Origin of the sequence: Pseudomonas sp. MF4836 (assembly GCF_002018875.1) — a bacterium.
Classification (GTDB): Bacteria; Pseudomonadota; Gammaproteobacteria; order Pseudomonadales; family Pseudomonadaceae; genus Aquipseudomonas.
In genome coordinates, this window is the sequence record NZ_MVOL01000005.1 from 115344 (window position 1) to 229347 (window position 114004).

Below are 114004 nucleotides of genomic sequence, written 5' to 3' on the forward strand. Positions count from 1 at the left end.
GGAGATTGATGAATTGTCCAGCTACCCCAGCATCGACACCGAAGTCCTGCGTACCTTCGTCGCCATTGCCGATCAGGGCGGCTTTACCCGGGCCGGTGAGCTGGTCAATCGCACCCAATCTGCCGTCAGCATGCAAATGAAGCGCCTGGAGGAAGACGTGCTGCAGCGCCAGCTATTCCAGCGCGACGGGCGCCAGGTCAAGCTCACCGCCGAAGGGCAGGTGCTGCTGGGCTACGCGCGACGGATCCTGAAACTGCACAGTGAAGTGTTCAATACCCTGCGCGAACCCCACATGGTCGGCACCGTGCGCATCGGCACGCCGGATGACTATGTCATGCGGTTTCTGCCGGGAATTCTGTCGCGCTTCGCCCAGGCTTACCCGCTGATCCAGATCGAAGTCCACTGCGAATCGTCCAAGCAACTGTTGCAACGCCAGGATCTGGACCTGTCCATCGTCACCCGCGAGCCGGGCAGCGAGATCGGTCAGCTGTTGCGCAAGGAGCGCTTCGTCTGGGCCGAGGCGCAGTGCTTCAACCCTCATGAACAAACGCCCATGCCCCTGGCCATGTTCAACAGTGACTGTTTCTGCCGGCTGTGGGCCTGCAATGCGCTGGACGCCGCAGGGCGTGATTATCGGATTGCCTACAACAGCTCCAGCCTGTCGGCGATCATGGCGGTGGTCAGCGCCGGCCTGGCGGTCACCGCTCAGCTCGAAAGCCTGATCACCTCGGACATGCGCATTCTCGGCGCCGCGCAAAACCTGCCGCAGTTGCCCGAGGCCAGCATCATGCTGCTGCGCAACCTGAACACGCCCTCACCCATCACCGAGTGCCTGGCCGAGCATATCGTCGACGGTTTTAAACTTTGAAGCCGAGCATCACCGCACACAGCACCAGAAACCCGCAGAACAATCCGCGCAACAGGCGCTCCGGCATCGAGTGCGCAATCTTCACGCCCCAACTGATGCTCATCAAGCCACCCAGGGCCAGGGGCAGGCCGATCATCCAATCCACTTCATGGTGCACGCCATAGGTCACCAGGGTGACCCCGGTACTGGGCAGCGCCAGCGCCAGCGACAAACCCTGGGCAACCACCTGGCTGGTGCCGAACACGCTGGTCAGTATCGGCGTGGCAACCACCGCGCCGCCGACCCCGAACAGCCCGCCCATGGTGCCCGAGGCCGCGCCCAGCACGCCCAGCCAGGGCCAGGAATAACGCATCTGCGCCGATGCCGGGGTATTGCCGACAAACATCCGCAGCAGGTTGTAGCAAGAGAGCGCCACCAGGAATGCGACAAACCCGATGCGCATGATCTGCGCATCAATGCCAACCGCCCAGATCGAGCCGATCCAGGCAAAACAGAAGCCCATGCTCGCCAGTGGCAAGGCGTGCCGCAGCTCAATGCGATTGCGCTGGTGATAACGCCACACAGCCAGCATCACATTGGGCACCACCATCACCAGGGCAGTGCCTTGGGCGATTTGCTGATCCAGGCCGAACCACACGCCCAACACCGGAATCGCGATCAAGCCACCACCGATGCCAAACAGCCCACCCATGGTGCCCAAGGCCACACCTAGCAGCAGATACATCACTAGATCAATCACGGTGCATTTCCCCTCACGTCAGAGGCTGCATGCTACGCAGTCGGCGCTGGTACGGAAACGCACAGCAACGCACAATGGCTGTGCCAACTCCGCACAAGCACATCGAAAATGAACCCCAAAGCCCTGACCGAGCAGCTCGGACTGTTCATTGACGTCCTGGAAACCGGCAGTTTTTCCGCCGCGGCCCGGCGCCATCCCCTGACGCCCTCGGCGGTGGCCCGGCGCATCGATAGCCTGGAAAGTGCCATCGGCAGCAAGCTTTTCATGCGCACCACCCACGCCGTGGTCGCGACTGCGGCGGGCCTGGCCTTTGCTGAACGCGCACGACGGATAGTCGCCGAACTGCAATTGGCCCGAGCCGAAGCGGTGTCCCTGAGCCACGCCCCCGAAGGGCTGATCCGGGTCGACGCTCCGGCCGCCTTCGGCCGACGCCACTTGGCGCCGGCAATCGCCGACTTCCTCGGCGTCTACCCAGGGCTGGATGTGCAGTTGCACCTGATCGACAGCTTCGTCGATATGCAGGGCTCGAACCTGGGTAAGGTCGACCTGGTGCTGCGCGCCGGGCATATGGTCGATACCCGGCTGGTGGCCACGCCGCTGGCCAGCATTGTGCGCATTGCCTGCGCCAGCCCGGCCTACCTGAAAAACCGCGGGACGCCGGCCCATCCCAACGAACTCGGTGAACACGACGGACTCGACTGGGAGGGGCTGGCTCCACTCTTCGCCTGGCGTTTCGAGCAGGATGGGCAGATGCACAGTCATCGCCCGCAGCGCATCCGCATGAGCGCCAACAACGCCGAAGCATTGCTCTCGGGGGCGCTGGCCGGCCTGGGCATCGCCCACCTGCCCACCTGGCTGGCCAGTGAATACCTGCTGCGCGGCGAGCTGCTACCGCTGTTTTGCCAGCATGGCCTGCCCCCGGCGGAAACCTCCGGCATCTATGCCCTGCGCCTGGAGCAGCACAGCAACGCCCGTAGCCGCCTGCTGCTGGAATACTTGAAGGCGCGCTTCAGCCCGGTTCCACCCTGGGACCTGGCCCTGCAAAGCAAGATGGGCTGAAGCCTTGGACCCAGCGCCCTTGCACAATTATCTGGCGCATTAAAGATTCGCCCGCTAGATTCAAAACCTGTACTGATCAAGGCCTCACCATGACCACCAAAGGCTCCCTCCCCGACTCTTGCGACGAACTGCGGCTGGATAATCAGCTGTGCTTCGCCTTGCACTCCACCTCGCTGCTGATGACCAAGGTCTACAAGCCCCTGCTGCAAGCACTGGGGCTGACCTACCCCCAATACCTGGCGATGATGGTGCTGTGGGAGCATGACGGCCTGACCGTTGGCGAGATCAGCACTCACTTGCTGACCGACCCGGGCTCCCTGACCCCGCTGCTCAAGCGCCTCGAAGCCGAAGGCCTGCTCAGCCGTACCCGCAGCCGAGAGGATGAACGGGTGGTGATCGTTGAACTGACCGCGCAAGGCCGCGCCCTGCGCGACAAGGCTCGCGAAATACCGCACTGCATCCTGGCGGCCAGCGGCCAGACGGTGGAGCAACTGCAAAAATTGCAGGCCGACCTGCTGGCGTTGCGCGGCCATCTGCAACACAGCCTCTAGCCCTTCCTGCCTGCACGCCGCGTCGACATAGCCGCCCCCACATGACCTGCTGGCGGGCGGAAAGTCTCGCCAACCACCTCCGAATATTAAAATTCTCTAAAATCAACTAGATAAGACATCTCGCGGGGACAGCGCGATATTTTCTCAAAAATATATATTGCGCACTAAATATTAGCGCGATACATTTATTTGGCATTTATTTAGCGCGCTAATATTTAGCGAAAACCAAACCTCGGAGACCTACCCTATGCAAACGCTCTATACCGCAGTCGCAACCGCTACCGGTGGCCGTGATGGCCGCGCTGTCTCCAGCGACAACATCCTCGACGTCAAGCTTGCCACCCCTAAAGAGCTGGGCGGTGCCGGTGGCCAGGCGACAAACCCGGAACAGCTGTTCGCCGCCGGCTACTCTGCGTGCTTTATTGGCGCCCTGAAATTCGTCGCCAGCCAGAGCAAACGCCAAATCCCGGATGCAGCCTCGATCACCGCCCACGTCGGCATCGGCCAGATCCCCGGTGGTTTTGGCCTGGATATCGACCTGCATGTGAGCCTGCCCGGCCTCGAGCAAACCGAAGCCCAGAGCCTGGTGGACGCAGCGCATCAGGTCTGCCCGTACTCCAATGCAACTCGCGGCAACGTCGATGTGCGCTTGCACGTCAGCGTCTGAGTCCTGGCAGCAGATCCCAGGCACAAAAAAGCCCGACTCAATGGTCGGGCTTTTTCGTACAGGTTTAAGCCAGGCTTAGACCTTGGCGCGGCCCTTGTAGGAGCCACCGTCGCGGGTATCGATCTCGATCCAGTCGCCGATTTCAACGAAATCTGCAACGCTCAGCTCGGTACCGTTTTTCAGTTTGGCAGGCTTCATCACCTTGCCCGAAGTGTCGCCGCGAGCGGAACCTTCGGTGTAGTCAACCTGACGCACAATAGTGGTCGGCAGTTCTACGGAAACCAGACGCTCTTCGAAGAAGATCGCTTCGCAAACATCGGTCATGCCTTCTTCAACGAAAGGCAGAACAGCTTCGATGTCTTCAGCGTTCAGTTCGTACATGGTGTAGTCGGTGGTGTCCATGAACGTGTAGGAGTCGCCGCTGATGAAGGACAGGGTCGCTTCTTTGCGGTCGAGGATCACGTCGTCCAGTTTGTCGTCAGCGCTGTAAACGATCTCGGTCTTGTAACCGGTCAGCAGGTTTTTCAGCTTGGTCTTCATGATCGCGCTGTTACGACCGGATTTGGTGAATTCAGCTTTCTGAACCAGCCAAGGATCGTTTTCGAGACGGATCACCATCCCAGGTTTCAGTTCTTTACCAGTTTTCATTACGAATATCCGAATTTGGATGGGATTTACAAAAATCTAGGCCGCGTATCATATCCAATTTAGGTAAAACTGCACCAGCGCTGCGGCAAGATCGGCTTGCAAGGCCTGTTCCAGACACCATTGCTCAGCATGCAAAGACACCTCCGGCCACACATTGAGCAGGGTTTTCCAGCATTGGCCCATGTCGCCACCGGCATTCCACGCCTGCCACAAGCCATTGATTGCGTCACGAGCCTGCGGCGACAGGCCCTGGGTATACAGGTCGAGGAAGGCCTCGAGCTTGTCCAGATGGATATCTTCGTCCTGACGATAGATGTGCCAGAGCATCGGACGTCCGGCCCATTGCGCCCGTACAAACGAGTCTTCGCCACGCACGGCATTGAAATCGCAGCACCACAACAACTGATCGTATTGTTCCTGCCGGACGAACGGCAGAACCTGCACCGTCACTGCACCACGCACCTGTTGCGTGCCGACATGCAGCTCGTCGCAGGCCAGCCAGCGCTTCACATCGCCGAGAATTCGACCTTCGGGCACCAGCAGATGAGTCGGCCGGGTATCGGCCGCCAACGCGTCGAGCCAGTTGCCCAGGCCTGCATTTTCGTAGGCAAACAACGAGATCAGCCGTGCATCGCTCGCGGCAGATACGCCAAGCCCTTGCAGGAAATTGCGCTGCGCGAGGGTGTCTTTTTGAAACGCCCTACGCCTTTCCAATAGCCCTACCTCACGCAACAGGCCACCTGTGCCCGGGCGAAACCCGGGAAAGAAAAAGTACTTCTGCGCGCCCTTGAACTTCACCGACGGCAAGCCGTGGCACCCGACCACCCAATCCTCGGCGCTCAGGTAGTCGAGATTCAACCAGAGCGGCGGGCGCTCGCGCTCGGCCATGGCTTCCATGTAAGCCGCAGGCAGTTGGCAGGCGAAGGCGGCAATCACCACATCGGCAGCCGGCTGCGCAGCCCATTCCGTCGGCCAGTGCCGGACCTCGACGCCTGCCTGCCATTGGCGGAAAGCGCTGATATCGACTTCCGGGCAAAGGCGCTCAAAGGCACGCAGATCGTCGACCCACAGCCGCACCTCGCATTGATGCTCGGCCACCAACTGCCGAGCGAGGCGCCAGGTGACCCCGATATCGCCGAAGTTGTCCACGACACTGCAGAAAATATCCCAGGAGGCTTTCATTCCGGGCTCCGATTGGCAAAGGCGCCGATTGTCCGCATAAATCGTCCCGCGCAGAAGAGCCGACGCCGATTAATCTTCGTGCGACAATCGGCCCCCGCACTCGTCCGCCCGCCAGGAGGCCGCCATGTCCTATCGCCCCACCGCCCGCAAACCGCTGCGCATCAACTTCAATGGCCTGAAACTCAGCGTCAGCATTGCCTTGGGTCTGTGGCTGGGTTTTGTGGCCATTGCCCTGACCTGCTGGCTGGCCTCGCGCTTTGTGTTCAGCCAACAACTGGCGCCGGTGGCCCAAGCCGTTCAGCAATTGGCCAAACCGCCCGTGGTCGAACCGGCACCCGCCAACCCGATGTTCGAGCAATATCAGGAAAACCTGCGCAAGAACGAACAACAGCAAAGCCTGGAGAATGCTCGCAACAACCTGCGCAATCAGTCCAATCCCAAATGCCAGTTCTGGCTGCAACAGGACCAGACGGCGCCGACCGACAAGAGCCGGGCCAACGTCCTGCAGTTCTGCGATTGATCATGAACAAACACGCCATCCATCAACTGATCCTGCAAAAACTCCGGGACGACCTCGACGTGGCACAGCGCGCGGCGCAAACGGCCTACGAGACGGCGACCCACGAAGAGAACATCGCCGAAAACAAATACGACACCCTGGGCCTTGAGGCTTCGTACCTGGCTGCAGGTCAGGCCAAACGCGTCGAGGAGATCAGGCAAGCCCTGGCGTTGTGCCAGAACCTGACACTGCGCGCCTATGACGAACAGACAGGGATTCAGGTGGGGGCCTTACTGGGGCTTGAAGATGAAAACGGCCACGAGCAATGGCTGTTTCTGGGGCCGGATGGGGCTGGGCTGAAGGTGTACGTGGTAGGCCAGTTGATTACCGTCATCACCCCTCGCTCACCGCTGGGCCAGAGCCTGATGGGTAAATTCGAGGGAGATGAGGTGCAGATCGTTGTCGCGGGCACTCGGCAACAGTTCACTGTTACCGAGGTGAAGTGAGCACGCCGCAGCCTTAGTGCACTGGCAGCTCAACGCCGTCGAACAGCTCTTCCAGTTCCTGTTTGTTGTGGCACTGGATGGCCTTGGCCATGACTTCACGCGTCAGGTGCGGGGCGAACTTCTCGATGAAGTCGCACATGAAACCGCGCAGGAAGGTGCCACGGCGGAAGCCAATCTTGGTGATGCTCGACTCGAACAATTCGCTGGCATCCAGTACCACCAGGTCACTGTCGAGCTTGGTATCGACCGCCATCTTGGCCACGATGCCAACACCCAGGCCCAGGCGCACGTAGGTCTTGATCACATCGGCGTCGGCGGCGGTGAACACCACCTTGGGGGTCAGGCCACGGTGGCTGAAGGCTTCGTCGAGCTTGGAACGACCGGTGAACCCGAATACGTAGGTGACGATCGGGTATTCCGCGAGGGTTTCCAGGGTCAGCTTCGGCAACTTGGTCAGCGGGTGGCCCTGGGGCACGACCACGCAACGGTTCCAGCGATAGCACGGCATCATTACCAAGTCACCGAACAGCTCCAGGGCTTCGGTGGCGATGGCGAAGTCGACAGTGCCGTCGGCCGCCATTTCAGCGATCTGCATGGGCGAGCCCTGATGCATGTGCAGGGCAACGTCAGGGTATTGCTTGATAAAGCTGCTGATCACCGGCGGCAACGCATAACGCGCCTGGGTGTGAGTCGTGGCGATCGATAGGGTGCCCTTTTTCTCGTTGGAGAACTCCTGGGCAATCTGCTTGATGCTTTCGACCTTGCGCAGAATCTCGCCGGCGGTGGTGATGATGCGCTCACCGGCCGGAGTAACACGAGTCAAATGCTTGCCGCTGCGGGCAAAGACTTCGACCCCCAGCTCATCTTCGAGCAGGCGGATCTGCTTGCTGATACCCGGTTGCGAGGTGTAAAGGCTTTGGGCTGTAGCGGAAACGTTGAGGTCGTGGTGCGCCACTTCCCAGATGTAGCGCAATTGTTGGAGCTTCATATCAATCCCTCAAAGCAGTTGGACGCCACGGGTATCAGCGACGGTATATAACTATATTAATGGTTTGAAGAATAAATCTAGAACTTTTTATTAGAAACTCTTCGACGCCCCTTTCAGATATCCCCCAGTCGACGACGCTGCACCAACGGCACGAGGTACACCGGCACCTTCGCCAACTGCAACACACGGGCTGCCGTCCTGCCCAGTGGGGTTTCCACGCCCGCTTCGTGGCTATGACTTCCTACGATCAGCAAATCCACGGAGAGTTTCGCCGCCTGCTCGAGAATGACCTGCGCAGGGTCCCCCTGAAACACCCTGACCGACTGAATCAACGCCAGGTCCTGCATGCCTTCCCCCAGTTCTTCACGGAAGCTGTCGAGCACCCGCTGCTCGATACTGGCCATCACCGTGCTCAAACCCTGGTTGTGAAAATCATTCAACGCCTGCTCATCGAGGTAGCTCTGCAGCACCGACTCGGCAAACAGCCCCATAGGCTCCACGGCGTGGATGACATGCAGGTCGGCATTGAACGTTCGAGCCAGTTCCACCGCATGCTGCATCACATAAGGTGCGTACAGACCAAGGTCAGTGGCATATAGCATCGAACGAATCATATGACCTCCATGACTGCCAGGACGGCGGAGATTGATTCAGCTTAGCAGTGCCCGGCCAACTGCGACGCCAGCCGCCGGGCCCGGGATCAAAGGCTCAGGTTTTGCTCTCATTGCTGATGCCATGGGGCACATGGCCAGTGGCGACCACTTCGCGCGCCAGTTCGCAATGACCGGCCTGGTCATCGAAAAATACGTCTGCGGCAAAAGCCTCGAGAAACGCCGCTTTCTCCAGGCCGCCCAGGAACAGCGATTCATCCAGGCGGATATCCCACTCGCGCAAAGTGCGGATCACCCGTTCATGAGCCGGCGCCGAGCGCGCAGTGACCAGGGCGGTGCGGATCGGACAGGCGTCTTCGGGAAACTCGCGCTGCAACAGATTGAGCGCAGCGAGAAAGCCTTTGAACGGCCCGCCTCGCAAAGGCTCGCGAGCAGATTCGCGCTCCTTGGCCTGGAACGCTTCAAGGCCGCCCAACTGATAAACCCGTTCCGACTCATCGGAAAACAACACCGCATCACCGTCAAAGGCAATGCGCAACTCGGCACTGGCGGCACGGCGCGCGCCGCCCGACAAAATGGTCGCCGCAGCGAACCCGGCATCCAGCGCGCTGCGCACGTCTTCGGCGTGAGTCGAGAGGAACAGGTCACAGCCAAATGCCGCGAGATAAGGGTAAGGGCTGCGCCCGCCGACGAAAGCGGCCCGGGAGATATCCAGGCCGTAGTGCTGGATCGAGTTGAACACACGCAAGCCGGTGTCGGCGCTGTTGCGCGATACCAGGACGACTTCGACCCGGGCTCGCCCAAGGCTGGCGTTGAGACTGAGAAGCTTCTTCACCAGAGGAAAAGCCTCACCCGGCTCGAGGTTTTCCTCTTCATGCTCGATCTGATACTGCCGATAAGCCTCGACGCCCTCCGCCAGGTAGACCTTGTGGCTGTCGCTCAAGTCAAACAGTGCCCGCGACGAAATCGCCACCACCAACTTTCCACCCAGGCCCTTAGCCATGTACTGCTCCCCCGCCTGACGGTTTCAATCGTTATACCGATCAATAAAACTCAACGCCTGATACAGCGCTTCGATTCTCGGCAGCTCGCATCCCGCGGCCTTGGCCGCGGCCAGAGGCGCAGCATAGATGGCCGCAAGCTCCAAGGGACGCTTGTGCAGATAATCGTGGTACATGCTCGGCCAGTAATCCGGCATTTTTTCAGTAACCTTGAACAGATGCTCGGCATAACCGGTCGGCACGCTATGCCCACAGGCCTCTGCCCCGCGCACCACCTCGGCCATCAAGGCCTGGATCAACTGACGGCTTGCGTCATCGGCCATCAAGGGCGCGGTACTGGCCTTGAGCAGCACCGAGAGACCGTTGTACGGCACATTCCACACTAGCTTCTGCCAGCGCGCCTGCCCCAGGTCAGGCATGGCCTGGGAATTGAGACCGGCCTCGCGAAACAACGCCGAGCCTTCTTCGACAATGACCTGACGTGCCGCCGCATCCGCCGCCGGACCACTGTGATACCCCAGATTCACCGCACCCAGGGCCTGGTGCTCAATCACCCCGGGCGCCGAGCGGTATGCACAGATATAGCAAAGCCCACCCAGCACATGGATTGACTCAGGCAGCAATGGACGCAGTGCTTCTTCGACGCCCAAGCCGTTCTGCAGCAACAACACCTTGGCCCCCGGGGCCGCTGCGCTGATCAAGATGGGTGCGAGATCAGGATTGCTGGTGGCCTTGGCTCCCACCAGCAACCAGTCGCAAGGCGGCAGATCCTCGCCGTTGGCGTAAGCCTGCACTGGGTTCAGTGTCAGTTGACCTTGAACCGCATGGTTCAGCTGCAAGCCACGCAGTGCCACCGCCGAGAACTCACCGCGCAGCAAAAAGTGCACGTCGAAACCGGCCCGCGCCAACATCACGCCATAAAAACCACCGATCGCGCCGGTACCAATAATGCCGACTCGCGGCTTGTGCACAGCACTCATCATGGCAACTCCTCTGCAATTCGCTCCAATGCCTGGTACACGGCGTCGGCGAGATCAGTCGCGCGCAGACGCGATTGCACAGCGCCGTAAAACTCACCGTCGCGCACCACGAACAGGGCCGGTAAATGAAACACCTGATAACGCTGGACGACGCCACCGTTGTTGCCCGCATCAATCCAGCACAGCCGATCGACAGGCAAATCAAAGGTGGGCAATTGCTGGCGTGCCCAACGACAGCTGGAGCAACCGATGCTGGTGAAAATCACCAGGGAAATGCCACTCATCGCCAACAACCGCTGATCGGTGTCGAAATCGGTCAGCTCCAATTGGGCCACTATACTGGGGGAAACACTGTCGACTAGCCGACGCTCGGGGTCCGCGCTCATGGGACGTTTTCTACCTCATCCAGACGATGTTCCGGTTGAACTGACCTTGCGCAAACACTCGTGCATTTCGCGGCAGCGGCTGCACACTATCAGCCTCGGCGGCGTGGCTTGCAATTACCACCGTGCCTGGCGATGCGGCACGGCGCTGCTGGTGCGCATGCCGACCCTGGGTGAAAACGCCTGCTATCAGGGCTATGTCGCCTGGTGCCTGCGCCGCAAGCACGGCTACCTGGTGGGTATCGCCTTTGTCGACGAACAGACCCTGTTCGGTGCGCGCATGGGCGCGCAGGTTTGCCAGATCGAACGCTACTGCCGCCTGCACGAACCCCAGGCCGAACGACAGCGTACCGAGGCGCTCGCCTTGCAATGGATCACCCAGCACGCCGAGGACTTTTCCCAGGAGCAGGTCCATCGCGCATTTATCCAGCCATAGCGGGATAAAACCCCCGCCAGCCCATTGTCGAATCACTGGCTAACGCGCTAAGGTTCCGCTCCCCGACGCGCTCAAATCCGCTGTGCTCCGCCGCGCGGGGATCGCTGGCGGCCGGCACCCGTGACCTGACGAGTAACACGATGGCTGATTTACCGATCAACGACCTTAACGTCGCCTCCAACGAGACGCTGATCACTCCTGATCAGCTCAAGCGTGACATCCCCCTGAGCGATGCTGCCCTGCGCACCGTGACCAAGGGCCGCGAGGTGATCCGCAATATTCTGGATGGCACCGACCATCGCCTGTTTGTCGTTATCGGCCCTTGCTCGATCCACGACATCAAAGCAGCTCACGAGTACGCCGAGCGCCTGAAGGTACTGGCCGCCGAAGTGTCCGACACTCTGTACCTGGTAATGCGCGTCTACTTCGAGAAGCCGCGGACCACGGTCGGCTGGAAAGGCCTGATCAACGACCCTTACCTGGACGACTCATTCAAGATTCAGGACGGCCTGCACATTGGCCGCCAGTTGCTGCTGGACCTGGCCGAGATGGGCCTGCCAACCGCCACCGAAGCGCTGGACCCGATCTCCCCGCAGTACCTGCAGGATTTGATCAGCTGGTCGGCCATCGGCGCGCGCACCACAGAATCCCAGACCCACCGCGAAATGGCGTCTGGCCTGTCTTCCGCTGTCGGCTTCAAGAACGGCACCGATGGCGGCCTGACCGTTGCGATCAATGCACTGCAATCGGTTTCCAGCCCTCATCGCTTCCTGGGTATCAACCAGGAAGGCGGCGTGTCGATCGTCACCACCAAAGGCAACGCTTATGGTCACGTGGTATTGCGCGGTGGCAACGGCAAGCCGAACTACGATTCGGTGAGCGTCGCGCTGTGTGAACAGGCGCTGAACAAAGCGAAGATCAAACCCAACATCATGGTCGACTGCAGCCACGCCAACTCCAACAAGGACCCGGCGCTGCAACCTTTGGTCATGGAGAACGTGGCTAACCAGATTCTCGAAGGCAATCAGTCGATCATCGGCCTGATGGTCGAGAGCCATCTGAACTGGGGCTGCCAGGCGATTCCGAAAGACTTGGCCGAATTGCAATACGGCGTGTCGATCACGGACGCCTGCATCGACTGGGAAAGCACCGAAAAAACCTTGCGCGGCATGCATGCCAAGCTCAAGGACGTATTGCCTAAACGCGATCGCGGCTGATTTCACAAAAGACGCAAACAAAAACGCCGGGCTCAGCCCGGCGTTTTTGTGTGTGCCCACTCAGAGTTTCGCGGCGTGACGCTGGTGGCGCTCCATGTAGCGCTCCACGTATGAGCACGAAGGAATCACCGTGTACCCCATGCGATCAGCATACTCCAGGGCCTGCTCGGTCAACGCGGCAGCAATGCCACGGCCACGCAATGCGTTGGGCACGAATGTCCGATAGATATCCAGGGTCTGCTTACCCAGGTCCATGTAAGTCAGGTAGGCACGATGACCGTCCACATTGGTCTCGAACTGATGACCAGCCTGGTCATGGTGGATGGACAACGCCTCGCTCATCACTACTCCTCGCGGGTCTTGGATTCTGACCCCTACCTTACCGATGTTTTTCCGGCGAAGGAACATCTACGCCACCCCGTGCCTGACTGGACACCGAGAAAAGCCTGCCGCTCAGGTTCAACCTGCACGTTACAAATAGTAGGCATCATTGGCATAAATGCTCAAGACGCACTCATCTTGTGTTGCGCAGCATGAGGCGCGTCACACGCCGACCTAACAGTGCAAACCAAAATGCTTACGTACACAACGTTTCACCAATGACACACTGAACATCGCCGGATGTTGAGACTTAAGACGAGCGCCCCTTCTTAAAGTCACCTCAACATCAACAAAGATACGTGAGCGTTTACACAGAATCTGAAGAAAAGTGTAGACGCCTCAATATAGATCGACTTTAGCCTACACTCAGAAACTGCTGTGGGGAGTGGCTAACGGGTAACACCGGCTATCCAGCAAGGCACCCAGGCCGGGCCTCGCAGCTGCGCGGTTTTTATACAACTGGCTAAAAAGTTGCTCGAAAAAGATTCAGCACCTAGAATTTTTTTTGCTTCTTGCGCTACGTCAGTTTACTTACTACAAGTAATGGGTAGTATGTACGCCGGCTATTTCCTCACTGTGAAGAGATAGCTACTAATAGAAAGTCCTTGAAGGGGAACACGATGAACAACGTTCTGAAATTCTCTGCTCTGGCTCTGGCCGCAGTTCTGGCTACCGGTTGCAGCAGCGTATCCAAAGAAACCGAAGCTCGTCTGACTGCTACTGAAGACGCAGCAGCTCGCTCCCAGGCTCGTGCAGACGAAGCCTACCGTAAAGCTGATGAAGCTCTGGCTGCTGCTCAAAAAGCACAACAGACTGCTGACGAAGCTAACGAGCGCGCTCTGCGCATGCTTGAAAAAGCTAGCCGCAAGTAATAGTCCCTCGGGATTGTTATCAAGCCGATCCATTTTTGGGTCGGCTTTTTTATTGCCCGGATTTTTCTGCAGGCAATAAAAAACCCGTCGAAACCAGAGGCTCCGACGGGCTTTTCCAGCAGTGATTACTGCTCTGGATCGACGGGAACGGAAGACACCGTCGGTGCGGAAACAGGCACCGCGATCTCCACCGGCAGACCATCCTCGGCCGCGACGACATCACGCACCACATCCCAATTCATGCGCAGGCTGTTCGCCAGGTCTTCGCGCTTGAGCAAGGCATTGATCACTGCGGTGTGCTTGTCGACTACCGACGGGTTGCCATTGTCGTCCAGTGGCGTGTGAGCCTCCAGATAGACCTTGCCACCGCTGACGCCAAACTTGTAAGGGTCGTTGAGAATTCGTACCGAGGTACCAACCGGCACCATGCCGGCCATTTCCAGCACGTTGTTATTGAACATGCGGAAGCAGCCGTGACTGGTGCGCATGCCAATCCCGAATTTCTTGTTCGAGCCGTGAATCAGGTAACCCGGAGTTCCCAGGGTGAACTTGAACGGGCCCAGCGGGTTGTCCGGACCGGCCGGCACCACGTTTGGCAGCGGGTCACCGTCGGCCGCATGCTCCGCCTTGATCGAAGCAGGAGGCGTCCAGGTCGGGTTCGGAGTTTTGGCAACGATGCTGGTGTGCGCAATCGGTGAGCCCCAGCCTTCGCGGCCAATGCCCAGGGGGAAGGTGTAAACGACATTACGTCCCTTGGGGAAGTAATACAGCCGATATTCGGCCAGGTTGATCACGATGCCCTCACGCGGGCCCGGCGGCAGAATGAATCGGGTCGGCAGAACCACTTCCGTACCCGCTCCAGGCAACCATGGATCGACGCCCGGGTTGGCCGCCACCATTTCCAGATAACCCAGGTCGTAAGTCGTTCCCAGATCGGCAAAGGTGTCTTCGTACTTGGCCTTGATCACCTGCACCTGGCCCACGATGTCTTCACCGGGGGGGGGCAGAGGCAACTCCAGTGCGGCCACCGGGCCTGCCACACAAAGTGCGGCAAGCGTCAGGCAGCGGGTGACGGCAGGAAAACGCGGCAACATCCGGAAAATCCTTCGCATGATCAACGGGTGAGAAAAAAAGCGATTGTACACCGCAGCCTCCCGCTTCGGCAGTTGGCTGGGGTAAGCGTAGCTACAGGCCATCCGATGGCGAATGTTTAAAGTTCGAAGCGCAGCTCAGGCCAGATCGGTGGAGTACCACGCTTCTGCGACTCGAGAATCGCGCGGCAGAGCGGACACAGGCGCTGTTCCTGAAAAATGGTCCGATCTACGCTCGACCAGCGCGGCTGGGCGGGAAGCAAAGAGCCACATAACGTCCGGTCGGCAGCACCACCGAGTTCCAACTGACGCGTGACCAAGTGCACCCGAACTTCCTGGCAGGCAAACAGATCCAGCTGTTCGTCAGGCTCGATCAGTTGATAGGCAAACAGGGACCAGGCAGGACGCGGCATTGGGGGCTCCAAATCGGGGGCGCCACATTAGCCGAAACACTGCCACTAGAAAAGCGTCAAAGCAGCGGTTTTAGCGTCGGCCAGACATTTTCCAGCAACTTGCCCTGGGCCGCAGCCGCTGGGTGCAGACCATCGGCCTGCATCAACTCGGGAATGCCGCCGATCCCTTGCAGAAAAAACGGCACCAGGGCGATTTTCTTCTCGTTGGCCAGGTTGCTGTAGACCTCGGCAAATGCCTGGGTATAACGCACGCCATAGTTGGGAGGTAGCTGCATACCCAGTAGTAGCACCTTGGCACCGCTGGCTTTTGAGTTATCAATCATCGACGCAAGATTTTGTTGCAATTGCGTTGGCAGTTGACCGCGCAGCCCATCGTTGCCCCCCAGCTCCAGGATCACCACATCCGGCCTATGCTCTGTGAGCAGCGCAGGTAGCCGCGCCAGGCCTCCTGCGCTGGTGTCGCCGCTGATCGATGCATTGATTACCTTGTCGTTGAAACCTTCGTCCTTGAGCCGCTGCTCCAGCAGGGTTACCCACCCTTGTCGGGTATCCAGGCCGAAAGCCGCACTGATACTATCGCCAACGATCAGGACTGTACCCGCCGCTGCGTTCTGGGCCATGCACATCAAGGCCAGGCCAGCACTCAAAAACCACACACGCATCGGACTCTCCATGGGCGCAAGCATTCTCACTGCGCGGAACCTTAGCAAAGTGGTTCCCAGCGCGGAAGGTGAACTGACCATCCTGCACCAACTCAGCCTGGAACTGAACAAGGGCGATAGCCTGGCCATCGTCGGTGCCTCAGGTTCCGGCAAATCCACGCTCCTGGGCCTGCTGGCCGGGCTCGACTTGCCCAGCAGCGGTGAAGTCACGCTTGCAGGCCAGGCCCTGAGTACCCTGGATGAGGATCAGCGAGCACGCATCCGTGCCGAACACGTGGGTTTTGTCTTCCAGTCATTTCAATTGCTCGACAGCCTTAATGCCTTGGAAAACGTCATGCTGCCGTTGGAGCTGGACGGTCGCAAGGATGCTCGCGAGCGCGCGACCCAATTGCTGCAACGGGTGGGCCTGGGCAAGCGCCTGACCCATTCACCGCGCCAACTCTCCGGCGGCGAACAGCAGCGGGTAGCGATCGCCAGGGCATTTGCGGCGGAGCCCGACGTTTTGTTCGCTGATGAACCGACCGGCAACCTCGACAGCCACACCGGCGAGCGCATCTGCGATCTGTTGTTCGAGCTCAATAAAGAACGCGGCACCACATTGGTACTGGTCACTCACGACGAACGCCTGGCACATCGCTGCCGGCGCCTGATCCGCCTTGAAGCCGGCCTGCTGGTCGCCCCTCTGGAGCCTTGATGGCACGCCTGCCGCTGTTGCGCCTGTTCAGCCTCGCCCTGCGTCAACTGCTGCGCGATGCCCGCGCCGGTGAATTAAGGGTGTTGTTCTTCGCCTTGCTGGTGGCTGTTGCGGCCAGCACCGCCATCGGCTATTTCGGCGCCCGCCTGAACGGCGCCATGCTGCTGCGCGCCACCGAATTCCTCGGCGCCGACCTGCTGCTCGAGGGCAGCTCGCCGGCACGCCCGGAGCAGATCCAGAGCGGCCGGGAACTGGGGCTGGAGCATGCGCAGATCGTGGAGTTCTCCAGCGTCGTAGCCACCGACAAAGGTATCCAGCTGTCCAGCATCAAGGCAGCGGATGAGGTCTATCCATTACGTGGCGAGCTGAAAAGCGCACCGGCGCCCTACGCTGCCGAAGAGTCAGGAGGCGGACCGAAGCCAGGTGAGGCCTGGGTCGAGTCGCGCCTATTGGCCGCGCTGGATTTGAAGATCGGCGACAGCATCGACGTTGGGATGAAGACTCTGCGCCTGGCCCGAGTGCTGACCTATGAGCCGGACCGTGCCGGCAACTTCTACAGCCTGACGCCGCGGGTGCTGATCAATTTGTCCGATCTGGCGGCCACGGGCGTGGTGCAGCCCGGTAGCCGGGTCAGCTACAAGGAGCTGTGGCGCGGCACCGCTCCTGCGCTGGAAACCTATCGACAATTGATCAAACCAGGGTTGGCTGCCAATCAGCGCTTGCAGGATGCACGCGATGGCAACCAACAGATCGGCGGCGCCTTGGGCAAGGCCGAGCGTTACCTGAACATGGCCAGCCTGGTAGCCGTACTGCTATCGGGCGTCGCGGTGGCGCTGTCGGCCACGCGCTTCGCCACCCGGCGCTTCGATGCCAGCGCCCTGCTGCGCTGCCTTGGCTTGTCCAGGCGTGAAACCATGCTGTTGTTCAGTGTGCAGTTGGCTGTACTCGGCCTGCTGGCCAGCCTCAGCGGCGCACTGATAGGGTGGCTGGCTCAACTCGGGTTGTTCGCCCTGCTGCATGAGCTCTTGCCCAGTGATGTACCGCCGGGTGGATGGCTGCCGGCGGTCGCCGGGATCGGCACCGGGCTGGTGGCACTCGCCGGCTTCGCCCTGCCGCCGCTTTCCGCCCTGGGTCGTGTTCCGCCATTACGAGTGTTACGTCGCGACCTGCTGCCCATCCCTTCGAGCACCTGGATGGTCTATGGCGCGGCCCTGCTCGCCCTGGGCCTGATCATGTGGCGCCTGAGCCTGGACCTGGTGCTGACCTTCGCCCTGCTCGGCGGTGGCGTGGTGGCTGCGGTGGTTCTGGGTGGGCTTCTGCTGCTCGCCCTGCAAAGCCTGCGGCGCCTGTTGGCTCGCGCCTCGCTGCCATGGCGCCTGGGCCTGGGGCAGTTGCTGCGCCATCCACTGGCGGCTGCGGGCCAATCCCTGGCATTCGGCCTGATTCTATTGTCGATGGCGTTAATCGCCCTGTTGCGCGGCGAGCTGCTGGATACCTGGCAGAATCAGCTACCGAAAAATGCCCCCAACTACTTCGCGCTGAATATCCTTCCCGCCGATAAACAGGCCTTCACCGATCGGCTGGTGGAACTCTCGGCACCTTCGGCGCCGCTGTATCCGGTAGTACCGGGGCGACTGATCAGCATCAACGGCGAGCCGGTCAGGGATATCGTCAGCAAAGACTCCAGCGGCGATCGCGCTGTCCAGCGCGACCTGAGCCTGACCTGGGCCGCCGACTTGCCACAAGGCAATAGCATCACCGCCGGGAGCTGGTGGTCGAGCCAGCCGCAAGGCGATCTGCCCGGCGTCTCGGTGGAAAACAAGGTCGCAGAAAGCCTGAAACTCAAAATCGGCGATCGGCTGACCTTCACCGTCGGCGGGATCAATCGAGAAGCCCAGGTCACCAGCCTGCGCAAAATCAACTGGGATAACTTCCAGCCCAACTTCTTCATGATCTTCCAGCCGGGCACCTTGAAAGATCTCCCCGCGACCTACCTGACCAGCTTTTACCTGGCGGCCGGGCATGACCAACAGATCGTCGAGCTGTCCCGTGCCTTTCCCGCAGTGACCATTCTTCAGGTGGAGGCCTTGCTGGAGCAACTGCGCAGCATCCTTGCCCAGGTGACCCTGGCAGTGGAATACGTCTTGTTGTTTGTCCTGGCAGCTGGGATGACCGTCCTCTTCTCCGGCCTGCAGGCCACCCTTGACGAGCGCATCCGCCAAGGTGCGCTGTTACGGGCCTTGGGGGCGGAGCGGCGGTTGCTGGTCAAAGCGCGGCGTATCGAGTTCGGCCTGCTCGGCGCTGTCAGTGGTCTGCTGGCTGCTCTGGGTTCTGAATTGGTGAGCCTGGTGCTCTACCGCTATGCCTTCGACCTGCCTTGGCACCCACATCCGTGGTTGCTGGTGTTGCCGCTGATCGGTGCCGCACTGGTCGGCGGCGCGGGGGTTTTCGGCACACGGCGGGCCTTGAATGCCAGCCCGCTGACGGTACTGCGGGAAGGCTGAAGACCGAGGCCCGTCTCAGGCAGACGGGCCTACTTTTGATACTCGATTCGATTGATCCACCAGCAGGTTTCACCTCCAGGCGTAGGAACAATCGCTTCATCCCCCTCTTCCTTCTTCAACAGCGCTCGAGCCATTGGCGAGTCGATGGAGATGTAATCCTTCTGCCCGTATATCTCGTCATAACCAACAATACGAAAGCGCTTGGTCTCACCCTCTTCATTCTCCACCTCGACCCAGGCGCCGAAGAACACTCGCCCCTCCTGCTCGGGCGCGTATGAAACCACGCGCATGTCTTCCAGGCGCTTGCGTATGTAGCGCACCCGGCGATCAATTTCTCGCAGTAGCTTCTTGTTGTACTGGTAATCGGCGTTTTCACTCCTGTCACCCAGTGACGCAGCCCAGGTGACTTTGCGGGTAGTGTCGGGACGCTTTTCCCGCCATAGATAGTCGAGCTCTTTCTTGAGGGCCTCATGACCTTCCTGGGTAATCAGTTTTGTACTCAATTGCTTAATCACCACCCGCAATGAACCGACCATGAATCTCGCGATTTGGCCTGAGGCCGAACAACCTGCCTGACCGGACCTAAGTCGCGGGCCCAGCCGGCTTGAGAAAAACCGATGATAAATCACTGCGGGAAAGTAGCTAGCCCTAATCCTTGCGGTGGACGAGGCAGCCACATCAACCGATCTCTGCCTGGGAGCACGGCCAACACTCAACCTAAGCCCCCCAGGAGATCGGCAACTAGAGCAATCCCTGATCGATCCATTGCTCATAGAAAACGTAATGACGCAGAAAAAATCTGCGAGAGCACGTCTATTGGAATGGCTTGAAAACGGGGAAGTGAGGCCCTGTTCTTTCAACAAGATCAGGGCTCGATAGCGGTACCTGGAATCAGGCAGAGACAGGCTTCAAATAACGTGATTCGCCGCTTACAGCGGGCTCAGACCACTCCATCCGGAGAACATTCGCCCTCGCCGAGGGGGATGCTGGAAATGGCATGGAGGCTATTGTTGAAAGTCACCGTTTCGTTGAAGTTCTTCACAATGCTGCTGAGCTTTTTCTTGGCATTGGTTAGTTGCTTCAAGCGCTCTACCAATTCAGCACTCTTTTTCTGTATATCCAGCTCACGCGCTTCCAATTTGAGATCCCGGGCGCGCTGCTGCTTGGAAAGCTCCTCAAGACGCTGCTGCCCCAGTTGCAGAAGCTCGGATCGCCGAATTGCATTTCGCTCCCTGGCTTCAAGGCTTTCAGCCAATTGCTGCAAAGCGGAACTACGCTCGGCGATGATCCGGGCGTTGTTGTCGGCAGCTCTGTCTGCGGCCACCCGTTCCTGCTGCAACTGGCTCTGGAGCAGCATCAAGCCCTCCTCTTTCTCCACCAGTTGCCGCTCTCTCTCTTGCAGTTGGGACTTCAAACCCTCCAGGGTTTCTTGCTGCTTCATTGCGCCCAGCTTTTGCTGGACCAACTCTTGCGCCATGCCCGCAACATTGGCCAAGGTACTCTCGACATCAAGCAATAGATGCTCGGTATCAGCCCCTGGAAGAGATGCATTTTCAAACGGCTGAATGCTCTCCAGTTCTTTTAAGTTCTTCGCTGAGTGTTCTGGATCCAACATCTCTTCAGCCCGTGGTTGTACAAGGGGACTAATTGAAGCCCCTTCAGATGCACCGCCAACCTCAGTCATGGCTGAAACCGCAAGATTCGACCGAATGAAATCAGCTGATCCCACCTCATGCTCATCGACTTGGGCAAAAGGTCGCAATGAGTCCATACCGGCATCTTCTGCACCAAGGTCTGAGCCGTTTTCTTCCAGAGTCATATCGTTAAGGGGCTCCGAACCGAGATCGCCTACCAGCCCTTCAAGCTCCGCCAACGTGCTTTGCATATCCTGGCGAAACTGCTCGCTTTGACTGTCATCAACTCGTAGGCGCTCAACCATCGATGACGAAACAGGGAGTTTCATGTCCGTTTCCTCTTGAGCAGCAGTAGTCGCGAGCGCTGTAACTTCCAGGACATCAGGCTCACCTTCGTTGTCGAGTGCCAAGCCTGGAGCCCCATCGGCCGAATAGAGATCCGATGCCTCGGCATTTGAACTGATCTGCGAGCCATCTATAAATGAAGCAGTCAGCATTGGAGCAGCCAGCAGCTCTTCACTGGTAAATGAAGCCAGCGCAGAACTGAAATCACCCGAGTGTTGCACCACACCTCCTGCTTTCTGCTCGTCAGCAGCCTCCGCATACATGGATGACCCGTTATCGAGCCCCTTAGCGTCTTGAGAAGTTAACTGAATAATGTCATCGCCCGGCGTTTCCGCTGTATCAAGGAGCGTCAGCAACTGAGAGTCATCATGTTCATAAGATCCATCTGGTTCCGTGAACAAAGCACTAACACCCGAGACAATCGGCGCCGTACGTTCGATCGCTGGCAACCGTTCTTGATCGCGCATGGAGATCAGCTTGGTGATCAGCGCCTTTTTGATGCTGAGAGGCCGATGATCTTCGACTTCGGAGACAGGCAAGTCACAATCTGTCAGATCAATAAGATGATAGGGAATATCGACATGGCTCTGAAGATCACCGTGGGCAGCTCTTCTGACGAGTTGCTTGAATACTTGAGCTGCGACCGTCCACTCATGGCCTGAATCAACCTGACTCAAAACATACTTATCACTCGTCTTATGCAACATTGCGATATACACGCGAGTTTTGTCGCCTTCCACTTCCTCATTCAGGCTATACACAAGAAAATTACTGCCAATTTGAGGAACTGCAACACCACAGAGCAACGCACCACTAATGATTTCTTGATCAGCGTTTTTTATGGTAATGGTTCGTAGAAACATAGCAGATTTGAAACCCCATCATGCATATTAAAAAACAAGCTCAGGGAAGATATTACAAGCGGACAAAAACCACATTAGGACCAGTCCTATTAATCAGCCACAGGCTTGCAGTTACTGACATTAACCGTATTATTTGGCCTTAGAGCAGACGCGCGCACTTGCACTATGCAACTCCTCAGCTTCGCTCGAACCACCGTGATCAATGATGCCACTGGCTACCTTAAAGGGACGGATCCAGCCCTGTAGAGAGAGTCGCCTTCAGGATTATCAGGCACAAGAATATGATCTATGTAGAAAAACTAACCAAGCGCTTTGGCGAGCACACTATCATCAAGAATGTTTCGTTCGGCGCCCAAGCAGGCGAAGTACTAGGACTACTCGGGCCCACCGGCGCAGGAAAGTCCACACTCATGAAGATAATGACCGGCTTACTCCCCCCTACTTCAGGAAAAGTGGAGCTATCCGGCTTCGATGTAGACAAGCAGAAACTTCAGGCGCTGCGCCAACTCGGCTATATGCCTGAAAGAGCCACCCGATACGCCAACATGGACGTTCATTGGTTTCTCGACTTCGTTGCCGAACTACGGGGAATTCGGGGCGCAAAAAAAAGCAAGAACTTGAGCAATGCCGTTGAGCGACTAAAGCTTCAAAATATTCTGAAACAACCGATTGGCAGCCTGTCATGGGAGCTCAAGCAGAGAGTCGGGCTAGCCCAGGCCATAGTTCATGAGCCTAAATTACTTGTTCTCGACGAGCCAACGAATGGGCTCAATCCCGATCAAAGGCAAACACTCCACAACATCATAAAGTCACTGTCAACAGACACGACCATCATCTTCTCCACAACCTGCGCGGATGAAATAACTGCTATTTGTAGTCGGGCGCTGATCATGTACGACGGTCGCCTCTTGGCGGACAATACAATTCCTGAACTGCGTAAACAATCCCGTTATCACAACGCAGTGACTATCGTCAGTGAGAAACCCCTGGATTACCTTGCACTGGCTGTACTGCCAGGAGTTGCGGGAATTGAAGAGCAAACCGACATACCCGGCGCCATCACCATACTTGCTACGCCAGGCGCAACTATTTCGCCAAAGATCAACGCACTGATTGCTGCACGGCAATGGGTGATCAAACACCTGACCGTCAACCCGGGAAGTGTGGATGAGGTGATCGAAAGCATGTTTGGAAAATCAAATTGAGACAGTCTCTGATTATTTTAAAACGTGAACTTAAGAGTTACTCACTCACGTCTGCGACCTATATTTATATAGCAGTCTTTTTGGCAACCTCGGGGATATCCTGCTTTTACTTCGGGAGCTTATTCGAACGAAATATTGCCAACCTCAACCCGCTGTTTGACATCATCCCCTGGCTCTACCTCTTGCTGATCCCAGCAATTGCCACATCAACCTGGGCAGAAGAACGCAAGAGCGGGTCTATCGAATTCTTGTTAACCCTGCCAATCAACAGCTTTCAAGTGGTAATGGGAAAGTTTCTGGCTGCCTGGACGATTTTGGGACTATCCCTATTACTCACCTTCCCGCTTGCAACCACCATCAACTACCTCGGCGAGCCCGACAATACTGCACTCTACATCGGTTATTTGGGCAGCTGGTTACTGGCCGGCGCTTATTTATCAATAGGCTGCTGCTTGTCCGCCTTAGCGCGCGACCATCTGACCGCGTTTATTTCGACATTTATTATTGGGCTTGTCTTCATGATCCCAAACCTATTGCCAGCGCTGGACGTTCCCGTTGCAAGCCTCCCCAGATGGCTAAGCGCATCCTTTGACTCTATAGGCTTGATCTCCCATTTCGATAGGTTCAGCAAGGGTGTGATCGACCTACGAGATTTGCTGTACTTCTTCGCCATGATCAGTGCGTGGCTCATAGCAACCACTGCTGTCATCGAACTCAAGAAAGCTGAATAAGGGTAAACACATGAAGAATATACTTCGACCCAGCCGCGTTCTGCTGCTGATCGGGTCTCTACTCTTAGTCTTCACTCTGATCTTGAATTCCAAATTGCCTGCCATTCAATTTGATCTGACTGAGCAAAAGACCTATAGCATTTCACAGAACACAAAGAACATTCTGAACTCCCTCAACAAACCACTTGAATTGTTTTTTTTCTACTCCAGCAATCATGTAAAAACGCCAGGCACCACAGATGAATATGCCAAACGTGTAAAAGCCCTGCTCAAAACCTATGAACACGAAGCCAATGGCAAATTAACTCTGCATATCATCGACCCTATGCCTTTTTCAGATGAAGAGGATAAGGCTGATCTTTTGGGGCTCCAGTCCATGCCACTGCCGGATCAAGGCACTCACTTCTACTTTGGCTTAGCAGCCAGCGACGCCAATCGCGAGACCCATGCAATTTCATTTTTTACCCCTGAGCGCGAAGTGTTCCTCGAATATGAAATCAATCGGTTGATCCAGGGTGCGGCACAAGTAAAACGTCCAATGACGGGGTTGATATCCAGCTTGCCCATGAACCGCCGATTCGATGAACGTACCCAGCAGACACTCCCTGCGTGGATGTGGTTGCAAGAAGTCCGCGAGCAGTTTGACCTGACTACGTTGAGCCCAGATGTAGATCAGATACCTGAAGAGCTCGGCAGCCTGATACTGGTCCACCCCAAACAACTGCCGGAGCAGACGTTAAAAGCAATCGATGGATTTGTGCAGAACGGGGGGAAACTCCTGGTTTTTCTAGACCCCATCAGCGAGCTGGAGTTAAAACAGGAAGCCGTAAACCCAACGGGTCGAGAGACATCTTCCGCACTCCCGAAACTGCTAAAGGCCTGGGGAGTACAGATGTTGCCCGAACGCGTTCTCGGAGATGGCCTATATGCAATGTCAGCCGTGCTGAAACCAGGACAACAATCCATCAGCCACCCGTTTTTTATCAAATTGCCCAAAGACTCCATGAATCAGGCAGATGCCAGCACGTTAAACGTGGAAAGCATTAATCTTTCAACCGCGGGCATCCTCGAACCCATTCAGGGTGCGAGTACAACTTTCACCCCTCTTCTTCAGAGCTCCACCAAGGCTATGCCATTCGACCTCGCTCGCCTGAATGAGAAAAGGAGGCTGAGCGAGCTTATGAGCGAAATCACAACGTCTGACAAACGCTATGTATTAGCCGCGCGGATTGAAGGCCTTGCAGACTCTGCGTTTGCTCAACAGGAGGCAGGCAGCGAGACAGAGCCAAAAGAGCGGGCTCGGATACAGGTTGTGGTAGTGGCTGATACAGACATCCTGGACAACCGCATGTGGGTCAAGGAAGGGAATGAATCGGATTCTCAGGCACCGCAGGTCTGGTCAGATAACGCAGCGTTCGTAGTGAACATTCTGAGTGACTTCCATGCACAAAGTGCTCTGCTGAATCCGCGATCGCAACCGCGTATCCAACCGACTTTTACTCGTATTGAGAAATTGATCGAAGAGAACGAAGAGCGCTTTCGCGAGAAGACCGAAAAGCTCGAAACACTTCTGGCTCAGACGGATGCCGAGTTAACCGCGCTATACGCTCTGAGTCCTCCAACCGAGACAGAGGAATGGACTCCCAACGGCACAACGACACAAGCGGACCATCAAGAAAGCCAACAAATACGCAAATCATTAAGAGACCTGCAACTGCAGCTCAATAATGAAATTGCCTCACTGGGAAGAACAATCAAGCTGATCAATATCTTTACGATACCGCTGCTCCTTCTCCTGATCGCCATTTACGTAAAACGCCGACATCCTCGATGAAATACTCGCAGCCATCGAGGGATGGTGGCTGCGTGCTGGGTTAGAAATCTGCCTTTCCCTGCATCGCGCGCACCGAAACTATCAGATTAGTCCGATTCATTTTTCAGACCAGTCAGATCATCGTAAGGCTCAAGCAGCCATTTTTCGAACGATCATCCGCCCATTACGAATCGGCAATGAGCGCACAACAAAAAAAAACGAAACCGCGCACGTTGCAGTGCGCGGATGACACTTCCCACTACCTTAGACTCGAGGGGAACCTGTTCATGGGAAACATCATTATCGTCGACGATCATCCGCTGATCAGATTGGCCATAAGGTCGATACTTGAACCCCATCAACACACGATCATCGCCGAAGCCAGCAACGGAGCCGATGCCGTACAACTGGTGCGCAAACACGTTCCGGACCTGTTGATTCTGGACTTGGGCATTCCCAATCTGGATGGTTTTTCGGTCATCGCCCATATCAAGTCGGCACATCTGCAAGTCAAGACGCTGGTACTGACCTCCAGTGATTCGAAGAACTTCGCGTTGCGTTGTTTGCAAGCAGGTGCCGCAGGCTTTCTATGCAAAACCGAAAACCTCAATGAGCTGGCCAATGCGGTCAAGGCGATTTTGTCGGGCTACAGCTACTTCCCCGAAGACACGATCAATATCCTGCAGCAGAACAACACGGCGGCTTGCCAGGAAAGCGTGTTGATTTCACGACTCACAGATCGTGAAATTACCGTCTTGAGGTTGCTGGCGACAGGGCTGAATAACCAGCAGATCGCCGACGCACTGCTGATCAGCCATAAGACTGTAAGTACTTACAAAGTGCGCTTATTGAAACGTTTCAATATTTCCAATCTGGTCGCGCTGGTTGATCTGGCGAAACGTAACGCGATTGTTTAAACAGCGCGAACCCACCAAACCAAACTCGCCATCAGCCGTGCCGAGATTGCTTATAACCGGTCTTGAGGGCGAGTAATCAATCCTTGGCGCGCAACGCGGGTCAGTTGCTTGATGACTTCAGCAGCGTTTTCGGCACTAGGGGCTTGGATGACCGCGAGGTCGAAACTGTCGCTGGAAAAACGAGCCAGGGACTCACCCTCTTCGACAAACTGGATCAGGAAAGCCGAAGGCCTGCCGGTGCGTCGCGGCCAACCGTCCAGGTATCGCAATAGCGTGGGTTGGTGCTTGCCAGCCAGAAGGATTTTCGGATTGCGCTGGACAAGGTTCGCCGTGATCGGCGCAAGACGTACAAGGGGGTGTATTGCATTCATCGTGTCGTGTCTCTGCCTCAAGTTTCTGCCGGGCAGGTGAGAGGCAACACCGAACCAGCGCTTTAGCGGTATTTCGAAGCCTTCCTCAAGCTTCTAACGACAACCTTTCGATCATCTGGCGCCCCGCAAGTAGCTGTTTAAATCGGCGCATAAGCAGCATCCTAGAGAAGCCCATAGGCCAGTGTCAAGAACCTCCATAAACGAAAAAGGCCCGCATCAGGCGGGCCTTTCGAGTGATACGCCAAGTGCTACTTGGTGATCGCCGCATCCAGCGAAAGCTTGCCCGCGCCCTCAAGCAATACCGCCACGGTGCCGCCAAGCAATGCCAGGGCGAACTCATAGCCGTTGTTAGCCATGAACAAACCGTTGCTGATGTGCACCGAGAAGATCGCAACCAGCAAGGTAAAGGACAGGCCCAACGCCGCCGGGCGAGCCAACAAGCCGATAATCAATGCCAGGCCACCAAAGAACTCCGTTCCCCCCGCCAGCAACGCCATCAAATGACCTGGAGCCAGGCCGATACTCTCCATCCACTGCGCAGTGCCGGCCAGGCCATAACCGCCAAACAGACCGAAGAGTTTTTGTGAGCCATGGGCTGCGAAAATGATGCCGACAAAAATACGCAATACGCTCAGGCCAAAGCCAGCGCGGGTGCTCAGTACGGATTTGATCAGTGGGCTCATGCTGTGTAGTCCTTGTTTAAGGTGGGAAGTTGGTCGCCATACTAATCAGTTTTTATCATGTTAAAAGCGCAAAAAACCCGCCATAACAATCAACTATATCGATCACTTACGTGAGGCGACGCTTCTTGCCTGGGGCTCCAACGAGTCCCTTTCGCGGTCGAAGGCCAGATAATATTTATTGACGCTATTAACATAGCTGACGGCTCCCATTCCCACCTGTTCCATGGCGATACGCTCCACCTGGAAAAACCACTGATTAGGGTTCAAACCACGGCGTTTGGCCTCGGTACGCATGCCTTGGACCCGCTCAGGCCCCATGTTGTAAGCGGCCAGCACGAAGGCCATGCGCTCACGCTCATTAAGCTTGGGGCTGGCGAAAAACTTACGTCGGATCAACGCCAGGTATTTGGCCCCGGCCTGAACATTGTTATCCAAGTTCTGAATATCATTCACGCCTACCCGTTGCGCCGCAGATGAGGTGATCTGCATCAGGCCGGTAGGGCCTGCGCCGCTGCGTGCGTTGGGCTGCAAGGCAGACTCCTTGAACGCCAGGGCCGCCAGGTTCAGCCAGTCCATCCCCTGTTCCTTTGCGTGCTTCTGCAACACCGGCCGCAGCTTTTCCAGACGCTGGCGGTCGGCGCGAGCCAAGGGGTAATGCACCTGATACAGACGCCGATAGATGCGCAAAAACGCCACATCCTGATCGGCCGGGGTTTTGTAAGTCTTCAGAAAGCGGTCGATGCTCGCACGCAGCATCGAGGCGTCCCGGCGAACAAACCAGTGTTCCTCGCCCGGCTCGCTAATCAGGACCTGACGATCGAAGCGCAACTTCGGCAGGATCTTGCCCCACCGTTCGGCAATGGGCTGTTCGACAATGGTCAGGTGGAAAATCCCGCCCTGGACCATTTCCAGTACATCCTCCACCGCCAGGCTGGGATCAACCCACTCCACTTTCACCGGCGCCAATTTGTGCAGCGCCAGCTTCTGATTGATCTGGCTAATGGCGTCGCCGGCAACGCTGCCAGTGGTCAGCGCCAGGGTTTTGCCGGACAGCTGTTCCAGCCGGGTATAGCGGCGTTCGCCCTTGATCCCCACCAGAAGCAGCGGCACGTTACTGGCAATGGGATCACTGGGGCTCACGGCCTGCCCTGGTTGCGCCTCCAGTAATTCGCCCGGCGCGACCAAGTCACCTTCGCCACGTTGCAAGGCGCCAAGCAACTGATCCTTGGACTTGGGAATGATCTTGAGGTTGATTTCCTGGCCGTCGCGGGCGTGGCCATTCAGGTACTGCTCGAACGCGCGCAGCCGGTGGTACTCGACACCAATCGCCTGACCCTGGACTTCGCCAGAGCTGTTGCGGCTTTGATTGACCAGCACCCGTAACACCCGGCTACTGCGAATCTCCGCTAGATCGCGAACTTTGCTCGAGGCCACGATTTCCGGTGGCCCAGCCAAACGTGCCACCGCCGGTAACGGCAGCAACAGCGACAAGCACAGCGCAAACAAAACCGAGGGTCGGATCATCCGCTCTCCGGAAAGAATACTGGCCAACTATTCAAGGAAGACTTGAGAGTCGGGGGTCAGAAACAGAGCGCCTTGAGCGCTGGCAAAGTGCGAAAGACGGGCACAGCAATGGCTGGGTTACCAACCGAAGCTAACTTCCGACAGCAAAAGACAGCTTTAACTCGTTGTAGTTCTTGGCTTTTCTTATAAATCTACAGCTCTGATATGCTTTCCGGCCGCAGGCGGAGGTACACCATGCAACTCATAGATATCGGCGTCAACCTGACCAACCCAAGTTTCGCCGAAAAGCACCAGGCCGTTCTCGACCGGGCGTACGCGGCAGGCGTGTGCCAATTGGTCCTGACCGGTACCAGCGTCGAGGGCAGTGAACAGGCGTTGGAATTGGCCCACCAGTTGGACGAAAGCGGCCAACGGCTGTTCACCACTGCCGGGATCCATCCCCACTCGGCCAGTGACTGGAATGCTGACAGTGCCCGCCGCCTGCGCGCCCTGCTCAATGAGACCCAGGTGCGTGCAGTGGGAGAATGCGGTCTGGATTTCAATCGAGACTTCTCACCACGCCCGCAGCAGGAAAAGGTGCTGGAAGAGCATTTGGCCCTGGCCGCAGACTTGCAGCTACCGGTGTTCCTCCATGAACGCGACGCCAATCAGCGCATGCTGGACATTCTGCGCGACTTCCGCGATCGCTTGCCCGCCGCGGTGGTGCACTGCTTTACCGGCGAGCAGCGCGCGCTGTTCAGCTACCTCGACCTGGACTTGCATATTGGTATCACTGGCTGGATCTGCGACGAACGCCGTGGCACACATTTGCACCCGCTGGTTCGGGAAATTCCCCGGGGTCGCCTGATGCTGGAAAGCGACGCGCCCTACCTGCTGCCACGCAGCCTTCGTCCCAAGCCTAAAAATGGCCGCAACGAACCGGCCTACCTGACGGAGGTGCTGCGCGAAGTGGCCTTGCATCGCAACGAAAGCCAAGAGGAACTGGCCGCCCACAGCACAGCCTGCTCCCGGGCATTCTTCGGCTTGCCGGATATTGCTTGACCCACATCAAGATTTGTCTGAGCAAGTAGCGGCACAATAATGGCACCTTGCCAATACTGTTTCGCTCAATCAGAGAAGACCTTCCATGGGTGCCTGGCTTAGCAATATCTCGCTGAAGTACAAATTCTGGGCGGTCAATGCGGTCGCCTTCGTTACTACCCTGCTGCTGGTGCTGTACGCCGTACAACTGGAGCAGCAGGCTCGCAGCCAGGCGTCTCAGGGTGCCGCTCAAGCCCAGGCACGGCTGCTCAGCGCCTGGCCGGCTGGACAGGCTTTGCCCCGTGCCGATCATTTACTGAGTTTTCAGCCCGGGCAGACGCCCTCTCTCAACGATCGCCCATTACCCGAGCTGAACGGGGCCAAGGGCTGGGTCGAGTTCAGCCATATGCCCTTGTTCGGCGATAACCCACTGATGGGCGCTGAAGTCATCAGTCGCGCCGATGGCCAGCAAATCGCGGTACTCGCCTACGGCCCGAGCCTGAGTCAGGTGTTCAGCGAGCGCTTCACCAACTACGCCGCTGCTGTATTCATCCTGATGTTCGCCATGCTGTGCGCCTCGCAACTGTTGATCCGCTTTCTGCTGAGCCAACTCAACACACTCAAAGACGTGATGTTGCATGTTGAAAAGACCGGCGACCTGGCGGCCCGTGTTCCCCTGGCCTGCAAAGATGAAGTCGGGCAGATGGCGACAGCGTTCAACGCCATGCAGGCCGGCTATCAGCGCGTGGTCAACACCGTGGCCGATACCGCCCGGCAGTTGGATGTGGGTGCCGCGCGCCTGGCGTCGAGCATGAACGACGTACGCCATGGCATGCTCGGCCAGCAAAGTGAGACCGACCAGGCGGCTACCGCGATCAATGAAATGTCGGCCACGGTATACCACATCGCCCAACATGCCGGCGCTACCCGCGACCTGTCCCAGACTGCCGATACATTGGCTGGCAGTGGCCAGGAGGTGGTCAGTCGCGTGCAGAAATCCATCGCAGGGCTGTCCAGTGGCGTACAGCAGACCGCCGAGATGATCCAGCGCCTGGCCGAAGACAGCCAGAAAATCAACGGCGTGGTCAGTGTGATTCACAGCATCGCCGAACAGACCAACCTGCTGGCCCTCAACGCCGCGATCGAAGCGGCCCGCGCCGGGGAAATGGGGCGTGGTTTTGCGGTGGTTGCCGACGAGGTGCGCAACCTGGCCAAGCGCGTGCAAAGCTCAACCGATGAGATCACCACCATGGTTTCCGCCTTGCAGGCCGGTACCCGCGATGCGGTGGACTTCATGCAGGAAAGCTCGTTCAAGGCTGACGACTGTGTGCAACAGGCTCAGGAGGCTGGGGTCGCACTGGCCGAAATAACCAGTGCCGTGGCGCAGATGCGTGAAAGCAATACCCAGATCGCGGTGGCCGCCGAGCAACAGAGCCAAGTGGCGGAAGAGATGAATCGTGCGGTGGTCAGCATCCGTGACGTGACCGAAAACACTGTGCAGCAAACCGTCGACTCGGCCACCACCAGCAATGAACTGGCGACCCTGGCCGGCGCCTTGAGCAAGGCGATCGGACAGCTGAAGCTTTAATCTCAGGTTATCGGCCAGCCCAGCCCTGCAAGGTTATGGGTTGGCCGCAAGGCCTGGAACTTGGCCGGTGTGCCCCCCCAAATAGCCTATCAACCCGATAGCAACGCTTGATTCGATGTTGCCCAGCGTCGCCCCTATTCTTGATTCATCGGCTTCAACAAATGAATTAAGGAGGACAACATGGGCAAACGTCATCCCAACATCCCCGCATGGCAATGGCGCACCACCCCGGAAAGCCATCGCAACTCGGCCAACCTGGTATTGCAGTTGATTGCAGGCCCGTTATTTATCGTGGGTTTCCTGCTGATTGCATCAGGGGTGTTCGCGCCCAGCGCGGTCAGCGTTGCCATCGGCGCAGTCGCGGTAGTCGCCGCTCTGTCGCTGCAACGTCGTGGTCACAGCCTGGAAGCCTGAAGTTGCGGGCGGTCCGGCACTGACAGGGCTATTCGCCAGGTTACTGGCAACCCTGTTAGCGGCCAGTGTTCATTGCCGCCGGGTGGCCGGGCGATACCCGTGCCACTCGGCAGCAAAGGACTCAGGCGAAAATCGTCACCGTTTGCCGGCTCAAGGCGATCAATCCGCCTTCCGGGCTCCACAGCGCGGCGGCGGCATGGCCATAACCGTCGCGTGCATGCTCGATGTGCACGCAATACTTGCACCAGTCCAGGGTGCTCAACTCCAGCAACGGCTGAACGAATTCAATCGTCCAGGTCAGGGTGCTGCCCGCCGCCGGTTTGCGCAGGTGCGGCAACAACGCCGGCGGCCAGGCATCGACCAGGGCGAGAATATGCGCCTCGGTCAGCGGCTCTTCCTTCACGTCTCCGCGCAAGCGCACCCAACCACCCATGTCACGGGATTGATTACCGGTAAAGGGCAGGCCGCCGATGCTCCAGCGCATGGCCAGGTGGCGCATGAACTCGGGCGTTACCCCCTTGATATAGGGCAGCTCCTGGCACTCATCCCAGTGTTTCATTTCCGGTGCCGGTTGCGCCTCGACGCTGACCTCGGAGGCCCGGGAAGCACCGAAACTCCCCTGCACCAGGGTCACCACCTGCCCGTTCTGCATCGCCCGGCCCAGTACCTGGCTGACGGCCTTGCCCTCACGTAGCACATCCACTTCGAAACTCACCGGCACATCCGGCTCGACCGGCCCGACAAAGGTGATGGCCAACGAACGTACAGGACGATCGGCCGGAACCTTGGCGCGCATGGCTTCGTACTGCAAGGCCACCACCAGGCCACCAAAACTCGCCCGCCCCTGGGCCCACTCGGCCGGGATAGACAGCTGCTGGGGATTCTGGCGAACGGCATCAAGCAAATCGAAAAAGCGCATGGAAACCTCGAGAGCGGAAAAGAACTCGAGGATAGTAACCAGCCAAAAGCAGGGGCACAGCACTTATTCCTGCCAAACAAGCGGACAGATGAGCCGTCAACGCATGGTCAGGACTTGAAACAATCGCCGCTGAGTTTGTCCAGCACCCGGTCGGCGCGGGTTTGCGCCTTGAGCATGGTGCTGCGCCATACGCCCACGCAGGGCTGCAAGTCCGGTTGCTGCTCAGCCTGGGCCAGCCACTGCCAGCAGTCATGCCAATCGCCCAGTGCCCCCTGGGCCGCCTTGAGCCGGGACATCGCCTTGGCCGGCAAACGATCGAGTTCGGGGTAGGCATCAGCGGCGTAGCGTACGCGTTTGATCAACAGGCGCAGGCGGTGTCGATCATGGGCGTGGTCATGCAATGCCACATCCAGCGCTTTCCACTGTTTGGCCAGGCGCTTTTCGATGCGCTGGCGCAAGCTGCGCAAGATGCCCTGCCGCTCGGACGCCCGCAAAAACCGTGGGAACGCATCGAGCACCATCAGCAACTGCTGCACTTGCGGCCCGGTTGCGACGGCAGGAAGCTCCTGGGCCAGTTGCGCGGTACGCCGATCAGCGGCCTGATGCTGCCCGTGCTGATGCAGATAGGCCGCCAGCACTTCGCGATCCCGCAAGGGCGTGGTCAATTGACCGACCTCACCCGCTGCCGCCTCGAGTTGCTCCACCCCAGGCAAACCGCGCAGGGGTCGCAACAAGCTGCGCAAGCGCCGCACGGTAATGCGCAAGTCATGCAGTGCTTCGGGATCCGTACTTGCCGCCAGCCGGGCCTGACAGGCCAGCAAACGCACTTCCAGGCTCAGGACCTGAGCCACCAATCGATCAACCAGGGCTGACATCATAGACTCCCGCATCGAGCATTCACGGTTGCAGCCTCTGAACGGCCCAACCTGTTTCCCTCAGAATGACACCGCCGACCAGCATGCAGCATTGCGCTGCGTCATGCCGGCCCGCGGTGGTGGCCCTTCCCCGACCTCACACGGCAGCAGTGATTGCATCAACGGCCAGCGCGGGACTCGCGGATGTAGAACCGTGCCTTCTCGGCCTTGCTGGCGCAACCTTCAAAGGCCTCAAATTGTTGCTGGGTCTTGGCACCCGTCAGCAGGGACAAGGCCTTGGAGTAGCTGACGGTACCGGCAAAGCCTTCAGCCTTGGCCAGGTCCAGTTCATGCCAGGCCGCATCCAGTTGCGTGCCGCAGGTGTCGCGGTAAGCGGTTTTGCCGGCGCAACCGGCCAGTGCCAACACAATCAGGGGCAGACAGATCCAGGCTTTCATCGATGACACCTCAGGAATAAAACACAGTCGTACAAGATCAGACGATCGGCACCGAAAAAAGTGCCTTGATAGCCCCCGGGAAATATAGCGTGCGCCAGCATAGCTGCATGCGCTGCGGCCCCCTAGGTAAACCGCGCGCTGCAGCGCAATACAGGCCACGATTGAACAGCCCCCCTCGAAGGGTGCATTGTTGGAGCCTGTTTGCCTAAGGGTCGAGTCATGAAGAAGCGTGTTGCACTGGTTCTGGGCTCAGGTGGCGCCCGGGGATACGCCCACATCGGGGTGATCGAGGAAATCGAACGGCGTGGCTATGACATCGCCTGCATCGCCGGCTGCTCCATGGGCGCGGTGGTTGGCGGGATCTACGCCGCCGGCAAGCTCAACGATTATCGAGAATGGATCGAGAGCCTGGATTACCTGGACGTACTGCGCCTGGTGGACGTCAGCTTTCGCCTGGGCGCGATTCGCGGCGAGAAGGTTTTCGGCCAGATCCGCAAAATCGTCGGCGAAATCAACATCGAAGACTTGCGAATCCCTTACACCGCCGTCGCCACCGACTTGACCAACCAACAGGAAATCTGGTTCCAGGAAGGCTGCCTGCACCAGGCCATGCGCGCTTCGGCAGCCATCCCCAGCCTGTTCACTCCGGTCATGCAAGGTAACCGCATGCTGGTGGATGGCGGCCTGCTCAATCCGCTGCCGATCGTGCCGGTGGTGTCCAGCCATTGCGACCTGATCATCGCCGTCAACCTCAACTCGACCAACCAGCGCCACTATCAATTGCCGGTGATTCAACGCCCTCCGGCCTTCAAGAGTCGCTTCGACAACCTGATCAGTTCCCTGGGTTCGCACATGCCCTTTCGCCGCAAGCAGGCCGAACAGCTGCTGCTTATCGAGCAAGAAGCCTTGAAGGCCGAGGCAGCGGAGATCAATCCCTGGATCGAATCGGCCCAGCCCGAAGCCCAGCAACCGGCGGCAGCACCGGAAAGTGAAGGGGCGCCGAAGTCTGCCACCGGATCCTTCATCATCGATAACGTCGGCCCGGCCTCGCTGCTGGACCTGATCAACCAGAGCTTCGAGGTGATGCAGACCTCCCTGGCCCAGTACAAAATCGCGGGCTACCCGCCGGATATCCTGATCAACGTGCCCAAGCGCGTCTGCCGTTTTTTCGAGTTCTACAAGGCGCCGGAGCTGATCGCCCTGGGCCGGGAAATCGCCAGCGATACCCTGGACCGCTACGAAAGCGAGCAGAACTGAGCACCGAACGCCTGGACGCTCAGGACTCAGCGTTCAACAAGCGATAGCCGATCCCGGCTTCGGTGAGGATAAAACGTGGACGGGCCGGATCGTCCGCCAGCTTCTGGCGCAAGTGCCCGACCACAATCCGCAGGTAGTGGCTGTCTTCGGTATGGGTCGGGCCCCAGATGTCCTTGAGCAACTGCTGCTGGGTAATCACCCGCCCTGGGTGACGCGCCAGTTGCGCCAGCACCGCGTACTCCTTGCGGGTCAGGGCCACTTCCACGCCCTCGAGCAGCACCCGGCGATAGGCCAGGTCCACGGTCAAGGGTCCAAAACTCAGCGCGGCTTCCTGCCCTTCACCGACAGGCGCCTGACGTAACAAAGCTCGGACGCGCGCCAGAAACTCCTGGATCCCAAAGGGCTTGGTCACGTAATCGTTGGCACCACCGTCCAGTGCTTCAACTTTCTGGATTTCACTGGCACGCACCGAGAGCACCAGCACCGGCACACTCGACCATTCGCGAAACTCGCGCAGCACCTGCTGCCCGTCCATGTCCGGCAGGCCCAGGTCGAGCACCAGCAGGTCCGGCTTGTTCAGCGCGGCCTGGGCCAGCCCTTCATTGCCAGTGCCGGCCTCGATCACTTTGTAGCCTTGGGAGGCCAGGCTGATGCGCAGAAATTTGCGAATTTGCGGTTCGTCGTCAATGACCAGGATGGTCGCGGTCTGGCTCATGATTTCCATTCAAGACAAATAAGTTGCAAAAGAGTAGCCCAGCGCTGCCTGCGCGGGCCTGGCCTGGGCGATGCCGGGCAGCCAATCACACCTGGGCCTCGGCGGCAGGTTGCGTCGGCAACGGCAGGAACAGGGTAATACAGGTGCCACGTCCCTCGATGCCTTCGGCGACGCTGATGTGCCCACCGTGGGCACCGACCATGCCCTGACAGATCGCCAGCCCCAGGCCGGTGCCCTGACCGCCTCGGTCACCCCGGGCGGCGGTGTAAAACATATCGAAGATTTTTTCCCGCTCGTCCTGGGGAATACCCGGCCCCTCATCGCTCACGGCAAACCACAGTTCGCTTTCACTCGCACCGACGCTCAACTGCAAACGACCGTGGGCGGGAGAGAACCGCGCGGCGTTCTCCAGCACATTCACCAGCGCCTGTTCGATCAAGGCCGCGTGCACATACAACAGCGGCAACTGCGCGGGCACATCGGTGCTGACTTGCAAGGAGGCGAGCACGGCCCGCAGGCGGTTCATTGCACTGCCGACGATATCCCCGGGGGCCACCCAGTCCCGTGCCAGCTTCAGGGCACCATGGCCGAGGCGGGTCATGTCCAGCAGGTTCTGGATGTAGCGGTCCAGGCGCTCGGCTTCGTCACGGGTGCCCTCCAGCAATTCGCGGCGGTCCTCCAGCGGAATCGCCTCGCCCAGCGCCAGCAAGCTGTCGATGCTGCCGCGCATCGAGGTCAGGGGAGTGCGCAGGTCATGGGACACCGAGGCCAGCAAGGCGCTGCGCAGCTGTTCGGTTTCGCCGTGCAGCCTGGCGGCTTCCAGGTCTTCGGCCAGTTGCGCCCGAGCCAGCGCCTGGGCCAGCGGCTGACTCAAGGCGGTCAATAACCGCCGACGTTGCCCGGTAAGTTCCGTGCCCTCTTTCGGGCAAACCCCCAACAAGGCCAGCGGGCCTTCGTCCACCGACAGCGGCCACCACCACCAGTGTCCAAAAGGCAAGGTACCGGTACCATGGCCGGCCGGCTGGTCATGCTGCCAAGCCCAATCGGCAGCCGCACGCTCGGCTTCGGAAAACTGCAGCGGGCCACCGGTTTCCACCTTCCAGTCGCCCTGCCCGTCGCGGTTGAGCAGGCACAGTTTCAAGTCCTTCCAGCCGTTCAAGTGCTGGGCCGCAGCGCTGATCACCGCCTGGCGATCGGTAGCCGCGGTCAGTTTGCGCGACAGATCCAACAGCTCGCTGGTTTCTTCCTGGGTATCACGCAATGCCTGCAACTGGCGGCGCTGGCGGGCAGCCAGGTTACCGGTCAGGGCCGCCATCATGAGGAAGAACACCAGGGTCAATACATCCTCTTCGCGCTGGATCGAGAAGGAAAAACTGGGCGGGATAAACAGGAAGTCATAGGTCAGAAACGACAGCACCGCGCACGCCAGCGCCGGCCCCAGGCTGCTGCGCACCGCCACCAGCAACACCGCGGCCAGAAACACCAGGGAGATGTTGGGCAGCGGCAGCACACTGGCCACCGCCCAGGCCAGGGCACTGGCCAAGGCCGTAGCCAGCAGCGCCAACCCGTAGTCGAACCAGGCCACGGATTGCTCAGGGCGCAGCCGTGGCTGATGTGGTTGCGCTTCGCTGTCCAGGACGTTGATTTCCAGGCCGCTGGCCTGACGCAGCAAACGCGCCGCCAGCCCGCCGCCGAACCAGCGTCGGCGCAGGCGATGACTGGACTGGCCGACCAGCACCAGGCTCGCCCGCCGCTCCGCCGCATGCTGAATCAGGGTTTTCGCCACTTCGGCGGCGCGCAGCAACACCACTTCACCGCCCAGGCGCTCGGCCAATTGCTGCGCCGCCTGCAAGCGCAGGCGCGACTGTTCGTCACGCACACTGCCGTTGTCGACATGCACCATGCTCCAGGGCAGGTGCCGACGTTGTGCCACCCGGCTCGCATGCCGCACCAGGCGTTCGGCCTGGGCATCACCATCGACCCCGACCAGTAATCGGCCGCGCACGGCCGGCGCCGCCTGCCCCAGCTGCCGATAGCCCTGGGCCAGGTCATCGTCGACCTGGGCCGCCGCGGTCTGCATCGCCAACTCGCGCAAGGCAGTGAGGTTGGTTTGGGTAAAGAAGGCATCGATGGCCGCCCGCGCCTGCTCCGGCACGTAGACCTTGCCATCGCGCAGGCGCTCCAACAGTTCTCGGGGCGGCAGGTCGACCAGCAGCAGCTCATAGGCTTCCTGCAGCACCCAGTCAGGCAAGGTTTCGCGCACCTGCACACCGGTGATGCCGCGCACCTGATCGTTGAGGCTTTCGAGGTGTTGCACGTTGACCGTGGTGAACACGTCAATCCCGGCTGCCAGCAGTTCCTGGATGTCCTGCCAACGCTTGGCATGGCGACTGCCGGGGGCGTTGCTGTGGGCCAACTCGTCTACCAGTACCAGCTTGGGCCGGGCCTTGAGCAACCCGTCGAGGTCCATCTCTTCCAGCATCACCCCGCGATACTCGGAGCGCACCAGCGGCTGTTGCGGCAGGCCGCCGAGCAAGGCTTCGGTTTCTGCGCGGCCGTGGGTCTCGACCACCCCGGCCAGGACCTTTACCCCCTGGCGCAGTTGCGCATGGGCCGCCTGCAACATGGCGTATGTCTTGCCCACGCCCGGTGCGGCGCCCAGAAAAACCTTGAGCCGACCGCGTCCATCGCGGGGCAGATCAGCTAACAGCGCGTCGGCGCGGCCGGAATCGCTCATGGGCGGAACTCTCTGCAACAAAAAAGTTAATCAACGCAGCGGCAGTAAACAGCCGCGCCTGTGCCTACAAGGTTTCCAGGGCCCGATTCAGGGCCAGCACATTGACCACTGGAGGGCCTATCAGCGGCTGCTCGACCAGCGTGTCCACCAGCGCTTGGACCTTGGCCTGGGGCAGGTTGCGCGCCGCCGCAACCCGCGCCAGTTGATAGGTAATCGCGGCCGGAGGCAAGTGCGGATCCAGCCCACTGCCAGAGGTGGTGAGCAAGGCCAGGGGCACCGGTCCCTGGCCAGGCACCAGCAGTTTGTTGGCGTCATCGATCACCCGCGTGGCAAGGGCCGGGTTGCTCGGTGCCAGGTTGCTGGCGCTGCTGGAAACCGTGGCAAAAGCGCCTGCAGAAGGACGCGGATGGAACCAGGCATCGCCGACAAAATCCTGAGCGATCAGGGCCGAGCCACGCACCTTGCCGTCGGCGTCACGCACCAGGCTGCCGTTGGCCTGGTCCGGGAACGCCAACTGGGCGACCCCGGTCACAACCAGTGGATAGGCGACACCGGTGATCAGGGTCATCAATACCATCAGGCTCAAGGCCGGACGCAATACGCTAGACATCATTCAATCCTCGATTCATCAAGTCCGATCCCGGCAGGAGCAGGCGGGTCAGCCGGCCCCTGCAACGGGGAGTTACACCAGGTGCAGCGCGGTCAGCAGCATGTCGATCAGCTTGATACCGACGAACGGCACCACGATCCCGCCCACGCCGTAAATCAACAGGTTGCGCCGCAGCAGGTGGGCCGCACTGGCTGCCTGCACCCGCACCCCACGCAATGCCAGTGGAATCAGCACGACGATGATCAGGGCATTGAACACGATCGCCGACAGGATCGCGCTCTGCGGGCTGGTCAGCCCCATGACGTTGAGCACGCCCAGCTGTGGATAAATCGCCGCAAACAACGCCGGCAGGATCGCGAAGTACTTGGCCACATCGTTGGCAATCGAGAAGGTGGTCAGTGCGCCTCGGGTAACCAGCAGCTCCTTGCCGATCTGCACCACGTCCAGCAGCTTGGTCGGATCGCTGTCGAGATCGACCATGTTCGCCGCCTCGCGGGCCGCCTGGGTGCCGTCGTTCATCGCCATGCCGACATCCGCCTGGGCCAGGGCCGGGGCATCGTTGGCGCCGTCGCCACACATGGCCACCAGCCGCCCGTCATTCTGCTCATGGCGAATCCGCGCCAGCTTCTTCTCCGGCGTGGCTTCGGCCAGCACGTCATCGACACCGGCTTCGGCCGCAATGGCGGCGGCGGTCAGCGGGTTGTCACCCGTCACCATCACGGTACGAATCCCGAGCTTGCGCAGCTCGGCGAAACGCTCGCGGATGCCCGGTTTGACCACGTCCTTGAGATGGATCGCGCCCAGCAGCTTGCCCTCGGCGCAGACCAGCAAAGGAGTACCGCCGCTTTGGGCGATCTGGTCGATCTCCCGGGACAGCGCCGCAGGCAGGTCCTTGCGTTGCAGGCCGACAAAGGCCAGCAGCGAATCCACCGCCCCCTTGCGGTAGACCCGCCCCTGGTAATCGACCCCTGACAAGCGGGTTTCTGCGCTGAACGGCACGGCAGTCAGCACTTCGATCGCCGGTTCAGGCTGTGGATAAAGCCCGCGCAGGTACTCAACGATGGACTTGCCCTCGGCGGTGTCGTCGGCCAGGGAGGCGAATAACGCGCCCTCGGCCATCTCTTTGGCACTGACCCCAGGCGCTGCGTGAATCGCGGTGCAGCGGCGGTTACCGAAGGTGATGGTGCCGGTCTTGTCCAGCAGCAGGACGTGCACGTCCCCCGCCGCCTCCACCGCTCGCCCGGATTTGGCGATCACATTCAGGCGCACCAGGCGGTCCATGCCGGCGATGCCGATGGCCGACAACAGGCCGCCAATGGTGGTCGGAATCAAGGTCACCAGCAACGCCACCAGAAACACCAGTGGCAGGCTGCCGTTGGCGAAGTGGGCAAAGGGCTGCAAGGTCACCACCACCAGCAGGAAGATCAGGGTCAGGCCGATCAGCAGGATATCCAGCGCCACCTCATTCGGCGTTTTCTGGCGCTTGGCGCCTTCCACCAAGGCGATCATGCGGTCCAGGGTCGACTCGCCGGGGTTGGCGGTAATCCGCACCCGCAGCCAGTCAGACACCAGCCGGGTATTGCCGGTGACCGCCGAGCGATCCCCCCCGGACTCGCGGATCACGGGAGCCGACTCCCCGGTAATCGCCGCTTCGTTGACCGCGGCAATCCCTTCGATCACCTCACCATCACCCGGGATCATCTCCCCGGCTTCGACTCGCACCACATCACCCTTGCGCAAGCTGGCGGCGGGTACAACCTGGAAGCTGCCATCGTCCTTCTGCCGCCGGGCGCTCAAGCCTTCGCTGCCCGCCTTGAGGCTGTCGGCGCGAGCCTTGCCGCGCCCCTCGGCCAAGGCTTCGGCAAAGTTGGCGAAGAGCACGGTAAACCACAGCCACAGAGCGATTTGCGCGGCGACGAAGGTCGGTACCGCAGGGTCCGGCAACACACACAGGACAGTGGTCAGGACCGCGGTCAGCTCCACCACCAGCATCACCGGCGAACGTTTGAGCTGGCGCGGGTCGAGCTTGACGAAGGCCTGGACCAGCGCCGGGCGCCACAGGGCCGAGATTGCGGTTTTCGACTGCTCCGAGGTCGCCGGCCGGGAACTGCCAGGCGTGGTGCCAGCAGCATCAGGCGCAGATTTTTTTGCAGCAGGAACATGCATATTCATCGTCTAATCCTCAGCCCTTGAACCCAAGGGCATCCATGCTCAGGTGTTCGGCAATAGGCCCCAGTGCCAGGGTTGGCAGGAACGTCAGGCCACCCACCAGCAAAATGGTCACTGTCAGCAGCGTGACGAACAGCGGGCCATGGGTCGGGAAACTGTTCTGGCCAATCGGCGCGGTCTTCTTCATCGCCAGGCTACCGGCCAGGGCCAGTACCGGCAGGATGTAGCCGAAGCGCCCGATCAACATGCCCAGGCCCAGCATCAGGTTGTGGAAGGCAGTGTTGGCGCTGAAGCCGGCGAAGGCCGAGCCGTTGTTGGCACTGGCCGAGGTGTAGGCATAGAGCAACTGACTGAAACCATGGGGCCCGGGGTTGCTGATGGCCGATGCGGGCACCGGCAGGCTGGCGGCAACCGCCCCCAGCACCAGCACACCGATCGGCATCACCATCAGAGTCACCACCAGCAATTGCACTTCCTTGGCCTGCAGTTTCTTGCCCAGGTATTCAGGGGTTCGCCCGATCATCAACCCGGCCAGGAACACAGCGATCAACACGTTGAGCAACATCCCGTAAAGACCGGCTCCCACGCCGCCGAAGATCACTTCGCCAACCATCATGTTGATCAGCGCCACCATCCCGCTCAGGGGGTTGAGGCTGTCATGCATGCCGTTGACCGAACCGTTGGACGCCGCGGTGGTGGTCACCGACCAGAGCACGGTGGCGGTCGTACCGAAACGCGCTTCCTTGCCTTCCAGCGGCGCGGTCTGCTCCACCGCCACATTGTTCAGCGCAGGGTTGGGTTGGTATTCGGCCCACAGCGAGGTGGCGCCGCCAATCAGGAACAACGCCAGCATGCAGGCGATGATGGCCCGGCTCTGGCGCAGATCCTTGACGTAATGGCCAAACGTAAACACCAGGGCCACCGGGATCAGGATGATCGAGCCCAACTCGAACAGGTTGCTCCAGGCGCTCGGGTTTTCGAATGGGTGGGCCGAGTTGGCGCCAAAGAAGCCACCGCCGTTGGTCCCCAGTTGCTTGATGGCGATCTGGCTGGCCGCCGGGCCCAGGGGGATCACCTGATCGGCGCCCTGCATCGTCAGGGCATTCACATAGTGAGCGAAGGTCTGAGGCACGCCCTGCCACACCAGGAACAGCGCCAGCAGCAGGCACAACGGCAGCAAGCCATAGAGCGTCGCGCGGGTCATGTCGACCCAGAAGTTACCCAGGGTTTGCGCCGAGCGACGACCGATGCCACGGCACAAGGCAACCAGCACGGCCAGGCCGGTGGCGGCGCTGACGAAGTTCTGCACGGTCAGGCCTGCCATCTGGCTCAGGTAGCTCAGGGAGGCTTCGCCGCTGTAACTCTGCCAGTTGGTGTTGGTCATGAAGCTGATGGCGGTATTGAACGCCAACGTCCACTCCTGGCCCGGCAGGTTCTGCGGATTGAGCGGAAGGTGGTCCTGGAACAGCAGGATTGCGAACAGCAGGACAAAGCCCGCCAGGTTGAAAGCGAGCAACGCCAGGGTGTACTTCTGCCAGCTTTGCTCGGTCTGTGGATCAACCCCGGAAAGGCGATAGCAGACCCGCTCCACCGGCCCCAGCACCGGTGTCAACCAGGTGCGCTGGCCTTCCATTACCTTGTAGTAGAACCGTCCCAGCAACGGCGCCGGTAGCAGCACCAGGGCGAAAAAAGCCAGGATCAGCCCGTAGTCATAACTGTGCATAGCTGCTCCTAGTTCCGATCCGCGCGCAACAGCGCAACCAGTAGATAAATGAACAGCCCCACTGCCAACAGCAGTGACACCCCGTCCAGAACGCTCATGGAATTTCTCCGAGTTACGGCGATTGCCGCGTGTAGGGGCATTGTCCGTAGGCAGCCTGTAAAGGAACGAGATCGACGCGGTGGGTCAGGCATAAAGAAAGCGTAAAGAGTGGCTTTGCATGCCCTTTACGCCGGTCTGCCAGGGGCCGATCACCATTGGCCACGCCAACAGCGGCGCCCCGATGCAAGGCACGCGGGCGCCCCATTTCGAACGCTTTCAGGGGCGAAAAAGGGCTAAACATCCTCGATACGACAGCTTTCACAGCTTTGCGACGTACTGGCCAAGACTGGCATGGCCGGTGCAGCCCTCCCACCTGAGCACTTCAAACCGTTCAGGGAGCATGCGATGAACACACAACTCAAGCCCACCTTGGGCACGCTGCACTTATGGGGTATTGCGGTCGGCCTGGTGATTTCCGGGGAGTACTTCGGCTGGAGTTATGGCTGGGGCGTGGCCGGGACCCTGGGGTTTCTGCTGACCTCACTGATGGTCGCGACCATGTACACCTGCTTCATATTCAGCTTCACCGAGCTGACCACCGCGATTCCCCATGCCGGCGGGCCCTTTGCCTACAGCCGTCGGGCCTTTGGTGAAAAGGGCGGGCTGATTGCGGGCCTGGCGACCTTGATCGAGTTCGTCTTCGCCCCGCCGGCCATCGCCCTGGCGATTGGCGCCTACCTGAACGTGCAGTTTCCCGCCCTCGACCCGAAACACGCCGCAGTCGGCGCCTACCTGATGTTCATGGGGCTGAATATTCTCGGGGTCAAACTGGCCGCCACCTTCGAACTGGTGGTGTGCGTGCTGGCGGTGGCCGAACTGCTGGTGTTCATGGGCGTGGTCGCGCCGGCGTTCAGCTTCAGCAACTTCGCCCTCAATGGCTGGGCCGGTTCGGACACCTTCGGCGCGCCGGCGATTGCCGGGATGTTCGCGGCCATTCCATTCGCCATTTGGTTCTTCCTCGCCATCGAAGGTGCAGCCATGGCCGCCGAAGAAGCCAAGGACCCGAAACGCACCATTCCCAAGGCCTACATCAGCGGCATCCTGACCCTGGTGCTGCTGGCCATGGGCGTGATGTTCTTTGCCGGCGGCGTGGGTGACTGGCGCACCTTGTCGAACATTAACGACCCGCTGCCCCAGGCGATGAAGACCGTGGTCGGTGAAAGCTCGGGCTGGCTGCATATGTTGGTGTGGATCGGCCTGTTCGGCCTGGTGGCGAGCTTCCACGGCATCATCCTTGGCTACTCGCGGCAATTCTTCGCCCTCGCCCGCGCCGGCTACCTGCCCAAATCGCTGGCCAGACTGTCACGTTTCCAGACTCCGCACCGTGCCATCATCGCGGGCGGCCTGATCGGTATCGCCGCCATCTACAGTGACGGCCTGATCAACCTGGGCGGCATGACGCTGACGGCGGCAATGATCACCATGGCGGTGTTCGGAGCGATTGTGATGTACATCATGAGCATGCTCAGCCTGTTCAAGCTGCGCAAAACCGAGCCCAACCTGGAACGTACTTTCCGTGCCCCGGGCTACCCGCTGGTACCCGCCATCGCCCTGGCACTGGCGGTGGTTTGCCTGGTGGCCATGGCCTGGTTCAACACCCTGATCGGGCTGATCTTTCTCGGTTTCATGGCGGCCGGCTTCATCTACTTCCAGCTCACCGCGCAACTGCGCGCCGAGGCTCCAGCGGACGCGATGCTCACCGGGCTCTGACAACGGAGCGGACGCACGCCCACCCGATCAGGCATACAATGGAACCACTGCGAAACGCTTTAACTCAAAGTGGTACAGGCAGGCTCGCAGGCGAACCCTTCGCCCACCGGCCTGCCATCAAGGAGAGCCCTATGCCCTGGTATGCCTGGTTGATTCTGGTGGTTGCTATAGGTTCGATCGTCGGCGGCTTGATGATGCTGCGCGACACCGCCGACAAGGTGGAACTGACCGATGAGCAACGTAAACGCGTCGCCGAGCGCAACGCACAAATGGATGCCAAGGAAGCGCAAGACCGTTAAACCTCAAGCCCCTTCCCTGATCAGGAAGGGGCTTTTCAATGGCCGCTATTCCCAATCGGCCCTGGCCAGTTGCAGACCATGCTGCCCCTTATAGGCCGCACGTTCGGGTTGGCTCCAACCCTCGAGCAACGATTCCTCCAGCTGATAAATCTCCACCCCCAACGGTCGGCAGACGCTCAACGGATCCTGGGCATCCGGCCCCCACATCGGCAACGACAGATCGCCGCCGGGACAGGTCGACAACGCACACAGCACGTCGATCTCGGCAAAGAACTCGAGGTAGTCGCCCTTCTGCGCCGGACAGGCCTTCATGAAATACAGGTCGTCATGGTTGAGCCCGGTGCACTGAAAGATATTCAACACATCGTGCACATCGAACTCGGTCAGGCCATGGGGCAGCACGGCGCGGGTCAGATTGGAGTGGCAATGGTGATGGAAGTCCTCGCCGGTCAGCATCCGGTTGACGTAGGGGTCGCAGCGCGTGCCCAGCAGGTCATGCACCCGGCCGCCATGCTCATCGATGCCGTAGCTGGCCAGACTGTCATCGGTGATGGTGACCAACGGCCGCAGAAACGGGAGATTCGACCAGAGCCGGTCATGGGTGCTGACGTGGGCACCCTGCAATTGCCGGGTTCGCGCCGCCCACAACCGCTCCCGAGGGTCATTGGCATTCCAGACATTGAAGTCGCCAACCTGAGGCCCCACCGGGGTGGTCACCCGAAACACATGCCCGGCGGGTACTTTCCAGGCACGCCCGGTGCGGATCGGAACCTCGAACTGCTCGATCAGCCGGCGCTTGTCGGGTGTATCGCGGATCCGCTCATAAAACGCTGTGTCTACCTGCAAAGCAGAGCCTTTGCTCACCTGATAAGCGGCTGGATAGTCCTTGTACATGGTTGAAGCCCTCGCGGGTTAACGGGAAGCCTGATGGAGAATATCGAGCAGCAAACGCTCGGAGTCGTCCAGATACCCTTCCATGGCCACACCCGCCTGGTACCTGTCGCCTTCGGCCAGCAAGTCATGGATCTGCCGGTCCCGCGTCAGCCAGGGAGCCTGGAAATGCTGCTCGTCCGGGGCGGCACAAAACACCAGGCGCATCTGTGCCACGACGTTGGTGAAGAACTCGTCGAACAACCGACTGCCCATCAACCCCACAACATGCTGGTGGAAACCCAGGCTATGGGTGCCTACCGAGCGCCAGTCTTCACGCTCCCAGGCCAACTGCGCGGCCTCAGTGGATTCGAGCATGCGATCGGACTGGTAGTCGCGCAGCGGCCGGCTATTGGCGATGGCCTGCAACTCCAGCGTCCGACGCACCTGGAACAGATCACGTACTTCTTCCGTGCCCAAGCGCCGGACCATGACTCCCTTGTTGCGCACATAACGGGTCAAGCCTTCCTGCCCAAGCTGATGCAAGGCTTCGCGGATGGTATTGCGCGAAGCGTTGTAAGCCGCCACCAGCTCGCTTTCGATCAACGCCATCCCGGGCAGCAGGCGCCCACCGATAATATCGTCACGCAATTCGAGCCTGATCTGATCGGCCAGTGACACACCTGCACTCATGGGGCGCCTCGACATTGTTCAACAATCACTGAACAACAGATAACCACTAATCGTGCCAACTACCCGCGTCCCGTCAGCAACGGACTGACTCCGCCGACAGCTGGCCGTCGGGGCTTTGAAGTACAGTCACCATCTGATTAACCTTGGTTAAGATGGCGCCTCAGTTTGTGGAGATTTCTAAGATGCGGTACTCACCAGACCACAAAGCCCAGACCCACCAGCGCATCATCAAAGAGGCTTCGCAGCGCTTCCGACGTGACGGTATCGGCGCCACCGGACTGCAACCGCTGATGAAAGCCTTAGGCCTGACCCACGGAGGCTTCTACTCGCATTTCGCGTCCAAGGACGAACTGGTCGAGAAAGCCCTGCAAGCCTCGGCTGCAGAGCTCGACGAGCATTGCGCCCAGCTGTTTAGCGAGCAGCGACCGCTGCACGCCTTTATCGACAACTACCTTTCCGAATGGCATCAAAGCTCCCCTCACCAAGGGTGCCCCTTGCCGACCATGTCCGCAGAACTGGGCTTGCGCGGCCAGCCAAGCCCCACCACCGATGCCATCCTCAAGGCCCGACTTGAGCAAGTGCAAAACGCCTTGCTGGGTACAGAGCAGGCTAACGATCAAAGCCTGCTGATCATGTCGACCTTGGTGGGTGCCCTGGTCCTGTCGCGCAGTGTGCAAAGCACCGAGCTGGCTCGACGTATACTGGATGTCGCGCGTGAGCAACTGAAGCAGACGCCACCGTCATCGAGCTGAACAGGCTTGCGTGAAGCACTTGGGAAGCTTGGCCGCAGCCACATTGCGCAGCGCCTGCCTCGCAACGTTCAGCTCACAATAAAAGCCTGCCTACACCCACCAAAACCAACGCAAAAAAAAGCCGGTCAATGACCGGCTTCAGACGTTAGATCAGCTTCAATTGACCTCGAGTTTCTCGCGGTTCTTTTCCAGCAACACCTTGCCGATCCCTTTGACTTCCAGCAATTCATCCACCGATGTGAACGGGCCATTGCTTTCGCGATAAGCGATGATGGCCTTCGCTTTGGTTTCACCGACACCGAAAAGCTCACGCTGCAATGCTGCTACATCAGCGGTATTCAAATCGAGCTTGGTAACCGCGACCGTTGCGGGAGCTGAAGCAACGATCGGAGCTTCAGTTTGCGATTTGGCAACAGGAGCAGCGTTGACGACAGTCGCCGCCACGCCGGCCAGCAATGCAAAGATCAACGAAGAAAAGTAAGGGTTACGCATTGAGTGACTCTCCATGACATCGATTAGGAAAAGCAGCTTTTCCGAAGCTGCCTTCCAAACCTAGGTGATGTGCCGGGCAAGTCAAAAGTGGGTGAGTTACAGCTTATGTAGGTCTAGGGTTTGAGGCGCCGCTGCTGATAAATCCAATCAACAATCTCCCCGTCCGGGGTATAGCCGCTGACCGTCTCGCGCAGCAATTGGCGAACCCGGGCGTAGTCATCCAGCTCAACAGCAGCAAGCAGTTCGGTCAGCCGGACCTTCAATACATCCCAAGGCAAATGGTCTTCGTTGGCACTCATGATCATGGGGTGATCGGTCGCAGCAACGTTGTCGCCAATCAGCAACTCTTCGTAAAGCTTTTCACCCGGACGCAGACCTGTGAACTCGATGGCGATATCACCATGCGGGTTCTTGTCCGAACGCACGCTCAGGCCCGAAAGGTGAATCATCTTCTCCGCCAACTCGACGATCTTGACCGGCTCCCCCATATCCAGCACGAAAACATCACCGCCCTGCCCCATGGAGCCGGCCTGAATCACCAATTGAGCCGCTTCAGGGATGGTCATGAAGTAACGGGTGATCTTGGGATGGGTGACCGTTAGCGGGCCGCCAGATTTGATCTGCTTATGGAACAACGGAATGACTGAACCGGAAGATCCCAGCACATTGCCGAAGCGAACCATGGTGAAGCGGGTTTTATTGACTCGAGAAATATTCGACTCATCGCCCAGAAAAACGGGAGCCAGTTCACGACTCAATGCCTGCAGAGTCAATTCGGCAAGACGCTTGGTACTGCCCATGACATTGGTCGGGCGAACAGCCTTGTCTGTAGAGATAAGTACAAAGTTTGCGACACCTGCCTGCAAAGCGGCCTGAGCCGTATTCAGTGTGCCGATAACGTTATTCAGGACACCTTCGGCAATGTTGTGCTCGACCATCGGCACATGCTTGTAAGCCGCGGCGTGGTAGACCGTATCGACCTTCCAGGTTGTCATCACATCTAACAACTTCGCCTGATTACGGGCCGAGCCTAAAATGGGTAGCAACTTGACCGGCAATGATTCGCGCGCAATGCGTTGCTCCAACTCTGACAAAATGCTGTAAAGATTGAATTCGCTATGGTCGAACAGCAGCAGCGTCGTTGGCTCGGACGAAAGTATCTGCCTGCAAAGTTCAGAGCCGATAGACCCACCCGCTCCCGTCACCAGAACAATTCGCCCTTTGATACAACGGGCAAGCAGTTCCTCCTGCGCGGGCACTGCATCACGCCCCAGCAAGTCAGCAATATCCACCTCTTGAATGTCATCGACCTTTACCCGACCACTGGCAAGGTCCATAAAACCGGGAACACTGCGCACGTGCAGTGGGTACTTCTCCAGGAAACCCAATATTTCCCGACGACGACTGCGGCTTGATGAAGGGATAGCCAGGAGCACTTCGATCGCCCCTGTATCATCAATCATCTGTTTGATGTGTTTTGGTTTATAGACCTGCAACCCGGAGATCACCCGATCGGCAATGCTGCTGTCATCATCGATAAAGGCCACGGGACGCATAAGCTTGCCCATGCGCAATGCAGCAACAAGCTGGTTACCGGCAGCTCCGGCACCATAGATGGCAACCTTGGGCAGCCCATCATCGCGATTAGTAAAAGGAACATGCTGTGCTGCGGTAAACCAGTCACCGATAAAGTACTGGCGCATCACCAGACGTAATCCACCTACCAGAACCATGCTCAACCACCAATAGTTGAACACGATGGAACGAGGGACGACCGTTTGATGATTACTGTACAAGTACACAACCAGGGCCAGTATCAACGCAGATAAACTGACTGCTTTGGCAATGGCGATCAGCGCATCGTTACCAAAGTAACGCATCACCGCGCGATACATTCCAAACCGGACAAAAAGCGGAATTGCCACCACCGGCGCGCTCAAAAATAGCCAGAGATGAACGACAAAGGGATTGTTCAGATCATCGAACCCCAACCTCACAACAAACGCCATCCACAAGGCGATCCAAACCAACACAATGTCGGTGGCCACCTGAAGGAAGCGCTTTTGTCGGCGCGGAAGGCTCAATAGATATGTTCGTATTTTATCCATAACCTCTGTTACTACCTCAATCCCTAGGCTTGATAACCATGGTGTATTGATTTATTTGGTCAGCAAGCCAATACGTGTTCCACGCTAACCCATGCAGATGTGCATCAGCTTTTTTGTTCCAGCTCTCCAGCATGGAATCTGAGTGCCAGGAAAATCAAAGGCAGATAAGCCAGCGCAACACCAATAATACCATCCAGCCCAAAAAGACTGACGCCAAGCGCTATTGGCAGCAACCAGAACAGATTAATAAACACGACTGCAAGCGTGACCGGCAGATGGCGCTCAAACTGTCGGGAAGCGAATTGATATCCATGGCTACGGTGCGCTTCATAAACCTTGTCCCCTCTCAGCAGACGCCGGATCAAGGTGAAAGTAGCGTCAACGATGAATACGCCCAGCAGGATCAGCCACACCCATAAAAATTGTGGCGAGTCCCACGCAGCTTGCAGAGACAGGACGCCGAGGATAATGCCGAGAAAACCACTGCCCGCATCCCCCATGAAAATGCGTGCCGGTGGGAAATTCCAGTAGAGGAATCCGAGCACAGCCATCGCCAGTAACAATGGCGACCAAATCAAATGCTCATTGCCAGTCAACCAATAGATCAGGCAAGCCCCCAGGCACGTACAAATAGCCTCAACACTGGCGATACCATCAATTCCATCCATGAAGTTGTAGAGATTGAGCAACCAGACCAGATAAAAAGCAGCCAGGGCGTGGCCCAGCCAACCAAGGCTGATGTCAGCCCCAAAAATCTTGATAGTCGGCAGCCCACCCAACCAGAGCAATGCCCACGCCGCGGCAAGGAAATGCGCCAATAATCGCCAGCGGGCGGCGATATGCCCGTGATCATCCAGAAACCCAACAATTGCTATCAGTCCTCCAGCTCCCGTCAGTGCCCATACAACAGGCAATGGCATCTCAACTGCTACCGCCAGAAACGGCAAAGTGAGAAGGAAACTAAGGACAATTGCCACCCCGCCCCCGCGCGGCGTTGGTACCGTATGAGAGCTACGCCCATTAGGTATATCCATAAGGCTGCGCGCCAATGCGTATCGACGCAGTACCCATGTGAGCAAAAGCGAGGCAAGTGCCACCCCCGCGAAAAAGTACCAAATTGCCATTTACGATTCAGTTCCTGAAACCATATGAGAGTTCATCAGCGGACAGATCCAAGGCGCTAACATCCGGATGAGAATAACTGCGCTCGTTGGACCGCCTGCGGATTACTTACGCTGTTCAATAAAATGCTGAGCGGTGATGCGCAGTGCAGCATCAACACTCAGGGGAGGAGTCCAGCCTAGCAACTCGCGGGTTTTACTGATATCGACCTGGAGCGAACCGCATAAGCGCTGGGAAAGAGCTTTTCTGCCGAGAAGCGTAGCCCCTGTCTCAAGCATCCAACTGGGTACAGGCAGTAGACGAGCCGGAGAGCCAAGGGCTTGCCCCATTTTACGCAACAACTCAGTCGTAGAAAGATCCTCACCATCGCTAACCAGAAAGGTCTGATTGGCAGCCGCAGGGTGACTCAGACAGGTAACAACTAAATCAACCAGATTTCCCAGCGCCACCAGACTGCGGCGATTATTAATCGCCCCCAATGGCAGCGGCACTCCCTTGTTCAACCAACGCATCATATTCAGAAAATTGGCTTTCACGCCCGGTCCGTAAACGAGAGTGGGCCGGATAATGACAACCTCCATCCCGGTTTTCCTGGCGATCTCCCTTAATCCCTGCTCGGCTTCCATTTTAGAAATACCATAGGAATCTGCTGGTGCAGGTTCAGCATCTGCAAAATAAGGAGCGCCTGGAACTGTTCCTTCGCCATTGACCTTGATCGAGCTAATAAATACAAAGCGACGAACGCCCGCTTGTGCTGCTTGTCGGGCCAGATTGAGAGATCCTTCAACATTTACCCGACGAAAATCACGAAGGCTGTCACTTGAGGTTTCATTCATGACATGGACACGTGCCGCAGCATGAACAACAGCGCTGCATCCACCTAAGGCATCCCCCCAAGCTGTATTTCCATCGATATCGGCAACTTTCGCAACGACTGTGGACTCAGGAAAATCGTTTACATGCGTTCGCAGCACTGCAACCAATTCATTTATTGGGGAGATGGATAACCGCTCGTGAACAGCACGGCCCACAAGGCCAGACACTCCGGTCAAAAGGATCCTGCTCATCTTACCTCTTGAAATTTAGATACTTATTGATTCAGTGAAATCGGCCAGCTAGAAACATCAAACCTTTGATGAATCGCCTTCAAATCAAGAGTAATGACCCAAATACTGATTAAAAAACAGACAGAAAAATTCTACACGCCCCATAGAATCACACGGTACATGCGCTCTTTGAATGCGTCAGATGTGGAACTCAAAATAAAAATTTTGCAAAGCGGCCATCCACCGAAAAAACAGAAGAACTACACCATCAATCTCAGAGTATTTTTAGTAAAATCCGACCTGCCTTAATATTTGTTATATAGACGCGGCAAAGTACGCCACGCAATAACACCTGCGCCAAAAGTCAAAAACAACCAAGTCTGGCAACTTCAATCATTACCCTCGTGTATATACTTAAAATTAAAAACCCTCTTCCTCTTCTTCATTCACTCGATCGCGCAGTTCTTTACCCGGCTTGAAATGCGGCACGAATTTCCCGTCGAGGCTTACCGACTGCCCTGTCTTCGGGTTGCGACCCACTCGCGGCGCACGGTAGTGCAGTGAGAAACTACCAAATCCCCGAATTTCTATCCGGTCGCCGGTAGCCAGGCATTGGGACATTTGCTCAAGCATAGTCTTGATGGCCAGCTCGACATCCTTGGATGACAGCAGCCCTTGATGGGTGACAATTCGTTCGATCAACTCCGACTTCGTCATATTTTTCCCTTCTTTTTCAAGCAGCTAGGTCAGTGCTCAGAAGGTTTTAGCATGCTCTGAGGATTTTGAACAGCCCATGTATTGACTTATCTGCTGGACCGCAATTGCATCGCATCTAGCGCCCCCTTTAGCACCTCAGAGCCACTTTTACCTACACATGACCAGCATTGTGCGGGTAACGTAGCCAGCGGGGTTCCAGCCGAAGGGATAATCGCCCTCCTCGTCCTTCGCGTCGCTGGACTTGGTTATGACCTTGTACCCACCGGCTTTGCACTCCTTAGCCGCGCGCTTGTAACATTTATCCCAATCCGAGCCCAAGCCCGAGCAATCAATTTCAATTCCACTGACGCCACGTATCGCATGGGTCTTGGCGCTGGTAGTACATCCAGCAAGAAGGAGCACGGCGACAATAACTGCGAGTCTGTTCATTCCCTTCCTTATGCAGCATAGGCTGCGATGCTGACACCCTTTCAACCCTAGCCTAGCTCCTGATGAGCAAGCTCGTTGCTTGTAAGAAGAGACAACTCACTGCATATGTTGGTTTCAGAAGGATTTAACTCAAATTCAAGGCACAAAAAAGGGCGACCGAAGTCGCCCTTTTTCTATGGTCTTACAGAACTTAGTTCTGTTTTTCCATTTGTGCACGCAACAGGTCGCCCAGAGTGGTAGGACCAGCAGCGATGTCCGAAGCAGCTGGCTTGTCGCGCAGGCTTTGGATTGCTTCTTTCTCGTCTTCAACGTCTTTCGACTTGATCGAGAGCTGGATTACGCGGCTCTTGCGGTCAACGCTGATGATCTTGGCTTCAACTTCTTCGCCTTCTTTCAGAACGTTACGTGCATCTTCGATGCGGTCACGGCTGATTTCGGAGGCTTTCAGAGTAGCTTCGATATCGTTGGCCAGGGTGATGATGGCGCCTTTGGCGTCAACTTCTTTTACAACACCCTTAACGATTGCGCCTTTATCGTTCTCTTGAACGTACTCGGAGAACGGATCGCTTTCCAGTTGCTTGATGCCCAGGGAGATACGCTCACGCTCTGGGTCAACCGACAGGATAACGGTGTCCAGCTCGTCGCCCTTCTTGAAGCGGCGTACGGCTTCTTCGCCCACTTCGTTCCAGGAGATGTCGGACAGGTGAACCAGGCCGTCGATGCCGCCGTCCAGACCAATGAAGATACCGAAATCGGTGATCGACTTGATGGTGCCGGAGATTTTATCGCCCTTGTTGAACTGGCCAGAGAAATCTTCCCATGGGTTAGATTTGCACTGTTTGATGCCGAGGGAGATACGACGACGTTCTTCGTCGATGTCCAGAACCATAACTTCCACTTCGTCGCCGACTTGTACGACTTTCGAAGGGTGGATGTTCTTGTTGGTCCAGTCCATTTCGGAAACGTGTACCAGGCCTTCAACGCCTTCTTCCAGCTCAGCGAAGCAGCCGTAGTCGGTCAGGTTGGTTACACGCGCGGTAACGCGAGTGCTTTCTGGGTAGCGAGCTTTGATAGCGACCCATGGATCTTCGCCCAGCTGCTTCAAGCCCAGGGAGACACGGTTACGTTCACGATCGTACTTCAGAACCTTGACATCGATCTCGTCGCCAACGTTGACGATTTCGGAAGGATGCTTGATACGCTTCCAAGCCATGTCGGTGATGTGCAGCAGGCCATCAACGCCACCCAGATCGACGAATGCGCCGTAATCGGTGAGGTTTTTAACGATACCTTTGACTTGCTGGCCTTCCTGCAGGGATTCCAGCAGAGCTTCACGCTCGGCGGAGTTCTCGGCTTCGAGGACGCTGCGACGGGAAACAACAACGTTGTTGCGCTTCTGGTCCAGCTTGATGACCTTGAATTCCAGCTCTTTGCCTTCCAGGTGCGTGGTGTCGCGCACTGGACGGACGTCAACCAGAGAACCTGGCAGGAACGCACGGATGCCGTTAACGTCGACAGTGAAGCCGCCTTTAACCTTACCGTTGATAACGCCCTTGACCACTTCTTCGGCTGCGAAGGCTGCTTCCAGAACAATCCAGCATTCAGCGCGCTTGGCTTTTTCACGGGACAGCTTGGTTTCACCAAAGCCATCTTCAACCGAGTCCAGCGCAACGTGAACTTCGTCACCGACGTTGATAGTCAGGTCGCCAGCGTCGTTGTAGAACTGCTCAAGCGGGATGAGTGCTTCAGACTTCAGGCCAGCGTGAACGGTTACCCAACGAGCTTGGTAATCGATATCAACGATAACACCGGTGATGATGGAGCCTGCCTGAAGGTTCAGGGTTTTTAGGCTTTCTTCAAAGAGTTCCGCAAAGCTTTCGCTCATTTTAATTCCTGTTGATAAGGGCGAAGAATACGCCCATCTGCCACATCCCAGACGATGTGGGTTACGTTCATATAAAAGAAAGACCGCGGGACTATGACTGGTTCCCCACGCTCTTCTTGGTCACCCGGCGATGTCGCGAATGGCGATCTCGCTCAGAATGCGTTCCAGCACCTGCTCGATGGACAACTCCGTGGAATCCAGCTGTATGGCGTCAGCCGCCGGCTTAAGCGGGGCTACCGCTCGCTGGGTGTCGCGCTCATCGCGCGCACGAATCTCATCTAGCAGACTCGACAGACTAACACCATCTACTTTTCCCTTCAACTGCAGGTAACGGCGACGTGCACGCTCCTCGGCACTGGCAGTGAGGAAAATCTTCAACGGCGCCTCTGGAAAAACCACCGTCCCCATGTCACGACCGTCAGCCACGAGTCCTGGCGGCTCCTGGAAGGCCCGCTGGCGCTGCAACAGCGCATCACGCACCGCGGGCAATGCGGCTACCTGGGAAGCCCAGGCGCCCACCTGCTCATTGCGCAGATCATCAGTGACATCGTCACCTTCGAGAATGATGCGTTGCGGATGCCCTTCAGTCGCACCAAGGAACTGCACATCGAGATGAGCCGCGAGCAATTTCAGCGACTCTTCGTTGGTCAGGTCGACGCCATGGTTGCGTGCGGCAAATGCCAGCAAACGGTACAACGCCCCAGAGTCCAGCAGGCACCAGCCCAGACGCTTGGCCAGAATCCCGGCGATGGTGCCCTTGCCAGAACCGCTAGGCCCATCGATGGTGATTACAGGTGCCTTGATGTTCACGACTGAGCCTCTTGCGCTACGCGGATACCGACCTGCGCGCACAGCGCGAGGAAGTTGGGGAAAGAAGTCGCCACGTTCGCGCAATCATGAATGCGGATCGGAGCATTGGCACGCAGCGAAGCCACGCTGAAAGCCATCGCAATCCGGTGATCACCGTGACCGTGCACTTCACCGCCACCAATCTGGCCGCCATCGATGATGATGCCGTCCGGCGTAGGCTCGCACTTGACGCCCAGCGCCAGCAGGCCGTCGGCCATGACCTGGATACGATCAGACTCCTTGACCCGCAGCTCTTCAGCACCACGCAGCACGGTACGCCCTTCGGCGCAGGCCGCTGCGACAAACAGCACCGGGAACTCGTCAATGGCCAAGGGCACCAACTCTTCAGGAATCTCGATACCTTTGAGTTTAGCCGCCCGTACGCGCAGGTCTGCCACAGGTTCGCCACCGACTTCACGCTGGTTTTCCAGGGTGATATCCGCCCCCATCAGGCGCAGGATGTCGATCACGCCGGTGCGGGTCGGGTTAATACCGACATGCTCCAGCACCAACTCCGAACCCTCGGCGATCGACGCAGCCACCAGGAAGAACGCCGACGACGAGATATCGCCTGGCACTTCAATGTGCGTAGCAGTCAGTTTGTGGCCCGACTCAACCGAAGCAGTCGCACCGTCGACGCTGACCGGGTAGCCGAAACCGCGCAGCATACGCTCGGTATGGTCACGGGTCGGCGCAGGCTCGGTCACGGTAGTTTTGCCTTCGGCGTAAAGCCCCGCCAGCAGCAGGCAGGACTTAACCTGGGCACTGGCCATCGGCATGGTGTACGTCAGGCCCTTGAGCTTGCTGCCACCGCGAATGACCATCGGCGGACGACCTTCGGCAGCCGTTTCGATGACAGCGCCCATTTCCCGCAACGGGTTGGCCACGCGATTCATCGGACGCTTGGACAGCGACGCATCCCCCGTCAGGGTGCTGTCGAAGTTCTGCGCCGCCAGGAGGCCGGACAGCAGGCGCATCGAGGTACCGGAGTTGCCCAGGTAGATAGGACCTGGAGCGGGCTTCAAGCCATGCAGGCCAACGCCGTGAATGGTTACGCGGCCGTGGTGCGGACCTTCTATCACCACGCCCATGTCGCGGAACGCCTGCAAGGTTGCCAGCGCGTCTTCGCCTTCGAGGAAACCTTCGACCTCGGTAACGCCTTCAGCCAGCGAGCCGAGCATGATCGAGCGGTGAGAAATCGACTTGTCACCCGGTACACGGATCCGCCCATTCAGGCGGCCACCAGGATTTGCCAGGAAAATCAGATCGTTGGAGTTCATAGCGTCCACATAGGCCCGGCGGGCCAGGATTTTACTGAAATGCTCGCGGGCAACCCGGGCGCGAGTGAATACGCCCAACAATTGGTGCCCATCCCCTGCATCGACCGCGTCGCGCAGGGCGTCGAGGTCGTTGCGAAATGTATCGAGTGTGCGCAGTACCGCTTCGCGATTGGCGAGGAAGATGTCGTGCCACATGACCGGGTCGCTGCCGGCGATTCTCGTGAAATCGCGGAAACCGCCCGCAGCGTAACGGAAGATGTCCAGATTTTCACTGCGCTTGGCCAACGAGTCGACCAGGCCGAATGCCAGCAGGTGGGGCAAATGACTGGTCGCCGCCAACACTTCATCGTGGCGCTCGACCTGCATATGCTCGACATCCGCTCCCAGCTCGCGCCATAACCGATCGACCAGCCTCAACGCCTCGGGGTCGGTCTGCTCCAGCGGAGTCAGAATTACTTTATGTCGACGAAACAGCTGGGCATTGGACGCCTCGACGCCGCTCTGCTCGGAACCGGCAATCGGGTGCCCCGGCACGAAGCGCGGCGGCATGCCACCAAAGGCCTCGGTTGCAGCGCGTACCACATTACCCTTGGCGCTGCCGACATCCGTCAGGATCGCCTGCCCCAGGTCCATGCCAGCCAAGAGCGCCAGGAGCTTTTCCATGGCCAGGATCGGTACTGCCAGCTGGATCACGTCTGCACCCTGGCAGGCCGCGGCGAGGTCTTCTTCGCAGCGGTCCACCACGCCCAATTCGACTGCCAACTTGCGCGATTGAGGATCCAGATCGACCCCTACCACCTCGCGACACACCCCGCTTTCACGCAGGCCCTTGGCAAAAGAGCCACCAATCAGCCCCAGACCGACCACCACCAGGCGACCGATCATAGGCACAGCAGATTGCATTGGAATGACATCAACCACGAGCCAGAACCTTGGACAACGCCTCGAGGAAGCGACTGTTTTCAGCCGGCAGACCGACGGTAATACGCAGGTGGTTCGGCATACCGTAATTGGCCACAGGACGCACAATCACACCCTCGCGCAGCAACCCCTGGAATACCGGAGCAGCCACCCTTCCCAGGTCAACGGCAATGAAGTTGCCTTTGGAAGGAATCCACGACAGTCCCAGCTCGCGAAAGCCCGCCTCCAGCTGCTGCATGCCAGCCTCATTCAGGCGACGGCTCTCAGCCAGGTATTCCTCGTCCTGCAACGCCGCACAGGCAGCAGCCAACGCCAGGCTGTTGACGTTGAACGGCTGGCGAACCCGGTTCAGCACATCGGCCACCACCGGCGTCGACAAGCCATAACCCACACGCAACGACGCCAGGCCATAGGCCTTGGAGAAGGTCCGCGAAACCAGCAGATTCGGGTAGGCCGCCAGGAAATCCAGGCCGTCGGGCAAGTCGCTGCCTTCGGCGTACTCGATATAAGCCTCGTCCAGCACCACCAGCACATGCCCTGGCACATCCTGCAGGAACTCGTCCAACGCCTCGGCGCTGAACCAGGTACCGGTCGGGTTGTTCGGATTGGCGATAAACACCACCCGGGTATTGGCGTCGATTGCCTGCAGCATTGCAGGCAGGTCATGCCCCCAATCCTTGGCCGGAACCACGTGCGCCTGCGCGCCCACGGCCTGGGTGACAATCGGATAGACGGCAAAGGCATGGGCGCTGAATACGGCATTCAAGCCCGGGGCCAGGTAGGCACGAGCGACCAATTCCAGAATGTCGTTGGAACCGTTGCCCAGGGTGACCTGGCTCAGCTCGACCGCGCAACGCTCGGCCAACAGGGTCTTGAGGGCAAAACCATTGCCATCGGGATAACGTGTCAGCTCTGCCAGCTCGTCACGGATCGCCGCCAGCGCTTTGGGGCTGGCGCCCAGCGGGTTTTCGTTACTTGCCAGCTTGACGATTTTTGCCGGATCGATGTCCAGCTCACGCGCCAGTTCGTCCACGGGTTTGCCCGGAACGTAAGGCGAAAGTTGTTGCACGCCCGGCTGTGCCAGAGCGAGGAAGTCGCCACTCATTGTTAAAGCCTCAGAGAACCGCTTTCGGGTAGGAACCCAGCACCTTGAGTGCCACTGCTTCCTGACTGATCTTCTCCAGCACACCTTTGACCAATGGGTCGCGGTGATGGCCGACGAAGTCGATAAAGAACACATAGGTCCACTTGCCACTGCGCGAAGGTCGGGTTTCGATTCGCGTCAGGTCGATGCCGTTATCGTGGAATGGCACCAGCAGCTCATGCAGCGCGCCCGGCTTGTTGCTCATGGAGACGATGATCGAGGTCTTGTCGTCGCCAGTCGGCGGCACTTCCTGGCTGCCGATCATCAGGAACCGCGTGGAGTTGTCCGGGCGGTCCTCGATTTTCTCGGCCAGGCGAGTCAGGCCATACAAACCTGCTGCCATATCGCCGGCAATTGCCGCCGAGTTCCACTCACCCTTGACCCGCTTCGCGGCCTCGGCATTGCTCGAGACGGCGACACGCTCCACATTCGGGTAGTGCGCGTCCAGCCACTTGCGGCACTGGGCCAGGGATTGGGCATGGGAGTAGATGCGGCTGATGCTGTCAGTCTTGGTGTTTTCACCAACCAGCAAATGGTGGTGAATCCGCAACTCGACTTCGCCACAGATGACCATGTCGTGCTCAAGGAAGCTGTCGAGGGTGTGGTTGACCGCGCCCTCGGTGGAGTTTTCCACCGGGACCACGCCAAAATTCACCGCACCGGCTGCCACTTCGCGGAACACTTCATCGATCGCTGCCATTGGCTTGCTGATCACGGCGTGACCGAAATGCTTCATCGCCGCGGCCTGGGTGAAGGTGCCTTCAGGGCCGAGGTAGGCCACTTTCAACGGCTGCTCGAGTGCCAGGCACGACGACATGATTTCGCGAAACAAGCGCGCCATCTCTTCGTTGCCCAGCGGCCCCTGGTTACGCTCCATCACCCGCTTGAGCACCTGAGCTTCACGCTCAGGACGATAGAACACTGGCACCTCGCCTTCGGCCAGGGAGGCCATCTTGACGCGCGCGACTTCCTGGGCGCAGCGCGCACGCTCACTGATCAGTTCCAGGACCTTTTCGTCCAGGGCATCAATGCGCAGGCGCAGTGCCTTGAGTTCTTGCTCAGACATTAACCGTGTTCCTTCTCGAACTCTGCCATGTAGGCCACCAGCGCATTGACTGCGGTGATGTCGACGGCGTTGTAGATGGAGGCGCGCATGCCGCCAACCGAGCGGTGACCCTTGAGGTTCAACAGGCCACGCGCTTCGGCACCGGCCAGGAACGGCTTGTCCAGGCGATCGTCAGCCAGACGGAACGGCACGTTCATCCACGAGCGGTCGGACTTGTTGATCGGGTTGCTGTACAGGCCGCTGGCGTCGATGAAGTCATACAGCGTGCGCTGCTTCACTTCATTGAGCTTGCCGATGGCCTCTACGCCGCCTTGCTCCTTGAGCCACTCGAACACCAGCCCGGACAGATACCAGGCCAGGGTCGGCGGGGTGTTGTACATCGAGCCGTTGTCCGCCGCGACCTTGTAGTCGAGCATGGTCGGGCACAGGGAGCGGGCACGCCCCAGCAGGTCTTCACGGATGATGTTGACCAGGATGCCGCTAGGGCCGATGTTTTTCTGCGCGCCGGCGTAGATCATGCCGAAACGGGAGATATCCACAGGGCGCGACAGGATGTCGGAAGACATGTCAGCCACCAGCGGAACGTCGCCGGTTTCCGGGATCCAGTTGAATTCCAGGCCGCCGATGGTTTCGTTCGGTGCGTAGTGAACGTAGGCCGCGTCTTTCGACAGCTGCCATTCGTTTTGGCCGGGAATGGCGAAATAGTCGTAGGGCTTGGCGGTGGCAGCCACATTGACGTGGCCGTAGCGCGAGGCTTCTTCAATGGCTTTCTGCGACCAGATACCGGTATCGATATAGTCGGCCGAGCCGTTTTCCGGCAACAGGTTCAGGGGGATCTGAGCAAATTGCTGGCTGGCGCCGCCCTGCAGAAACAGCACTTTGTAGTTCGAGGGGATATCCAGCAGGTCACGCAGATCCTGCTCAGCCTTGGTGGCAATGGACACGAACTCATCGCTGCGATGGCTCATCTCCATGACCGACAGGCCCTTGCCATGCCAATCCAGCAACTCGGCCTGGGCACGCGACAGGACAGCTTCAGGTAGCGCAGCGGGACCCGCGCAGAAGTTATAGGCTCGTTTGCTCACATCCACTCTCGCTATGCATTCACGGTAGCGGACAGAGCAAACACTCTGCCCTGCTACGATTTATTTAGTCTTGCGACTCTTCTTCGCCTGCGGCGTCAGCCTGCCGGCCCTCGGTTGCGTCATCCGGATCGGTGCCCGCGTCCAGCACGGTCCCTTCGAACTCTTCACCTTCTTCGCCTTCCAGCTCGTCACCCTCGACTTCAGACGGCTCCTGCACCCGCTCCAGACCGACCAGGGTTTCATCGCTGGCCAGCTTGATCAGGGTCACGCCCTGGGTGTTACGACCCAGGCTCGACACTTCGTCGACCCGTGTACGCACCAGGGTGCCCTGGTCGGAAATCAGCATGATTTCCTCACCATCCAGCACCTGGACCGCACCGACCAGACGGCCGTTACGATCATTGCTGACCATGGCGATAACGCCCTGGCCGCCACGTTTGTACTCAGGGAATTCGGTGATCGCCGTGCGCTTGCCATAACCACGTGCGGATGCGGTCAGGATCTGGCTGCCCTCTTCCGGAATCAGCATGGAAATCAGCTTCTGGCCTTCCGGCAGACGCATGCCGCGCACACCGCGAGCGGTACGGCCCATGGCGCGGACGTCGGATTCCTTGAAGCGAGTGACCTTGCCGCCGTCGGAGAACAGCATGACTTCACGCTCGCCATCGGTGATCGCGGCAGAAATCAGCACGTCGCCTTCGTCCAGCTCCAGCGCGATCAAGCCGACACTGCGTTGACGGCTGAAGGATTCCAGCGGGGTCTTCTTCACGGTGCCGCCAGCGGTGGCCATGAAGATGAAGTGACCTTCGGTGTATTCCTCGACCGGCAGCATGGTGGTGATGTACTCACCCTCATCCAGCGGCAACAGGTTGACCAGCGGACGACCACGGGCCGCACGCGATGCTTCAGGGATTTCGTAAGTCTTGAGCCAGTACACCTTGCCCTTGCTGGAGAACAGCAGCAGCGTGGTGTGGCTGTTGGCTACCAGCAGGTGAGCAATGTAGTCCTCATCCTTGACGCCAGTGGCCGATTTGCCTTTCCCGCCCCGACGCTGGGCCTGGTACGCAGCCAATGGCTGGGTCTTGGCATAGCCGCCGTGGGAGATGGTCACAACGCGCTCTTCTTCCGGGATCATGTCACCCAGGGTCAGGTCGAGACGGGCATCGAGAATCTCGGTGCGGCGCACATCGCCGTATTCGGCACGGATCACTTCCAGCTCTTCGCGGATCACTTCCATCAGGCGCGTAGCGCTGTTGAGGATGCGGATCAGCTCGCCGATCTGGTTGAGGATCTCTTGATACTCAGCCAGCAGTTTTTCGTGTTCCAGGCCGGTCAGGCGGTGCAGACGCAGCTCCAGAATGGCTTGCGCCTGCTCTGGCGACAGGAAGTACTTGCCTTCGCGCAGGCCGTACTGCGGGTCCAGGGTCTCTGGACGGCAGGAATCGGCGCCGGCACGCTCGACCATTGCCACCACCGCGGAGGACTCCCAGGCAGTGCTGATCAGCGCTTCCTTGGCTTCCGACGGGGTTGGCGAGGCCTTGATCAGGGCAATGACCGGGTCGATGTTCGACAGGGCAACCGCTTGACCTTCAAGAATGTGGCCGCGTTCGCGCGCTTTACGCAGCTCGAACACAGTACGGCGGGTGACGACTTCACGACGGTGACGAACGAAGGCTTCCAGCAGATCCTTGAGGTTGAGGATCCGAGGGCGGCCATCGATCAGGGCCACGATGTTGATACCGAACACCGCTTGCAGTTGGGTCTGGGCGTAGAGGTTATTGAGGATCACCTCAGGCACTTCGCCGCGACGCAGCTCGATCACCACGCGCATCCCGTCTTTGTCGGACTCGTCGCGCAGCTCGGTGATGCCTTCGAGCTTCTTCTCTTTAACCAGCTCGGCGATCTTCTCGATCAGACGCGCCTTGTTCAACTGGTATGGGAGCTCGGTAATGACGATCTGCTGGCGGCCACCGACCTTGTCGATATCTTCGATCATCGAGCGGGCGCGCATGTAAATGCGGCCACGACCGGTGCGATAGGCTTCGATGATGCCGGCACGACCGTTGATGATCGCGGCGGTCGGAAAGTCCGGGCCCGGGATGTATTGCATCAGCTCGTCGACCGTCAACTCAGGGTTGTCGATCAGCGCCAGGCAACCGTCGATGACTTCACCGAGGTTGTGCGGCGGAATGTTGGTCGCCATGCCCACGGCGATGCCGCTGGAACCGTTGACCAGCAGGTTGGGAATACGGGTCGGCATGACCGCAGGGATCATTTCGGTGCCGTCGTAGTTCGGCACCCAGTCCACGGTTTCTTTATGCAGGTCGGCCAGCAGCTCATGTGCCAGCTTGGTCATGCGCACTTCGGTGTATCGCATGGCCGCAGCGTTATCGCCGTCGACCGAACCGAAGTTGCCCTGACCGTCTACCAACAGGTAGCGCAGCGAGAATGGCTGCGCCATCCGAACGATGGTGTCGTACACCGCGGTATCACCGTGAGGGTGATACTTACCGATCACGTCACCGACAACACGGGCAGATTTCTTGTACGGCTTGTTGAAGTCGTTGCCCAGCTCGCTCATCGCGAACAGCACACGCCGATGCACGGGCTTCAAGCCATCGCGCGCATCAGGCAGTGCCCGCCCGACAATTACGCTCATCGCGTAGTCGAGGTAGGACTGTTTCAGCTCGTCTTCGATATTGACCGGGAGGATTTCTTTGGCCAGTTCGCCCATGAGAAGCCTGATTCCTTTTTCTGGTGAAACCTCGTCACATCCATATGGGACGAACGAAGCTCGTCGCTGCAGGCCTAGCGCCTTGCACCGACTTACGACAAATCAACAAGTTATGCCATGGATTTGCGCAGTAAAGGCAACCACTTTGGGCCACCTTGGAAACCGCCGGATGTTATCACAATCGCCGCCACGCACCTATCCCCCAGATGCGCATGGTGCGTAGTTAGTTGACCGGTGACAGCCTGATAGGGGACCAGAGAAGCTCAGAGGCGGATTTCGCGCTTAAACGGGGATTTTTTCTTGACCAATAGCCGTTTCCAGGGAGCAGCGACCTACTCCACGGGAAACGAGTGTCTCAATGCAGGCGTTTGCGGCACATCAATTGGGCCATTTTCGCGGTATCCGGCCGCTCGACTATGCCTTTTTCAGTGACGATGGCGTCGATCAGGTCTGCCGGCGTCACATCGAATACCGGGTTGAAGGCGTCCACCTCGGCACCGACGCGCTTGCCGCCCACTTCCAGCAATTCCTTGCCGTCGCGCTCTTCGATCGGGATCTCATCGCCACTGGCCAGGTTCATGTCGATGGTGGAACTGGGCGCGACCACCATGAATCGCACGCCATGGTGCATGGCATTGACCGCCAACTGATAAGTGCCGATCTTGTTCGCCACATCACCGTTGGCGGTAATGCGGTCGGCACCGACTATCACCCAGGTCACACCCTTGGTCTTCATGATATGGGCGGCTGCGGAGTCGGCGTTCAAGGTCACCGGAATGCCTTCATTGGCCAATTCCCAGGCCGTCAGGCGCGAACCTTGCAGCCAGGGCCGGGTTTCATCGGCGTAAACGCGCTCGACCATGCCTTCGAGCCATGCCGCGCGGATAACCCCCAACGCCGTGCCAAAGCCACCGGTGGCCAGGGCACCGGTATTGCAGTGGGTCAGCAGCGCCTGGGCATTGCCCTGGTGCCGGCGGATGAGGTCCACGCCCAACTGCGCCATGGTCAGGTTGGCTTCGCGATCGCTTTCATGAATGGCCAGGGCTTCGGCCTCGAGCACGGCCAGCGGGTCGATGTGGTCCTTGAGCCGCTCCAGGCGATCGCGCATGCGATTGAGCGCCCAGAACAGGTTGACCGCGGTCGGGCGCGAGTCGGCAAGCAGGGTGAAGTCCTCCTCCATTGCCGCCTGCCAGTCACCGCCGGTGGCAAACCGCGCGCGCGCCGCCAGGACCACGCCATAGGCCGCGCTGATGCCGATTGCCGGCGCGCCACGGACCACCATGGAGCGAATTGCCTCGGCAACGCCCGCGGCGCTGGTGTAGGCGATCCAGGTTTCCTCGAAAGGCAAAATGCGCTGATCGAGCAGATACAGGGCGTCATCCCGCCAATCGATGGCCTTCACCTTCTCCGCAGCCAACAGTCGATCGCGCATCCCTCACCCCGCACTCATGAACAAAAGCCGTCGATTATAGCGATCCCCCGGCGAAGACGCTCGGGTATACTTCGCCATCCCTTACAAAAGCTCTGGAACCGATCTTCGATGCCGACACCTGCCGCTGCGCTCGACTTATTGCTGTTGCCGACCTGGTTGGTGCCTGTCGAACCTGCTGGCGTGGTTCTCAAAGAACACGGCTTGGGCATCCGCGACGGGCGCATCGCCTTTATCGGGCCCAGGGCAGAGGCCTTGCGCCTGAAGGCCACGCAAGTGCGGGAACTGCCAGGCATGCTGCTCAGCCCGGGGCTGATCAATGCTCACGGGCATGCGGCCATGACCCTGTTTCGCGGCCTGGCCGATGATCTACCGCTCATGACCTGGCTGGAAAAGCACATCTGGCCGGCCGAGGCCAAGTGGGTCGATGAAGCCTTCGTGCGCGACGGCACCGACCTGGCGATTGCCGAACAGCTCAAAGGCGGCATTACCTGCTTCTCCGACATGTACTTCTTCCCCAAGGTGGCCAGCGAACGCGTGCACAACAGCGGCATACGCGCACAGATCGCGATTCCAATCCTCGATTTCCCGATTCCCGGCGCCCACGACGCCGATGAAGCGATCCGCCAGGGCGTCGAGCTGTTCGGCGACCTCAAGCACCACCCACGCATCAAGATCACCTTCGGCCCTCATGCACCCTATACCGTGGGCGATGAGAACCTGGAAAAAATTCGCGTTATCGCCGAAGAGCTCGACGCCTCGATCCATATGCACGTCCATGAAACCGCATTCGAGGTGCAACAATCCCTCGAACAGCGCGGCGAGCGCCCCCTGGCCCGCCTTGGCCGCCTCGGTTTGCTCGGCCCTCGGTTCCAGGCCGTTCATATGACCCAGGTCAGCGATGAAGACCTGGCTTTGCTGGTAGAAACCAACAGCAACGTTATTCATTGCCCGGAATCGAACCTCAAGCTGGCCAGCGGTTTCTGCCCGGTGGAGCGACTTTGGCAGGCTGGGGTGAATGTCGCGGTCGGCACCGATGGCGCCGCCAGTAACAATGACTTGGATCTGCTGGGTGAAACCCGCACTGCCGCGCTGCTGGCCAAAGCCGTTGCAGGCTCCGCCACCGCACTGGACGCCCATCGTGCCCTGCGCATGGCGACCCTGAACGGCGCCCGCGCCCTGGGCCTGGAGGCTGAAGTCGGTTCGCTGGAACTGGGCAAGGCCGCGGACCTGGTGGCGTTCGACCTGTCGGGTTTGGCCCAGCAGCCGATTTATGACCCGGTTTCGCAGCTTATATATGCCACCGGCCGCGATTGCGTGAAACACCTTTGGGTCGCCGGCAAGCAGTTGCTCGACGACCGGCGCCTGACCCGCCTCGATGAACAGCAGCTGTGCGCCACGGCCACTGCCTGGGGCCAGCGCATCAGCGGACATACCGAATAGACAGACCCCTTGAGGATCAACTCAAGGCCCAGTGCAGAATTTTTTAGATTTGAGGATTACCCATGAGCAACGTCGACCACGCTGAAATCGCCAAATTCGAAGCCCTGGCTCACCGCTGGTGGGACCGTGAAAGCGAGTTCAAACCACTGCACGACATCAACCCGCTGCGGGTCAACTGGATCGACGAGCGGGTCAACCTCGCGGGCAAGAAAGTCCTCGACGTCGGTTGTGGCGGCGGCATCCTCAGCGAAGCCATGGCCCAGCGTGGCGCTACCGTGATGGGTATCGACATGGGCGAGGCGCCACTGGCAGTGGCGCAGTTGCACCAGCTGGAGTCGGGTGTCAGCGTCGAATACCGGCAAATCACTGCCGAAGCCCTGGCCGAAGAAATGCCCGAGCAATTCGACGTCGTGACCTGCCTGGAAATGCTCGAACACGTACCGGACCCGTCGTCGGTGATCCGCGCCTGCTTCCGCATGGTCAAGCCGGGCGGCCAGGTGTTTTTCTCTACCATCAACCGCAATCCCAAGGCTTACCTGTTCGCCATCATTGGCGCGGAATACATCATGAAGCTGCTGCCGCGCGGCACCCATGACTTCAAGAAATTCATCCGCCCTTCCGAGCTTGGCGCCTGGAGCCGCATGGCCGGCCTGACCGTCAAGGACATCATCGGCCTGACCTACAACCCCCTGACCAAGCACTACAAGCTGGCGGCGGACGTTGACGTCAACTACATGATCCAGACCCTGCGAGAGGAATAAGCCCATGGGTATCAGAGCAGTTCTTTTCGACATGGACGGCACCCTGCTCGACACCGCGCCGGACTTCATCGCCGTCTGCCAGAGCATGCGCGCCGATCGCGGCCTGGCACCGATCGTCGACCAGCACATCCGTGACGAAATCTCCGGTGGTGCCCGGGCCATGGTCGCCGTGACCTTCTCCATGGACCCTGAATCGCCCGGATTCGAAGAGCTGCGCCTGGAGTTCCTGGAGCGTTACCTCCAGCACTGCGCGGTGCACAGCAAATTGTTCGACGGCATGGCCGAGCTGCTGGCGGATATCGAGAAGGCCAACCTGATCTGGGGCGTGGTGACCAACAAGCCGCTGCGCTTCGCCGAACCGATCATGCAGCAACTGGGGCTGTCCGAACGCTCGGCCCTGCTGATTTGCCCGGACCACGTGAAAAACAGCAAACCCGACCCGGAGCCGCTGATCCTGGCGTGCAAGATGCTCGACCTGGACCCGGCCAGCGTGTTGTTCGTCGGCGATGACCTGCGTGATATCGAATCAGGGCGCGATGCCGGCACCAAGACCGCCGCCGTGACCTACGGCTATATCCACCCGGACGACAACCCCAGGCACTGGGGTGCCGACGTGGTAGTCGATCACCCGCTGGAACTGCGCCGCGTGCTGGATAACGCCCTCTGCAGCTGCTGATGCGACGCGGGTAATACCCCTCGCCCGAGCAGTTGCACTGTCACCGCCCAGGCTGTGCGACCGGCCCAGCGCCAAGAGTGCTGCCGGTCCTATCGTTGAATTGTGTTGAGGTTTTTATGTTTGATTACTCCGCTCGCCCCGAACTGCTCAAGGATCGGGTCATCCTGGTCACCGGTGCCGGCCGTGGCATCGGTGCTGCCGCCGCCAAGACCTTTGCCGCCCACGGTGCCACCGTATTGCTGCTGGGCAAGACCGAAGCCAACCTGACCCAGGTCTACGACGAAATCGAAGCCGCCGGCCATCCGCAACCGGCGGTGATCCCGTTCAACCTGGAAACCGCCCTGCCTCACCAGTACGACGAACTGGCGGCCATGATCGAAACCGAATTCGGCCACCTCGACGGCCTGCTGCACAACGCGTCGATCATCGGCCCGCGCACGCCACTGGAGCAGCTCTCGGGCGAGAACTTCATGCGCGTGATGCAAGTCAACGTCAACGCCATGTTCATGCTGACCGGCACCCTGCTGCCGTTGCTCAAGCTATCCAAGGACGCCTCGGTGGTCTTCACTTCGAGTAGCGTCGGCCGCAAAGGTCGTGCCTACTGGGGCGCCTACGGCGTTTCCAAATTCGCGACCGAGGGCCTGATGCAGACCCTGGCCGACGAACTGGATACCGTGGCCCCGGTCCGCGCCAACAGCATCAACCCTGGCGCCACCCGCACCAGCATGCGCGCCCAGGCCTACCCCGGGGAAAACCCGAGCAACAACCCAACTCCGGAGCAGATCATGCCGGTCTACCTCTACCTCATGGGGCCGGACAGCAGCGGGATCAACGGCCAGGCCTTCGACGCCCAGTAAACATGCCGTACATCAGGTCGCGGCGGAAAGCTGTCGCGGCCTTTTTTGAAATTCCGCGGACTTTTGCCGCCTCCAGTCAAACAAATGCCGCGCCAGGCATCCTCTCTTGCCACTCATTATTGCCAACAGATTGAATTCAAAAGACTTTTATTTATCTGAACCGAATGGCATGACTTTCGCTCTAAACCTGCTCATACACGCAGTGTATTGGCGAGCCAGGCACCGCCCCAATCGGGGCTTATAACGACGGGCAAAGCGGATTAGACTGTGAAAACTCGTCCTACGGGACTGATGGAACAGTATGACGCGCAGCCCAGAGCCGCTCTCACCCAGCCAGTAAGACTGCATTACGTGCTCAGGGGCTCACGCCATATGAAAACACCAACCCAGACCAACGCAATTGACTTCGATAGCGCCAAATTGCAACGCCTGGGCTTTGGTCAACCATCGCCATTGGCGCAACGTCCGGTAGGGCTGGCTCAATTACGCCAGCAATTGGGCCTGCAGCTGCAAACCAGCCTCGAACCACAGCGGATCCTTGGCCTGTTCTTCCGTGAAGTCCAGCGCCTGGTCCCCCTCGATGCCATGGTCTATCAACACACCCCCAGCGACCTGCGCCTGGAGTTCGGGCTGCGCGGCCACCACTCGGTCAGCTACAGCCTCAGCCATGAAGGCGAGCCCATGGGCGAACTGGTGTTCCGACGCAATCAGCGCTTCAACGACCAGGAACAGGGCAACCTCGAATCGCTGCTCTCATCCCTGCTCTACCCCATGCGCAACGCCCTGCTGTATCGCGCAGCGACCCGCAGTGCCCTGCGTGACCCCCTGACCGATACCGGCAACCGTATCGCCATGGACCAGACCCTGCAGCGCGAAATCGAAATGGCACGCCGGCACACCCAACCGCTGTCGCTGCTGATGCTGGATATTGACCACTTCAAGAGAATCAATGACAACCATGGCCACAGCGCGGGCGATGAGGTGCTCAAAGCCGTTGCAGCAGCCATCAAGGGGCAACTGCGCAATGTCGACATGGTGTTCCGTTTCGGCGGGGAGGAGTTTCTGATCCTGCTTTCCAACACCGGGCGCGACGCTGCCGCGATGATTGGCGAGCGCCTGCGGCATGCGACTCAGACCCACGATTATCGGGTCGACGGCCAGCCGATCGAACTGACCGTCAGCCTCGGCTGCTCGACTCTGTTGCCTGGCGAGTCGTCGGACAGCCTGCTGCGCCGTGCCGACAGCGCACTCTATGTAGCCAAGCGCGAAGGCCGTAACCGCCTGGCAATGGCCGGCTGAACCTGCCCCGGAAACACTCGCGGGCAGGTTCGTCGCCTCGGAAAGCCGCAGCTCCCGTTGACGCCGAACCTGCCCGCGCAGGCAAATCCTATACTCAGCCTTCCGCCAGGGCCAACCGCTCGCGGCTTACGGGGACTTTTTCCTGCTGCATACAACGCTCCAGGAACAGGTACATGTAGTCGTAGCTCTTGCACACAGCCTGGCGCAACTCGACCTGCAACGCCTTGCTCGGATTCTGGCCGGCCAGGGTGCAGATGATTTCCAGTGCTTCCCATGGATGGGCGTCGTCGTACTGGGCATGCATCTTCAACCACTTCATGGCGCGCTTGCGGTCCTCTTCAGGAAAGGCCGCGGCGTATAGGCCATTGGAACAGACCAGCGCAGACCACTCGCCCGTCGCACCTTCGATCGCATAGTTGGTGGCAGCAATCGCCACGATCAGGGAGTCAGAGGAACTGGTATGCCAGCACCAGTGGCTCAAGGCGTGCAATTCGGGCGGCACTTGTTGCGCCTGCAAGTCCTCCAGGCTGACGCCATGGGCTCGACTCCAATGCACCCAGTAATCGGCATGGTTGAGCTCGACGCGAATATTGCGCATCAGCCAGCGTCGCGCCATGTCCTCGCCCGGATGGCGGGCAAAGCGGGTCTTGGTCAGGTTTTGCGCCATGTACAAAGCAAACTGCTCGACCACCGGCCAACCGCCAATAAGGTATTGGCGCATGGTCTTGGCACTGAGTTTGTTGTCACGCATGCGCTGATACAGTTCGTGTTCGACTACACGGCGCTTGCTCTCGCTGCAATCCTGGATCAGTTGCTGAGCCCAGGCGGGGTAACTTGCGGCTTCCATGAGCGGGCCGGTTCGGTTGAAGGTGTCAATCACTGTCGGGCTCCTTTTGAGTGTGATTCATACTGATCAACAAAGGTTTCAACGGAACGTGCCGGGCGCCTTGAACAACAGCGGCTGCGCTCGTGGTGGTCGACACTGCAGACTGTCACAGGTGAACAATTGCGGGCGTTCGATGATGTAGCCCTGAGCAAAATCCACACCGATTTCGAGCAACGCCTGCTCGATCTGCGGTGTTTCGACAAACTCGGCAATGGTGCGTTTACCCATGACATGGCCGATGTGATTGATCACTTCGACCATGGCGCGGTTAATCGGGTCGTCCAGCATATCCTTTACGAAACTTCCATCGATCTTCAAGAAGTCTACAGGCAAATGTTTGAGATAAGCGAATGAGGACATGCCCGCACAAAAGTCATCCAGGGAGAAGTGACAACCCAACCCTTTGAGTTCATTAATAAAACGAATCGCGCTACCCAGATTGGCAATAGCGCTGGTTTCGGTGATTTCAAAACAGATCATCGCCGGCGGTATGGCGTAGCGGGTGAATTGCTCGCGCAGGAAGTCGAGAAAGTCGTCGTCACCGATGGTGATGCCCGACAGATTGATCGCACACATGGCCATCGGCCCTTCGCCTTTCTCCTCAATGCACTGGGCAATGATCTTGAACACGTTCTGCACCACCCAACGGTCCAGGGACGTCATCAGCCCATAGCGCTCGGCCGCAGGAATAAAGCTGTCCGGCAGGATCATGCGCCCGGCTTCGTCATGCAGGCGCAACAGAATCTCGATATGTCCGCCAGAGCGATCAGGGTGTCCGAGGGCCGCAATCTCCTGGGAGTAAAGGCAGAAGCGATTTTCCTCAAGGGCCATATGCAGGCGCTGGACCCAGGCCATTTCGCCAAAGCGCAAGGACAGCTCCGAGTCATCGGCGTGGTAGACTTGGACTCGATTGCGGCCCTTTTCCTTGGCCATATAGCAGGCCATGTCGGCCGCACGCAGGGAGGTTTCCAGAGTGGTCGGGGTCTGCGCGATATGCACCAGGCCGATGCTGACCGTGGTCACGAACGGCCGGCCCTTCCAGACGAAATGCAGGTTCTGCACGGTCTGACGCAGGCCTTCGGCGATTTTCTCTGCCGCGTCGGGTGGGCAGTTCTCCAATAATATGCCGAACTCATCGCCACCCAGGCGCGCCAGGGTATCGCCCTCGCGCAGCCCGGATTGCAGGAGCGCGCAGATGTGCCGCAACAATTCATCCCCGGCCGCGTGACCGCAGGTATCGTTGACCAGTTTGAACTGGTCCAGATCCAGAAACATCAGCGCATGGCGCCCTGGCTGGCGCGACAGGTTGTGCAATGCCTGCTCCAGGCGGAACTCGAATTCCCGGCGGTTGGCCAGCCCAGTCAGCGCATCATGGGTCGCCTGCCAGGACAGATTGGCGATGTACTGACGCTCCTGGGTCATGTCGTGCAGCACCAGCACGGTGCCGCTGACCTTGCCCGCGTTCTGGATCGGGGCACCGACCAGGGTCACCGACACCGTGCTGCCGTCTAGGCGCTGGATCAGCTTGGAATGCTCGCTGCCGCCACTGAGCTGGCCACTGAGAATATGTTCGATCAGGGTAAACCCGTCGGCTTGGGCATTTTCATCCAGCAGGTTGAACAATGCCGCCAGGGGCAACCCTACCGCCTGCTCGGCCTTCCAGTGGGTCAGCTCTTCGGCTGCAGGGTTCATATAGGCGATGGCGCCTTCCACATCGGTGGTGATCACCCCGTCGCCGATGGACTGCAGGGTGATTTGCGCCCGCTCCTTTTCCAGCTGCAAGGCATCGGCAAATTCATGGCGCTGAGTGAGCAATTTGTGGGTTCGCAATAAAGCCAGGGCAATCAGCACCAGCGCGGTGGCCAGGTTGGTCACCAGCAGCAACCGCAGGATGACCCGCGAGCCCTCGCCCAGGGCATCACTGAACGCCTTGGCGGCCGGGGTCACCCCGTCATTGATGGCGAAAATCTGGCTCTTCCAGCGAAGGATATCGGCATCACTGACTTGATTGCGGCTGATGCTCTGGTGCATGTCCCGCGCCACCGCATCCAGCTGCACCAGGTAGCTGTCGCCGACGGTCCACAGGTCGATGGCCTTTTCCAGGTAACTGAAGTGGCGAAAGTTGAGGTACAGCCAGATCAGGCTGGACACATCGTCCGGATGGTTACCGCCCTTGAGGATACCCAGTCGCGCGGCTTCTAGGTCCGGCGGCTTGCGGTCCAGGGCGAGACGCAGTTCATGACCGCCCTGGGGCACGGCAATTGCGTTCTGGTATTTGAGGAAGGCCGATTCATCGCGGCTGTCGGCATAGAGGTTGAGGTAATAAATCGCATCCTTCTGCCCCTTGGACCACAGGCTTTCGCCCGCAACATACCCACGCACCGCCGAAAGGACGTAGAGGCTCAGGCCACCCAACAGGGCTTGAAACAACACCACGGCGATAAATGGCCAGACAATGCCCAGCAGCCGTGGGGTTCCGAGAGTGCGCTTTTGCTTCATGAGGTCCCTTGCATAAGCATTGCCCAATGAACACCCGAGGAGTCCTGCACCTACCAGCACAGACTAGGCTAGTTTGCGTCCGTTCGAAGTGCAGCGAGGCGCGCGCGTCGGCGCCACGCCCTTGAATGCCTGTGGCCGATACGCTCGAAACAGGCTTTCCACCAAGGAATTCAATTACTAAGCGCAGAAAATCGGGCAAAACTCAAGAGCGTCAAATTTGCTGCAAGTGCCCATAAAGCTTGGCGTACAAACCTCCGTCGGCAATTAACTGCTGATGGTCGCCATCTTCGGCAATCTGCCCGCCATCGAACACCAGCACCCGATCCGCCTGTTTTACCGCCGACAGGCGGTGGGCAATGATCAGGGTCGTGCGCCCGCGCAGGAATCGGGTCAATGCCTGGTGCAGGCTGTACTCGGTAGCGGCGTCCAGGGCGGAGGTCGCTTCGTCGAGTATCACGACCTTGGGCTCGGCCAGAACCATCCGCGCAATGGCCAATCGCTGGCGCTGGCCGCCGGACAAACGCACCCCTGAACGTCCAACGACGCTGTCCAGGCCCTGGGGCAGGTTGCGCACCGTGGCTTCCAATTGGGCGATTTCCAGGGCCTGCCAGCAGGCAGCATCGGTGCGCTCGCGGCCCATGGTCAGGTTGGCGCGGATGCTGTCGTTGAACAGCGCCGGATGCTGCAACACCACTGCGACGTTTTCCCGCACGGTTTCCAGGCCAATCTCCTGCTGGGTCGAACCGCCGAAGCGGATGGTCCCGGCCTGCGGGGTATAGAGCCCCAGCAGCAACTGCACCAGGGTACTTTTTCCACCGCCACTGGCACCGACGATGGCGACCTTTTCGCCAGGGGTGATCGACAGGTCCAATTGATTGAGCACCAGTTCGTCGCCATAGCCAAAACACAGGCCGCGGACGTCGATTCCCACGGTTTCGCGGCCCTGGAACGGGTCCACACCCCCCGAGTATTGCGGCTCGTCGGCACGCGCCAGCAACTCGTTGATGCGTGAAAGGGCACCACCGGCGGCGTAGTAGGCGTATTGCAGGTTCAGCAACTGCTCCACCGGGCCGATCATGAACCAGAGGTAGCTGAATACCGCCAGCATCTGGCCGATGGACAGGTCGGAAAACAACACGGTGAGCATGGCCGCAGCACGAAATATATCGATGCCGAACTGGAACAGCAGGCCGCTGGCGCGGCTGGATGCATCACTTTTCCACTGCGAGGCCACGGCAAAATCGCGAACCTCCCGTGCCCGCAGCCCAAGGCGGCCGAGAAAAAATCCCTGGCGATTGCCGGCCCGCACTTCCTGTATCGAGTCCAGGGTTTCGGTCAGGGCCTGGGTGAAACGCGCGGTGCTGTCGTTCTCCAGCTTCTTCAGGTGCTTGACCCGTTTGCCCAGTTGCACCGTGGCGTAGATCACCAGCGGGTTGAACAACAGGATCAACAGCGCCAGCTGCCAGTGCATCCACATCAGGATCCCGGCCGTGCCGACCAGGGTCAGCATCGCCACCAGGAAGCGACTGAGGGTTTCGCCGACAAACTTATCCACAGTGTCGAGGTCGGTGACCAGGTGCGTGGTCACGGTGCCGCTGCCCAGGCTTTCGTATTCAGCCAGGGAGATCCGCTTGAGACGCTCGATCAGGCGGGTGCGAATCCGATACACGATGTCCTTGGCCAGCCCGGCGAACAGCCGCGCCTGCAACACGTTGAACACCAGCGCGCCACAGCGCAGGGTCAGCGTCGCCAGCAGCATCAGGCCGATATAACCGGCCGCGCTCTGCCAAGCCGTGGGCAAGGCATGGTTCATGAATTTCAGCGCGGCGTCACCGTGGCCCAGCAGCACTTCGTCCACCAACAACGGCAGCAGCAGAGGGATCGGCACGCTGCACAAGGTCGCCAGCACGGCGACGCCGTTGGCAATCCACAAGGCTTTCTTGTGATGCAGTGCCAGACGGCGAATTTCCGCCCAGCTCAGGCGGTCGACCGTTTGACCTTGCTCGTTCGTCGCGTCCCGCTCATCCACCGGCAGCTCGCTCCAACCAGCGCCCGAGCAGTGGCGACAACTCGCTCAGCGGTTGATAACCATTGGTCAGCAACGCCAGTTGACCATTGCGCTCGGCCAGCAGGGTCGGGAAACCGGCAATGCCCAGATCCTGTACCCAGGTGAAATCCGCTGCGGTGGCTGCGTGCTGTTCGGCACGGTCGAAAGCCTCGGCGAATTCGATTCGCGGCACACCCGCCTGCTCGGCCAACTCCACCAGCACACTGGCGTGGGTGACGTCGCGCCCCTCACGGTAAAACGCTCGCTGGATCAGCCCGAGCAGCTTCCAGGCGCAGTCGGGCGCCAGGCTGCGGGCGGTGACGATGGCGCGGCACGCGGGCTCGGTGTCGTAGACGAAGCCATCCGGCAGCGCACCTTCGAACTGGAACGGCTGGCCGGTGGCCTCGGTGACCGCCTGCCAGTGCTCAAGAATGTAGCGCCGGGTCGTGGGCTCGAGCGCCGCACCGCTGCCGGTGCGCAAACCACCCACCACCAGGTGCAGCTCGACGCCTGCTGCATGTGCCTGCTCCACCAGGGCCTCGGCCACCGGAGCGAAGCCCCAGCACCAGGAACACATCGGATCCATTACATAGAGCAGGCGGGCAGACATGGCTCAGGCCTCGGAAGGTGATTGCTTGTAGTTGTAACCAATGGGGTGAGGCATGTTGCGAGCCTTGGCCAGTTCGATTTGCTTCTGCCGATCGGCGGCGCTGCGTCGGGTCTTCTCGCTCAGGGTGTTCCAGCAGTGCGGGCAACTGATGCCCGGCACATAGTGCTCGGATGCGCGATCTTCGACGCTTACCGGAGTGCGGCAGGCATGACATTGATCGTAGTCGCCTTCGCTCAGGTCGTGGCGCACGGTGACCCGGTTATCGAAGACAAAGCAGTCGCCCTGCCATTTGCTCTCTTGCTGCGGCACTTCTTCGAGGTACTTGAGGATTCCGCCCTTGAGGTGGAACACCTCGTCGAAGCCTTCGCTGAGCATGTAGCTGGAGGCTTTTTCACAACGAATGCCGCCGGTGCAGAACATCGCGACTTTCTTGTGCTTGCTCGGGTCGAAGTGGGCTTTGATGTAATCGGGGAACTCGCGAAAACTGGTGGTTTTCGGATCGATGGCGCCTTCGAAGGTGCCGATCGAGACTTCATAGTCGTTGCGGGTATCGATCAGCAGTACTTCCGGATCGCTGATCAGGGCGTTCCAGTCTTGCGGGTCGACATAGGTCCCGACCTGCTTGTTGGGGTCCACGCCCTCGACACCCAGGGTGACGATCTCTTTCTTCAGCTTGACCTTGGTGCGGTAGAACGGCTGGTCGTCGCAGTACGACTCTTTGTGGTCGATGTCGTCCATGCGCGGGTCGTTCTTGAGCCAGGCCATCAGCCCGTCGATGCCTTCGCGGCTACCGGAAACCGTACCGTTGATGCCTTCTTCGGCGATCAACAGGGTGCCTTTGATGCCGTTGTCGAGCATCGCCTGCAGCAGGGGTTCGCGCAGGGCTACGTAATCTTCAAGGGTGACGAACTTATACAGTGCCGCCACGACAATGGGTTGTGTCATGGGTGATCTCCAGGTGGCTACCCTCGTAAAGGGTGAACCGGATGCGAAAAAAAACGCGCCGACTGAGCGGCGCGTTGCGGATTGTAGCAGGAAGGCAGCTACAAGCTCCAAGGGGCAAGCGTCAAGCTTGCGGCGGGCCCCTTAGTGCTTGCCGCTGCCCCCGGCGCAGGTCGGCGAGGCCGGAGCCACACCGATCTTCGCCCATTCCTCAGGGGTATAGGTATGCAGCGCCAACGCATGGAACTCGCCCATCAGGTCGCCAAGCGTGGCGTACACCTTCTGGTGGCGCTTGACACTGTTGAGCCCGGCAAACTGCTCACTGACCAGCACGGCCTTGAAATGGGTCTGCAGCCCGCGACTGTGCATATGGCTTTCATCCGCCACCTGCAAATGCTCTGGCTGCAATGCGCCGAGCGCCGATTCGATACGTTGTTGCATGGTCATTCCTGGCTCCGCTTACTTCTTCTTCGCCGGTGCTGCTTTTGGCGTCAGTTCAGTGGTCATGTCATCCAGCAGCTTGTTGACCACAGGCACCGCGCTTTCCAGCTTGGCTTGGGTCAGCTGTGCCGATTGCTGGGTCAACTGAGGCATTTTTTCCAGGACTTTCTTGCCCAGCGGCGACTGGTAGAACGCCACCAGGTCCTTGAGTTCGGATTCGCTGAAATTGCTGGTGTAGAGCTTGACCATGTCCGGCTTCAGTTTGTTCCAGCCGATGGCCTGGTCCAGGGCGGCGTTGGCCTTGGCCTGGTAGGTGTCCAGCAGGGCTTTTTTCGATTCGGGGGCTTTGGTCTGCTCAAACCGCTGAGCGAACATTTGCTGCACTTGCATGTACACCGGGGTACCCAGCTTGTCGGCGTGCGCCAGGGTCAGGAAGGCTTCGGCACTGGCATTGTGGCTGGCGGTATCGGCAAGAACCTGGCCGCTGGCGCAAACCAGAACAACCGCGGTACAGATGGCACGAAGACGAGTCATCGAGTTTCCTTTTCTAGCAGGCGAGGTAAGACCCCAAGGGCGACCATTCTGCGCCTAAAAAACTCATGCACTCAACCCCACCCCTTGCCGCGCCTGGATTTGCTCGACCAAACGACGCAAAAGCAGCTTTAGGGAACCCCACTGCCCGATCACGACCTAAACTGCGCAATCAGACCTACAGGAGTGTGCACGATGAGCCGTATCGAAACCGACAGCCTTGGCCAGGTTGAAGTCCCGGATGAAGCCTACTGGGGCGCTCAGACACAGCGTTCGCTGATCAACTTCGCAATCGGCGACGAGCGCATGCCGCTGTCGGTGGTGCATGCCCTGGCCCTGATCAAGAAGGCCGCGGCCCGGGTCAACGATCGCAACGGCGACCTGCCCGCTGACATCGCACGCCTGATCGAGCAGGCCGCCGATGAAGTGCTGGCAGGTGATCACGACCAGCAGTTTCCGCTGGTGGTCTGGCAGACCGGCAGCGGCACCCAGAGCAATATGAACGTCAATGAGGTGATCGCCGGACGCGCCAACGAACTGGCCGGCAACCCACGCGGCGGCAAAAGCCCGGTGCACCCCAACGACCACGTCAACCGCTCGCAAAGCTCCAACGACAGCTTCCCGACCGCCATGCACATTGCCGCAGCCCAGGCCGTGCAGCATCACCTGCTGCCAGCGATCGCCGAGTTGTCCGGCGGCCTGGCCGAACTTTCGGCGCGGCACATGAAGCTGGTGAAGACCGGACGCACTCACTTGATGGACGCCACGCCCATCACCTTCGGCCAGGAGTTGTCGGCATTCATCGCCCAACTCGATTACGCCGAACGGGCGATTCGCGCCACGCTGCCAGCGGTGTGCGAATTGGCACAGGGCGGCACCGCAGTGGGCACCGGACTCAATTCACCCCATGGTTTCGGCGAAGCGATTGCCGCCGAGCTGGCCGCGCTGTCGGGCCTGCCGTTTGTCACCGCCCCCAACAAATTCGCCGCCCTCGCCGGCCATGAGCCGCTGACCAGCCTGTCCGGTGCGCTGAAGACCCTGGCCGTGTGCCTGATGAAAATCGCCAACGACCTGCGCCTGCTGGGCTCCGGGCCGCGGGCCGGGTTTGCCGAGGTCAAGTTGCCGGCCAACGAGCCCGGCAGTTCGATCATGCCCGGCAAGGTCAACCCGACCCAGTGCGAAGCCCTGTCGATGCTGGCCTGCCAGGTCATGGGCAACGACGTGGCCATCGGCTTCGCCGCCAGCCAGGGTCACCTGCAACTGAACGTGTTCAAACCGGTGATCATCCACAACCTGCTGCAATCGATTCGCCTGCTGGCCGATGGCTGCAGCAACTTCCAGCAGCATTGCGTGGCGGGCCTGGAACCTGATCCGGTGCAAATGGCGGCGCACCTTGAACGCGGCCTGATGCTGGTGACCGCGCTCAACCCCCATATCGGCTACGACAAGTCGGCGGAAATCGCCAAGAAGGCCTACGGCGAAAACCTGACCTTGCGCGAAGCGGCGCTGCAACTGGGTTATCTGACCGATGAGGAGTTCGACGCCTGGGTCCGCCCGGAAAACATGCTCGAGGCTGGCAAACAGGGCTGATTCGGGCTGTGGATAAAAACGGCTCTTGCACAGGCAACCCATGCAAGAGCCGTCGCTCCGTCAGCGGTGCAACCCGCCGCCGGGCCCTACAAAGAGGACTGTCTGCTCAACGCAAGGCCTCGAACAACCCACTCGCACCCATGCCCCCGCCCACGCACATGGTGACGATGCCATAGCGCAGGTTGCGCCGTTGCAGCTCACGCACCAGGTGCCCTACCTGTCGCGAGCCGGTCATGCCGAACGGGTGGCCGATGGAGATCGAACCGCCGTTGACGTTGTATTTCTGGTTGTCGATTTCCAGGCGGTTGCGGCTGTACAGGCACTGCGAGGCGAACGCCTCGTTGAGCTCCCACAGGTCGATATCGGCCACTTGCAGACCCTTGGCCTTGAGCAGCTTGGGCACCGAAAACACCGGGCCGATGCCCATCTCGTCGGGCTCGCAACCGGCTACCGTAAACCCGCGAAACAACGCCCGAGGCTTGAGCCCCAGCGCCAGCGCTTTTTCCAGGCTCATGACCAGGGTCATGGACGCGCCATCGGACAATTGCGAGGAGTTGCCCGCGGTCACCGAGCCGTCTTCGGCAAATACTGGCTTGAGGCCAGCCAGGCTTTCCAGGGTGGTGTCAGGGCGGTTGCAGTCGTCGCGGTCCACCACGCCCTCGAGAATCTGCACCTGGCCGGTGTTCTTGTCCTCGACCCGGTACTTGACCGCCATCGGCACGATTTCGTCATCAAACAGGCCGGCCGCCTGGGCCTGGGCCGTACGCTGCTGACTTTGCAGGGCGTACAGGTCCTGTTCTTCGCGACTGACGTTGTAGCGCCGGGCGACAACCTCGGCGGTCTGGCCCATGGGGAAGTAGATCCCGGGAACCTGTTCCTTGAGCAGCGGGTTGATCAGGTTGTCGGTGTTGACGCTTTTCATGGTCAGGCTGATGGACTCGACGCCACCGGCGACGATGATCTCGCTGCAACCGGAAGCGATCTGGTTCGCGGCGATGGCGATTGCCTGCAGGCCCGAGGAGCAGAAACGGTTGAGGGTCATGCCCGCAGTGCCGGTGCCCAGTTGCGAAAGCACCGCGACGTTGCGCCCGATGTTGTAGCCCTGGGCGCCTTCGTTGGAGCCGGCGCCGACGATGCAGTCCTCGACGCTGGCCGGGTCGATGCCATTGCGGGTCAGCAGCGCATTCACGCAATGAGCCGCCATGTCATCCGGACGGGTCTGGTTGAACTTGCCGCGAAAGGATTTGGCCAGACCAGTCCGTACGCTGTCGACGATCACCACTTCACGCATGGCACACCTCATTGTTGTTGTCGGTTAAGAGTGGATCGAGCATAGATCCAGCCCTCCCCCGACCGCGACAATCATTCACCCCGCGTATGCAAAACCATCGCCTTATTTGCCGTGCTTCTTATCGTGCTTGTCGGATTTTTCAAACGCCGATTCCAAGGCGCGGTTGATGGTGCGCAGCACTTTGACCCGCGCCCAGCGCTTGTCATTGGCTTCGACCAGGGTCCAGGCCGCAACTTCGGTGCTGGTGCGATCAACCATGTCGCCAACGGCCGCGCGATAGGCGTCCCACTTGTCGCGGTTGCGCCAGTCGTCCTCGGTGATCTTGAAGCGCTTGAAGGGGATTTCCTCACGGGCCTGGAAGCGCTCCAGTTGGGTCTGCTTGTCGATCGCCAGCCAGAACTTGACCACGATCACCCGCGCATCATCGAGCTGCTCTTCGAAGTCATTGATCTCGCCATAGGCACGCAACCAGTCACCCGGGCTACAAAAGCCCTCGACCCGCTCCACCAACACCCGGCCATACCACGAGCGGTCGAACACGGTGAATTTGCCCCGCGCCGGAATATGCCGCCAGAACCGCCAGAGATAAGGCTGCGCCCGCTCCTCTTCGGTGGGCGCGGCAATCGGCACGATGCTGTACTGGCGCGGGTCGAGGGCTGCCGCCAGACGGCGAATGGCGCCCCCCTTGCCCGCCGCATCGTTGCCTTCGAACACCGCCACCAGCGCGTGTTTGCGCATGCGCTTGTCACGCAGCAAACCGGCGAGGCGCGCCTGCTCAGTAATCAGTTGTTCTTCGTAATCGTCTTTTTCCAGGTGCTGGGTCATGTCCAGGCTGTCGAGCAGGCTGATCTGATCGACGCTCACCGGTAACGGCGCCGCGTTCACCGTGGCCGGCTTGGCGGCGGGACGGTTGAGGGCGTTCTGCAGGCCCTCGAGCAGAATCCGCCCCACTGTCAGGCTGCGGTAGTGCGGGTCCACACCTTCGATCACGTGCCAGGGCGCGTAGTCGCGGCTGGTGCGGCGCAGGACACGCTCGCCGTATTTGACGAACTTGTCGTAGGTCTTCGACTGCTGCCAGTCCAGGGGGCTGATGCGCCAGCTGTGCAGCGGATCGTCCTGCAGCGACTTGAGCCGCGCCTTCATCTGTTTCTTCGACAAATGGAACCAGAATTTGAAGATCAGCGCGCCCTCGTCGCAGAGCATTTTCTCCAGGCGCTCGGCGGCGTTGATCGCCTGGTCCAGGCGCGCATCCTTGAACTCCCCATGCACCCGCCCCTGGAGCATCTGGCTGTACCAGTTGCCAAAAAACACCCCCATGCGGCCCTTGGCCGGCAGCATCCGCCAGTAGCGCCAGGCCGGCGGCCGCGCCAGTTCTTCGTCGGTCTGCTGGTCGAAGGTGCGCACCTCGATCAGCCGCGGGTCCATCCACTCGTTAAGCAGCTTGACCGTCTCGCCCTTGCCGGCGCCTTCGATGCCGTTGATCAATACGATCACCGGAAAGGCCGCTTTCTCTCGCAACTCGAACTGTGCTTCCAGCAGGGCTTCCCGCAAGGCGGGGACTTCGGCGTCGTAGACTTCTTTGTCGATGGCGTGACCGATTTCGGCAGATTCGAACATGGGCGGCTCCCTTCCAAGATGGGGCAAGACTAGCGGATCGCCCCCTGGCTGTGGAAACAAATCCCCGACGATTCATTCCCCCGGCCTTGCCCCCGCGCCAATGGCGGCCGACTGTCAAACCACGGCCTTGTCATGGATCAATCGCCGCCACGGCGATCGGCTAGAATGGCCGCCTTGCCGTAATCGAGCCGAACATGACCGCCGTATTGCCCCACGCCCAGCTCGACTGGGACGAACAGGGACGCCCGCACTCGCGGGTGTTCGATGACGTGTACTTCTCCACCGAGTCCGGGCTGGATGAAACCCGCCATGTGTTTATCGAACAGAATCGGCTGCGCGAACGCTTTGCCGCGCTGGCCCCGGGTGCCCGATTTGTCATTGGCGAGACCGGCTTCGGCACCGGGCTGAATTTCCTCTGCGCCTGGCAGCTCTTCGAGCAACAGGCCGAGCCCAGCGCTCGCCTGCATTTCGTCAGTGTTGAAAAGTACCCGCTGGCCCCTGCCGACCTGCAACGCGCCCTGGCCCTGTGGCCGGAATTGGCAGCGTTCGCCGAGCCACTGCTCAAGGCCTATGTCGCAGTGCATCAGGGTTTCCAGCGCCTGGTCCTGGACCAGGGCCGCGTCACCCTGACCCTGCTGATCGGCGATGCCCTGGAGCAGTTGCCCCAGCTCGACGCACAGATCGATGCCTGGTTCCTCGACGGCTTCGCCCCGGCGAAAAACCCCGACATGTGGACCCCGGAGCTGTTCGCCGAGCTGGCGCGCCTGGCGGCCCCGGGTTCGACTATCAGCACCTTTACCAGCACCGGCTGGGTGCGCCGCCTGCTGAACGCCGCCGGCTTCAAAATGAAACGCACCCCGGGCATCGGTCACAAATGGGAAGTGCTGCGCGGCGAGTTTCTCGGCTGGCCCGCCGAGACACCGGCACCCGCCACTGCCAGGCCCTGGTTCGCTCGCCCCGATCAGGCCCCGACAGACAAACACGCCCTGGTGATCGGTGCCGGCCTGGCCGGTTGCGCCAGTGCCGCGAGCCTGGCCGCACGCGGTTGGCGGGTCAGCCTGCTGGAGCGCCATGCCGGGCTGGCCCAGGAAGCCTCGGGCAACCCCCAGGGCGTGCTCTACCTCAAGCTTTCGGCCCACGGCACCGCGTTGTCGCAGCTGATCCTCAGCGGCTTTGGTTACACCCGGCGTCTGCTGGAGCACCTGCAACGGGGCGTCGACTGGGACGGCTGCGGGGTGCTGCAACTGGCGTTCAACGCCAAGGAAGATGAGCGCCAGCAACAATTGGCCGAGGCCTTTCCCGCCGACCTGTTGCATCGACTGGACCAGGCCCAGGGCGAGGCACGGGCCGGTATCGCCCTGGCCCAAGGGGGGCTGTTTTTCCCCGAGGGCGGTTGGGTCCATCCACCGGCACTGTGCCAGTGGCAGGCCCGCAACCCGTTGATCAAGGTCCTCGCGCACCACGATGTGCTGCACCTGCACAAGGTCGACCAGCAGTGGCAAGCCTGGGACGGCGAGCAGTTGCTGGCCAGTGCGCCAGTAGTGATTCTTGCCGGCGCGGCAGAGATCAAGCGCTTCGCGCCCAGCGCCGAACTGCCCCTCAAGCGTATTCGCGGGCAGATCACCCGCCTGCCGCAGACCGCCCTCAGCCAGAGCCTGGCCACCGTGGTCTGCGCCGAAGGTTATGTCGCGCCGCCACGCCTGGGCGAACACACCCTGGGGGCGAGCTTTGACTTCAACAGCGACGACCTGACGCCCACCGCGGCCGAACACGCCGGCAACCTTCAGATGCTGGAAGAAATCTCCAGCGACCTGGTGGCACGCCTGCAGGCCGATCAACTGCCTGTGGATAACCTGCAGGGACGGGCCGCGTTTCGTTGCACCAGCCCGGATTACCTGCCGATCGTCGGGCCGCTGGCTGATCAGACGCTCTTTGCCCAGACCTACGCCGCACTGGCCAAGGACGCGCGGCAAGTACCGGACCTGCGGTGCCCCTGGCTGGATGGCCTGTATATCAACAGCGGCCATGGCTCCCGGGGGCTGATCACCGCCCCGCTGTCCGGCGAACTGCTGGCCGCCTGGCTGGAAAACGAGCCGCTGCCCCTGCCCCGCAGCGTGGCCGAAGCCTGCCATCCCAACCGTTTTGCCTTGCGCCGGCTGATTCGCGGCAAAGCCTGAGCCCCTTGGCGGCGTTGCTCCCGTGCAACGCCGCCCGCATGCACCCCAAGCCTTTTCCAGCACCTGGCTGCGCACTACAGCCGGGCGCCTTATAACCTATCGGTCTAAAACTCCCGAGTTTCACACAGGTCAGTTTCTGAGTACCGGCCCTTCTGGCCGATCAACGATTGACTCTCCCCAACGGAAAAACCGGTAAGGACTTATGTGCGGACTAGCTGGCGAATTACGCTTTGATCATCAACCTGCCGACCTGGCAGCGGTTGAACGAATTACCCATCACCTGGCCCCTCGCGGCCCTGACGCGTGGGGCTTTCATAGCCAGGGGCCCATTGCCCTCGGCCATCGACGCCTGAAAATCATGGACCTGTCGGACGGCTCGGCGCAGCCGATGATCGACAACCAGCTGGGGCTGTCCCTGGCGTTCAACGGCGCGATCTACAACTTCCCCGAGCTGCGGGCCGAACTCGAAGGCCTGGGTTACGCCTTTTATTCCGGCGGCGACACCGAAGTGCTGCTCAAGGGCTATCACGCCTGGGGCGCCGACCTGCTGCCCAAGCTCAACGGCATGTTTGCCTTTGCCATCTGGGAGCGCGATGCCCAGCGCCTGTTCATCGCCCGCGACCGTTTGGGCGTCAAGCCGCTGTACCTGTCCCGCACCGGCCAGCGCCTGCGCTTTGCCTCGGCCTTGCCGGCACTGCTCAAGGGCGGCGACATCAACCCGATCCTCGATCCGGTGGCGCTGAACCATTACCTGAACTTCCACGCCGTGGTACCTGCGCCGCGCACCTTGCTGGCCGGTATCGAAAAACTACCGCCCGCGACCTGGATGCGCATCGAAGCCGATGGCCGCACCGAGCAGCAAACCTGGTGGACCCTGCCCTACGGTCCGCGCGCTGACGAGCTCGACCTGACCCTGGAAGACTGGCGCGACCGTGTGCTCGACAGCACCCGTGAAGCCGTGGCGATCCGCCAGCGGGCGGCGGTGGATGTCGGTGTGCTGCTTTCGGGCGGTGTCGATTCGAGCATGCTGGTGGGCCTGCTGCGGGAAGTCGGGGTGGAAAATCTCTCGACCTTCTCCATCGGTTTTCAGGATGCCGGCGGCGAACGTGGCGACGAGTTCCAGTACTCGGACCTGATCGCCAAGCATTACGGCACCGAGCATCACCAGTTGCGTATCGACGAGCGCGAAATCATCGAGCAGTTGCCGGCAGCCTTCCGTGCCATGAGCGAGCCCATGGTCAGCCACGACTGCATCGCCTTTTACCTGCTGTCGCGGGAAGTGGCCAAGCACTGCAAGGTGGTGCAAAGCGGCCAGGGCGCCGATGAACTGTTTGCCGGTTACCACTGGTACCCGCAGGTGGATGGCGCCAGCGACCCGTATGCCGCCTACCGCGAGGCGTTCTTCGACCGCAGCTATGACGACTACGCCGCCACCGTGCAGCCCAAATGGCTGACCGCCAACGACGCCGCCGGTGACTTTGTGCGCGAGCATTTCGCCCAGCCCGGAGCCGACGCCGCGGTGGACAAGGCCCTGCGCCTGGACAGCACGGTGATGCTGGTCGACGACCCGGTCAAGCGTGTGGATAACATGACCATGGCCTGGGGCCTGGAAGCGCGCACGCCCTTCCTCGACTACCGCCTGGTGGAGTTGTCGGCGCGGGTGCCGGGTAAATACAAGCTGCCGGACGGCGGCAAGCAAGTGCTCAAGGAAGCGGCGCGGCTGGTCATCCCCAGCGAAGTGATCGACCGCAAGAAAGGCTATTTCCCGGTCCCGGGCCTCAAGCACCTGCAAGGCGACACCCTGAACTGGGTGCGCGAACTGCTGCTGGACCCGAGCCAGGATCGTGGCCTGTTCAACCCGGCCATGCTCGACCGCCTGCTGACCGACCCGCAAGGCCAACTGACGCCATTGCGCGGCTCCAAGCTGTGGCAACTGGCAGCGCTGAACCTGTGGCTCAGCGAACAAGGAATCTGATCGATGAAACCCCACGCCACGGCTTACAGCCAACGCTTGTTACGCGGTCAGGCGCCGTCTTATGAACGCCTGCAAGCGCGCTTTGCCGAAGACGGCAGCGAGCCCGGGCCGGAACCCATTGCCGTGCATTGCGGGTGGGGCCGGCTGCTGATCGGTCATACCTTTCCCGACCCGGCGAGCCTGGCCCAGGAGTTGCTCAACGAACGGCCCGGCGAGCGCGATATCGCGCTGTATGTGGCGGCGCCGCAGCAGATTCTGGGGCTGGAGCCGACGCAGCTGTTTCTCGACCCGTCCGACACCTTGCGCCTGTGGTTCAGTGATTACCGCCAGGCGACCCGGGTCTTTCGCGGGTTTCGCATCCGCCGCGCGCAGAACGAGGCCGACTGGCAGGCCGTCAACCAGCTGTACCAGGCGCGCAATATGCTGCCCATCGACCCGGCGCTGTTGACTCCGCGCCACGCGGGCGGCCCGGTGTACTGGCTGGCGGAAGACGAAGACAGCGGCGCGGTGATCGGCAGCGTGATGGGGCTCAACCATCACAAGGCGTTCCAGGACCCGGAAAACGGCAGCAGCCTCTGGTGCCTGGCGGTAGACCCGCAGTGCACCCGCCCCGGTGTCGGCGAAGTGCTGGTGCGGCACCTGATCGAGCACTTCATGAGCCGTGGTCTGAGCTACCTCGACCTGTCGGTGCTGCACGACAACCGCCAGGCCAAGAACCTCTATGCCAAGCTCGGTTTTCGCACCCTGTCGACCTTTGCCATCAAGCGCAAGAACGGCATCAATCAGCCGCTGTTCCTGGGCCCAGGGCCCCAAGCCGAGTTCAACCCCTACGCGCGGATCATTGTCGAGGAAGCCCATCGCCGCGGCATCGATGTGCAGGTCGACGACGCCGAGGCCGGGATGTTCACCCTGAGCCACGGCGGGCGCCGGGTGCGCTGCCGCGAGTCCCTGAGCGACCTGACCAGTTCCATCAGCATGAGCCTTTGCCAGGACAAGAGCCTGACCCACAAAGTGCTGCGCAGCGCCGGGCTGAATCTGCCCGCGCAGCAATTGGCGGGTAACGCCGACGACAACCTGGCGTTTCTCGATGAACACGAGCGGGTCGTGGTCAAGCCCCTGGACGGCGAGCAAGGCCAGGGCGTGGCGGTCGACCTGCGCAGCATTGAAGAGGTGCAGCAGGCTATCGATCATGCCCGGCAGTTCGACGGCCGGGTGTTGCTGGAAAGCTTTCACCAAGGCCTGGATCTGCGAATCCTGGTGATTGGCTTTGAAGTGGTGGCGGCCGCGATTCGCCGGCCTGCGGAAGTGATCGGCGACGGTCAGCATTCAATCGGTGCCCTGATCGAAGCCCAGAGCCGCCGACGCCAGGCCGCTACCGGCGGCGAAAGCAAGATCCCCCTGGACCACGAAACCCAGCGCACCCTGCATGCCGCAGGCTATGACTACAACAGCGTACTGCCGGCAGGCGAACGCCTGTTTGTGCGACGCACCGCCAACCTGCATACCGGCGGCACCCTGGAAGACGTCACAGCGATATTGCATCCGACCCTGGTCGATGCTGCGGTGCGAGCCGCGCGGGCGCTGGATATCCCGATGGTCGGCCTCGACCTGATGGTGCCGGCTGCCGATCAGCCGCAGTACGTGTTTATCGAAGCCAATGAACGCGCCGGCCTGGCCAACCACGAGCCGCAACCGACGGCGGAGCGCTTTGTCGATCTGCTGTTCCCCCATAGCCAACCGGCGACCTAGGTTCGCCCTGGGCCGGCATCGGCAGCCCGACGGGCTGTGGTGCCGGCATCAAGGCCCTCGACCTGCACCAGGCAACACGCCCTTGGCCTCATCGAAACCATCGATGCCCTTTACTCATCAGGAGTTTCCATGACCCGTAAAATCCCCGAACCCGACCTCACCTACCTGCAGAAAGTCCTCCTGGAGATGCTGGCCATCCCCAGTCCGACGGGCTTTACCGACACCATCGTGCGTTACGTCGCCGAGCGCCTGGAAGAGCTGGGCATTCCCTTTGAACTGACCCGCCGCGGCACCATCCGCGCCACCCTCAAGGGCCAGAAAAACAGCCCGGACCGCGCAGTCTCGGCCCACCTGGACACCATTGGCGCCAGCGTCCGCTCGGTCAAAGACAATGGGCGCCTGACCCTGGCCCCGGTCGGCTGCTGGTCCAGCCGCTTTGCCGAAGGCAGCCGGGTCAGCCTGTTTACCGATAACGGGGTGCTGCGCGGCAGCGTGTTGCCGTTGATGGCCTCCGGGCACGCGTTCAACACGGCAGTGGATGAAATGCCCATCAGTTGGGACCACATCGAGCTGCGCCTGGACGCCTATTGCACCACCCGCGCCGACTGCGACTCCCTGGGCATCGGCGTCGGGGATTTCGTCGCCTTCGATCCGCTGCCGGAGTTCACCGAAAGCGGGCATATCAGCGCCCGCCACCTGGACGACAAGGCCGGCGTCGCCGCCTTGCTGGCCGCGCTCAAGGCGATTGTCGACAGTGGCGAACCCTTGATGATCGACTGCCACCCGCTGTTCACCATCACCGAGGAGACCGGCAGTGGCGCGGCGGCCGCCCTGCCCTGGGATGTCAGCGAGTTTGTCGGCATCGACATCGCCCCGGTCGCGCCCGGCCAGCACTCCAGCGAACACGCGGTGAGTGTCGCCATGCAGGATTCCGGCGGCCCTTATGACTACCACCTGTCGCGCCACCTGCTGCGCCTGGCCCATGACCACGAGTTGCCGGTACGCCGGGATTTGTTCCGCTACTACTTCAGCGACGCCCATTCGGCGGTCACCGCCGGTCACGATATCCGCACGGCGCTGCTGGCCTTCGGTTGCGACGCGACCCACGGCTACGAACGCACTCATATCGACAGCCTGGCGGCGCTCAGTCGTTTGCTCGGGGCGTACATCCTCAGCCCGCCGGTATTCGCCAGCGACGCGCAACCGGCCCAGGGCTCACTCGATCGCTTCAGCCATCAACTGGAGCATGACGCACAGATGGAGAGCGACACCCGAGTGCCGTCGGTCGACAGCCTGGTCGGGCAAAAATCATAACGGCGACTGACACCCTACCTGCACGCGCTTTGGCTGGCGGTGCAGGCCCGGGCGCAGTAGCATCCGGGATTGTTTGCCGGAGGCCCGTATGCTGATTCCCCACGACCAACTTGAAGTCGACACCCTGACCCGCCTGATCGAAGACTTCGTGACCCGCGACGGCACCGATAATGGCGATGACACGCCACTGGAAACCCGCGTGCTGCGGGTGCGCCAGGCCTTGAGCAAGGGTCAGGCGCTGATCGTTTTCGATCCGGAGAGCGAACAGTGCCAGTTGATGCTCAAGCACGATGTGCCCAAGGCCCTGTTCGACTGAGAGTCTGCGGGCCCGCATTGGGCCCGATCAGCCGTTGGAGAAGCGTGGGCCGAACAGGATGACGCTCGCGCCTATCACACACAGTGCCACCCCGAGCCAGTCCGAGCTCAGCGGACGCACCCGCTCCACCAGCCCCAGCCAGCCAATCGAAGCGATGATGTAGATCCCGCCATAGGCGGCGTAGGCGCGCCCCGCATAAGTGGCCTCGACGCGGGTCAACAACAGGGCAAACAGGGTCAGGCTCAATAGCGCGGGGATGATCCACCAGGCACTCTTGCCCTGGCGCAACCACATCCAGAAGGCGTAGCAGCCAGCGATTTCAAACAGCGCGGCAAGGAAAAACCACAGGTAATTGAGCATGCAAGGTCTCGTCAGGATTGCCAGATGCCGGCAACCCTAACGACGCACCGGCCAGCGGGCAAGTTCAGCTTGCGCTTTGCCGGGCCTTGGCCCGCATCTTGTCGGCCATCAGGGTCATTTCGTCGTACAGCAGCTGCGGGTTCTTCTGCTTCAGGGCCCAGGCCATGCGGCCCTGCTCATGGGGCAGGATCATGAACTCGCCGGCGGCGACCTGACGGTAGATATAGTCGGCAATGTCGGCCGCGCTGATGGGCGAGCTTTCAAGCAGTTTGCCGACCTGGGCTTTCATCGCCGGGGTCGGGCCACGGAATGAATCCAGCAGGTTGGTCTGGAAGAACGACGGGCATACCACATGCACCCCAACCTCCTGTTGCGCCAACTCGATCAGCAGGCTTTCCGACAGCGCCACCACACCGGCCTTGGCCACGTTGTAGTTGCTCATGGCCGGGCCCTGCATCAGGGCCGCCATGGAGGCGATGTTGATGATCTTGCCCTTGCTCTGTTCCAGCAACGGCAGGAACGCCTTGCAGCCCTTGACCACGCCCATCAGGTTGATTGCAATCTGCCAGTCCCAATCCTCCAGGGACAGCTCGCTGAAAAACCCGCCCGAGGCCACCCCGGCGTTGTTGACGATCACATCGATACCGCCCAGCTTCACCTCGCAGGCCTGGGCAAACGCGGTCAATTGGCTGTAGTCGCGCACATCGCAGCGCTGCACGAAGCCATCGCCACCCGCCTCGCGCACCAGCTTCAGGGTTTCCTGCAAGCCCGGCTCACTGACATCGGACAACGCCAACTGCCAACCTTCACGAGCCCAGCGCAGTGCGATTTCACGACCCAGGCCGGACCCGGCGCCAGTAATCATCATGCGATTTTGCATAGGAGTTGCCTTGTTGTTCCGGGGAAGTTGAGCCGCAGTGTAGCGAAGGAGCCTGGCTCTCCCACGTACCATCAGAATGCTGAATGCCCCAGGCAAACTTAGCCCCCATGCCTTGCACAATCCGAGTCGGGACTTGGCGCGAATCAATAAGTTCAGCGCCGAGGGGCAATTGCCCCAGCATTAAAAGAAATAAACCCGTGTGCAAAAAACATTAAAAATACTTGGAATTTTTTCTCCGCGTGCAGAGTCGGATTTATTAAGCGGTTCGGCTTAGTTGATAACTGAACCTCGTCGTCAAACAGCCGCGTCTTGACCGAAAACTCCAATAAGGAAATCGACATGGGCACAATTCTGATCGTTATTCTGATACTTCTTCTGATCGGTGGTCTTCCGGTGTTCCCGCACTCCAGAAGCTGGGGTTACGGCCCGTCCGGTATCATCGGTGTGGTTCTGGTAGTGCTGCTGGTATTGCTGCTGCTGGGTCGAATATAAGTACATCGCTACTGTATAGCTGAAAAAAAAGAGGCCCTTGCAGGGCCTCTTTTTTATTGCGCTTACTGATCAGTCCGGCTTGCCATCGATAACACCGGCCGTGTTATCAATCAGACTCTTGGTGGCTGTTTGCAGGAAGGCTTCCAACTTGAGTTTCATCTCGGCGGTATCAGGTGCGTCCGGAACGATTTCAGCTCGTGGGTTAGTCCCCAGTTGGTATTGGTACATCTTGGGCAGCATTTCCTTTTCCTTCGGCAGCACCAGGATCTCGCCCGCCGTCACAATGGCGGTGGTCTGCTCGCTACCCGATGGCTTGATCACGCCAAACCCGGTGTCGCCTTCCGGCAGGTTCAGCAGGTCACGGCCCCAGCACTGGTGACGCACTTCGCCACCCAGGCGGCCCATGATGGTCGGCACGATGTCGACCTGGGTCCCGACGATGTGGCTGCGCGGACCGAACTTTTCCTGGATCCCCGGCGCGATCATCAGCATCGGCACGTTGAAGCGGCCCAGGTCCATTTCGGTGATCTGGCGCTCGTTGCCGAAGCCATGGTCACCCACCACCACGAACAGGGTTTCCTTGAAGTAAGGCTCTTTGCGCGCCTTCTCGAAGAACTGGCCCAACGCCCAGTCGGCGTAGCGCATGGCGGTCAAATGCTCATTCAGGGTGCCGCGATCGGTCACCGGCTCAACCGGCAACGGCGTCGGCAGCGCATAAGGCGTGTGGTTGGACAGGGTTTGCAGCAGGGCATAGAACGGTGCGCCATTCTCCCGCGCCTTGAGCTCGACCAGGCCGCGATCGAACATATCCTGGTCGGATACGCCCCAGGTCGGATCGGAGAACACCGGGTTGACGAAGTCGTTGCGCCCGACAAAGTTGGTCATGCCCTGGTTGCTGAAGAAGCCCGACTGGTTATCCCAGGCGAAGTCGCCGTTGTAGACGTACACATCGTCGTACTTGCGAGCACTGAGCAGTTGCGGCAGGCCCGACAACTTGTGGCTGCCTTCCGGGGTCTGCATCAGGTATTCGAAACCGGGCAGGTTCGGGAAGCAGGCCATGGTGGCAAACATGCCCTGGTGGGTATGGGTGCCATTGGAGAAGAAGTTATCGAACAGCAGCCCTTCCTTGGACAGCTTGTCGAGGTACGGCGTGATGTTGCCGGGAGCGCCCAATGCACCGACCGAGTGACCGGCCATGCTTTCCATCAGGATCACGACCACGTTCTTGATCGGCAGGGTCTTCTCGGCGGGCGGCGTGTAGTCACGGCGCACGGCGGCCGTGTTGGCATCCACCAGTTTTTCGTCCGGCATCACCAGCATTTGGCGCACGATCTTGGTCGCTTCTTCCTGAGGCAGGGTGGCTTTCCAGATGTTGCCGCGGTCTTCCGACATGCGGTCCTTGGCTGCCGCCACCAGTTGCAAGGTGCCATTCAGGCCGAGCTGGTTGGCGAAGTTGGAGTCGGTGGTGTACACGTCACCCCAACGCAGCGGCGGCCCCTGGCGCAAGGTGCCACGCGCTGCAACCACACAGATCAGCAGGCAGACCACGAACACACCGACCCGGGCGTACCAGGGGGCGATCTGCCGGGTGCCGATGCTGCCACCACTGAAGGGGCCACGAGGGCGGGTCGCACGGTCAGCGCCCTTGAACGCCAGGCTCAGGATCCAGGTACCCACGGCCCACGCCAGCAGGTAACGCACCACCGGGAAGCCATACCAGAGCATGCTCATCACGGTTTTCGGGTCTTCCTTCACATACTGGAAGACCAGGCCGTTGAGGCGCTGGTGGAACTCACGGTAGAAGTCCATCTCCATCAGGCCGAGGAACAGCGCGATGCTCGATACCAGGGTCAGCCAGAAGCGGAAGAAGCCGCGTGCGGCCATGGCCCTGGCGCTGAACAGTGCCAGCAACAGCGGAATGCTCAGGTACACCACCAGCCGCAGGTCAAAACGCAGACCGTTGGCGAACGCTTCGAGAAAGGTCGAAGCCGGGGTGTCGAGGATCATCTCGCGGTTGTAGGCCAGCAGCGCCACGCGCAGCAAAGTGAACATCACCATCATGACCAACGCGCACAGCAGCGTATAAGCCAGGTGGGATTTGACGGTCGGTTGCAGCAGGCGATTCGAGGCTCGCTGCTGACTCAGGGCGTCCGGGTTTGCCATGTCGTTTTAGGACCCATTGGAAGTTTAAGTTTCAAAAATGCAGCTGCGCTCTGCCCTCTTTTCGCCACCAGGGGCAGGGGGGATACGCGGAGCGCAAATGTTGCACGATCACTCGTGGCATTGCCATTGATTACTGGCAAACACCCAAGCAAGCCCGCAACGGCTCTAGGGCAAGAGATTGCGTCACAAAACAGAGGAAACGGTGCGGGCGGATTGTCTTGGAAACTTTGTGAAAATTTTGTGCAACGCATATTTGGTCACATAAAAAAGGGCCCTGAGGCCCTTTCCATATGATGATCAGTCGTTGCTCGGTTTGTTCACTGCTTGCAAGACGTATTGCGGCAGGGCAAAGGCGCCGATATGAATTTCCGGGTTGTAGTAGCGCGTCACGATACCGCTGCCGGCAAAACGCTGGCGCAGGACGTCACGGGACAGCTTGCGATACGCGGTGTCGGTCGCGCCCCAGGCAAAGGTCATGGCGCCGCCGATGTAGGTCGGAATCGCCGCCTGATAGAAGTGCCAATCCGGGAACAGGCTGCGCAGGCGGCCGGCGGTGGTCTGGACTTCACCCAGTTGCATGAACGGCGTGCCGTTCTGGGTCACCAGGATCCCGCCTTCATTCAGGCAGCGATGGCAAGCCTGGTAGAAGTTTTCCGAGAACAGGACTTCACCCGGGCCGATCGGGTCGGTGGAGTCGGAGATGATCACGTCGAACTTCTCTTCGGTGGTAGCGACGAAGCGCATGCCGTCGTCGATCACCAGGTTCAGGCGTGGATCATCGAACGCACCCTTGGAGTGGTTGGGCAGAAACTCCTTGCACATTTCGACCACGGTGCCGTCGATCTCGACCATGGTGATGTGTTCGATACCGCGGTGCTTGGTCACTTCACGCAACATGCCGCCGTCACCGCCGCCGATGATCAGCACGCGCTTGGCCGTGCCGTGGGCGAGGATCGGCACGTGGGTCAGCATCTCGTGGTAGATGTATTCGTCAGCCTCGGTGGTCTGGATCACACCGTCCAACGCCATGACCCGGCCCATGCGCGGGTTTTCGAAAATCACCAGGTGCTGGTGCTCGGTGCGCACTTCGTGAAGCATTTTTTCCACGCGAAAACGCTGGCCGTAGCCTTCGTAGAGGGTTTCCAGGTATTCGCTGGTCTTGGTGCTGCTCATGGGTAAGTCCCCCGATAAATGCTGGTGGCAACGGACGGTTACCCGCCCATGATGGTCGGATGCCGACACCTGCGTGTGGGCATTCAACCAAGGAAAGGCGCGCATTCTACGTCGCCGAACATGACAGGTCGAACCTTCTGGTTCGACTTTCATGCCCGGCCCGGGCCACGGCATGGATCACCCGGCAGCCGCTGCCGGGGCTCGAGGGCTGTTACACCCGCTGGGGGTCAGATCCGCACGTTGCCTCGCGGCCCGGCGATCGCCCAGATAATCAGACCCAGCACCGGCAACAGGATGATCAGCAGCACCCAGATGATTTTCATCCCGGTTTCTGCGCTACTTTTCAGAACGTTGATGATCGCCCAGATATCCAGCGCCAGAATAATAAGGCCGATAAGGCCATTGAAGGTGGATCCCATGGTGTTGCTCCCAAGTGATGGATTGCACCCTTAGGATAGCCGCGCCTGGCCAGGGTTCCGTTTTATTGCGCAGATCGCCGGCTTTAAACGTGAATCGCGACTTTGAGTGCTTCCAGGGACGGCGCAGCGGCGATCCCTACCTCGGCGCACAACTCCAGGACGCGCGGCACGTCGTTGCCATACACCAGCACCAGTTGCAGCTCGTCATCCAGCAGTTGGCTGAAATTCATCAGCACATAACCGCCGTTTTCCGGGTTCATGCTGGCCATCTGGATCTGAATGCGGTTGAGGGCAGTCAACGCCTCGGTCTTCGCCAGTTGCTTGGGCTTGATGTTGAAGGTCACGCCCGGGCCGAACGAGTCGACGATCTGGGCGAACAGGTCGACATAGGTATCGGCCTGGAACAGCACGGTGTCCGGCAGACTACCCACTACCACCCACTCACCCAGCGGGATCGGGAAAGTATCGTCGTAGTTGATGTCCGGATTGGCCGTCAGAAACGCTTCGGGGTCGGCGTAGGCTTGCGCCGCGTCGGTGGCGATTTGCTCGATTTCAGCATCGCCCATGCACCCGGAGCTGATTTTGCCGATGAGTTCGATTAGGGCGGTTTTCATGGGTGCATCCTGAAGGCGAGTGATTTTTTCGGGCGCGCAGGATAGCGCAAAGGCCCGGAGGCGGCGAGGGTGTTGCGCCCTCGCCCTCCCCTGCGGTCAGCCCAGCAGGCGCTCAAGCTGCGCGATCGTGTCCTTGGCGCCCATGGTCTTGGCCGCCTCCAGCGCACTCACGCCATTCGCGTCGCGGCCCTTGGGGTCGGCGCCCTGGCTGATCAGGTAGTCGACGATCTCGGTGCGGTTGAACATCGCGGCCATCATCAGCGCGGTACGGCCGTCGAAGGACGAACCTTCAACCTCGGCGCCGCCCTCGACCAACGCCTTGACCACCGCCAGGTCGCCCTTGAACGCCGCGCCGGCAATCGGGCTCTGACCGTTATCGTTGCGAATCTCCGGGTCGGCCTTGTGTTTGAGCAGCACTTGCACCGCGTCCAGGTGGCCGTGGTAGCTGGCGAGCATCAGCAAAGTGTCGCCCTTGTGGTTGCGCAGGTTGATCGGCAGGCCGTCGCTCACCAGCCTGTCGAGCATCAATGCGTCACCCTGACGGGCCACGTTGAACACCTGCTCGGCAAACTCCTCAGCTTCTTCCTGGGTCATCTGGCGGCTGTTGTCTGTCATCGGAAACTCCACATTCGGCAAATTGCAAAGGCGCTAGTTTCCTTAAGCCGCCCCGGCCCTGTCACCCCTTTTTTCTCAAGAGCGGCCATAGCCAGAATCAATAACGGAATTTGCCCGACTGGATATCCAGCACCGTCTGTTCAGTTACCTGCACATAGGTATCCGAGCCTGGCAGCCAGGCATAGATCGGGTCGTCACCAGTTTTTGCGGGGTCGAAGGCTTCTTCCTTGAGCCGGGTTTTCTGGTATTTGAAGGTGCCGGTGGTTTCCATCTTGACCTTCACCCGCAGGAACAGCGGCACGGCATACGCCGGCATCTGCTCCCGGGCAAATTGCAGCAGGTCGCGAAAATCCAGGGTCGCCAGGGACTCGGCCGGGGTGATCGCCGCCATTCCGGCACGGCCGTTGGTGTTGTGCACTTGCACTCCGTAGGCCACGGCCTCGGCGATATGGGGGTGTTGCAGGAAGATATTCTCGACCTCGGTGGTGGAGACGTTTTCGCCCTTCCAGCGATAGGTATCGCCCAGGCGGTCGACGAATTGCGCATGGCCAAAACCGATATCGCGCAGCAGATCGCCGGTGTTGAAGTAGCGATCGCCCTTCTCGAACACATCGCACAGCGTGACCTTGCGGTTTTTCTCTGGCTCGGTGTAGCCGTCCAGAGGCGCCTTGTCATCGATCTTCGCCAACAGCAGGCCCTGCCCGCCCTTGGCGACCTTCTGCATGAACCCGGCACTGTTGCGGATCGGTTCCCCCGTGTCGTGGGCGTACTCCACCAAGGCCCAGGACGCCAGGGAAAACCCAATGGTGTTGTTGAAGTTGAGCACGTTGGTGAAACCGATATTGCCGTCGCTGGCGGCGTACAGCTCGCAGATATGCCCAACTCCGAAACGTTGCTTGAACTCGGCCCAGACGCCCGGGCGCAGGCCATTGCCGATCATCTTCAACACCGGGTTGTCACGGTCCCGGGCGCTGGGCGGCTGATCGATCAGGTAGCGGCAGAGCTCGCCGACATAGCCCAGGGTGGTCGCATTGAATTGTCGTACGTCATCCCAGAACCGGCTGGCACTGAACTTGCGCCGGATCGCAAACCCCGAGGCGCCGACAATGGCCGAACCCCAGCACACACAAAGCCCGGTGGCGTGGTACAGCGGCAAGGTGCAATAGACCACGTCTTCGGGCTGCATATTCAGGGCGATGGTGCCGAAGCTGGCGGAGGTACGCATCCAGCGCCCGTGCTTGAAGATCCCGGCCTTGGGCAGGCCGGTGGTACCGGAGGTATAGATGTAGAAGCACGGGTCATCGAGGTAGATCTGTTGAGTGCTCGGCGGATTGCTCGATGGCGAATCGGCGCTGGCGCTGATCAGGTTGATGTAGCCCTCGGGCGCCTCGCCCGGATCGACAAAAGTCTGTTGATCGGCAACAAACCAGGTCCGCTGCGCGTCGATCGCCAACTGCGGGCGAACCGCGGAATAGGCCGCGACCAGTTCGCCACCAACCACAATCGCTGCCGGCTTGACCAGATTCAGGCTGTGCGCGAGCACGCCCTGGGTCTGCGCCGTATTGAGCATTGCGCAGATGCCACCCAGCTTGGCCACCGCCAGCACCGCCACCAGCAGTTCCGGGCGGTTCTCAATGAAGATCGCCACCACATCGCCCTTGCCCAGGCCCTGTTGCTGCAGGTAATGAGTGATGCGGTTGGCCCATTGGTTGACCTGTGTATAAGTCAGCCGCTGGTTGCCATAGAGCAGCGCCGCGCCATCGGGATTGCGCTGTGTTGCCTGTTCGAAGGTCCAGCCCAGACCGCAGGCTTGATCAGGTTTCTCGACGTTGGCCGCTTTCATGCCCTTGAGCACCCGAGGCAACGCCCGGGCAATGGACGGCAACTTACGAATTATCATGCCCCAGGTGATCATGTCGCTTTGATTGCTGTTCATGGATCCCATCCTGTTTCTTATTATTCGGTCGAGCGGACCTCGCAATCCGCCGCTCATGACTTTCCCTGTCGTGATAACCGGCACTACTCGGCAACTCCCGTAAACAGCTGGCACAACGCTTGGCCACGACAGCCGTGAGGCAGCGTTGCAGGCTGAAAAATACGTCAGCCGTTCTCGGACTGTACACGTGGTTTTTGCAAAGTTTTGTATCCCCCGGCAACGCCTGCCCTGGGGAAAAATTACCGACCGCAAGTCTGAGGCATGGAATTTTTAGGACGGTGCCAGGGTCACAGCGGTACCCGGATCGAGCGCCAGAGCCCGCCCGAACCACGCAAAATGCAGGATGCACGATGGCCATTCATGCAATATGCACGAAAAAGAAAAATCGGATAACTTGTAACATGTTGATTTTAATAGATTTTTATTAAAATCAAATACTGGCACAATCGCTGCACCTATCACTCCACGCTTGCCATTCAAGAGCTAACGGAGCTGATAGACATGAGCCTGATCCAAGAAAAATTTTCGTCGCTGTTCTCCAACTTCGAAGTCACCACCCAGCCACGTCCTGACGGCGGCATCCTGCTCACATTGCGCAATAGCGAAGGCCGACAGTTCAAACGGTCGATCTCCTACGCGCAGTTGCATGCCGGTGACCAGTTGTCTTGGGTGATCAGTGCGATTCGTCGCGACCTGGCCGAACAAGCCAGCGAGTTGCCACAGATTTCCATGCTGCAAAGCCAGAATCGCTTCGCCCTGCCGACCTATCACTCCGTTTGAGTGAAGCTCGCGCCACACCTCAGGCCGTGCCAGCCTTGCGCTGACACGGCCTTCGTTTTAGAAGCTGGCCGGATCGATATCGGCAAAGCTCGTTACATTAAGATGCCCAAGCAATTCCCCGCCGTCGCGCACCAGGCCACAAGTGGCCATGCCGGCGGCTTTGGCTGCGTCCAGTTCCTGGACGATATCCGACAGGAACAGCACCTGCGCCGCCGGGCAAGCCATGGCCTGGCTGATGCGGCGATAGGATTGCTCCTCGCGCTTGGGGCCTGAAGTGGTGTCGAAATACCCGCTGAACAGCCCAGACAGATCCCCGGCATCCGAACAGCCGAAGATCAGTTTCTGCGCCTGGATCGAGCCGGACGAGTAGACATACAACTCATAACCTTGCTGATGCCAGCGCTGCAGCGCTTCGACCGCGTCGGGGTAGACATGCCCTTTGAGCTGGCCGGCCTGATAACCCTGCTCCCAGACCATGCCCTGCAATGCCTTGAGCGGCGTGGCCTTGCGGTCTTCGGCGATCCAGCCCAGCAGGATCTCGATCACCCGCTCCACATCCGCCGCCGTTTCGCCGCTGTCCTGGCGCACCGCCTGCAACTGCTCGGCCACATCTGCGCGGGTGGCGTGCTGGCGAACAAAGTCGGGCAAATGCGTGGCGGCGTAGGGAAACAGCACATCAAACACGAAACTCACCGCGCTGGTGGTGCCTTCAATGTCGGTCAGAATGGCCTTGATCGGCATCCGCTCAATCCTCCAGGCGTGGGAAACGGCTGGCGATGTCTTCGCCGGTGAATTGAGCGACCCAACCTTCTGCATTATTGAACAGGCGGATGGCGACGAAATGCGGGTGCTCGCCCATGTCAAACCAGTGCGGGGTGCCAGCTGGCACCGAGATCAGGTCGTTTTTCTCACACAGCACCGCGTACACATAATCATCGATATGCAGGGTAAACAGCCCACGCCCGGCGACGAAAAACCGTACTTCATCTTCGCCGTGTCGGTGCTCGTCGAGGAACTTGGCGCGCAATTCAGCTTTTTGCGGATGATCGCTGTTGAGGCTGATGACATCGACGGTGATGTAGCCGCGCTCGGTCATCAGGCGATCGATCTGCACCTGGTAGGCGGCGATCACTTCTTCCTGGCTGGCGCCCGGTTCGATCTTGCTGGCAGCTTGCCAGCGATCGAAACGCACGCCCTGCTCGGCCAGGGTCGAAGCGATATCGTCGAAATGGGTCAGGACCTTGTTTGGCAGGTCCGGGCTGGATACGTGGTAAACGGACAGGCTGCTCATAATGGCAACTCCTAGGTCTTCGTCCCGCCTTCCGGCTTTTACACACCGGTCAGGCGAGGCACTTCATCAGGCGATGGCTACTTCGGTCGAAGAAAGCCTTGACGGTTTAACGGTTCAGGATCGCGCGGGTCTTCAACTCGCATTCGAACAGAAACTCAAAAGCCTCGATCTGGCGCAGCGCATCACTCATGCGTGCGCCCCAGGTGTACAGGCCATGGCCGCGAATCAGGTAGCCGACGCAATCCGGGTGGGCCTCCAGCCAGGGCTGGACCTTGGCTGCCAGGCGCGCAATGTCCTGATCATTGTCAAAAATCGGTACCCGTACCCGCGACTCGTGGGTCGAGATGCCGCTGAAGGCTTTCTGCAATTCGTAGTCTTCGAACTCGATCACGGTCCCCGGGGTCAGGCGCGAGAGCACTGTGGCGTTCACCGAATGGGTATGCAATACCGCACCGATCTGCGGGCGCCAACTGTAGAGCTGGGTGTGCAGCAGGGTTTCCGCCGACGGCTTCTTCCCTGGTTCCAGGCTGTTGCCGGCCAGGTCGGTGGCCAGCACATCGTCCACCCCCAACTGCCCCTTGTGCTTACCAGAGACCGTGAGCAAAGCCTCGGTCGACGACAGGCGGGCCGAATAGTTGCTGCTGGTGGCCGGCGACCAGCCGCGGCCATAAAGAAAGCGCCCGGCATCGATGATTTCCTGGGCGAGCTGTTCACGGGTAAGGCTCATGGCCTGTCCTCTTGCATACGTGTGGCAATGATAACGGCTGCAGCCAAAGCTGCGACGCTGGCAATACTAAAGGTCAACACAGGTCCCAGGGCATTCCAGCTGTAACCGGAATACAAGGCCCCCATGGCCCCACCGGCACCGGCCAGGGCGGCATATAGCGCCTGGCCCTGACCCTGCTGGCGGGCACCGAAACTACGTTGCACGAAATGAATGGCAGCCGCATGAAAGCTGCCGAATGTCGCCGCGTGCAGTACCTGGGCCAGCAGCAAGACCCCGAGGTACTCGGCAAACTCCCCCAGCAGCAGCCAGCGCAAGGCCGCCAGCAGCACACTCGCCAGCAGCACCCGGCGTACTGAAAAGCGCGCCAGGATCCGGCTCATGGCCAGGAACATCAGCACTTCGGCCACCACCCCCAGCGCCCACAACAGGCCGATCAACCCACGGCTGTAACCGAGTCGCTCCAGGTGCAACGTGAGGAAGGTGTTATACGGGCCATGGCTCAACTGCATCAAGGCCACGCACAGATAAAACGCCAGGACGCCCGGCACCCGCAGTTGCTTGAGAAACCCCGAACCGGCCGAGCGGTTGCTGCCCTGGGTCGCAGGCTGGGCATTGGGCACCCAGGCGCTGCTGAGTACGATTCCGGACATGATCACCACCAGCGTCACCGGGTAGATATCCAGGCTCAGCCATTCGAACAGGCGCCCGATGATGACCACCGCCAGGATAAAACCGATCGAGCCCCACAGGCGGATCTGGCTGTAGCGGGCGGGCTGGCCCCGCAGATGGGCCAGGGTGATCACTTCGAACTGGGGCAGCACCGCGTGCCAGAAGAAGGCGTGCAGGGCCATGACCATCGCCAGCCAGGCGTAGGTCTTGCTGATGAAAATCAGCGAAAAACTCAGCAACGTGCAGATCGCGCCAAAACGCACGATAGCCAGGCGCCGCCCGCTGTAGTCCCCCAGCCAGCCCCAGATATTGGGCGCCACGCAGCGCATCAGCATGGGGATGGCCACCAACTCGCCAATGCGCGCGCTGGAAAACCCCAGGTGGTCGAAATACAGCGCAAGAAACGGCGCGGTCGACCCCAGCAAGGCGAAATAGAACAGGTAGAAACTGGAGAGCCGCCAGTACGGGAGCGCCGCCACGGCGTTCAGACCGTGGCGACTGGCAGGACCGCCATTACAACTGGCCCAGCACCGGCGTGCTGACGCGCACGTCGGCATTCTGCCCGCGATGACGCAGCAGGTGATCCATCAGCACGATGGCCATCATCGCCTCGGCGATCGGCGTGGCGCGAATGCCGACGCACGGGTCGTGACGGCCCTTGGTGATGACGTCCACCGGATTGCCGTCAATGTCGATGGAACGGCCCGCAGTGGTGATGCTGGAGGTTGGCTTGAGTGCCAGGTGGGCAATGATCGGCTGCCCCGAAGAGATCCCGCCGAGGATGCCGCCGGCGTTGTTGCTGAGGAAACCTTCCGGGGTCAGTTCGTCACGGTGTTCGGTACCGCGCTGGGCGACGCTGGCAAAGCCGGCGCCGATCTCCACGCCCTTGACCGCATTGATGCTCATCAGCGCGTGGGCCAGTTCGGCGTCCAGGCGATCGAAAATCGGCTCGCCCAGGCCCGGCATCACGCCTTCGGCGACTACCGTGATCTTGGCTCCGACCGAATCCTGGTCGCGGCGCAACTGGTCCATATAGGCCTCCAGCTCCGGCACTTTGTCCGGGTCGGAGCTGAAAAAGGCGTTGTCTTCCACCGAGTCCCAGGTCTTGAACGGGATCTCGATCGGGCCCAGCTGGCTCATGTAGCCGCGGACCACAATGCCCTGGGTGGCCAGGAACTTCTTGGCGATGGCACCGGCCGCGACGCGCATGGCGGTTTCCCGCGCCGAACTGCGGCCGCCGCCACGGTAGTCGCGTACGCCGTATTTATGGTGGTAGGTGTAGTCAGCGTGAGCGGGGCGAAACAGATCCTTGATCGCCGAGTAATCCTTGGACTTCTGGTCGGTATTGCGGATCAGCAGACCGATGGCGCAGCCCGTGGTCTTGCCTTCGAATACCCCGGAAAGGATCTCGACCTCATCGGGCTCCTGACGCTGGGTGGTATGGCGGCTGGTGCCGGGTTTGCGCCGGTCCAGGTCACGTTGCAGATCGTCCAGCGACAGCTCGAGGCCCGGCGGGCAGCCGTCGACAATGGCGACCAACGCCGGACCATGGCTTTCGCCCGCGGTGGTGACAGTGAACAGCTTGCCGTAGGTATTGCCGGACATGCGGGGAGCTCCGTGAAATCAGCCGAAATAACTCAATCAGGATTACTGAGCACGCCAGTATACGCAGGCTATCGGACTAGTTCATCCTCGAACCTTATCCGTACCGGGAAGTCCAACCGGCACCTTATCCATGATGGCGTGATGATGCTGCGAGTTCTCCTCTTGAGCCTTACCCTGTTCACCGGCCTGGTCCAGGCCGCCGTATTGCAACGCCCGATCAGCCTGGACACCGGGCACGGCGAACTCTATGGCTCGCTGCTGCTGCCCAAATCCGAGCAGCCGGTGCCGGTGGTGCTGATCATCTCCGGCTCCGGGCCCACCGATCGCGACGGCAACAACCCGGACGGCGGGCGCAATGACAGCCTCAAGCGCCTGGCCTGGGTGCTGGCCAAGCACAACATCGCCAGCGTGCGCTACGACAAGCGCGGGGTCGCCGCCAGCCTGGCCGCGACCCCGGACGAACGCAACCTGACCCTCGACGCCTACGTGTCGGACGCCGTGGCCTGGGGCCAGAAGCTCAAGGCCGACTCGCGCCTGGGCCCGCTGATCGTGCTTGGCCACAGTGAAGGTGCGCTGATTGCCACCCTCGCCGCTCCGCAACTGGATGCGGCGGCGGTCATTTCGGTGTCCGGCACAGCGCGCCCGGTCGACCAGGTACTGCGCCAGCAGTTGAGCTACCGCCTGCCACCCGCGCTGATGCTGCGCGCCAACGAACTCCTGGACAGCCTCAAGGCCGGCCGGGTGGATGAAGACGTGCCGCCGCAACTGCAGGTGATCTTCCGCCCCAGCGTCCAGCCCTACCTGATCACCCTGTTCCGGGAAGACCCGTCCGCCGCCTTTGCCAGACTGAAAATGCCGGCCCTGATCATCCAGGGCAGCAACGACATCCAGGTCGGCGTCGGCGATGCGCAAATGCTCAAGGCCGCCAAGCCGGATGCGCAGCTGGCGCTGATCGAGGGTATGAACCACGTGATGCGCATCGTGCCCAACGACATCAAGCGTCAGTTGGCCTCGTACAAGGATCCGCAACTGCCACTGGCCGCCGAGCTGGGAACGAAAATTCTCGGATTTATTGACGGACTTCACATCCGTTAACGCATTTTCGCCCTCCAGTCCTGAAAAAAACGGCCGATAAGCCTTTGCCGGCCGCTTACTTTCCGTCGGCAAGCAGCGCTTGGACAGGACCTCGCCGTTATGACTGAAACCCCGAATTCAACCGACACCGAACTCGACAAACCCGCCCCGGAGGCGGTCGAGCGGCCGTGGGCGGATGTGCATGCCGAGCACCATAAGATGCTCCGCCTGGCACCGCTGCAGACTGATCGCGCCACCGGTGGGCGGCCTTTGCGTTTTGTGGAGTTCGGTTATGCCGAGCGCAGTAACAAAGAGCACAGCTTGTTGCGCATGAGTATTTCGTTGCCCGGGCAACGGGTACGCAAGGAACAGAATCATCTGGATTTGTGGGTCGACCATGCCACCCACAGCGTCACGTTCCAGCCGGAAAGCGGTTTGCAGATCGAACCGGCAAACCGCGGCATCGGCCGCTTCCTGCTGGCCCAGGCGGCGATTTGGGCGCAGAAGAAGTGGTCGCACTATCGGATCGAAGGCTTTGACCTGGCGAACAAGGATGCGCTGAACGAAGACACGCGCCTGCGCCGCGACCACGTGCTGCGCACCCAGGGCTTTGATGTGGTCTACGCCGATGCCCAGCACTTGAAGGGCAGCGTGAAGGCGGTGCAGGTCGGTGAACTGCTGGACAAGTGGAACACCGAGAAGCTGCAGTTCGTGGAAATCCTCGAAGCCGCACAGATGCTCCAGCAAGCCGAACAGAACCTCGAAGAGCTGGAAGGCAAACTGCGCAAGCAGGACGAAAAGGTCAGCAAGTACAAACGCGAAGACACCGGGCTGCGCTTTACCATCAGTTGCCTGGTGGCCTTTGCGGTGTTCCAGGCCGGGCTGCTGATCTGGATCGCCACCCACCGCTGAACATCCGTGCTGTCACGTAAAAGCCCGCCATCGAGCGGGCTTTTTCATGCCTCAGACGCGGGAGGCGAACAGCCCCTGATGCGCTCGGCACTGCTCGGCGGTCAGCATGAACACGCCATGGCCGCCACGCGCGAAGTCGAGCCAGGCGAAGTCGACTTCCGGGTACAGCGCCTCGACATGCACCTGGCTGTTACCGACCTCGACGATCAGCAAGCCCTTCTCGGTCAGGTGCTCGCCGGCCTCGGCCAGCATGCGTCGCACCAGGTTCAGGCCGTCTTCACCACAGGCCAGGCCCAGCTCCGGTTCGTGCTGATACTCATCGGGCATGTCGGCAAAATCTTCGGCGTCGACATAGGGCGGGTTGGACACGATCAAGTCGAACCGCTGCCCCGGCAACCCGTCAAACCCGTCGCCCTGCACGGTGAATACACGTTCATCGACGCCATGGCGCTCGATGTTCTGATTGGCTACTTCAAGGGCTTCGAACGACAGGTCGGCGAGTACCACTTCGGCACTCTGGAATTCGTAGGCACAGGCAATACCGATACAGCCGGACCCGGTGCACAGATCGAGAATCCGCGCAGGCTCGCTGCCCAACCAGGGCGCAAAGCGTTTTTCGATCAGCTCGCCAATCGGCGAACGCGGGATCAGCACACGCTCGTCGACAATGAACGACAAGCCACAGAACCAGGCCTCGCCCAACAGGTAGGCGGTGGGGATGCGCTCTTCGATCCGACGCTTGAGCAGCCGTTGCAGGTTGACCAGCTCATCGTCCTCCAGCGCGCAATCCAGATAACTGTCGGCGATTTCCCACGGCAGATGTAGGGCTCCCAGTACCAACTGGCGGGCTTCATCCCAGGCATTGTCGGTCCCATGGCCGAAAAAAAGATCCTCCCCATGAAAACGGCTGACAGCCCAGCGGATGTGGTCGCGCAAGGTGCGCAGGCGGGAAGTGATCACGGGCAGACTCCTGAAAAAACGACTGGCAATTCTAGCAGCCTAAACGCTCCCCGACGACGCTTGAAAAAACCCGGCACCGGAGCCGTTTTTCGTCGTCGGACGCCATTGCACGCGGCCCTTGACACGGCTGTAAGCCAACAACGGCGCACCTTACGTTAGTAGCGATTCACAGAAGCGCTCTGCCAGAGGACAATGACGCAAAAGCCCCACTCACAGGAGCCCCAGAATGTCTGTTCCAAAGACGATGTTTCAACTCAGCGGTCGTGGTTATGCAGCGGCCAATCTGAGCCACGCGACCCTGGTGATCATCGACGCCCAAAAAGAATATTTGAACGGCCCGCTGGCGCTGTCCGGCATGGCGGCGGCCGTCGCCAACATCCAGCAACTGGTGGCCGCTGCCCGCGCAGCCGGCCGGCCAGTGGTGCATGTGCGTCACCTCGGCACCGTCGGCGGCCTGTTCGACCCGCAAGGCGAACGGGGCGAGTTCATCCCGGGTCTAGAGCCCCAAGGTGACGAAACCATCATCGGCAAGCTGCTGCCCAGCGCCTTCCATGGCACCGACCTGGAAAAACGCCTGCAGGACCTCGGCTCGCTCGACCTGATCGTCGCCGGCTTCATGAGCCACTCCAGCGTCAGCACCACCGTGCGCGCGGCCAAGAACCTGGGCTTTCGCTGCACGTTAGTCGAGGACGCCTGCGCCACCCGCGACCTGCCCTACAAGGGCGGCATCCTCAGCGCCGAAACCGTGCAGCAGACCGAAATGGCAATCATGGCCGACAACTTCGCCACCCTGGCGCAGACCAAAGATCTGATTTGATCCCCTCCCCAGATGAGCGGCTGGTGGGCCGCTCATCCGTAATAACCTGTCATTGGCGGCAATTGCCTTAGCCTCAGGAACAACCCGCGCATCTCCCGGTCGAAGGGCCGATACCCATTGAGGAAGGTCGGAATGAAGATATCCGATGGTTTTGACGCACGCCGACTACGGCCCAAAGGCCCGCGAAACTGGCGATTGCGCTTGGGCGCGGCATTCTCTGCATTGCTGGCGACCTTCGGTGTGCTGCTGGCAATGGCCGGCGCTGCCAGCCTGCTCGGACGCCCTCCGGCACTCGGCGAGTTGAATGCGAGCCCAGCCGGCTCGGCGGTGATTCTGGTGGTGGGCCTGTTGTTGCTGTACGCCGGTGTCTGGCTCTGGCGTCGCTGCCGGCGCCGCATGCGCCAACCGCAAACGCTGAACATCGCCCCGCACCTGATGAAAAAACATGACTGACTCGACGCGCCCGTGTTTTGTCGCGCCGCTGGCGTCGAGTTGGGTAAACTAGCCGCCCTTCGCGGAGGCTGACATGCAAGACGACGATTTTTCCCTGTTCAAAAGCGAGATCCGCGGCGTCAAGCCGATCAAGCATGATCGCGCCGATACCGGCAAACCCAAGTCCGACCGGGCGCAGATTGCGACATTGCGCCAGGCCGCGACCGTGCGCAACGACGCCACGACTGTGGATGGCCTGTCCGACCAGTTCGTTATCGACGTGGGTCCGGAAGACGAGTTGATGTGGGCCCGCGACGGAGTTCAGGAAAGCCAGATGCGCAAGCTGAAGGTTGGCCAGATCCCGTTCGAAGGCAGCCTCGACCTGCACGGCATGACCGTGGAAAAAGCCCGGGAAACCCTGTGGGCCTTTCTCGCCGAAGCCACCAAATTCGAAATCCGTTGCGTGCGCGTAACCCACGGCAAGGCTGTGCGCCTGGACGGCAAGCGGCCGATGATCAAAAGCCACGTCAACACCTGGTTGCGCCAGCATTCGCAAGTGCTTGGCTTCACCTCGTGCCAGGCCAGGCATGGCGGTGCCGGAGCGGTTTACGTCATGCTCAAACGCACCATGATGGAAGGTCGCGACGAATAAAGCCGATGTTGCATGCTTGCAGCGTCGTGTCCGCCACCGTACCCTTGCCCTTTGCGTAAAATCCCACAGGTAGTTTCATGTCCCTGGAACAGAATTACACCGCGATCCTCGGCCAACTGGGCGAGGACGTCTCCCGCGAGGGCCTGCTCGACACGCCCAAGCGTGCCGCCAAAGCCATGCAGTACCTCTGCCGCGGTTATGAACAAACGCTGGAAGAAGTCACCAACGGTGCCTTGTTCAGCTCCGACAACAGCGAAATGGTACTGGTCAAGGACATCGAGCTTTACTCGCTGTGCGAACACCACCTGCTGCCTTTCATCGGCAAGGCCCACGTCGCTTACATTCCGAGTGGCAAGGTCCTGGGCCTGTCGAAGGTCGCGCGCATCGTCGATATGTATGCCCGCCGCCTGCAGATCCAGGAAAACCTCAGCCGGCAGATCGCTGACGCCGTCCAGCAAGTGACGGGCGCCCTGGGCGTGGCGGTGGTGATCGAGGCCAAGCATATGTGCATGATGATGCGCGGTGTCGAGAAACAGAACTCGTCCATGATCACCTCGGTGATGCTCGGTGAGTTCCGCGAAAACGCGGCTACCCGCAGCGAGTTTCTCAGCCTGATCAAGTAATACCGAACACAGAAAAACCGGCGTTCATCGCCGGTTTTTTTTCGCCTGAGCAAAATCAGGTAAGCTGCCGCCCCTTCATTCATGGGCAAGAGGCTGTAATTGTGATTGTCAAAGCGCTCCGAGTCGGCCTGGGCCAACTCATCATCCTCATCGACTTCATCACCCGCCCGCGCAAGCAGCAGCGCCCTGCCGCCGCCCAGGCCCAGGTCGATCAGGCCGCCAAGGACCTGACCCTGTACCAGTTCCATGCCTGCCCGTTCTGCGTGAAAACCCGCCGCACCCTGCGCCGCCTGAACGTGCCGGTGGCCCTGCGTGATGCGAAAAACAACGAACAGGACCGCCAGACCCTGTTGGAACAGGGCGGCAAGATCAAAGTCCCGTGCCTGCGCATCGAAGAAAACGGCCAGACCACCTGGATGTATGAATCCAAAGTAATCATCGACTACCTCGACAAACGCTTCCAGGCGGCTTGAGGTCGCCAACCCCCGGGCTGCTCAGCCCCGGTCCGGCGGCCGCGCAGGTTCAGTCAAACATCCCGATATACCCCGGCTGGCTTTGTACCCGCTGGATCCAGGCCTGGATCGCCGGGTAGCGAACCAGGTCGAATCCACCCTCATCGGCCACGTGGGTGTAGGCATACAACGCAATATCGGCAATCGAGAACTGCTCGCCCACCAGGTAGGGCGTGCGGCTCAGTTGCTGTTCCATCACGTCCAGCGCCTTGTAGCCGCGCTTTTGCAGTTTTTCGTATTCATGCTGCCGCTCTGCCGGCAAGCCCTGGTACAGCTGGATAAAACGCGCCACGGCGATGTAAGGCTCGTGACTGTATTGTTCGAAAAACTGCCATTGCAGGACCTGGGTGCGCAATCTCGGCTCGCTGGGCAAGAACCGGCTGCCATCGGCCAGGAAGTTTAGGATCGCGTTGGACTCCCACAAGCAGGTGCCGTCTTCAAGTTCCAGCACCGGAATCTTGCCGTTGGGGTTCTTGGCCAGAAAGGCCTCGGTCTGGGTGTCGCCATTGAGGATATCCACCGCCTGCCAGGCATAGGGCAGCCCCAGCAGGTGCAGCATCAGCTTGATCTTGTAGCAGTTGCCTGAACGATAATCGCCGTAAACCTTGTACATGGCCCTCCCCTTAGGCTGCTTGTGCAGCCTGTGCTTGACGTACTACGGCGGCCAACCGCTTGAGACCTTCGTCCAGCCGCGCTGGATCGATATGACTGAAATTCAACCGCAAATGACCTGGATTGCGGTCCGGCTCGGAAAAGAACGGCTCGCCAGGCATAAAAGCCACGTCCTGTTCCAGCGCCGGCTTGAGCAAGGTGCGGGTGTCCAGGGGCTGTTTCAAGCTCAGCCAGAAAAACAGTCCACCCTGAGGCACCTGCCAATCCGCCAGGTCCGCGAAGTGAGTCTGCAGCGCGGCCTGAAATGCATCGCGGCGCACCCGGTAAAAAGCTCGCAACTCGTGCAGGTGCTGCTGGAATTTTTCGCTGCCAAGCCATTGCATCGCCTGCCACTGGCCAACACGGTTGGTGTGCAAGTCGGCCGACTGTTTCAGCCGCAGCAGATGCGGGAACAGGTCCGGGCTGGCGATCAGGTAACCCACACGTAAACCGGGGAGCAAGGTCTTGGACACCGTGCCGGTGTAGATCCAGCTGGCCTTTTTCAAGCGGCTGACGATGGGGGTGGCGCTGCCGCCGTCAAAGGTCAGCTCGCGATAGGGTTCGTCTTCGATCAGGGTCACGCCGAATTCGTCGAGCAACGCCGCCACCGCATCGCGCTTGGCTTCGCTGTAGCGCACCGCCGACGGGTTCTGGAAAGTCGGGATCAGGTAGATAAACGCCGGCCGGTGTTTCTCCAGGCGCGCGCGCAACAACGCAATGTCTGGTCCGTCGGCCTCAAGGGGCACGGTGATGCAGTCGGCGCCGAACAGCTGGAAGATCTGCAGCGCCGCCAGGTAGGTCGGCGCTTCGAGCATGATCTCGGTGCCCTTGTCGATGTACAGCTTGGCTGCCAGATCCAGGGTCTGCTGGGAACCACTGACCACCAGCACCTGGCTCGCCTCACACGGCACACCCAGGGCCCGGGCCTCGGCAGCGAGGATTTCACGCAGTTGCGGTTCGCCCTCACTCATGCCGTATTGGCCCATGGACAGCGGCATGTCGTCCCACTCGATCTTCGGCAGCATCACTTCGGCCGGCAGCCCGCCAGCAAACGACATCACTTCCGGGCGCTGGGCCGCGGCAAGGATTTCACGGATCAGGGAGCTTTTAAGACGAGAGACACGTTCGGAGAAGGCCATGGGGATCACCGCTAGCGAAGGCTGAAGGAAATACGTCAAACTGCTTGACCGAAATTACGCCGAGCCGGACAGATACGTCAATATGCTTGACCTTAAAAACCAAACCACTCAGCAAGATGCCATGGAAGCGTTTTTCTTCGGCTACCAGGCGTTCACCGCCAAAGCCGACGAAATGCTCGAACGCCGAGGCCTGAGCCGGGTGCACCAGCGCATTGTGTTTTTTATCGCCCGCTACCCGGGGCTGAGCGTGAAAGAACTGCTCGCCGCCCTGGGCGTGAGCAAGCAGGCGCTGAACATTCCATTGCGCCAATTGATGGAAATGCACCTGGTCAGCAGCATTGCGTCCGAAGCCGACAAGCGCAAACGCCTGCTCGAATTGAGCGAAGACGGTGTGCGCTTTGAGCAGTCATTGCGCCGCGAGCAGGTCAAACTGCTGCAGCGCGCATTTGCCGAAGCCGGCGAGGCGGCCGTGAATGGTTGGCTGGCCGTGAACAAGGCGCTGGGCGAAAACCGCTGATCCCCTCCCCGGGCCAGATCTGGCCCCAAAAAATCGATTGCACGGTTGCCGGTACAGGCCGCGCCTGGCGGCCTTGCGTCACCCTTGGGCGCATATAGCCTTTGCGCCGGAGTATTTCGAATACAATATAGAAAACATTATTTGCTTTCTTTGTATACAAACGCATAATTCGCTCCGTGCGAGTTCCTGACCTTTCAGTCAACAAAACCCGCCAGCCTTGCCTGCCTCAAAGAGCCGCTGCCCACCTTCGCGTGTCCGGTTCTGGAAATAACAATAAAACTCTTGAGGAGTACTCGCTGTGGAAAGCCGCAAATCCGAAGCCCCTACGCTCGACCTCTCGCCGCCGCTGCGCCATGGCTGGCTGGAGCGCATCTTCAAACTCAAGTTGCATGGCACCACGGTCAAGACTGAGTTGATTGCCGGCCTGACGACCTTTATCACCATGGCCTACATCATCTTCGTCAACCCCAACATCATGGCCGACGCCGGCATCGACCATGGCGCGGCGTTCGTCGCGACCTGCATCGCCGCCGCCCTCGGTTGCCTGCTGATGGGGTTGTACGCCAACTGGCCGGTGGGCCTGGCGCCGGGCATGGGCCTCAATGCGTTTTTCACCTACACCGTGGTCGGCACCATGGGTTACACCTGGGAAACCGCGCTGGGCGCCGTATTTATCTCGGGCGTGCTGTTCATGATCCTGACCCTGTCCCGGGTGCGTGAATGGCTGCTCAATAGCAT

At 59.9% G+C, this 114004-nt stretch carries 110 protein-coding genes and 1 pseudogene (1 of these 111 running past the window's edge); 44 read left to right on the plus strand and 67 right to left on the minus strand.

Features of this window, described 5'->3' with window-relative positions; translation table 11 throughout:
• Positions 1-13 precede the first annotated feature (13 nt).
• Positions 14-868 (plus strand): LysR substrate-binding domain-containing protein, encoded by an 855-nt coding sequence (locus MF4836_RS13135; protein WP_178102948.1) that lies wholly within the window; start codon positions 14-16, stop codon positions 866-868.
• Here MF4836_RS13135 and MF4836_RS13140 read toward each other — a convergent pair.
• Positions 858-1607 carry a sulfite exporter TauE/SafE family protein gene (locus MF4836_RS13140; protein WP_078470665.1) on the minus strand — a complete coding sequence of 250 codons (750 nt, stop codon included), beginning with the start codon at positions 1605-1607 and terminating at the stop codon, positions 858-860. The genes MF4836_RS13135 and MF4836_RS13140 overlap by 11 nt on opposite strands.
• 108 nt (positions 1608-1715) lie before the next feature.
• Here MF4836_RS13140 and MF4836_RS13145 point away from each other — a divergent pair, with 108 nt between their 5' ends.
• The 3 genes from MF4836_RS13145 to MF4836_RS13155 all read left to right on the plus strand — a co-directional run bounded on the left by MF4836_RS13145 (position 1716) and on the right by MF4836_RS13155 (position 3884).
• A complete protein-coding gene (locus MF4836_RS13145; RefSeq protein ID WP_078470666.1) occupies positions 1716-2666 on the plus strand; it encodes a LysR family transcriptional regulator in 951 nt (316 codons plus the stop codon).
• An 89-nt stretch (positions 2667-2755) separates the two neighbouring features.
• The gene (locus MF4836_RS13150) at positions 2756-3217 is read left to right on the plus strand and encodes a MarR family winged helix-turn-helix transcriptional regulator (RefSeq protein WP_078470667.1); all 462 of its coding nucleotides are present in this window, start codon (positions 2756-2758) and stop codon (positions 3215-3217) included.
• Positions 3218-3464: 247 nt separating this feature from the next.
• The gene (locus MF4836_RS13155; RefSeq protein WP_078470668.1) at positions 3465-3884 is read left to right on the plus strand and encodes an organic hydroperoxide resistance protein; all 420 of its coding nucleotides are present in this window, start codon (positions 3465-3467) and stop codon (positions 3882-3884) included.
• 75 nt (positions 3885-3959) lie between these two features.
• Here the strand turns inward: MF4836_RS13155 and MF4836_RS13160 are convergent, their stop codons facing one another.
• Complete coding sequence (locus MF4836_RS13160; RefSeq protein ID WP_043230442.1) at positions 3960-4532, minus strand: elongation factor P; 573 nt, start codon at positions 4530-4532, stop codon at positions 3960-3962.
• 48 nt (positions 4533-4580) lie between these two features.
• Positions 4581-5714 (minus strand): elongation factor P maturation arginine rhamnosyltransferase EarP, encoded by a 1134-nt coding sequence (gene earP / locus MF4836_RS13165; RefSeq protein WP_078470669.1) that lies wholly within the window; start codon positions 5712-5714, stop codon positions 4581-4583.
• 124 nt (positions 5715-5838) lie between these two features.
• Between earP and MF4836_RS13170 the strand changes: the two genes are divergently transcribed.
• Together MF4836_RS13170 and MF4836_RS13175 are read left to right on the plus strand one after the other, a co-directional pair.
• Positions 5839-6234, plus strand: a complete 396-nt coding sequence (locus MF4836_RS13170) for a hypothetical protein (RefSeq protein WP_078470670.1) — start codon at positions 5839-5841, stop codon at positions 6232-6234.
• A 2-nt stretch (positions 6235-6236) separates the two neighbouring features.
• Positions 6237-6719: a GreA/GreB family elongation factor gene (locus tag MF4836_RS13175; protein WP_078470671.1), complete on the plus strand. Its 483-nt coding sequence runs from the start codon at positions 6237-6239 to the stop codon at positions 6717-6719.
• Between the two features lie 13 nt (positions 6720-6732).
• Here MF4836_RS13175 and cysB read toward each other — a convergent pair whose 3' ends face one another.
• The 5 genes from cysB to MF4836_RS13200 all read right to left on the minus strand — a co-directional run bounded on the left by cysB (position 6733) and on the right by MF4836_RS13200 (position 10685).
• Positions 6733-7707, minus strand: coding sequence for an HTH-type transcriptional regulator CysB (gene cysB / locus MF4836_RS13180; RefSeq protein ID WP_007931387.1), 975 nt, complete (start codon positions 7705-7707; stop codon positions 6733-6735).
• Positions 7708-7820: 113 nt separating this feature from the next.
• Positions 7821-8321, minus strand: a complete 501-nt coding sequence (locus MF4836_RS13185) for a universal stress protein (protein WP_078470672.1) — start codon at positions 8319-8321, stop codon at positions 7821-7823.
• A gap of 94 nt (positions 8322-8415) precedes the next feature.
• Positions 8416-9321: a 5'-nucleotidase gene (locus MF4836_RS13190; protein ID WP_020299683.1), complete on the minus strand. Its 906-nt coding sequence runs from the start codon at positions 9319-9321 to the stop codon at positions 8416-8418.
• A 24-nt stretch (positions 9322-9345) separates the two neighbouring features.
• A complete protein-coding gene (locus MF4836_RS13195) occupies positions 9346-10302 on the minus strand; it encodes a putative 2-dehydropantoate 2-reductase (protein ID WP_178102939.1) in 957 nt (318 codons plus the stop codon).
• Positions 10299-10685, minus strand: a complete 387-nt coding sequence (locus MF4836_RS13200; protein ID WP_078470674.1) for a thioredoxin family protein — start codon at positions 10683-10685, stop codon at positions 10299-10301. Before MF4836_RS13200 ends, MF4836_RS13195 begins: the two co-directional genes overlap by 4 nt.
• Between MF4836_RS13200 and MF4836_RS13205 the strand changes: the two genes are divergently transcribed.
• Together MF4836_RS13205 and MF4836_RS13210 are read left to right on the plus strand one after the other, a co-directional pair.
• Positions 10684-11118: a pilus assembly protein PilZ gene (locus MF4836_RS13205; protein ID WP_078470675.1), complete on the plus strand. Its 435-nt coding sequence runs from the start codon at positions 10684-10686 to the stop codon at positions 11116-11118. The genes MF4836_RS13200 and MF4836_RS13205 overlap by 2 nt on opposite strands.
• Positions 11119-11258: 140 nt before the next feature.
• Entirely contained in the window at positions 11259-12335 is a 1077-nt protein-coding gene (locus tag MF4836_RS13210) for a 3-deoxy-7-phosphoheptulonate synthase (protein ID WP_020299679.1), read from the plus strand.
• A gap of 60 nt (positions 12336-12395) precedes the next feature.
• Here the strand turns inward: MF4836_RS13210 and MF4836_RS13215 are convergent, their stop codons facing one another.
• Positions 12396-12677, minus strand: coding sequence for a GNAT family N-acetyltransferase (locus tag MF4836_RS13215; RefSeq protein ID WP_007931380.1), 282 nt, complete (start codon positions 12675-12677; stop codon positions 12396-12398).
• 659 nt (positions 12678-13336) lie between these two features.
• Here MF4836_RS13215 and oprI point away from each other — a divergent pair.
• Positions 13337-13588: an outer membrane lipoprotei OprI gene (gene oprI, locus MF4836_RS13220; protein ID WP_003172710.1), complete on the plus strand. Its 252-nt coding sequence runs from the start codon at positions 13337-13339 to the stop codon at positions 13586-13588.
• A 125-nt stretch (positions 13589-13713) separates the two neighbouring features.
• Here oprI and MF4836_RS13225 read toward each other — a convergent pair whose 3' ends face one another.
• From MF4836_RS13225 to MF4836_RS13235, 3 genes are all read right to left on the minus strand, one after another.
• Entirely contained in the window at positions 13714-14682 is a 969-nt protein-coding gene (locus tag MF4836_RS13225; protein ID WP_020299678.1) for a L,D-transpeptidase family protein, read from the minus strand.
• Positions 14683-14798: 116 nt separating this feature from the next.
• Entirely contained in the window at positions 14799-15092 is a 294-nt protein-coding gene (locus MF4836_RS13230; protein WP_020299677.1) for a hypothetical protein, read from the minus strand.
• Between the two features lie 56 nt (positions 15093-15148).
• Entirely contained in the window at positions 15149-15754 is a 606-nt protein-coding gene (locus MF4836_RS13235; RefSeq protein ID WP_078470676.1) for an arylesterase, read from the minus strand.
• 10 nt (positions 15755-15764) lie between these two features.
• On the opposite strand from MF4836_RS13235, the gene MF4836_RS13240 reads away from it, so the two are divergent.
• Both MF4836_RS13240 and MF4836_RS13245 read left to right on the plus strand, forming a co-directional pair.
• Entirely contained in the window at positions 15765-16448 is a 684-nt protein-coding gene (locus tag MF4836_RS13240) for an ABC transporter ATP-binding protein (protein WP_078470677.1), read from the plus strand.
• Positions 16448-18952 carry an ABC transporter permease gene (locus MF4836_RS13245; protein ID WP_078470678.1) on the plus strand — a complete coding sequence of 835 codons (2505 nt, stop codon included), beginning with the start codon at positions 16448-16450 and terminating at the stop codon, positions 18950-18952. Before MF4836_RS13240 ends, MF4836_RS13245 begins: the two co-directional genes overlap by 1 nt.
• 29 nt (positions 18953-18981) lie before the next feature.
• Here MF4836_RS13245 and greB read toward each other — a convergent pair whose 3' ends face one another.
• Together greB and MF4836_RS13255 are read right to left on the minus strand one after the other, a co-directional pair.
• Entirely contained in the window at positions 18982-19455 is a 474-nt protein-coding gene (gene greB, locus MF4836_RS13250; RefSeq protein WP_078470936.1) for a transcription elongation factor GreB, read from the minus strand.
• Positions 19456-19892: 437 nt separating this feature from the next.
• A complete protein-coding gene (locus MF4836_RS13255) occupies positions 19893-21794 on the minus strand; it encodes a hypothetical protein (protein ID WP_153050234.1) in 1902 nt (633 codons plus the stop codon).
• 281 nt (positions 21795-22075) lie between these two features.
• Here MF4836_RS13255 and MF4836_RS13265 point away from each other — a divergent pair, with 281 nt between their 5' ends.
• The 4 genes from MF4836_RS13265 (at position 22076) to MF4836_RS13280 (ending at position 26460) form a co-directional block, all read left to right on the plus strand.
• Positions 22076-22999 (plus strand): ABC transporter ATP-binding protein, encoded by a 924-nt coding sequence (locus tag MF4836_RS13265; protein WP_078470681.1) that lies wholly within the window; start codon positions 22076-22078, stop codon positions 22997-22999.
• The gene (locus MF4836_RS13270; RefSeq protein ID WP_078470682.1) at positions 22996-23730 is read left to right on the plus strand and encodes an ABC transporter permease subunit; all 735 of its coding nucleotides are present in this window, start codon (positions 22996-22998) and stop codon (positions 23728-23730) included. Before MF4836_RS13265 ends, MF4836_RS13270 begins: the two co-directional genes overlap by 4 nt.
• Before the next feature lie 10 nt (positions 23731-23740).
• Positions 23741-25564, plus strand: coding sequence for a GldG family protein (locus MF4836_RS13275; protein WP_078470683.1), 1824 nt, complete (start codon positions 23741-23743; stop codon positions 25562-25564).
• A 266-nt stretch (positions 25565-25830) separates the two neighbouring features.
• Positions 25831-26460 carry a response regulator transcription factor gene (locus tag MF4836_RS13280; protein ID WP_020299670.1) on the plus strand — a complete coding sequence of 210 codons (630 nt, stop codon included), beginning with the start codon at positions 25831-25833 and terminating at the stop codon, positions 26458-26460.
• A 50-nt stretch (positions 26461-26510) separates the two neighbouring features.
• Here MF4836_RS13280 and MF4836_RS13285 read toward each other — a convergent pair whose 3' ends face one another.
• The 3 genes from MF4836_RS13285 to MF4836_RS13295 form a co-directional block, all read right to left on the minus strand.
• The gene (locus tag MF4836_RS13285) at positions 26511-26831 is read right to left on the minus strand and encodes a hypothetical protein (protein WP_078470684.1); all 321 of its coding nucleotides are present in this window, start codon (positions 26829-26831) and stop codon (positions 26511-26513) included.
• 248 nt (positions 26832-27079) lie between these two features.
• Positions 27080-27514 (minus strand): DoxX family protein, encoded by a 435-nt coding sequence (locus tag MF4836_RS13290; RefSeq protein WP_078470685.1) that lies wholly within the window; start codon positions 27512-27514, stop codon positions 27080-27082.
• A gap of 102 nt (positions 27515-27616) precedes the next feature.
• Positions 27617-29038 (minus strand): transglycosylase SLT domain-containing protein, encoded by a 1422-nt coding sequence (locus MF4836_RS13295; protein WP_078470686.1) that lies wholly within the window; start codon positions 29036-29038, stop codon positions 27617-27619.
• Positions 29039-29272: 234 nt separating this feature from the next.
• Between MF4836_RS13295 and MF4836_RS13300 the strand changes: the two genes are divergently transcribed.
• The 3 genes and pseudogenes from MF4836_RS13300 to MF4836_RS13310 all read left to right on the plus strand — a co-directional run.
• Positions 29273-30079, plus strand: coding sequence for a TatD family hydrolase (locus tag MF4836_RS13300; protein ID WP_078470687.1), 807 nt, complete (start codon positions 29273-29275; stop codon positions 30077-30079).
• Positions 30080-30164: 85 nt separating this feature from the next.
• Positions 30165-31646 carry a methyl-accepting chemotaxis protein gene (locus MF4836_RS13305; RefSeq protein WP_078470688.1) on the plus strand — a complete coding sequence of 494 codons (1482 nt, stop codon included), beginning with the start codon at positions 30165-30167 and terminating at the stop codon, positions 31644-31646.
• A gap of 180 nt (positions 31647-31826) precedes the next feature.
• A pseudogene (locus MF4836_RS13310) lies at positions 31827-32057 on the plus strand (terminase); the annotation flags it as partial.
• Between the two features lie 124 nt (positions 32058-32181).
• On the opposite strand, the gene MF4836_RS13315 reads toward MF4836_RS13310, so the two are convergent.
• From MF4836_RS13315 to MF4836_RS13325, 3 genes are all read right to left on the minus strand, one after another.
• The gene (locus MF4836_RS13315; RefSeq protein WP_078470690.1) at positions 32182-32979 is read right to left on the minus strand and encodes an acyl-CoA thioesterase; all 798 of its coding nucleotides are present in this window, start codon (positions 32977-32979) and stop codon (positions 32182-32184) included.
• 107 nt (positions 32980-33086) lie between these two features.
• Positions 33087-33854 (minus strand): CHAD domain-containing protein, encoded by a 768-nt coding sequence (locus tag MF4836_RS13320; protein ID WP_078470691.1) that lies wholly within the window; start codon positions 33852-33854, stop codon positions 33087-33089.
• 158 nt (positions 33855-34012) lie between these two features.
• Complete coding sequence (locus MF4836_RS13325) at positions 34013-34291, minus strand: hypothetical protein (RefSeq protein WP_020299661.1); 279 nt, start codon at positions 34289-34291, stop codon at positions 34013-34015.
• Between the two features lie 219 nt (positions 34292-34510).
• Between MF4836_RS13325 and MF4836_RS13330 the strand changes: the two genes are divergently transcribed.
• Positions 34511-35548, plus strand: a complete 1038-nt coding sequence (locus MF4836_RS13330; protein WP_020299660.1) for a patatin-like phospholipase family protein — start codon at positions 34511-34513, stop codon at positions 35546-35548.
• A gap of 19 nt (positions 35549-35567) precedes the next feature.
• Here the strand turns inward: MF4836_RS13330 and MF4836_RS13335 are convergent, their stop codons facing one another.
• The 6 genes from MF4836_RS13335 to kdpF all read right to left on the minus strand — a co-directional run bounded on the left by MF4836_RS13335 (position 35568) and on the right by kdpF (position 43600).
• On the minus strand, positions 35568-36263 hold the full coding sequence (locus tag MF4836_RS13335) for a response regulator (RefSeq protein WP_020299659.1): 696 nt from the start codon (positions 36261-36263) through the stop codon (positions 35568-35570).
• An 85-nt stretch (positions 36264-36348) separates the two neighbouring features.
• Complete coding sequence (locus MF4836_RS13340) at positions 36349-39000, minus strand: sensor histidine kinase (protein WP_078470692.1); 2652 nt, start codon at positions 38998-39000, stop codon at positions 36349-36351.
• 64 nt (positions 39001-39064) lie between these two features.
• Positions 39065-39610: a potassium-transporting ATPase subunit KdpC gene (kdpC, locus tag MF4836_RS13345; RefSeq protein ID WP_078470693.1), complete on the minus strand. Its 546-nt coding sequence runs from the start codon at positions 39608-39610 to the stop codon at positions 39065-39067.
• Between the two features lie 72 nt (positions 39611-39682).
• A complete protein-coding gene (gene kdpB / locus MF4836_RS13350) occupies positions 39683-41776 on the minus strand; it encodes a potassium-transporting ATPase subunit KdpB (protein WP_421548587.1) in 2094 nt (697 codons plus the stop codon).
• A gap of 16 nt (positions 41777-41792) precedes the next feature.
• Positions 41793-43502: a potassium-transporting ATPase subunit KdpA gene (gene kdpA, locus MF4836_RS13355; protein WP_078470695.1), complete on the minus strand. Its 1710-nt coding sequence runs from the start codon at positions 43500-43502 to the stop codon at positions 41793-41795.
• Positions 43503-43510: 8 nt separating this feature from the next.
• Complete coding sequence (gene kdpF / locus MF4836_RS13360; protein ID WP_007899818.1) at positions 43511-43600, minus strand: K(+)-transporting ATPase subunit F; 90 nt, start codon at positions 43598-43600, stop codon at positions 43511-43513.
• A gap of 346 nt (positions 43601-43946) precedes the next feature.
• On the opposite strand from kdpF, the gene eat reads away from it, so the two are divergent.
• A complete protein-coding gene (eat, locus tag MF4836_RS13365) occupies positions 43947-45311 on the plus strand; it encodes an ethanolamine permease (RefSeq protein ID WP_078470696.1) in 1365 nt (454 codons plus the stop codon).
• 131 nt (positions 45312-45442) lie between these two features.
• Positions 45443-45610 (plus strand): DUF2897 family protein, encoded by a 168-nt coding sequence (locus tag MF4836_RS13370; protein WP_078470697.1) that lies wholly within the window; start codon positions 45443-45445, stop codon positions 45608-45610.
• 45 nt (positions 45611-45655) lie between these two features.
• Here MF4836_RS13370 and MF4836_RS13375 read toward each other — a convergent pair whose 3' ends face one another.
• Entirely contained in the window at positions 45656-46504 is an 849-nt protein-coding gene (locus tag MF4836_RS13375) for an urea carboxylase-associated family protein (RefSeq protein ID WP_078470698.1), read from the minus strand.
• An 18-nt stretch (positions 46505-46522) separates the two neighbouring features.
• Positions 46523-47173 (minus strand): GntR family transcriptional regulator, encoded by a 651-nt coding sequence (locus MF4836_RS13380; protein ID WP_078470699.1) that lies wholly within the window; start codon positions 47171-47173, stop codon positions 46523-46525.
• A gap of 182 nt (positions 47174-47355) precedes the next feature.
• Here MF4836_RS13380 and MF4836_RS13385 point away from each other — a divergent pair, with 182 nt between their 5' ends.
• Entirely contained in the window at positions 47356-47925 is a 570-nt protein-coding gene (locus tag MF4836_RS13385; RefSeq protein WP_078470700.1) for a TetR/AcrR family transcriptional regulator, read from the plus strand.
• A gap of 156 nt (positions 47926-48081) precedes the next feature.
• Here MF4836_RS13385 and MF4836_RS13390 read toward each other — a convergent pair whose 3' ends face one another.
• The 14 genes from MF4836_RS13390 to mtnA form a co-directional block, all read right to left on the minus strand.
• Entirely contained in the window at positions 48082-48417 is a 336-nt protein-coding gene (locus tag MF4836_RS13390; protein ID WP_078470701.1) for a ComEA family DNA-binding protein, read from the minus strand.
• A 113-nt stretch (positions 48418-48530) separates the two neighbouring features.
• Positions 48531-50525 carry a polysaccharide biosynthesis protein gene (locus MF4836_RS13395; protein WP_078470702.1) on the minus strand — a complete coding sequence of 665 codons (1995 nt, stop codon included), beginning with the start codon at positions 50523-50525 and terminating at the stop codon, positions 48531-48533.
• Between the two features lie 104 nt (positions 50526-50629).
• The gene (locus MF4836_RS13400) at positions 50630-51649 is read right to left on the minus strand and encodes an MraY family glycosyltransferase (protein WP_078470703.1); all 1020 of its coding nucleotides are present in this window, start codon (positions 51647-51649) and stop codon (positions 50630-50632) included.
• 102 nt (positions 51650-51751) lie between these two features.
• Positions 51752-52714, minus strand: coding sequence for a UDP-glucose 4-epimerase family protein (locus MF4836_RS13405; protein ID WP_078470704.1), 963 nt, complete (start codon positions 52712-52714; stop codon positions 51752-51754).
• Between the two features lie 399 nt (positions 52715-53113).
• Positions 53114-53410 (minus strand): integration host factor subunit beta, encoded by a 297-nt coding sequence (gene ihfB / locus MF4836_RS13410; RefSeq protein ID WP_020299643.1) that lies wholly within the window; start codon positions 53408-53410, stop codon positions 53114-53116.
• A 147-nt stretch (positions 53411-53557) separates the two neighbouring features.
• Complete coding sequence (locus MF4836_RS13415; protein ID WP_078470705.1) at positions 53558-53839, minus strand: hypothetical protein; 282 nt, start codon at positions 53837-53839, stop codon at positions 53558-53560.
• A gap of 190 nt (positions 53840-54029) precedes the next feature.
• On the minus strand, positions 54030-55724 hold the full coding sequence (gene rpsA, locus MF4836_RS13420) for a 30S ribosomal protein S1 (RefSeq protein ID WP_020299641.1): 1695 nt from the start codon (positions 55722-55724) through the stop codon (positions 54030-54032).
• 120 nt (positions 55725-55844) lie between these two features.
• Entirely contained in the window at positions 55845-56534 is a 690-nt protein-coding gene (gene cmk / locus MF4836_RS13425; RefSeq protein ID WP_020299640.1) for a (d)CMP kinase, read from the minus strand.
• Positions 56531-58738 carry a bifunctional prephenate dehydrogenase/3-phosphoshikimate 1-carboxyvinyltransferase gene (locus MF4836_RS13430; protein ID WP_078470706.1) on the minus strand — a complete coding sequence of 736 codons (2208 nt, stop codon included), beginning with the start codon at positions 58736-58738 and terminating at the stop codon, positions 56531-56533. Before MF4836_RS13430 ends, cmk begins: the two co-directional genes overlap by 4 nt.
• Positions 58739-58766: 28 nt before the next feature.
• Positions 58767-59879: a histidinol-phosphate transaminase gene (hisC, locus tag MF4836_RS13435; RefSeq protein WP_078470707.1), complete on the minus strand. Its 1113-nt coding sequence runs from the start codon at positions 59877-59879 to the stop codon at positions 58767-58769.
• 10 nt (positions 59880-59889) lie between these two features.
• The gene (gene pheA / locus MF4836_RS13440) at positions 59890-60984 is read right to left on the minus strand and encodes a prephenate dehydratase (RefSeq protein WP_007899727.1); all 1095 of its coding nucleotides are present in this window, start codon (positions 60982-60984) and stop codon (positions 59890-59892) included.
• A complete protein-coding gene (serC, locus tag MF4836_RS13445; RefSeq protein WP_078470937.1) occupies positions 60984-62069 on the minus strand; it encodes a 3-phosphoserine/phosphohydroxythreonine transaminase in 1086 nt (361 codons plus the stop codon). The genes pheA and serC overlap by 1 nt, the downstream gene beginning before the upstream one ends.
• A 64-nt stretch (positions 62070-62133) precedes the next feature.
• Entirely contained in the window at positions 62134-64803 is a 2670-nt protein-coding gene (gyrA, locus tag MF4836_RS13450) for a DNA gyrase subunit A (RefSeq protein WP_020299636.1), read from the minus strand.
• Between the two features lie 355 nt (positions 64804-65158).
• The gene (mtnA, locus tag MF4836_RS13455) at positions 65159-66235 is read right to left on the minus strand and encodes an S-methyl-5-thioribose-1-phosphate isomerase (RefSeq protein ID WP_078470708.1); all 1077 of its coding nucleotides are present in this window, start codon (positions 66233-66235) and stop codon (positions 65159-65161) included.
• 108 nt (positions 66236-66343) lie between these two features.
• Here mtnA and MF4836_RS13460 point away from each other — a divergent pair, with 108 nt between their 5' ends.
• The 5 genes from MF4836_RS13460 (at position 66344) to MF4836_RS13480 (ending at position 71268) form a co-directional block, all read left to right on the plus strand.
• Positions 66344-67675, plus strand: a complete 1332-nt coding sequence (locus tag MF4836_RS13460; protein WP_078470709.1) for a TRZ/ATZ family hydrolase — start codon at positions 66344-66346, stop codon at positions 67673-67675.
• A 62-nt stretch (positions 67676-67737) separates the two neighbouring features.
• Positions 67738-68436 carry a bifunctional 2-polyprenyl-6-hydroxyphenol methylase/3-demethylubiquinol 3-O-methyltransferase UbiG gene (ubiG, locus tag MF4836_RS13465; protein ID WP_020299633.1) on the plus strand — a complete coding sequence of 233 codons (699 nt, stop codon included), beginning with the start codon at positions 67738-67740 and terminating at the stop codon, positions 68434-68436.
• A gap of 4 nt (positions 68437-68440) precedes the next feature.
• Entirely contained in the window at positions 68441-69112 is a 672-nt protein-coding gene (gene mupP / locus MF4836_RS13470) for an N-acetylmuramic acid 6-phosphate phosphatase MupP (RefSeq protein WP_078470710.1), read from the plus strand.
• Positions 69113-69228: 116 nt separating this feature from the next.
• Positions 69229-69969, plus strand: coding sequence for a YciK family oxidoreductase (locus tag MF4836_RS13475; protein WP_078470711.1), 741 nt, complete (start codon positions 69229-69231; stop codon positions 69967-69969).
• Positions 69970-70341: 372 nt separating this feature from the next.
• Positions 70342-71268, plus strand: coding sequence for a GGDEF domain-containing protein (locus tag MF4836_RS13480; protein WP_078470712.1), 927 nt, complete (start codon positions 70342-70344; stop codon positions 71266-71268).
• Between the two features lie 94 nt (positions 71269-71362).
• On the opposite strand, the gene MF4836_RS13485 is transcribed toward MF4836_RS13480, so the two are convergent.
• The 7 genes from MF4836_RS13485 to MF4836_RS13515 all read right to left on the minus strand — a co-directional run bounded on the left by MF4836_RS13485 (position 71363) and on the right by MF4836_RS13515 (position 79227).
• Positions 71363-72115: a TenA family transcriptional regulator gene (locus tag MF4836_RS13485; RefSeq protein WP_371106554.1), complete on the minus strand. Its 753-nt coding sequence runs from the start codon at positions 72113-72115 to the stop codon at positions 71363-71365.
• Positions 72116-72193: 78 nt separating this feature from the next.
• A complete protein-coding gene (locus MF4836_RS13490) occupies positions 72194-74653 on the minus strand; it encodes an EAL domain-containing protein (RefSeq protein WP_078470713.1) in 2460 nt (819 codons plus the stop codon).
• A 211-nt stretch (positions 74654-74864) separates the two neighbouring features.
• Positions 74865-76682, minus strand: a complete 1818-nt coding sequence (locus MF4836_RS13495; RefSeq protein ID WP_078470714.1) for an ABC transporter ATP-binding protein — start codon at positions 76680-76682, stop codon at positions 74865-74867.
• On the minus strand, positions 76675-77277 hold the full coding sequence (locus MF4836_RS13500) for a DsbA family protein (RefSeq protein ID WP_178102949.1): 603 nt from the start codon (positions 77275-77277) through the stop codon (positions 76675-76677). The genes MF4836_RS13495 and MF4836_RS13500 overlap by 8 nt, the downstream gene beginning before the upstream one ends.
• A gap of 36 nt (positions 77278-77313) precedes the next feature.
• Positions 77314-78255, minus strand: coding sequence for an oxygen-dependent tRNA uridine(34) hydroxylase TrhO (gene trhO / locus MF4836_RS13505; RefSeq protein WP_078470716.1), 942 nt, complete (start codon positions 78253-78255; stop codon positions 77314-77316).
• Between the two features lie 141 nt (positions 78256-78396).
• Positions 78397-78699: a BolA family protein gene (locus MF4836_RS13510; protein ID WP_020299624.1), complete on the minus strand. Its 303-nt coding sequence runs from the start codon at positions 78697-78699 to the stop codon at positions 78397-78399.
• A 12-nt stretch (positions 78700-78711) separates the two neighbouring features.
• Positions 78712-79227, minus strand: a complete 516-nt coding sequence (locus tag MF4836_RS13515; protein WP_020299623.1) for a DUF2059 domain-containing protein — start codon at positions 79225-79227, stop codon at positions 78712-78714.
• Between the two features lie 192 nt (positions 79228-79419).
• On the opposite strand from MF4836_RS13515, the gene MF4836_RS13520 reads away from it, so the two are divergent.
• Complete coding sequence (locus MF4836_RS13520; RefSeq protein WP_078470717.1) at positions 79420-80814, plus strand: class II fumarate hydratase; 1395 nt, start codon at positions 79420-79422, stop codon at positions 80812-80814.
• 106 nt (positions 80815-80920) lie between these two features.
• On the opposite strand, the gene MF4836_RS13525 is transcribed toward MF4836_RS13520, so the two are convergent.
• Both MF4836_RS13525 and pap read right to left on the minus strand, forming a co-directional pair.
• Positions 80921-82105 (minus strand): thiolase family protein, encoded by a 1185-nt coding sequence (locus tag MF4836_RS13525; RefSeq protein ID WP_078470718.1) that lies wholly within the window; start codon positions 82103-82105, stop codon positions 80921-80923.
• 102 nt (positions 82106-82207) lie between these two features.
• The gene (gene pap, locus MF4836_RS13530; RefSeq protein ID WP_078470719.1) at positions 82208-83722 is read right to left on the minus strand and encodes a polyphosphate:AMP phosphotransferase; all 1515 of its coding nucleotides are present in this window, start codon (positions 83720-83722) and stop codon (positions 82208-82210) included.
• Positions 83723-83916: 194 nt separating this feature from the next.
• Between pap and mnmC the strand changes: the two genes are divergently transcribed.
• From mnmC to MF4836_RS13555, 5 genes are all read left to right on the plus strand, one after another.
• Positions 83917-85899, plus strand: a complete 1983-nt coding sequence (mnmC, locus tag MF4836_RS13535; RefSeq protein WP_078470720.1) for a bifunctional tRNA (5-methylaminomethyl-2-thiouridine)(34)-methyltransferase MnmD/FAD-dependent 5-carboxymethylaminomethyl-2-thiouridine(34) oxidoreductase MnmC — start codon at positions 83917-83919, stop codon at positions 85897-85899.
• Positions 85900-86101: 202 nt separating this feature from the next.
• Positions 86102-87874 (plus strand): N-acetylglutaminylglutamine amidotransferase, encoded by a 1773-nt coding sequence (locus MF4836_RS13540; RefSeq protein ID WP_078470721.1) that lies wholly within the window; start codon positions 86102-86104, stop codon positions 87872-87874.
• A 3-nt stretch (positions 87875-87877) separates the two neighbouring features.
• The gene (gene ngg, locus MF4836_RS13545; protein ID WP_078470722.1) at positions 87878-89623 is read left to right on the plus strand and encodes an N-acetylglutaminylglutamine synthetase; all 1746 of its coding nucleotides are present in this window, start codon (positions 87878-87880) and stop codon (positions 89621-89623) included.
• A gap of 129 nt (positions 89624-89752) precedes the next feature.
• Entirely contained in the window at positions 89753-90937 is a 1185-nt protein-coding gene (locus MF4836_RS13550) for an osmoprotectant NAGGN system M42 family peptidase (protein ID WP_078470723.1), read from the plus strand.
• An 88-nt stretch (positions 90938-91025) separates the two neighbouring features.
• Positions 91026-91253: a YheU family protein gene (locus MF4836_RS13555; RefSeq protein WP_020299615.1), complete on the plus strand. Its 228-nt coding sequence runs from the start codon at positions 91026-91028 to the stop codon at positions 91251-91253.
• A gap of 27 nt (positions 91254-91280) precedes the next feature.
• Here MF4836_RS13555 and MF4836_RS13560 read toward each other — a convergent pair whose 3' ends face one another.
• Together MF4836_RS13560 and MF4836_RS13565 are read right to left on the minus strand one after the other, a co-directional pair.
• A complete protein-coding gene (locus MF4836_RS13560; protein WP_078470724.1) occupies positions 91281-91613 on the minus strand; it encodes a YnfA family protein in 333 nt (110 codons plus the stop codon).
• Between the two features lie 64 nt (positions 91614-91677).
• The gene (locus tag MF4836_RS13565; RefSeq protein ID WP_020299613.1) at positions 91678-92493 is read right to left on the minus strand and encodes an SDR family oxidoreductase; all 816 of its coding nucleotides are present in this window, start codon (positions 92491-92493) and stop codon (positions 91678-91680) included.
• 333 nt (positions 92494-92826) lie between these two features.
• On the opposite strand from MF4836_RS13565, the gene MF4836_RS13570 reads away from it, so the two are divergent.
• The gene (locus MF4836_RS13570; RefSeq protein ID WP_177323429.1) at positions 92827-92985 is read left to right on the plus strand and encodes a DUF3309 family protein; all 159 of its coding nucleotides are present in this window, start codon (positions 92827-92829) and stop codon (positions 92983-92985) included.
• A gap of 69 nt (positions 92986-93054) precedes the next feature.
• Here MF4836_RS13570 and MF4836_RS13575 read toward each other — a convergent pair whose 3' ends face one another.
• The 6 genes from MF4836_RS13575 to MF4836_RS13600 all read right to left on the minus strand — a co-directional run bounded on the left by MF4836_RS13575 (position 93055) and on the right by MF4836_RS13600 (position 99905).
• Entirely contained in the window at positions 93055-95148 is a 2094-nt protein-coding gene (locus tag MF4836_RS13575) for an LTA synthase family protein (protein ID WP_078470725.1), read from the minus strand.
• 297 nt (positions 95149-95445) lie between these two features.
• Complete coding sequence (gene speE / locus MF4836_RS13580; protein WP_020299610.1) at positions 95446-96321, minus strand: polyamine aminopropyltransferase; 876 nt, start codon at positions 96319-96321, stop codon at positions 95446-95448.
• Between the two features lie 227 nt (positions 96322-96548).
• Entirely contained in the window at positions 96549-96740 is a 192-nt protein-coding gene (locus MF4836_RS13585; RefSeq protein WP_020299609.1) for a PLDc N-terminal domain-containing protein, read from the minus strand.
• Positions 96741-96823: 83 nt separating this feature from the next.
• Entirely contained in the window at positions 96824-97354 is a 531-nt protein-coding gene (locus MF4836_RS13590) for a hypothetical protein (protein ID WP_078470726.1), read from the minus strand.
• Between the two features lie 96 nt (positions 97355-97450).
• A complete protein-coding gene (locus MF4836_RS13595; RefSeq protein ID WP_078470727.1) occupies positions 97451-97969 on the minus strand; it encodes an ankyrin repeat domain-containing protein in 519 nt (172 codons plus the stop codon).
• 97 nt (positions 97970-98066) lie between these two features.
• Positions 98067-99905 carry a long-chain-acyl-CoA synthetase gene (locus MF4836_RS13600; RefSeq protein WP_078470728.1) on the minus strand — a complete coding sequence of 613 codons (1839 nt, stop codon included), beginning with the start codon at positions 99903-99905 and terminating at the stop codon, positions 98067-98069.
• A 501-nt stretch (positions 99906-100406) separates the two neighbouring features.
• On the opposite strand from MF4836_RS13600, the gene MF4836_RS13605 reads away from it, so the two are divergent.
• Positions 100407-100685, plus strand: coding sequence for a DUF3509 domain-containing protein (locus MF4836_RS13605; RefSeq protein WP_020299605.1), 279 nt, complete (start codon positions 100407-100409; stop codon positions 100683-100685).
• Positions 100686-100742: 57 nt separating this feature from the next.
• Here the strand turns inward: MF4836_RS13605 and mtnC are convergent, their stop codons facing one another.
• From mtnC to aroC, 5 genes are all read right to left on the minus strand, one after another.
• Positions 100743-101426: an acireductone synthase gene (gene mtnC, locus MF4836_RS13610; RefSeq protein WP_078470729.1), complete on the minus strand. Its 684-nt coding sequence runs from the start codon at positions 101424-101426 to the stop codon at positions 100743-100745.
• 4 nt (positions 101427-101430) lie between these two features.
• The gene (locus MF4836_RS13615) at positions 101431-101976 is read right to left on the minus strand and encodes a 1,2-dihydroxy-3-keto-5-methylthiopentene dioxygenase (protein WP_078470730.1); all 546 of its coding nucleotides are present in this window, start codon (positions 101974-101976) and stop codon (positions 101431-101433) included.
• A gap of 106 nt (positions 101977-102082) precedes the next feature.
• Positions 102083-102703: a methylthioribulose 1-phosphate dehydratase gene (locus tag MF4836_RS13620; protein ID WP_078470731.1), complete on the minus strand. Its 621-nt coding sequence runs from the start codon at positions 102701-102703 to the stop codon at positions 102083-102085.
• Entirely contained in the window at positions 102700-103851 is a 1152-nt protein-coding gene (locus MF4836_RS13625) for an MFS transporter (protein WP_078470732.1), read from the minus strand. Before MF4836_RS13625 ends, MF4836_RS13620 begins: the two co-directional genes overlap by 4 nt.
• A 34-nt stretch (positions 103852-103885) precedes the next feature.
• A complete protein-coding gene (gene aroC, locus MF4836_RS13630) occupies positions 103886-104977 on the minus strand; it encodes a chorismate synthase (protein WP_078470733.1) in 1092 nt (363 codons plus the stop codon).
• Positions 104978-105118: 141 nt separating this feature from the next.
• Between aroC and MF4836_RS13635 the strand changes: the two genes are divergently transcribed.
• The gene (locus MF4836_RS13635) at positions 105119-106072 is read left to right on the plus strand and encodes an alpha/beta hydrolase (protein ID WP_020299599.1); all 954 of its coding nucleotides are present in this window, start codon (positions 105119-105121) and stop codon (positions 106070-106072) included.
• 99 nt (positions 106073-106171) lie between these two features.
• Positions 106172-106963, plus strand: a complete 792-nt coding sequence (locus tag MF4836_RS13640; RefSeq protein WP_078470734.1) for a hypothetical protein — start codon at positions 106172-106174, stop codon at positions 106961-106963.
• A gap of 51 nt (positions 106964-107014) precedes the next feature.
• Here the strand turns inward: MF4836_RS13640 and prmB are convergent, their stop codons facing one another.
• Positions 107015-107923, minus strand: a complete 909-nt coding sequence (gene prmB / locus MF4836_RS13645) for a 50S ribosomal protein L3 N(5)-glutamine methyltransferase (protein ID WP_078470735.1) — start codon at positions 107921-107923, stop codon at positions 107015-107017.
• Positions 107924-108149: 226 nt separating this feature from the next.
• Here prmB and MF4836_RS13650 point away from each other — a divergent pair, with 226 nt between their 5' ends.
• From MF4836_RS13650 to MF4836_RS13670, 5 genes are all read left to right on the plus strand, one after another.
• Entirely contained in the window at positions 108150-108740 is a 591-nt protein-coding gene (locus MF4836_RS13650; RefSeq protein ID WP_078470736.1) for a cysteine hydrolase family protein, read from the plus strand.
• A 132-nt stretch (positions 108741-108872) separates the two neighbouring features.
• On the plus strand, positions 108873-109193 hold the full coding sequence (locus MF4836_RS13655) for a hypothetical protein (protein WP_043230410.1): 321 nt from the start codon (positions 108873-108875) through the stop codon (positions 109191-109193).
• A gap of 73 nt (positions 109194-109266) precedes the next feature.
• Positions 109267-109824, plus strand: a complete 558-nt coding sequence (locus tag MF4836_RS13660) for a Smr/MutS family protein (RefSeq protein ID WP_020299594.1) — start codon at positions 109267-109269, stop codon at positions 109822-109824.
• A gap of 77 nt (positions 109825-109901) precedes the next feature.
• On the plus strand, positions 109902-110447 hold the full coding sequence (gene folE, locus MF4836_RS13665; RefSeq protein WP_003204506.1) for a GTP cyclohydrolase I FolE: 546 nt from the start codon (positions 109902-109904) through the stop codon (positions 110445-110447).
• Between the two features lie 101 nt (positions 110448-110548).
• Positions 110549-110920 (plus strand): glutathione S-transferase N-terminal domain-containing protein, encoded by a 372-nt coding sequence (locus MF4836_RS13670; protein WP_020299593.1) that lies wholly within the window; start codon positions 110549-110551, stop codon positions 110918-110920.
• Positions 110921-110969: 49 nt separating this feature from the next.
• Here the strand turns inward: MF4836_RS13670 and MF4836_RS13675 are convergent, their stop codons facing one another.
• Positions 110970-111572, minus strand: coding sequence for a glutathione S-transferase family protein (locus tag MF4836_RS13675; RefSeq protein ID WP_078470737.1), 603 nt, complete (start codon positions 111570-111572; stop codon positions 110970-110972).
• A 10-nt stretch (positions 111573-111582) separates the two neighbouring features.
• Positions 111583-112749 carry an aminotransferase-like domain-containing protein gene (locus MF4836_RS13680; RefSeq protein ID WP_078470738.1) on the minus strand — a complete coding sequence of 389 codons (1167 nt, stop codon included), beginning with the start codon at positions 112747-112749 and terminating at the stop codon, positions 111583-111585.
• Between the two features lie 82 nt (positions 112750-112831).
• Here MF4836_RS13680 and MF4836_RS13685 point away from each other — a divergent pair, with 82 nt between their 5' ends.
• Together MF4836_RS13685 and MF4836_RS13690 are read left to right on the plus strand one after the other, a co-directional pair.
• A complete protein-coding gene (locus tag MF4836_RS13685) occupies positions 112832-113266 on the plus strand; it encodes a MarR family winged helix-turn-helix transcriptional regulator (RefSeq protein ID WP_078470739.1) in 435 nt (144 codons plus the stop codon).
• Between the two features lie 298 nt (positions 113267-113564).
• Positions 113565-114004 carry the 5' portion of an NCS2 family permease gene (locus MF4836_RS13690; protein WP_020299589.1) on the plus strand. It continues 910 nt past the right edge of the window, so only the first 440 of its 1350 coding nucleotides appear in the window; the start codon lies at positions 113565-113567; its stop codon lies beyond the right edge, outside the window.

Bases quoted from the DNA above. Each gene is read 5' to 3' on its own strand.
- MF4836_RS13460 (WP_078470709.1), top strand. From the start codon at position 66,344: ATGCCGACACCTGCCGCTGCGCTCGACTTATTGCTGTTGCCGACCTGG.
- MF4836_RS13680 (WP_078470738.1), bottom strand. From the start codon at position 112,749: ATGGCCTTCTCCGAACGTGTCTCTCGTCTTAAAAGCTCCCTGATCCGT.
- MF4836_RS13240 (WP_078470677.1), top strand. From the start codon at position 15,765: ATGGGCGCAAGCATTCTCACTGCGCGGAACCTTAGCAAAGTGGTTCCC.
- MF4836_RS13230 (WP_020299677.1), bottom strand. From the start codon at position 15,092: ATGCCGCGTCCTGCCTGGTCCCTGTTTGCCTATCAACTGATCGAGCCT.
- MF4836_RS13560 (WP_078470724.1), bottom strand. From the start codon at position 91,613: ATGCTCAATTACCTGTGGTTTTTCCTTGCCGCGCTGTTTGAAATCGCT.
- pheA (WP_007899727.1), bottom strand. From the start codon at position 60,984: ATGTCTGAGCAAGAACTCAAGGCACTGCGCCTGCGCATTGATGCCCTG.
- MF4836_RS13555 (WP_020299615.1), top strand. From the start codon at position 91,026: ATGCTGATTCCCCACGACCAACTTGAAGTCGACACCCTGACCCGCCTG.
- MF4836_RS13390 (WP_078470701.1), bottom strand. From the start codon at position 48,417: ATGCGTAACCCTTACTTTTCTTCGTTGATCTTTGCATTGCTGGCCGGC.
- MF4836_RS13520 (WP_078470717.1), top strand. From the start codon at position 79,420: ATGAGCCGTATCGAAACCGACAGCCTTGGCCAGGTTGAAGTCCCGGAT.
- MF4836_RS13190 (WP_020299683.1), bottom strand. From the start codon at position 9,321: ATGGCTAAGGGCCTGGGTGGAAAGTTGGTGGTGGCGATTTCGTCGCGG.
- pap (WP_078470719.1), bottom strand. From the start codon at position 83,722: ATGTTCGAATCTGCCGAAATCGGTCACGCCATCGACAAAGAAGTCTAC.
- MF4836_RS13305 (WP_078470688.1), top strand. From the start codon at position 30,165: ATGGGTGCCTGGCTTAGCAATATCTCGCTGAAGTACAAATTCTGGGCG.
- MF4836_RS13655 (WP_043230410.1), top strand. From the start codon at position 108,873: ATGAAGATATCCGATGGTTTTGACGCACGCCGACTACGGCCCAAAGGC.
- ubiG (WP_020299633.1), top strand. From the start codon at position 67,738: ATGAGCAACGTCGACCACGCTGAAATCGCCAAATTCGAAGCCCTGGCT.
- kdpB (WP_421548587.1), bottom strand. From the start codon at position 41,776: ATGCATGTTCCTGCTGCAAAAAAATCTGCGCCTGATGCTGCTGGCACC.
- gyrA (WP_020299636.1), bottom strand. From the start codon at position 64,803: ATGGGCGAACTGGCCAAAGAAATCCTCCCGGTCAATATCGAAGACGAG.
- MF4836_RS13430 (WP_078470706.1), bottom strand. From the start codon at position 58,738: ATGATCGGTCGCCTGGTGGTGGTCGGTCTGGGGCTGATTGGTGGCTCT.
- MF4836_RS13245 (WP_078470678.1), top strand. From the start codon at position 16,448: ATGGCACGCCTGCCGCTGTTGCGCCTGTTCAGCCTCGCCCTGCGTCAA.
- MF4836_RS13475 (WP_078470711.1), top strand. From the start codon at position 69,229: ATGTTTGATTACTCCGCTCGCCCCGAACTGCTCAAGGATCGGGTCATC.
- MF4836_RS13315 (WP_078470690.1), bottom strand. From the start codon at position 32,979: ATGCGCTTTTTCGATTTGCTTGATGCCGTTCGCCAGAATCCCCAGCAG.
- MF4836_RS13185 (WP_078470672.1), bottom strand. From the start codon at position 8,321: ATGATTCGTTCGATGCTATATGCCACTGACCTTGGTCTGTACGCACCT.
- MF4836_RS13660 (WP_020299594.1), top strand. From the start codon at position 109,267: ATGCAAGACGACGATTTTTCCCTGTTCAAAAGCGAGATCCGCGGCGTC.
- hisC (WP_078470707.1), bottom strand. From the start codon at position 59,879: ATGAGTGGCGACTTCCTCGCTCTGGCACAGCCGGGCGTGCAACAACTT.
- MF4836_RS13265 (WP_078470681.1), top strand. From the start codon at position 22,076: ATGATCTATGTAGAAAAACTAACCAAGCGCTTTGGCGAGCACACTATC.
- MF4836_RS13160 (WP_043230442.1), bottom strand. From the start codon at position 4,532: ATGAAAACTGGTAAAGAACTGAAACCTGGGATGGTGATCCGTCTCGAA.
- mupP (WP_078470710.1), top strand. From the start codon at position 68,441: ATGGGTATCAGAGCAGTTCTTTTCGACATGGACGGCACCCTGCTCGAC.
- aroC (WP_078470733.1), bottom strand. From the start codon at position 104,977: ATGTCCGGCAATACCTACGGCAAGCTGTTCACTGTCACCACCGCGGGC.
- MF4836_RS13635 (WP_020299599.1), top strand. From the start codon at position 105,119: ATGATGCTGCGAGTTCTCCTCTTGAGCCTTACCCTGTTCACCGGCCTG.
- MF4836_RS13155 (WP_078470668.1), top strand. From the start codon at position 3,465: ATGCAAACGCTCTATACCGCAGTCGCAACCGCTACCGGTGGCCGTGAT.
- MF4836_RS13370 (WP_078470697.1), top strand. From the start codon at position 45,443: ATGCCCTGGTATGCCTGGTTGATTCTGGTGGTTGCTATAGGTTCGATC.
- folE (WP_003204506.1), top strand. From the start codon at position 109,902: ATGTCCCTGGAACAGAATTACACCGCGATCCTCGGCCAACTGGGCGAG.
- MF4836_RS13415 (WP_078470705.1), bottom strand. From the start codon at position 53,839: ATGAACAGACTCGCAGTTATTGTCGCCGTGCTCCTTCTTGCTGGATGT.
- MF4836_RS13685 (WP_078470739.1), top strand. From the start codon at position 112,832: ATGCTTGACCTTAAAAACCAAACCACTCAGCAAGATGCCATGGAAGCG.
- mnmC (WP_078470720.1), top strand. From the start codon at position 83,917: ATGACCGCCGTATTGCCCCACGCCCAGCTCGACTGGGACGAACAGGGA.
- MF4836_RS13575 (WP_078470725.1), bottom strand. From the start codon at position 95,148: ATGGCAAACCCGGACGCCCTGAGTCAGCAGCGAGCCTCGAATCGCCTG.
- kdpF (WP_007899818.1), bottom strand. From the start codon at position 43,600: ATGAGCGTTCTGGACGGGGTGTCACTGCTGTTGGCAGTGGGGCTGTTC.
- MF4836_RS13325 (WP_020299661.1), bottom strand. From the start codon at position 34,291: ATGAAAGCCTGGATCTGTCTGCCCCTGATTGTGTTGGCACTGGCCGGT.
- MF4836_RS13295 (WP_078470686.1), bottom strand. From the start codon at position 29,038: ATGATCCGACCCTCGGTTTTGTTTGCGCTGTGCTTGTCGCTGTTGCTG.
- MF4836_RS13285 (WP_078470684.1), bottom strand. From the start codon at position 26,831: ATGAATGCAATACACCCCCTTGTACGTCTTGCGCCGATCACGGCGAAC.
- MF4836_RS13335 (WP_020299659.1), bottom strand. From the start codon at position 36,263: ATGAGCCAGACCGCGACCATCCTGGTCATTGACGACGAACCGCAAATT.
- MF4836_RS13650 (WP_078470736.1), top strand. From the start codon at position 108,150: ATGTCTGTTCCAAAGACGATGTTTCAACTCAGCGGTCGTGGTTATGCA.
- MF4836_RS13150 (WP_078470667.1), top strand. From the start codon at position 2,756: ATGACCACCAAAGGCTCCCTCCCCGACTCTTGCGACGAACTGCGGCTG.
- MF4836_RS13280 (WP_020299670.1), top strand. From the start codon at position 25,831: ATGGGAAACATCATTATCGTCGACGATCATCCGCTGATCAGATTGGCC.
- MF4836_RS13175 (WP_078470671.1), top strand. From the start codon at position 6,237: ATGAACAAACACGCCATCCATCAACTGATCCTGCAAAAACTCCGGGAC.
- MF4836_RS13330 (WP_020299660.1), top strand. From the start codon at position 34,511: ATGAAGAAGCGTGTTGCACTGGTTCTGGGCTCAGGTGGCGCCCGGGGA.
- MF4836_RS13540 (WP_078470721.1), top strand. From the start codon at position 86,102: ATGTGCGGACTAGCTGGCGAATTACGCTTTGATCATCAACCTGCCGAC.
- MF4836_RS13565 (WP_020299613.1), bottom strand. From the start codon at position 92,493: ATGCAAAATCGCATGATGATTACTGGCGCCGGGTCCGGCCTGGGTCGT.
- MF4836_RS13600 (WP_078470728.1), bottom strand. From the start codon at position 99,905: ATGAACAGCAATCAAAGCGACATGATCACCTGGGGCATGATAATTCGT.
- MF4836_RS13400 (WP_078470703.1), bottom strand. From the start codon at position 51,649: ATGGCAATTTGGTACTTTTTCGCGGGGGTGGCACTTGCCTCGCTTTTG.
- MF4836_RS13550 (WP_078470723.1), top strand. From the start codon at position 89,753: ATGACCCGTAAAATCCCCGAACCCGACCTCACCTACCTGCAGAAAGTC.
- MF4836_RS13405 (WP_078470704.1), bottom strand. From the start codon at position 52,714: ATGAGCAGGATCCTTTTGACCGGAGTGTCTGGCCTTGTGGGCCGTGCT.
- earP (WP_078470669.1), bottom strand. From the start codon at position 5,714: ATGAAAGCCTCCTGGGATATTTTCTGCAGTGTCGTGGACAACTTCGGC.
- MF4836_RS13510 (WP_020299624.1), bottom strand. From the start codon at position 78,699: ATGACCATGCAACAACGTATCGAATCGGCGCTCGGCGCATTGCAGCCA.
- MF4836_RS13210 (WP_020299679.1), top strand. From the start codon at position 11,259: ATGGCTGATTTACCGATCAACGACCTTAACGTCGCCTCCAACGAGACG.
- MF4836_RS13375 (WP_078470698.1), bottom strand. From the start codon at position 46,504: ATGTACAAGGACTATCCAGCCGCTTATCAGGTGAGCAAAGGCTCTGCT.
- MF4836_RS13640 (WP_078470734.1), top strand. From the start codon at position 106,172: ATGACTGAAACCCCGAATTCAACCGACACCGAACTCGACAAACCCGCC.
- MF4836_RS13490 (WP_078470713.1), bottom strand. From the start codon at position 74,653: ATGAAGCAAAAGCGCACTCTCGGAACCCCACGGCTGCTGGGCATTGTC.
- MF4836_RS13675 (WP_078470737.1), bottom strand. From the start codon at position 111,572: ATGTACAAGGTTTACGGCGATTATCGTTCAGGCAACTGCTACAAGATC.
- MF4836_RS13145 (WP_078470666.1), top strand. From the start codon at position 1,716: ATGAACCCCAAAGCCCTGACCGAGCAGCTCGGACTGTTCATTGACGTC.
- MF4836_RS13215 (WP_007931380.1), bottom strand. From the start codon at position 12,677: ATGAGCGAGGCGTTGTCCATCCACCATGACCAGGCTGGTCATCAGTTC.
- MF4836_RS13590 (WP_078470726.1), bottom strand. From the start codon at position 97,354: ATGAAAACCGCCCTAATCGAACTCATCGGCAAAATCAGCTCCGGGTGC.
- MF4836_RS13595 (WP_078470727.1), bottom strand. From the start codon at position 97,969: ATGACAGACAACAGCCGCCAGATGACCCAGGAAGAAGCTGAGGAGTTT.
- mtnC (WP_078470729.1), bottom strand. From the start codon at position 101,426: ATGCCGATCAAGGCCATTCTGACCGACATTGAAGGCACCACCAGCGCG.
- MF4836_RS13205 (WP_078470675.1), top strand. From the start codon at position 10,684: ATGGGACGTTTTCTACCTCATCCAGACGATGTTCCGGTTGAACTGACC.
- MF4836_RS13275 (WP_078470683.1), top strand. From the start codon at position 23,741: ATGAAGAATATACTTCGACCCAGCCGCGTTCTGCTGCTGATCGGGTCT.
- cysB (WP_007931387.1), bottom strand. From the start codon at position 7,707: ATGAAGCTCCAACAATTGCGCTACATCTGGGAAGTGGCGCACCACGAC.
- MF4836_RS13235 (WP_078470676.1), bottom strand. From the start codon at position 15,754: ATGCGTGTGTGGTTTTTGAGTGCTGGCCTGGCCTTGATGTGCATGGCC.
- MF4836_RS13340 (WP_078470692.1), bottom strand. From the start codon at position 39,000: ATGAGCGATTCCGGCCGCGCCGACGCGCTGTTAGCTGATCTGCCCCGC.
- MF4836_RS13385 (WP_078470700.1), top strand. From the start codon at position 47,356: ATGCGGTACTCACCAGACCACAAAGCCCAGACCCACCAGCGCATCATC.
- MF4836_RS13620 (WP_078470731.1), bottom strand. From the start codon at position 102,703: ATGAGCCTTACCCGTGAACAGCTCGCCCAGGAAATCATCGATGCCGGG.
- MF4836_RS13605 (WP_020299605.1), top strand. From the start codon at position 100,407: ATGAGCCTGATCCAAGAAAAATTTTCGTCGCTGTTCTCCAACTTCGAA.
- MF4836_RS13200 (WP_078470674.1), bottom strand. From the start codon at position 10,685: ATGAGCGCGGACCCCGAGCGTCGGCTAGTCGACAGTGTTTCCCCCAGT.
- speE (WP_020299610.1), bottom strand. From the start codon at position 96,321: ATGAGCAGCACCAAGACCAGCGAATACCTGGAAACCCTCTACGAAGGC.
- kdpA (WP_078470695.1), bottom strand. From the start codon at position 43,502: ATGCACAGTTATGACTACGGGCTGATCCTGGCTTTTTTCGCCCTGGTG.
- mtnA (WP_078470708.1), bottom strand. From the start codon at position 66,235: ATGCGCGATCGACTGTTGGCTGCGGAGAAGGTGAAGGCCATCGATTGG.
- MF4836_RS13380 (WP_078470699.1), bottom strand. From the start codon at position 47,173: ATGAGTGCAGGTGTGTCACTGGCCGATCAGATCAGGCTCGAATTGCGT.
- MF4836_RS13525 (WP_078470718.1), bottom strand. From the start codon at position 82,105: ATGCGTGAAGTGGTGATCGTCGACAGCGTACGGACTGGTCTGGCCAAA.
- MF4836_RS13290 (WP_078470685.1), bottom strand. From the start codon at position 27,514: ATGAGCCCACTGATCAAATCCGTACTGAGCACCCGCGCTGGCTTTGGC.
- MF4836_RS13615 (WP_078470730.1), bottom strand. From the start codon at position 101,976: ATGAGCAGCCTGTCCGTTTACCACGTATCCAGCCCGGACCTGCCAAAC.
- MF4836_RS13320 (WP_078470691.1), bottom strand. From the start codon at position 33,854: ATGTCAGCCCTGGTTGATCGATTGGTGGCTCAGGTCCTGAGCCTGGAA.
- ihfB (WP_020299643.1), bottom strand. From the start codon at position 53,410: ATGACGAAGTCGGAGTTGATCGAACGAATTGTCACCCATCAAGGGCTG.
- MF4836_RS13480 (WP_078470712.1), top strand. From the start codon at position 70,342: ATGAAAACACCAACCCAGACCAACGCAATTGACTTCGATAGCGCCAAA.
- rpsA (WP_020299641.1), bottom strand. From the start codon at position 55,724: ATGAGCGAAAGCTTTGCGGAACTCTTTGAAGAAAGCCTAAAAACCCTG.
- oprI (WP_003172710.1), top strand. From the start codon at position 13,337: ATGAACAACGTTCTGAAATTCTCTGCTCTGGCTCTGGCCGCAGTTCTG.
- trhO (WP_078470716.1), bottom strand. From the start codon at position 78,255: ATGACACAACCCATTGTCGTGGCGGCACTGTATAAGTTCGTCACCCTT.
- MF4836_RS13585 (WP_020299609.1), bottom strand. From the start codon at position 96,740: ATGGGATCCACCTTCAATGGCCTTATCGGCCTTATTATTCTGGCGCTG.
- MF4836_RS13195 (WP_178102939.1), bottom strand. From the start codon at position 10,302: ATGATGAGTGCTGTGCACAAGCCGCGAGTCGGCATTATTGGTACCGGC.
- MF4836_RS13395 (WP_078470702.1), bottom strand. From the start codon at position 50,525: ATGGATAAAATACGAACATATCTATTGAGCCTTCCGCGCCGACAAAAG.
- kdpC (WP_078470693.1), bottom strand. From the start codon at position 39,610: ATGTCTAGCGTATTGCGTCCGGCCTTGAGCCTGATGGTATTGATGACC.
- MF4836_RS13500 (WP_178102949.1), bottom strand. From the start codon at position 77,277: ATGTGTTCCTGGTGCTGGGGCTTCGCTCCGGTGGCCGAGGCCCTGGTG.
- ngg (WP_078470722.1), top strand. From the start codon at position 87,878: ATGAAACCCCACGCCACGGCTTACAGCCAACGCTTGTTACGCGGTCAG.
- MF4836_RS13255 (WP_153050234.1), bottom strand. From the start codon at position 21,794: ATGTTTCTACGAACCATTACCATAAAAAACGCTGATCAAGAAATCATT.
- MF4836_RS13225 (WP_020299678.1), bottom strand. From the start codon at position 14,682: ATGTTGCCGCGTTTTCCTGCCGTCACCCGCTGCCTGACGCTTGCCGCA.
- MF4836_RS13515 (WP_020299623.1), bottom strand. From the start codon at position 79,227: ATGACTCGTCTTCGTGCCATCTGTACCGCGGTTGTTCTGGTTTGCGCC.
- MF4836_RS13170 (WP_078470670.1), top strand. From the start codon at position 5,839: ATGTCCTATCGCCCCACCGCCCGCAAACCGCTGCGCATCAACTTCAAT.
- eat (WP_078470696.1), top strand. From the start codon at position 43,947: ATGAACACACAACTCAAGCCCACCTTGGGCACGCTGCACTTATGGGGT.
- MF4836_RS13300 (WP_078470687.1), top strand. From the start codon at position 29,273: ATGCAACTCATAGATATCGGCGTCAACCTGACCAACCCAAGTTTCGCC.
- MF4836_RS13485 (WP_371106554.1), bottom strand. From the start codon at position 72,115: ATGGAAGCCGCAAGTTACCCCGCCTGGGCTCAGCAACTGATCCAGGAT.